The 113,825-nt window shown below is 64.7% G+C and carries 105 protein-coding genes (2 of these 105 cut by a window edge); 61 read left to right on the top strand and 44 right to left on the bottom strand.

Annotation, left to right across the window (positions count from 1 at the left end; translation table 11 throughout):
- The 5 genes in view from AC1MCA_RS13190 to AC1MCA_RS13170 are tightly spaced (at most 16 nt apart) and all read right to left on the bottom strand, a layout consistent with a single transcriptional unit that may run on beyond the window.
- A protein-coding gene (locus tag AC1MCA_RS13190; protein WP_479797939.1) for a DUF624 domain-containing protein crosses the window boundary here: on the bottom strand, nt 1-508 show its 5' portion. It extends 158 nt beyond the left edge of the window; 508 of the gene's 666 nt are visible here — the first part of the coding sequence; the start codon lies at nt 506-508; its stop codon lies beyond the left edge, outside the window.
- On the bottom strand, nt 505-1,866 hold the full coding sequence (locus AC1MCA_RS13185; protein WP_479797937.1) for a family 43 glycosylhydrolase: 1,362 nt from the start codon (nt 1,864-1,866) through the stop codon (nt 505-507). Before AC1MCA_RS13185 ends, AC1MCA_RS13190 begins: the two co-directional genes overlap by 4 nt.
- A 2-nt stretch (nt 1,867-1,868) precedes the next feature.
- On the bottom strand, nt 1,869-2,822 hold the full coding sequence (locus AC1MCA_RS13180) for a carbohydrate ABC transporter permease (RefSeq protein WP_479797935.1): 954 nt from the start codon (nt 2,820-2,822) through the stop codon (nt 1,869-1,871).
- 11 nt (nt 2,823-2,833) lie between these two features.
- A complete protein-coding gene (locus AC1MCA_RS13175) occupies nt 2,834-3,739 on the bottom strand; it encodes a carbohydrate ABC transporter permease (RefSeq protein WP_479797933.1) in 906 nt (301 codons plus the stop codon).
- 16 nt (nt 3,740-3,755) lie between these two features.
- Nucleotides 3,756-5,087, bottom strand: a complete 1,332-nt coding sequence (locus tag AC1MCA_RS13170; protein ID WP_479797931.1) for an ABC transporter substrate-binding protein — start codon at nt 5,085-5,087, stop codon at nt 3,756-3,758.
- 323 nt (nt 5,088-5,410) lie between these two features.
- Here AC1MCA_RS13170 and AC1MCA_RS13165 point away from each other — a divergent pair, with 323 nt between their 5' ends.
- Both AC1MCA_RS13165 and AC1MCA_RS13160 read left to right on the top strand, forming a co-directional pair.
- A complete protein-coding gene (locus AC1MCA_RS13165; protein ID WP_479797929.1) occupies nt 5,411-6,859 on the top strand; it encodes a glycoside hydrolase family 43 protein in 1,449 nt (482 codons plus the stop codon).
- Between the two features lie 59 nt (nt 6,860-6,918).
- Complete coding sequence (locus AC1MCA_RS13160) at nt 6,919-9,222, top strand: beta-L-arabinofuranosidase domain-containing protein (protein WP_479797928.1); 2,304 nt, start codon at nt 6,919-6,921, stop codon at nt 9,220-9,222.
- 3 nt (nt 9,223-9,225) lie between these two features.
- Here the strand turns inward: AC1MCA_RS13160 and AC1MCA_RS13155 are convergent, their stop codons facing one another.
- Complete coding sequence (locus AC1MCA_RS13155) at nt 9,226-10,539, bottom strand: glycoside hydrolase family 27 protein (protein ID WP_479797926.1); 1,314 nt, start codon at nt 10,537-10,539, stop codon at nt 9,226-9,228.
- 107 nt (nt 10,540-10,646) lie between these two features.
- Between AC1MCA_RS13155 and AC1MCA_RS13150 the strand changes: the two genes are divergently transcribed.
- Entirely contained in the window at nt 10,647-11,900 is a 1,254-nt protein-coding gene (locus AC1MCA_RS13150) for a D-arabinono-1,4-lactone oxidase (protein WP_479797925.1), read from the top strand.
- A gap of 33 nt (nt 11,901-11,933) precedes the next feature.
- On the opposite strand, the gene AC1MCA_RS13145 is transcribed toward AC1MCA_RS13150, so the two are convergent.
- On the bottom strand, nt 11,934-12,716 hold the full coding sequence (locus AC1MCA_RS13145; RefSeq protein WP_479797923.1) for a GOLPH3/VPS74 family protein: 783 nt from the start codon (nt 12,714-12,716) through the stop codon (nt 11,934-11,936).
- A 155-nt stretch (nt 12,717-12,871) separates the two neighbouring features.
- A complete protein-coding gene (locus tag AC1MCA_RS13140) occupies nt 12,872-13,321 on the bottom strand; it encodes a MarR family winged helix-turn-helix transcriptional regulator (RefSeq protein ID WP_479797921.1) in 450 nt (149 codons plus the stop codon).
- A 283-nt stretch (nt 13,322-13,604) separates the two neighbouring features.
- Here AC1MCA_RS13140 and AC1MCA_RS13135 point away from each other — a divergent pair, with 283 nt between their 5' ends.
- From AC1MCA_RS13135 to AC1MCA_RS13105, 7 genes are all read left to right on the top strand, one after another.
- A complete protein-coding gene (locus AC1MCA_RS13135; protein WP_479797919.1) occupies nt 13,605-14,447 on the top strand; it encodes a hypothetical protein in 843 nt (280 codons plus the stop codon).
- Entirely contained in the window at nt 14,444-14,875 is a 432-nt protein-coding gene (locus AC1MCA_RS13130) for a phage holin family protein (RefSeq protein WP_479797917.1), read from the top strand. The genes AC1MCA_RS13135 and AC1MCA_RS13130 overlap by 4 nt, the downstream gene beginning before the upstream one ends.
- Complete coding sequence (locus AC1MCA_RS13125) at nt 14,872-15,480, top strand: DUF3618 domain-containing protein (protein WP_479797915.1); 609 nt, start codon at nt 14,872-14,874, stop codon at nt 15,478-15,480. Before AC1MCA_RS13130 ends, AC1MCA_RS13125 begins: the two co-directional genes overlap by 4 nt.
- A 283-nt stretch (nt 15,481-15,763) precedes the next feature.
- Nucleotides 15,764-16,819, top strand: a complete 1,056-nt coding sequence (locus AC1MCA_RS13120) for an iron-containing redox enzyme family protein (protein ID WP_479797913.1) — start codon at nt 15,764-15,766, stop codon at nt 16,817-16,819.
- Between the two features lie 20 nt (nt 16,820-16,839).
- On the top strand, nt 16,840-17,070 hold the full coding sequence (locus tag AC1MCA_RS13115) for a CDGSH iron-sulfur domain-containing protein (protein WP_479797911.1): 231 nt from the start codon (nt 16,840-16,842) through the stop codon (nt 17,068-17,070).
- A gap of 83 nt (nt 17,071-17,153) precedes the next feature.
- Complete coding sequence (locus AC1MCA_RS13110) at nt 17,154-18,806, top strand: alkaline phosphatase D family protein (protein ID WP_479797909.1); 1,653 nt, start codon at nt 17,154-17,156, stop codon at nt 18,804-18,806.
- Nucleotides 18,803-20,083, top strand: a complete 1,281-nt coding sequence (locus tag AC1MCA_RS13105) for an alkaline phosphatase family protein (protein ID WP_479797907.1) — start codon at nt 18,803-18,805, stop codon at nt 20,081-20,083. Before AC1MCA_RS13110 ends, AC1MCA_RS13105 begins: the two co-directional genes overlap by 4 nt.
- A 103-nt stretch (nt 20,084-20,186) precedes the next feature.
- On the opposite strand, the gene AC1MCA_RS13100 is transcribed toward AC1MCA_RS13105, so the two are convergent.
- From AC1MCA_RS13100 to AC1MCA_RS13085, 4 genes are all read right to left on the bottom strand, one after another.
- The gene (locus AC1MCA_RS13100) at nt 20,187-21,863 is read right to left on the bottom strand and encodes a thiamine pyrophosphate-binding protein (protein WP_479797906.1); all 1,677 of its coding nucleotides are present in this window, start codon (nt 21,861-21,863) and stop codon (nt 20,187-20,189) included.
- Nucleotides 21,860-22,636 carry a cyclase family protein gene (locus tag AC1MCA_RS13095; protein ID WP_479797904.1) on the bottom strand — a complete coding sequence of 259 codons (777 nt, stop codon included), beginning with the start codon at nt 22,634-22,636 and terminating at the stop codon, nt 21,860-21,862. The genes AC1MCA_RS13100 and AC1MCA_RS13095 overlap by 4 nt, the downstream gene beginning before the upstream one ends.
- 239 nt (nt 22,637-22,875) lie before the next feature.
- Complete coding sequence (locus AC1MCA_RS13090; protein WP_479797902.1) at nt 22,876-23,835, bottom strand: C-terminal binding protein; 960 nt, start codon at nt 23,833-23,835, stop codon at nt 22,876-22,878.
- A 2-nt stretch (nt 23,836-23,837) separates the two neighbouring features.
- Complete coding sequence (locus tag AC1MCA_RS13085; RefSeq protein ID WP_479797900.1) at nt 23,838-24,632, bottom strand: HpcH/HpaI aldolase family protein; 795 nt, start codon at nt 24,630-24,632, stop codon at nt 23,838-23,840.
- Between the two features lie 104 nt (nt 24,633-24,736).
- Between AC1MCA_RS13085 and AC1MCA_RS13080 the strand changes: the two genes are divergently transcribed.
- A complete protein-coding gene (locus AC1MCA_RS13080; RefSeq protein ID WP_479797899.1) occupies nt 24,737-25,435 on the top strand; it encodes a GntR family transcriptional regulator in 699 nt (232 codons plus the stop codon).
- Nucleotides 25,436-25,500: 65 nt separating this feature from the next.
- On the opposite strand, the gene AC1MCA_RS13075 is transcribed toward AC1MCA_RS13080, so the two are convergent.
- Both AC1MCA_RS13075 and AC1MCA_RS13070 read right to left on the bottom strand, forming a co-directional pair.
- A complete protein-coding gene (locus AC1MCA_RS13075) occupies nt 25,501-26,781 on the bottom strand; it encodes an MFS transporter (RefSeq protein ID WP_479797897.1) in 1,281 nt (426 codons plus the stop codon).
- A gap of 615 nt (nt 26,782-27,396) precedes the next feature.
- On the bottom strand, nt 27,397-28,257 hold the full coding sequence (locus AC1MCA_RS13070; protein WP_479797895.1) for a PaaX family transcriptional regulator: 861 nt from the start codon (nt 28,255-28,257) through the stop codon (nt 27,397-27,399).
- 161 nt (nt 28,258-28,418) lie between these two features.
- Here AC1MCA_RS13070 and AC1MCA_RS13065 point away from each other — a divergent pair, with 161 nt between their 5' ends.
- On the top strand, nt 28,419-28,865 hold the full coding sequence (locus tag AC1MCA_RS13065) for an acyl-CoA thioesterase (RefSeq protein WP_479797893.1): 447 nt from the start codon (nt 28,419-28,421) through the stop codon (nt 28,863-28,865).
- A gap of 38 nt (nt 28,866-28,903) precedes the next feature.
- On the opposite strand, the gene AC1MCA_RS13060 is transcribed toward AC1MCA_RS13065, so the two are convergent.
- The gene (locus AC1MCA_RS13060; RefSeq protein ID WP_479797891.1) at nt 28,904-29,299 is read right to left on the bottom strand and encodes a RidA family protein; all 396 of its coding nucleotides are present in this window, start codon (nt 29,297-29,299) and stop codon (nt 28,904-28,906) included.
- 127 nt (nt 29,300-29,426) lie between these two features.
- Between AC1MCA_RS13060 and AC1MCA_RS13055 the strand changes: the two genes are divergently transcribed.
- The 8 genes from AC1MCA_RS13055 to AC1MCA_RS13020 all read left to right on the top strand — a co-directional run bounded on the left by AC1MCA_RS13055 (nt 29,427) and on the right by AC1MCA_RS13020 (nt 39,169).
- Nucleotides 29,427-30,317 carry a fumarylacetoacetate hydrolase family protein gene (locus tag AC1MCA_RS13055; RefSeq protein WP_479797889.1) on the top strand — a complete coding sequence of 297 codons (891 nt, stop codon included), beginning with the start codon at nt 29,427-29,429 and terminating at the stop codon, nt 30,315-30,317.
- A gap of 4 nt (nt 30,318-30,321) precedes the next feature.
- Entirely contained in the window at nt 30,322-30,804 is a 483-nt protein-coding gene (locus AC1MCA_RS13050) for a cupin domain-containing protein (RefSeq protein WP_479797887.1), read from the top strand.
- Nucleotides 30,805-30,810: 6 nt separating this feature from the next.
- Nucleotides 30,811-31,716: an acyl-CoA thioesterase gene (locus tag AC1MCA_RS13045; protein ID WP_479797885.1), complete on the top strand. Its 906-nt coding sequence runs from the start codon at nt 30,811-30,813 to the stop codon at nt 31,714-31,716.
- A 39-nt stretch (nt 31,717-31,755) separates the two neighbouring features.
- On the top strand, nt 31,756-33,414 hold the full coding sequence (locus AC1MCA_RS13040) for an AMP-binding protein (RefSeq protein WP_479797883.1): 1,659 nt from the start codon (nt 31,756-31,758) through the stop codon (nt 33,412-33,414).
- A 9-nt stretch (nt 33,415-33,423) separates the two neighbouring features.
- Complete coding sequence (locus tag AC1MCA_RS13035; protein WP_479797882.1) at nt 33,424-35,817, top strand: bifunctional salicylyl-CoA 5-hydroxylase/oxidoreductase; 2,394 nt, start codon at nt 33,424-33,426, stop codon at nt 35,815-35,817.
- Between the two features lie 210 nt (nt 35,818-36,027).
- Entirely contained in the window at nt 36,028-37,398 is a 1,371-nt protein-coding gene (locus tag AC1MCA_RS13030; protein ID WP_479797881.1) for an MFS transporter, read from the top strand.
- A gap of 222 nt (nt 37,399-37,620) precedes the next feature.
- Nucleotides 37,621-38,952 (top strand): phenylacetate--CoA ligase family protein, encoded by a 1,332-nt coding sequence (locus AC1MCA_RS13025; RefSeq protein WP_479797880.1) that lies wholly within the window; start codon nt 37,621-37,623, stop codon nt 38,950-38,952.
- Between the two features lie 13 nt (nt 38,953-38,965).
- The gene (locus tag AC1MCA_RS13020; protein WP_479797879.1) at nt 38,966-39,169 is read left to right on the top strand and encodes a hypothetical protein; all 204 of its coding nucleotides are present in this window, start codon (nt 38,966-38,968) and stop codon (nt 39,167-39,169) included.
- Here the strand turns inward: AC1MCA_RS13020 and AC1MCA_RS13015 are convergent.
- The 6 genes from AC1MCA_RS13015 to AC1MCA_RS12990 form a co-directional block, all read right to left on the bottom strand.
- Nucleotides 39,150-40,676 (bottom strand): glycoside hydrolase family 32 protein, encoded by a 1,527-nt coding sequence (locus AC1MCA_RS13015; protein WP_479797878.1) that lies wholly within the window; start codon nt 40,674-40,676, stop codon nt 39,150-39,152. The two genes, AC1MCA_RS13020 and AC1MCA_RS13015, sit on opposite strands and share 20 nt — an antisense overlap.
- Before the next feature lie 47 nt (nt 40,677-40,723).
- On the bottom strand, nt 40,724-41,566 hold the full coding sequence (locus tag AC1MCA_RS13010; RefSeq protein WP_479803389.1) for a carbohydrate ABC transporter permease: 843 nt from the start codon (nt 41,564-41,566) through the stop codon (nt 40,724-40,726).
- A gap of 46 nt (nt 41,567-41,612) precedes the next feature.
- A complete protein-coding gene (locus tag AC1MCA_RS13005; RefSeq protein WP_479797877.1) occupies nt 41,613-42,578 on the bottom strand; it encodes a carbohydrate ABC transporter permease in 966 nt (321 codons plus the stop codon).
- Between the two features lie 78 nt (nt 42,579-42,656).
- The gene (locus AC1MCA_RS13000; protein ID WP_479797876.1) at nt 42,657-43,952 is read right to left on the bottom strand and encodes a sugar ABC transporter substrate-binding protein; all 1,296 of its coding nucleotides are present in this window, start codon (nt 43,950-43,952) and stop codon (nt 42,657-42,659) included.
- 167 nt (nt 43,953-44,119) lie between these two features.
- Entirely contained in the window at nt 44,120-45,142 is a 1,023-nt protein-coding gene (locus tag AC1MCA_RS12995; RefSeq protein WP_479797875.1) for a LacI family DNA-binding transcriptional regulator, read from the bottom strand.
- Nucleotides 45,143-45,327: 185 nt separating this feature from the next.
- Complete coding sequence (locus tag AC1MCA_RS12990; protein ID WP_479803387.1) at nt 45,328-46,107, bottom strand: SDR family NAD(P)-dependent oxidoreductase; 780 nt, start codon at nt 46,105-46,107, stop codon at nt 45,328-45,330.
- A gap of 83 nt (nt 46,108-46,190) precedes the next feature.
- On the opposite strand from AC1MCA_RS12990, the gene AC1MCA_RS12985 reads away from it, so the two are divergent.
- Nucleotides 46,191-46,793: a TetR/AcrR family transcriptional regulator gene (locus AC1MCA_RS12985; protein WP_479797874.1), complete on the top strand. Its 603-nt coding sequence runs from the start codon at nt 46,191-46,193 to the stop codon at nt 46,791-46,793.
- A 21-nt stretch (nt 46,794-46,814) separates the two neighbouring features.
- Here the strand turns inward: AC1MCA_RS12985 and AC1MCA_RS12980 are convergent, their stop codons facing one another.
- Complete coding sequence (locus AC1MCA_RS12980; protein ID WP_479803385.1) at nt 46,815-47,186, bottom strand: VOC family protein; 372 nt, start codon at nt 47,184-47,186, stop codon at nt 46,815-46,817.
- Between the two features lie 162 nt (nt 47,187-47,348).
- Between AC1MCA_RS12980 and AC1MCA_RS12975 the strand changes: the two genes are divergently transcribed.
- Complete coding sequence (locus tag AC1MCA_RS12975) at nt 47,349-47,672, top strand: hypothetical protein (protein ID WP_479797873.1); 324 nt, start codon at nt 47,349-47,351, stop codon at nt 47,670-47,672.
- A gap of 9 nt (nt 47,673-47,681) precedes the next feature.
- Complete coding sequence (locus AC1MCA_RS12970; protein ID WP_479797872.1) at nt 47,682-48,917, top strand: NYN domain-containing protein; 1,236 nt, start codon at nt 47,682-47,684, stop codon at nt 48,915-48,917.
- 49 nt (nt 48,918-48,966) lie between these two features.
- Here AC1MCA_RS12970 and AC1MCA_RS12965 read toward each other — a convergent pair whose 3' ends face one another.
- The 3 genes from AC1MCA_RS12965 to AC1MCA_RS12955 form a co-directional block, all read right to left on the bottom strand.
- Nucleotides 48,967-49,605, bottom strand: coding sequence for a GOLPH3/VPS74 family protein (locus tag AC1MCA_RS12965; RefSeq protein WP_479797871.1), 639 nt, complete (start codon nt 49,603-49,605; stop codon nt 48,967-48,969).
- Between the two features lie 96 nt (nt 49,606-49,701).
- A complete protein-coding gene (locus tag AC1MCA_RS12960) occupies nt 49,702-50,340 on the bottom strand; it encodes an alpha/beta hydrolase (protein ID WP_479797870.1) in 639 nt (212 codons plus the stop codon).
- Entirely contained in the window at nt 50,341-50,982 is a 642-nt protein-coding gene (locus tag AC1MCA_RS12955) for an NADPH-dependent F420 reductase (protein WP_479797869.1), read from the bottom strand.
- Between the two features lie 150 nt (nt 50,983-51,132).
- On the opposite strand from AC1MCA_RS12955, the gene AC1MCA_RS12950 reads away from it, so the two are divergent.
- From AC1MCA_RS12950 to AC1MCA_RS12935, 4 genes are all read left to right on the top strand, one after another.
- Nucleotides 51,133-51,345: a helix-hairpin-helix domain-containing protein gene (locus AC1MCA_RS12950; protein ID WP_479797868.1), complete on the top strand. Its 213-nt coding sequence runs from the start codon at nt 51,133-51,135 to the stop codon at nt 51,343-51,345.
- 111 nt (nt 51,346-51,456) lie between these two features.
- The gene (locus tag AC1MCA_RS12945; protein ID WP_479797867.1) at nt 51,457-53,331 is read left to right on the top strand and encodes a Na+/H+ antiporter; all 1,875 of its coding nucleotides are present in this window, start codon (nt 51,457-51,459) and stop codon (nt 53,329-53,331) included.
- A gap of 101 nt (nt 53,332-53,432) precedes the next feature.
- Nucleotides 53,433-53,933 (top strand): hypothetical protein, encoded by a 501-nt coding sequence (locus tag AC1MCA_RS12940; protein ID WP_479797866.1) that lies wholly within the window; start codon nt 53,433-53,435, stop codon nt 53,931-53,933.
- Nucleotides 53,934-54,002: 69 nt separating this feature from the next.
- Nucleotides 54,003-55,031, top strand: a complete 1,029-nt coding sequence (locus AC1MCA_RS12935) for a zinc metalloprotease (RefSeq protein ID WP_479797865.1) — start codon at nt 54,003-54,005, stop codon at nt 55,029-55,031.
- Between the two features lie 77 nt (nt 55,032-55,108).
- On the opposite strand, the gene AC1MCA_RS12930 is transcribed toward AC1MCA_RS12935, so the two are convergent.
- Nucleotides 55,109-56,464: an ammonium transporter gene (locus AC1MCA_RS12930; protein WP_479797864.1), complete on the bottom strand. Its 1,356-nt coding sequence runs from the start codon at nt 56,462-56,464 to the stop codon at nt 55,109-55,111.
- 124 nt (nt 56,465-56,588) lie between these two features.
- A complete protein-coding gene (locus AC1MCA_RS12925) occupies nt 56,589-57,293 on the bottom strand; it encodes a TetR/AcrR family transcriptional regulator (protein ID WP_479797863.1) in 705 nt (234 codons plus the stop codon).
- Nucleotides 57,294-57,465: 172 nt separating this feature from the next.
- On the opposite strand from AC1MCA_RS12925, the gene glnT reads away from it, so the two are divergent.
- Nucleotides 57,466-58,827 carry a type III glutamate--ammonia ligase gene (gene glnT, locus AC1MCA_RS12920; protein ID WP_479797862.1) on the top strand — a complete coding sequence of 454 codons (1,362 nt, stop codon included), beginning with the start codon at nt 57,466-57,468 and terminating at the stop codon, nt 58,825-58,827.
- 9 nt (nt 58,828-58,836) lie between these two features.
- Nucleotides 58,837-59,832 carry an alpha/beta fold hydrolase gene (locus tag AC1MCA_RS12915; protein WP_479797861.1) on the top strand — a complete coding sequence of 332 codons (996 nt, stop codon included), beginning with the start codon at nt 58,837-58,839 and terminating at the stop codon, nt 59,830-59,832.
- Nucleotides 59,833-59,914: 82 nt separating this feature from the next.
- Here the strand turns inward: AC1MCA_RS12915 and AC1MCA_RS12910 are convergent, their stop codons facing one another.
- Both AC1MCA_RS12910 and AC1MCA_RS12905 read right to left on the bottom strand, forming a co-directional pair.
- Complete coding sequence (locus AC1MCA_RS12910; protein ID WP_479797860.1) at nt 59,915-60,265, bottom strand: DUF3846 domain-containing protein; 351 nt, start codon at nt 60,263-60,265, stop codon at nt 59,915-59,917.
- A gap of 520 nt (nt 60,266-60,785) precedes the next feature.
- Entirely contained in the window at nt 60,786-61,148 is a 363-nt protein-coding gene (locus tag AC1MCA_RS12905) for a UBP-type zinc finger domain-containing protein (RefSeq protein ID WP_479797858.1), read from the bottom strand.
- A 185-nt stretch (nt 61,149-61,333) separates the two neighbouring features.
- Here AC1MCA_RS12905 and AC1MCA_RS12900 point away from each other — a divergent pair, with 185 nt between their 5' ends.
- The 4 genes from AC1MCA_RS12900 (at nt 61,334) to AC1MCA_RS12885 (ending at nt 67,439) form a co-directional block, all read left to right on the top strand.
- Nucleotides 61,334-63,082 carry an NAD(P)/FAD-dependent oxidoreductase gene (locus tag AC1MCA_RS12900; RefSeq protein WP_479797856.1) on the top strand — a complete coding sequence of 583 codons (1,749 nt, stop codon included), beginning with the start codon at nt 61,334-61,336 and terminating at the stop codon, nt 63,080-63,082.
- On the top strand, nt 63,082-63,948 hold the full coding sequence (locus AC1MCA_RS12895) for a hypothetical protein (RefSeq protein ID WP_479797854.1): 867 nt from the start codon (nt 63,082-63,084) through the stop codon (nt 63,946-63,948). Before AC1MCA_RS12900 ends, AC1MCA_RS12895 begins: the two co-directional genes overlap by 1 nt.
- Before the next feature lie 240 nt (nt 63,949-64,188).
- On the top strand, nt 64,189-65,559 hold the full coding sequence (locus AC1MCA_RS12890; protein WP_479797852.1) for a pectate lyase family protein: 1,371 nt from the start codon (nt 64,189-64,191) through the stop codon (nt 65,557-65,559).
- Nucleotides 65,559-67,439 (top strand): pectinesterase family protein, encoded by a 1,881-nt coding sequence (locus AC1MCA_RS12885; RefSeq protein WP_479797850.1) that lies wholly within the window; start codon nt 65,559-65,561, stop codon nt 67,437-67,439. Before AC1MCA_RS12890 ends, AC1MCA_RS12885 begins: the two co-directional genes overlap by 1 nt.
- 161 nt (nt 67,440-67,600) lie before the next feature.
- Here AC1MCA_RS12885 and AC1MCA_RS12880 read toward each other — a convergent pair whose 3' ends face one another.
- The gene (locus AC1MCA_RS12880) at nt 67,601-68,938 is read right to left on the bottom strand and encodes an MFS transporter (RefSeq protein WP_479797848.1); all 1,338 of its coding nucleotides are present in this window, start codon (nt 68,936-68,938) and stop codon (nt 67,601-67,603) included.
- 219 nt (nt 68,939-69,157) lie between these two features.
- On the opposite strand from AC1MCA_RS12880, the gene AC1MCA_RS12875 reads away from it, so the two are divergent.
- The 10 genes from AC1MCA_RS12875 (at nt 69,158) to AC1MCA_RS12830 (ending at nt 78,822) form a co-directional block, all read left to right on the top strand.
- Nucleotides 69,158-69,886: a GntR family transcriptional regulator gene (locus tag AC1MCA_RS12875; RefSeq protein WP_479797847.1), complete on the top strand. Its 729-nt coding sequence runs from the start codon at nt 69,158-69,160 to the stop codon at nt 69,884-69,886.
- A gap of 137 nt (nt 69,887-70,023) precedes the next feature.
- On the top strand, nt 70,024-71,370 hold the full coding sequence (locus tag AC1MCA_RS12870) for an L-fuconate dehydratase (protein ID WP_479797845.1): 1,347 nt from the start codon (nt 70,024-70,026) through the stop codon (nt 71,368-71,370).
- The gene (locus tag AC1MCA_RS12865; RefSeq protein WP_479797843.1) at nt 71,367-72,854 is read left to right on the top strand and encodes an aldehyde dehydrogenase (NADP(+)); all 1,488 of its coding nucleotides are present in this window, start codon (nt 71,367-71,369) and stop codon (nt 72,852-72,854) included. Before AC1MCA_RS12870 ends, AC1MCA_RS12865 begins: the two co-directional genes overlap by 4 nt.
- Complete coding sequence (locus AC1MCA_RS12860) at nt 72,851-74,071, top strand: fumarylacetoacetate hydrolase family protein (RefSeq protein ID WP_479797841.1); 1,221 nt, start codon at nt 72,851-72,853, stop codon at nt 74,069-74,071. Before AC1MCA_RS12865 ends, AC1MCA_RS12860 begins: the two co-directional genes overlap by 4 nt.
- Entirely contained in the window at nt 74,068-74,910 is an 843-nt protein-coding gene (locus tag AC1MCA_RS12855; RefSeq protein ID WP_479797840.1) for a fumarylacetoacetate hydrolase family protein, read from the top strand. Before AC1MCA_RS12860 ends, AC1MCA_RS12855 begins: the two co-directional genes overlap by 4 nt.
- 14 nt (nt 74,911-74,924) lie before the next feature.
- Nucleotides 74,925-75,674, top strand: a complete 750-nt coding sequence (locus tag AC1MCA_RS12850) for an SDR family NAD(P)-dependent oxidoreductase (protein WP_479803383.1) — start codon at nt 74,925-74,927, stop codon at nt 75,672-75,674.
- 132 nt (nt 75,675-75,806) lie between these two features.
- Complete coding sequence (locus AC1MCA_RS12845; RefSeq protein WP_479797838.1) at nt 75,807-76,646, top strand: transporter substrate-binding domain-containing protein; 840 nt, start codon at nt 75,807-75,809, stop codon at nt 76,644-76,646.
- Between the two features lie 85 nt (nt 76,647-76,731).
- Nucleotides 76,732-77,403 (top strand): amino acid ABC transporter permease, encoded by a 672-nt coding sequence (locus tag AC1MCA_RS12840; protein ID WP_479797836.1) that lies wholly within the window; start codon nt 76,732-76,734, stop codon nt 77,401-77,403.
- A complete protein-coding gene (locus AC1MCA_RS12835) occupies nt 77,396-78,085 on the top strand; it encodes an amino acid ABC transporter permease (RefSeq protein WP_479797834.1) in 690 nt (229 codons plus the stop codon). Before AC1MCA_RS12840 ends, AC1MCA_RS12835 begins: the two co-directional genes overlap by 8 nt.
- Before the next feature lie 8 nt (nt 78,086-78,093).
- Nucleotides 78,094-78,822, top strand: a complete 729-nt coding sequence (locus AC1MCA_RS12830; protein WP_479797833.1) for an amino acid ABC transporter ATP-binding protein — start codon at nt 78,094-78,096, stop codon at nt 78,820-78,822.
- 169 nt (nt 78,823-78,991) lie between these two features.
- On the opposite strand, the gene AC1MCA_RS12825 is transcribed toward AC1MCA_RS12830, so the two are convergent.
- A complete protein-coding gene (locus tag AC1MCA_RS12825; protein ID WP_479797831.1) occupies nt 78,992-79,462 on the bottom strand; it encodes a RidA family protein in 471 nt (156 codons plus the stop codon).
- A 288-nt stretch (nt 79,463-79,750) separates the two neighbouring features.
- Complete coding sequence (locus tag AC1MCA_RS12820; protein WP_479797829.1) at nt 79,751-79,942, bottom strand: hypothetical protein; 192 nt, start codon at nt 79,940-79,942, stop codon at nt 79,751-79,753.
- Nucleotides 79,943-80,043: 101 nt separating this feature from the next.
- Between AC1MCA_RS12820 and AC1MCA_RS12815 the strand changes: the two genes are divergently transcribed.
- The 5 genes from AC1MCA_RS12815 (at nt 80,044) to AC1MCA_RS12795 (ending at nt 85,461) form a co-directional block, all read left to right on the top strand.
- Complete coding sequence (locus tag AC1MCA_RS12815; protein ID WP_479797827.1) at nt 80,044-80,886, top strand: IclR family transcriptional regulator; 843 nt, start codon at nt 80,044-80,046, stop codon at nt 80,884-80,886.
- 102 nt (nt 80,887-80,988) lie between these two features.
- Nucleotides 80,989-82,329: an MFS transporter gene (locus tag AC1MCA_RS12810; protein ID WP_479797825.1), complete on the top strand. Its 1,341-nt coding sequence runs from the start codon at nt 80,989-80,991 to the stop codon at nt 82,327-82,329.
- Nucleotides 82,329-83,375 carry a zinc-dependent alcohol dehydrogenase gene (locus AC1MCA_RS12805; RefSeq protein ID WP_479797823.1) on the top strand — a complete coding sequence of 349 codons (1,047 nt, stop codon included), beginning with the start codon at nt 82,329-82,331 and terminating at the stop codon, nt 83,373-83,375. Before AC1MCA_RS12810 ends, AC1MCA_RS12805 begins: the two co-directional genes overlap by 1 nt.
- Nucleotides 83,372-84,553: an L-rhamnonate dehydratase gene (gene rhmD, locus AC1MCA_RS12800; protein ID WP_479797822.1), complete on the top strand. Its 1,182-nt coding sequence runs from the start codon at nt 83,372-83,374 to the stop codon at nt 84,551-84,553. The genes AC1MCA_RS12805 and rhmD overlap by 4 nt, the downstream gene beginning before the upstream one ends.
- Nucleotides 84,554-84,606: 53 nt before the next feature.
- On the top strand, nt 84,607-85,461 hold the full coding sequence (locus AC1MCA_RS12795) for a fumarylacetoacetate hydrolase family protein (RefSeq protein WP_479797820.1): 855 nt from the start codon (nt 84,607-84,609) through the stop codon (nt 85,459-85,461).
- 90 nt (nt 85,462-85,551) lie between these two features.
- Here AC1MCA_RS12795 and AC1MCA_RS12790 read toward each other — a convergent pair whose 3' ends face one another.
- The gene (locus tag AC1MCA_RS12790) at nt 85,552-86,025 is read right to left on the bottom strand and encodes an SRPBCC family protein (protein WP_479797818.1); all 474 of its coding nucleotides are present in this window, start codon (nt 86,023-86,025) and stop codon (nt 85,552-85,554) included.
- Nucleotides 86,026-86,318: 293 nt separating this feature from the next.
- Between AC1MCA_RS12790 and AC1MCA_RS12785 the strand changes: the two genes are divergently transcribed.
- Nucleotides 86,319-87,839, top strand: coding sequence for a phospholipase D family protein (locus tag AC1MCA_RS12785; RefSeq protein ID WP_479797817.1), 1,521 nt, complete (start codon nt 86,319-86,321; stop codon nt 87,837-87,839).
- Nucleotides 87,840-87,923: 84 nt separating this feature from the next.
- Here the strand turns inward: AC1MCA_RS12785 and AC1MCA_RS12780 are convergent, their stop codons facing one another.
- Nucleotides 87,924-88,355, bottom strand: coding sequence for a CBU_0592 family membrane protein (locus AC1MCA_RS12780; RefSeq protein WP_479797815.1), 432 nt, complete (start codon nt 88,353-88,355; stop codon nt 87,924-87,926).
- A gap of 106 nt (nt 88,356-88,461) precedes the next feature.
- Between AC1MCA_RS12780 and AC1MCA_RS12775 the strand changes: the two genes are divergently transcribed.
- From AC1MCA_RS12775 to AC1MCA_RS12755, 5 genes are all read left to right on the top strand, one after another.
- Nucleotides 88,462-89,385 (top strand): LysR family transcriptional regulator, encoded by a 924-nt coding sequence (locus tag AC1MCA_RS12775; protein WP_479797813.1) that lies wholly within the window; start codon nt 88,462-88,464, stop codon nt 89,383-89,385.
- Nucleotides 89,386-89,480: 95 nt separating this feature from the next.
- On the top strand, nt 89,481-90,107 hold the full coding sequence (locus tag AC1MCA_RS12770; RefSeq protein WP_479797811.1) for a TetR/AcrR family transcriptional regulator: 627 nt from the start codon (nt 89,481-89,483) through the stop codon (nt 90,105-90,107).
- Nucleotides 90,108-90,205: 98 nt separating this feature from the next.
- Entirely contained in the window at nt 90,206-91,744 is a 1,539-nt protein-coding gene (locus AC1MCA_RS12765; RefSeq protein ID WP_479797809.1) for an aldehyde dehydrogenase family protein, read from the top strand.
- The gene (locus AC1MCA_RS12760) at nt 91,745-93,388 is read left to right on the top strand and encodes a GMC family oxidoreductase (protein WP_479797807.1); all 1,644 of its coding nucleotides are present in this window, start codon (nt 91,745-91,747) and stop codon (nt 93,386-93,388) included.
- Nucleotides 93,389-93,478: 90 nt separating this feature from the next.
- Nucleotides 93,479-95,080: an APC family permease gene (locus AC1MCA_RS12755; RefSeq protein WP_479797805.1), complete on the top strand. Its 1,602-nt coding sequence runs from the start codon at nt 93,479-93,481 to the stop codon at nt 95,078-95,080.
- A 169-nt stretch (nt 95,081-95,249) separates the two neighbouring features.
- Here the strand turns inward: AC1MCA_RS12755 and AC1MCA_RS12750 are convergent, their stop codons facing one another.
- Genes AC1MCA_RS12750 through AC1MCA_RS12740 form a run of 3 tightly spaced genes read right to left on the bottom strand, consistent with a single transcriptional unit; the run spans nt 95,250 to nt 98,382 of the window.
- Complete coding sequence (locus AC1MCA_RS12750; RefSeq protein WP_479797803.1) at nt 95,250-96,758, bottom strand: tripartite tricarboxylate transporter permease; 1,509 nt, start codon at nt 96,756-96,758, stop codon at nt 95,250-95,252.
- Nucleotides 96,758-97,405 (bottom strand): tripartite tricarboxylate transporter TctB family protein, encoded by a 648-nt coding sequence (locus AC1MCA_RS12745; RefSeq protein ID WP_479797801.1) that lies wholly within the window; start codon nt 97,403-97,405, stop codon nt 96,758-96,760. The genes AC1MCA_RS12750 and AC1MCA_RS12745 overlap by 1 nt, the downstream gene beginning before the upstream one ends.
- A complete protein-coding gene (locus AC1MCA_RS12740) occupies nt 97,402-98,382 on the bottom strand; it encodes a Bug family tripartite tricarboxylate transporter substrate binding protein (RefSeq protein WP_479797798.1) in 981 nt (326 codons plus the stop codon). Before AC1MCA_RS12740 ends, AC1MCA_RS12745 begins: the two co-directional genes overlap by 4 nt.
- A gap of 197 nt (nt 98,383-98,579) precedes the next feature.
- On the opposite strand from AC1MCA_RS12740, the gene tcuA reads away from it, so the two are divergent.
- Nucleotides 98,580-100,073, top strand: a complete 1,494-nt coding sequence (gene tcuA / locus AC1MCA_RS12735) for an FAD-dependent tricarballylate dehydrogenase TcuA (RefSeq protein WP_479797796.1) — start codon at nt 98,580-98,582, stop codon at nt 100,071-100,073.
- A gap of 59 nt (nt 100,074-100,132) precedes the next feature.
- Nucleotides 100,133-100,822 carry a GntR family transcriptional regulator gene (locus AC1MCA_RS12730; protein WP_479797794.1) on the top strand — a complete coding sequence of 230 codons (690 nt, stop codon included), beginning with the start codon at nt 100,133-100,135 and terminating at the stop codon, nt 100,820-100,822.
- A 250-nt stretch (nt 100,823-101,072) separates the two neighbouring features.
- On the opposite strand, the gene AC1MCA_RS12725 is transcribed toward AC1MCA_RS12730, so the two are convergent.
- The 6 genes from AC1MCA_RS12725 to AC1MCA_RS12700 form a co-directional block, all read right to left on the bottom strand.
- Complete coding sequence (locus tag AC1MCA_RS12725; protein WP_479797791.1) at nt 101,073-101,546, bottom strand: SRPBCC family protein; 474 nt, start codon at nt 101,544-101,546, stop codon at nt 101,073-101,075.
- Between the two features lie 290 nt (nt 101,547-101,836).
- Nucleotides 101,837-103,288 (bottom strand): HNH endonuclease signature motif containing protein, encoded by a 1,452-nt coding sequence (locus AC1MCA_RS12720; RefSeq protein ID WP_479797788.1) that lies wholly within the window; start codon nt 103,286-103,288, stop codon nt 101,837-101,839.
- A gap of 201 nt (nt 103,289-103,489) precedes the next feature.
- Complete coding sequence (locus AC1MCA_RS12715; protein WP_479797786.1) at nt 103,490-104,770, bottom strand: wax ester/triacylglycerol synthase domain-containing protein; 1,281 nt, start codon at nt 104,768-104,770, stop codon at nt 103,490-103,492.
- A gap of 10 nt (nt 104,771-104,780) precedes the next feature.
- Nucleotides 104,781-105,680 carry a response regulator gene (locus tag AC1MCA_RS12710; RefSeq protein WP_479797785.1) on the bottom strand — a complete coding sequence of 300 codons (900 nt, stop codon included), beginning with the start codon at nt 105,678-105,680 and terminating at the stop codon, nt 104,781-104,783.
- A gap of 272 nt (nt 105,681-105,952) precedes the next feature.
- Nucleotides 105,953-106,714 carry a hypothetical protein gene (locus tag AC1MCA_RS12705; protein WP_479797783.1) on the bottom strand — a complete coding sequence of 254 codons (762 nt, stop codon included), beginning with the start codon at nt 106,712-106,714 and terminating at the stop codon, nt 105,953-105,955.
- A gap of 30 nt (nt 106,715-106,744) precedes the next feature.
- Nucleotides 106,745-107,197, bottom strand: a complete 453-nt coding sequence (locus AC1MCA_RS12700) for an SRPBCC family protein (protein ID WP_479797781.1) — start codon at nt 107,195-107,197, stop codon at nt 106,745-106,747.
- A gap of 589 nt (nt 107,198-107,786) precedes the next feature.
- Here AC1MCA_RS12700 and AC1MCA_RS12695 point away from each other — a divergent pair.
- The 5 genes from AC1MCA_RS12695 (at nt 107,787) to AC1MCA_RS12675 (ending at nt 113,321) form a co-directional block, all read left to right on the top strand.
- Nucleotides 107,787-108,275, top strand: a complete 489-nt coding sequence (locus AC1MCA_RS12695) for a hypothetical protein (RefSeq protein ID WP_479797779.1) — start codon at nt 107,787-107,789, stop codon at nt 108,273-108,275.
- 20 nt (nt 108,276-108,295) lie between these two features.
- Nucleotides 108,296-108,787 carry a hypothetical protein gene (locus AC1MCA_RS12690; RefSeq protein ID WP_479797777.1) on the top strand — a complete coding sequence of 164 codons (492 nt, stop codon included), beginning with the start codon at nt 108,296-108,298 and terminating at the stop codon, nt 108,785-108,787.
- Between the two features lie 152 nt (nt 108,788-108,939).
- Entirely contained in the window at nt 108,940-109,494 is a 555-nt protein-coding gene (locus tag AC1MCA_RS12685; protein WP_479797775.1) for a hypothetical protein, read from the top strand.
- Nucleotides 109,491-112,385 (top strand): ATP-binding cassette domain-containing protein, encoded by a 2,895-nt coding sequence (locus AC1MCA_RS12680; RefSeq protein ID WP_479797773.1) that lies wholly within the window; start codon nt 109,491-109,493, stop codon nt 112,383-112,385. Before AC1MCA_RS12685 ends, AC1MCA_RS12680 begins: the two co-directional genes overlap by 4 nt.
- 111 nt (nt 112,386-112,496) lie before the next feature.
- On the top strand, nt 112,497-113,321 hold the full coding sequence (locus tag AC1MCA_RS12675; protein ID WP_479803381.1) for an alpha/beta fold hydrolase: 825 nt from the start codon (nt 112,497-112,499) through the stop codon (nt 113,319-113,321).
- Between the two features lie 113 nt (nt 113,322-113,434).
- Here AC1MCA_RS12675 and AC1MCA_RS12670 read toward each other — a convergent pair whose 3' ends face one another.
- On the bottom strand, nt 113,435-113,825 hold the final stretch of the coding sequence (locus AC1MCA_RS12670; RefSeq protein ID WP_479797771.1) for an NAD(P)-dependent oxidoreductase. 521 nt of this gene lie beyond the right edge of the window; the window shows 391 of its 912 coding nt (coding positions 522-912); the start codon falls outside the window, past its right edge; it ends in the stop codon at nt 113,435-113,437.

Here is a 113,825-nt window from a genome sequence, read left to right as displayed (position 1 = left end):
TTACCAGCAGGGAGAGGCTCATGGCCGGTGAGACGAGCGGGAGCATGAACGCGGTCCGCCACGTGCTGGTGACCGAGTCCCGGTACCGGCTGCAGAGCGTCACGGCCGTCGCGGCCGCGGTGGCTGTACCCGCCGCGGCAACGATGGTGAGGACAAGCAGCACTGCATGCCCGGCCGGAGCCATAGGTGTCCCGGCCGGTCCCAGCAGTGCCAGGACGTTGAGGACAAGCACGACGCCGGCGAGCCAGAAGATGCTCCCCACCCGGTTGGCGTGCCGGAACTGGAAGCGGTAGGCAGTGATGAAATCCCGGACCACGTGGTCCCCGGCAGAGCCGCCGCGCAGCCTGGCGAGGACGGTTGTGGCCGCGACGGCGGCGGGGAAGAAACCCAAAATCCCGAGGCCCGCCAGGGTTCCCGCCACAAACAGCACGTTGACGAGGACCAGCCGGGTCAGGAAGCGGAGCCAGTCCATCAGGCGTCCGGCCCACCCCAATGACTGGTCACTCATAGCAGCACTTCCTTGGTCCCGCTCCAGGCCACGCCCTGCTGGTCGATCCCGCTGAAGGAGAGCGCAGGCCGGCTCCGCGCCCAGTCCCAGGAGCCGAACAGCACCGCATCGAGCTCGATTGCAGCCCCGGATCCGTCCTGGGCTCCCGCAATGCGCAACGTGGCCTGGACCGGCGATCCATCGGATACCTCGGGTCCAGGGCCAACCGACTGGAGCTCTCCGGCGACAGCCGGCACCAACGCAGTGGACTCAGGATCGAAGCGGAGCAGCTGCCATGTTCCGGCTACGGACTCCGGCCCGGCCAAGACTTCGCTCCCCTGGCCGGCATATGGCTGGGGTGAGACCACCGGCCAGCCGGCTGCGTTGAAGAACAGACGGCGCAGCTGTGCAACATGCTGGGTGGGGTCCGCGGCGAACCTGGTGTGGTGGACCAGGAAGTGCTCCGGTTGGCCGTCGGGGCCGTCCTGGGTGAGGACCGAATTGTGCCCCGGGGCCAGCCAGCCGGTGCCGCCGTCGAACTGGTAACTGCCCAGCACCTTGGTGCCGGCCAGCGCCGGCGGAATCTCCGGGTCGGTCAGGGAATGGCCGCGGGCATCGCGGTACGGGCCGGTGATGTCGTCCGCCACTGCCACCCGGACGTTGTACGTGCTGAAGAGCGAGTCGTAGGAGGTGAAGAGGACGTAGCGGTCTTCTTCCGGACGGTAGAGGATGAAGGCGCCCTCCACCGCGCCTTCCACGGACTGTGACCGGCGGGCAATGCAGGTTCCGGGATCCCCCGGCTCCAGTGGCTCCCCGGTGGCACCGTCCAGGGGCAGGATGTGGATGCCTGAGAAGAAGGAGCCGTAGGTGAGCCAGGGCGCACCAGCCGCATCGAAAACCACTGCGGCATCGATGGCGTTCTGGGAATGCTCTCCGGAACGGGTAGCTACAACGGGTCCGCGGTCCTCCCACGGCCCCGCAGGTGATTGCGCCACGGCCAGGCCGATTGCCGAGGTGTTGGAGCCGAAGGTGGAGGCAGAGTAGTACATGTGCCAACCTCCAGCGGGCCAGCGCACCACCTCGGGCGCCCACAGTCCCCGCGCCCCGGACCAATCCGCGGCAGGTGACGGCACGCCGTCGAACGCTGTCCCTGCGTAGGTCCAGTCCACCAGGTCCGGCGAGGTCCTGATATGGACTCCGGCGGGAACAACCCGGGCATTCGCCACCGCATCCGTGGAGAACATGTAGTAGGTGCCGTCGCCGTCGCGGACAACTGTGGGGTCGTGGGCGTGCCGCAACCCCCAGGCGGAAGGATTACCCGTGTCCGTGCCCGGCAGGGGAAGCAGCTCCTCCACGGTGCTGATATCTGCAGTGGTCATGCTCAGCCCTTTGATCCGGACAGCGCGATGGATTCGATGATCTGGCGCTGGAAGACAATGAACACGATCAGCACCGGCAGCAGTGCCACAAACGAGGCGGCCATGATCAGCGGGTAATCCGTCTGGATGGCGTACTGGGCGTTGAAGTTGGCAATCACCAGCTGGAGGGTCTGGGTGCCCGGCGAGTTCAGGTAGATGATGGGCGCCAGGTAGTCGTTCCAGACGGCCATGAACCAGAGGATGAACTGGGCGGCCAGCGCCGGACGGATGGCCGGCATGATGAGTGCCCAGAAGATCTGCAGGTAGGAGGCGCCGTCGATCCGCGCCGCTTCAACAATGGAGTCCGGAATGCTGTTCAGGAACTGGCGCAGGAAGAAGATCATGATGATGTTGCCGAACAGCCCGGGCACAATCAGCGGCAGCAGGGTATCCACCCAGCCGATGCCGGCGAAGATGGTGAACTGCGGAATCATCAGCGTGGGGAACGGGATCATCAGGCCGGACAGGAGCCCCAGGAACAGGACGTTCTTGAACGGCATCCGCATCTTGGCAAACGCGAAGGCTGCCAGTGCCGAGGTCAGCGAACCGATGATGGTGACGGAGCAGGCAACGATCAGGCTGTTCTGGATGCCGGTCAGGAGCGGGCCGGCCGTCCAGATCCGGGCGTAGTTCTCCCACACGAACGGATCCGGAATCCACTGCGGCGGCAGCTCGAAGACACCGTCCTTGGTCTTGAGCGACGTGGAGAAGGTCCAGGCCAGCGGCGCGATCATGATGACCGCGCCCAGGCTGAGGACGAGGGTGGTCAGGATATTGCCCAGGCGGAGTGTGTCCTTGCCGGACCGCGGGCCCTTGGCTGCCGGACGCGGGCCGGACGTGCCTGCGCCGTTGGTACCGCCCGGGATTTCCTGCGTGGGTTCCAGGGGAGGGGTGGTGATGACGTTCTGTGCGGACATGACTGCCTGCCTCAATCGATCGAAAACTGGTTGCGGCGGTTGAGCCGGAACTGGATGAAGGTAATGATGAACACCAGCAGCCCCAGGACAACCGACATGGCCGAGGCGTAGCCCATCTGCAGGTTGTCGAACGCTTTCTGCCAGATGTACCAGACGATGGAGGCCGATTCGAACTCGGGTCCGCCGGTGGGGGTCATGATGTTGATCTCCACGAAGATCTGCGAGCCGCCGATGATGGACGTGACAATCAGGAAGAAGGTGACCGGCGCCACCATGGGGATGGTGATGTGCCGGAACTGCTGCCAGGCGGTGGCGCCGTCGAGGGCGGCCGCCTCGTAGAGGTACCGCGGCACGGACTGCAGGGCAGCCAGGTACAGGAGCATGGAATACCCCAGGCCCTTCCAGATGGCCATGATGATCAGTGCAGGCTTCACGGTGGCGGTGTCCTGCAGCCAGTTGGGACCGTCGATTCCCACCAGTGCCAGGCCCTGGTTGATGAGGCCGAAGTCGCCGTTGAAGGCCCACTGCCACAGGATGGCGACGGCGGCAATGGAGGAGATGACGGGAAGGTAGTAGACAGTGCGGAAAAAGGTTGTTCCGCGCATCTTCCGGTTCATGGCAAGGGCCAGTGCCAGGGAGATGACCAGGCCGATGGGGATGCCGATCATCATGAACAGGGTGTTCCAGAGCGACTTCAGGAAGTAGCGGTCGCCGAACATCTTGGTGTAGTTGTCCAGGCCCTTGAAGACAGGGGCCGAGATGCCGTTCCAGTTGGTGAAGGACGCGTACACGGAGAACAAGAGCGGGAACAGTGTGAAGAGGAGGAACCCGATCACCGGTATGGCGACGAAGAGCAGCGCGGCCTGGTGTTCCTTCCGGTGGAGCCGCGAGCGTCGCGGGCGCGTAATGGTCGTCATACCGGTGATCACAGCCCTAGTTGCCGGCCTGCTGGTTGGCGGCGTCCAGGAATTCCTGCATCCTGGGCTGTGCTTCCTTCAGGTAGTCGGCGGCGGTCTGCTTGCCGTCCAGGACGGGCTGGATGTTGGTGAACAGTTCGTCGTACCACTCGGCATTGAAGGTGTTGCCGCCCGGCAGGGCCCGGCCGTAGTCCTTCACGATCTCCAGGAATTCGGCCTTGTTGGCAGGCTTGGTGGTGGTATCGGCAGCCCAGGTCTCAGCCATGTCCTTCAAGTTGGGAATCTGGATGCCCGCATCCACGAGGCTCTGCTGGGCTTCCTTGTTCGCGGTGAGGTATTCCACGAGTTTTACTGCCTCTTCGGGGTACTTGGTGCTCTCGGAAACAGCGACGCCAAGGCTTCCGATCCAGCTGGCCGTCTTGCCGCTGTCACCGGCGGGGTAAGGAATCACGTCCCACTCGAAGCCCAGCTTCTGGTAGGTGGAGAGGTCCCAGGGTGCGATGGGGAAAAAGCCGATCTCACCCTTCATCCAGCGCTGGTAGGTGTCCAGGGTCTGTGCCTCGGCCACCGAAGGCGTCACGCCGTGTACATTCTGCAGGTCCGCGAACCACTGCAGTGATTCGGCGAATTCCGGGGTGTCAACGGTGACTTTGGTCCGGTTCTCGTTGAGCCAGTCGCCGCCGTTGGACCAGACGAAGGGCTGAAGGTTCCACTGGACGTTCAGGCCTGTGCCCCACTGGTCCAGGGCGCCGTCGCCGTTGGTGTCCGCGGTGAGTTTCTTGGCGGCGGCCACGAATTCTTCGAAGGTGTAGGGCTTGTCCTTGTCCGGGAGGGGAATTCCGGCTTTCTCCAGCATGGTCTTGTTGTAGCCGAAGGAGAACGGTCCCACATCCTTGGGCAGCGCATAGATGGCGCCTTCGCCCACCAGCTTTCCGTCATAGCGGTAGCTGTCCACGCCGTACTCCCAGATATTCTCCAGGTCGATGGTGTCCGAGCCTTCCACGTACTCCGTGATGTCCTTGACGATCCCGTTCTGCACGTAGGCCTGGACGTCGCCGGGGCCGATGTAGAAGACATCGGGAACCTGCTTGCCGGCGATGGCAGCCTTCAGCTTGGTGGCATATTGGTCAGCCGTGGTGACTATGATGTCCACGTCCACACCGTTGGCGGCTTCAAACTGCTCAACGGCCTTTTCGTAGGCTTTCTTCTCGTCTTCACCTCCACGGAACATGAAAGTCAGCTTCTTCTCCCCGGTGTCCCCACCGGTCGGGGCGGAGCATCCGCCGAGCATCAGGCCGGCGGCGGTAAAAAGCGCCAGGGTTGCGGCTATGGGACGTGACTTCATCATCACGCAGTCCTTCCGGTTGGGTGGAGCAAGCAAGTTTATTGGGTGGTGCGGTAGTTGATGTTTGATATCCCACCCCACGGTCCGCGGTAGCGGTCCGGCATCCGGGGCCGGTTCTTTGCAACGTTGTAAGAAACAATCACACAGCCAATGAACAATCGTCAAGAGCCCGCGATCCATTACTTTCAGCCGCGCAGCGGATTTCCTTGACGGGCCGCGGGAGGCGTGCCATATTTTCTTTACAACGTTGCAACTTCTCCTTCGGCGGATGCATCTCCGGCTGTCGGCAAATCACCCCGCACCAACCTCTTCGGAAGGACCACGTGATGATGAAGTCACGTCCATGGGCTCTGCGCGCCGCAGGCTTGGCAGCAGCCCTCGGCATTGCCCTCACCGCTGTAGCACTGCCGACGGTGGCGGGCCCGCAGGCCGGCCACTCCCCTGTTCCAGAGACCCAGCTCAGCAGGGTCGCAGGGCAAAAGCTCCAGGCTGACCTGCCTGGCGGAAAAACCGTCGTAGGCCAGACGTCCCCGATCCATGATCCCGCCCTGATCGTGGCGGAGGACGGAACCTGGTACGTCTACTCCACCGGGCTGCTTAACCGCGAGAACGGCGGCACCATCCAGATCTGGTCCTCCCACGACGAAGGGACCACCTGGGCCTACGCGGGCAACGTCTGGGACAAAATTCCGGCCTGGATCGATGCGCACTTTGCCGACGGCGAGCTGCCGGGCAATCTGTGGGCGCCGGAAATCACCGAACACGGCGGCACCTACTACCTGTACTACTCGGCGTCGCGCTTTGGCGGAAACAATTCCCTGACCGCACTGGCAACCAACACCACCCTGGACCCCAGCGATCCGGACTACGAGTGGGTTGACCAGGGCCTGGTGGTCTCCTCACCGGCGACGGGGCTTGATCCGAACAACCCGGGCAAGACGTTCAACGCGATCGACGCCGGCATCGTCGAGGATGTCGATGGCACCCCCTACATGGCCATCGGTTCCTTCTGGTACGGGATTTTCCTGGTGCCCATCGAGTGGCCCAGCGGAAAGCCGGTGGCGGACTGGCAGTCAAAAACCGTGAACATCGCCGACCGCTTTATGCCCGGCAACCCCATTGAGGCTCCCTACATCACGCGGCACGGCGGCTATTACTACCTGTTCGTCTCCTTCGACTCGTGCTGCAGGGGCGAGGACTCCACTTACAAGGTGGCAGTGGGACGCTCCACATCCGTCAAGGGCCCTTATCTGGACAAGGACGGCAAGGACATGTTCGGCGGAGGCGGCTCCGTGGTCCTGGATTCCCACGGCGCCATGACCGGCCCCGGAGGCCAGTCGGTCTTTGGCGACTACCTCGCGTTCCACTACTACGACGGTTCCAACCAGGACATCCCGTACTTCCCCACGCTTGGACTGCAGGAGATTAACTGGGTGGACGGCTGGCCGGCCTTCGACCAGACAGTGGAGCTGCCTGAAATCCAGAAGCAGCCCAGGCCCGCAGCCATCGTCTCCGGCAAGAATGCCGTGTTCACCGCCACCGCCACGGGAACGCCCGGCCCGGTTGCCGTCTGGGAAACGTCGTCCGACGGCGGCGCCACCTGGAGCAGGGCAGCAGCACAGCCTCACACCCGCCGGACGGATGAAGGCACCTACCGCTCAACGTTCGACGCCGGCGCCATAGGCGATGGGCGGCCGGGGCTTCTGGTGCGGGCAGTGTTCCAGAACGCGCATGGCAGCGCCGTGACGGACGCCGTCGGGCTTTCAGCAAAATAGCACCGGGTTAGCGCCGCCGGTCCGCCACGAACATCCCTCGAGTAAGGAAGCCGTACCCGATGACCAGCGCCAGGACTGACCCTCCGCCCACGAAAACCCGCCGCCTCATTTCACCTTTTCCGTTGGCGGATGTCCGCCTGGGGGAGGGGGTCTTCAAGGCCGCACAGGAGACCTCCCTCCGCTACGTCCTGGACCTGGACACGGAGCGGCTGTGTGCGCCCTACCTCCGGGAGGCCGGGCTGGAGTCACCGGCGGAGCCCTATGGAAGCTGGGAGTCCGACGGCATGGGCGGCCACATCGGCGGCCACTACCTCTCCGCCTGCGCCCGGCTTTTCGCCGCCACCGGGGATCCGCGGTTGCACACTAAGGTGCGAACCGTCGTCGGGGTTCTGGCCCAGTGCCAGGACGCCGGGGGCGACGGCTACGTGGGCGGCGTTCCCGGCGGCCGGGCGCTCGGGAATGAACTGGCCGGCGGCGTGTTGGACGCGGACCTGTTCACCCTGAACGGCCGGTGGGTTCCGCTCTACAACCTGCACAAGACACTGGCAGGCCTCCTGGATGCCTATTCCTACACAGGTTCCCAGGAGGCCCTCCGGGTCGCCGCTGGCCTGGCCGACTGGTGGCTGAACGTCTCGGCAAACATTCCGGCCGCGTCCTTCGAAGAGATCCTGCGGACCGAATACGGCGGCATGAACGATGCCTTCGGCATCCTTGCCGGGATCACCGGCCGGCACTCTTACCTTGAGGAGGCCCGCCGGTTTTCCCACCGCAGTATCCTGGAGCCGCTGGCCGCCGGGGACGATCAACTGGACGGACTGCACGCCAACACCCAGATCCCCAAGGTCGTGGGCTACGCCAGGCTCGCCGCTGCCACCGGTGACGGGGAGTATGCGCGCGCCGCCAACAACTTCTGGGACTCGGTGGTCCACCGACGATCGGTTTCCATCGGCGGCAACAGCGTGCGTGAACACTTTCATCCGGCGTCCGAGTTCACGCCCATGGTCCTGGATGCCCAGGGCCCGGAGACCTGCAACACCTACAACATGCTGAAGCTGGCGAAACTCCGGTTTGAGGACTCGGGCGACCCTGCCGCCGTCGAGTTTTACGAGCGCGCCACCTACAACCACATCCTGTCCTCCCAGCACCCCGTCCACGGCGGCCTGGTGTACTTCACTCCGATGCGCCCACGGCATTACCGCGTCTATTCCCGCACCCAGGAATCGATGTGGTGCTGTGTGGGATCCGGGCTGGAGAGCCACGCCCGCTACGGCGAACTCATCTATGCCCGCAAGGGCGAGGACCTGCTGGTCAACCTGTATATCCCGTCCACGCTTGACTGGCGGGACCGGGGCCTGCGCGTCCGGCTCGAGACGGATTTTCCGCATTCCGACGCCGTCACGCTTTTCGTCGACGCCGACTCCCCGGTTGCAGCCTCCATCCAGCTCCGCCGCCCGCACTGGGCAGCCGCCATGGAAATCGATGGTGAGGCCGCTTCTGCCGGCGGTGGCGGTTATGTGAACGTCAGCCGCACCTGGCGGGGCGCGTCGGTGGTCCGGATCCGGCTGACGCCCGGCTTTCGATCGGAGCGGCTGCCCGATAACTCGCCGTGGGTTTCATTCCTCTACGGACCCGTGGTGCTCGCGGCCCGGATGGGTTCCGAAGGTATCCCCGGCTTCGAAGCCGCAGATGAACGGATGGGCCACGTGGCGTCCGGCACCTTGCTGCCGCTGGCAGACACGCCAGCAGTGGCCGACGTCGGATCGATCCGCCGCGGGGAAGGTGGCACTTTGACGGCTGAACTGGCCGTTGCTGATTCCGATGGGGACGCCGCCACGGTTGTGCTGGAGCCGTTCTACGGCATCCACGACGAGCGGTACACGGTGTACTGGCCCGCCGGCGACCCCACTTCACGCAGCCATGAACTGCGTGAAATGGACCGGGCAGCCGCCCTTGAGGGCCGCGTGGTGGATGGTGTGACGGCCGGCGAGCAACAGCCGGAGGCTGATCACGGTTTCGCCGGCAACGGCAGCCGTGCCGGCGGCAGCGACGGTATCCACTGGCGGAACGCGCGCGGCTGGTTCTCCTACCGCCTTGCGGACCCGGACCGCCGCGCAGCCCTCCTGCGCGTGCGTTTCCGGGCGCTGGAAGGCCGGGGCCACGAACTACGGCTCAATGGGAACCTGCTGGGTGCGCCGGTCCGTGACGACCACGACGGCGGCCGGCTTGTTACCGATTTCGCTGTCACCGACGCTCACCGGAACGGCTCACCCGACGGCGGCCTGGTCTTCACCGTCGAGGCGCTGCCCGGGCTCAGCACCGGCGATCTGCTGTCGGTGGAGCTGCTCGCCATCACCGGTTCCTGAGCCTCAAGCTACGGGGTCAGCGCTCCGCGTGAAGCGGAAGAACGCGGCGCCGTGGCCTGGGATCCTGACGTGCGCAGCGGGCGGTCCCGTGAGCGTGCTGATGACGGCGTCCTTGCCGCTCCAGGCCTCCCGGGCCCGCCACTTCGGCCTGTCCGAACGATCGTCGTCGGTGAGGCCGAGGTCAGCCAACGGTATCTTCCGGATCAACTCTTCACGCCCGGTGTTGAAGACAGCCACAAAGCGGTGGTCCGACGTCGGGCTTTCCGCTGCCCACAGCACCAGGTCGCCGTCGCGCAGCAGTTCCCGGTTGTTGACGCTGGCGTGGTGCACCTCCAGAAGGTCCGTGTTGGTCAGCAGGTCAAGGGTTTCTGGCGGCGATGACGGCAGGTCGCACCCGAGCATCAGCGGGGAGCGGGAGATGCACCACAGCGTCAGCATGGTCCGTTGTTCGTCCAGGGTCAGCCGGCTGAGCCGCTCACTCCCGCGCTCGGCACGCAGCGCGATCCTGCCCACGGGAAGCATGTCGGCGTCCGCCCAGGCTCCGGGCCGCTGATGGGGAGCCCAGCGTGCCATCCTGCCGAACTGCGCCTCGACGTCCTCCCACACATCCCAGAGATCGTCCGATACGCGCCACATCTGCGCGGTACTGCGCAGCTGGTCCAGCCGGGACAGGGAAAGCGCCCTGCCGGGTGAGAGGCTCAGCACCATGTCACGGCCGCTACGGGAAATGGCCTGCCGGTAGGCGTCAATCTCGGCGGCGAAGTAGGGGCCCAGCATGTCGTCCGCCTTCACGAAGTCGACGCCCCACGCGGCAAACTGGCGAAGCTGGGAGTCGTAGTACGCCTGGGAGCCCGGATGCTGGAGGTTCAGGCCGTAGTTGTCCGCGTTCCATTCGCAGACCAAGGACACGTCCGCTACCTGGTCCGCCGTGCAGGCGGTTCCCTCTACGGGCAGCCGGTCCCTCACGGCCTGCCGGGGAATGCCGCGCATGATGTGCAGGCCGAACTTGAGTCCCATTTCATGGATGCGGTCGGCCAGAGGCTTGAAACCTGCACCGCCCTTCGCAGAGGGAAAACGGTTTGCGGCAGGCAGTTGCCTGCCGAACCCGTCCAGTTCCAGCTCAGCTCCGTCGTTGTACCCGCCGGCACGGGCCGCGGGTTCATACCACTGGATGTCCACCACCACGGTGTCCCATCCGAACGGCAGCAGGTGCCGGGCCATAAACGCAGCATTGGCCAGCACCTCATCCTCAGTGACGGTGGTGCCGTAGCAGTCCCAGCTGTTCCAGCCCATGGGCGGGGTCATCGCAAGCGTCATGAACCCAAATTTACAACGATGTAATGACATGCCGCCACCAGCTTGACAGCCATCTTGTTAGCGCTCACAGTTGACGAAGGGAAACCCATCAGCGGAGAGTCGATTCAATGAAGAACTGGGCAGGAAACCTCGAATACTCATCAGCGGACGTCCGCAGGCCGGGCTCCGTGGCTGAGCTTGCCGAGGTGGTCGCCGGCGCAGGCCGCGTCAAGGCCCTGGGCTCGCGGCACTCGTTCAACCGGGTGGGCGATACCGACGGCACGCACATCCTGCTCGACGCCCTGCCCCGGACCATTGAACTGGACTCAGCGCGCCGACGCGTCAAAGTCAGCGGTGGTGTGAGCTACGGCGAGTTGTGCCGCAGCCTTGAACAGTCCGGCGTCGCCATCCACAACCTGGCCTCACTCCCGCATATCTCCGTGGCCGGTGCCGTCCAGACGGGAACACACGGTTCCGGCGTGGACAACCCGTCCCTCGCCGGGGCTGTCGAAAGCATCGATCTGGTCCGCCCGTCCGGTGAGCTGGCAACCCTTTCGCGTGACGACGGCGACGAATTCCTGGGCAGTGTGGTGGCCCTCGGCGCACTGGGCATCGTGACAGGCCTTGAACTCTCGGTCCGGCCGAGCTTCCGGATGCGCCAGCGCGTCCTGGAGAACCTTCCCTGGGACAGGGCACTGGCAGATTTCAACTCGCTGGTTTCCAGCGCCTACAGTGTCAGCCTGTTCACCGACTACGCCGGCGACTCCATCAGCCAGGTGTGGCTGAAGGCCCTCGATTCCGAGCCTGCACTCGCAGAGGTCTTCGGGGCCACCGCCGCAACGCACTCCCGGCATCCGCTGCCGGACATGTCGGCGGAAAACTGCACCCCACAGTTCGACGAGCCGGGCCCCTGGCTGGACCGCCTGCCGCACTTCCGCCACGAGTTCACCCCCAGCAACGGCGAAGAACTCCAGAGCGAATTCATCCTGCCGCTGGAGCACGCGCCGGCGGCCCTGCAGGCCGTCCGCGGCTTGGCGGACAAACTGGCTCCCCTGCTGTTTGTGTCCGAAATCCGGACGGGCGCCGCGGACGAATTCTGGCTCAGCCCGTTCTACCGGCAGCAGAGCGTGGCTCTGCACTTCACCTGGAAGCCGCTTCAGGCCCAGGTGGAAGCGCTCCTGCCCGAACTGGAGGAGCTGCTGCAACCCTTCGGCGCCAGGCCGCACTGGGGCAAGCTGTTCACCCCGTCCGGCCATGATTGGGACCAGCTGTACCCGCGGTTCGCGGATTTCCGCACACTGGTGTCCAGGCACGATCCGGAAGGCAAATTCCGCAACGGCCTGCTGGACAGCATCCTGGGTGCCAGGACAGCGGCTCCGTAGCGAAGCTCAGCAGGAATTTGCCAGTCATCCGCGTCAGGCCTGAATGGCAGATTCCGCCTCCGCCAGCCTGATCATCCGCAGTTCGTCCTCCACCGCGCGGGCAGGCCAGTAATTGCCTGACAGCTGCCCAACCCGGCCACGATCGGCATCCGGGAAAAGCTTCTCCAGCAGCCCCGAGGCGTGAAGCAGTGCGATCAGTGCCCTGGTCCTGGAATCTACGGCCCGGGGGCCTGTGGCTTTGGGTTCCGGCTGCGCGGAATCCGGCTGCATGGTGTCCGGCTGTGGGGCTTCCGGCTGCGCGGTATCCGCGGCCCGGGGTTCTGCGGCGGGAGCCCCGGTTTCCGGCTGCGCCGCGCCCTGCCTGTCGGTGAGTGCCGCCTCGATTTTCTGCACCAGCGCCGCCTCCGGGGCGTGGTCCTTCTCCGGATACCGCACTGTCCTGAAGAGGCCGAGCCGCTTTTCGCCGACGTGATCCACCAGGCCATGTGCCGCCATCCCCTGGTACACGCGCTGCACCTCGGCACGGCTCTCCAGCATGGAGACCCAGCGTTTGGGGGTGTGGGGGCGGGATTTGTGCCGGATGAGGTCAAGTTCCTGCTGGAGGTCCGTCTGGGGAGCATCGCCGGTCACCCGGACGAACCTTCCGTCGAGTTCAATGGCGCCGATCAGATCCAGTTCGGCCAGAATGGCCCCGGCGAGGGTGGTCCGCAGCAGGTACGCAGGCACGTCCGGTCCGCCGCTTTTGTCGTTCGTTGCCAGGAGGAGGAAAGCCTGAGGAAGGCTCAACTCCTCTGCCTTAGGTAATTGAGCATCCATACGATCATGGTGCGCCCGTCAGGGCCACGGCCACAACCACAGCTTTTAACGGAACCACTGCTTCCAACTTATCCACTGGTGGCGCACGCACCACGGAAAGAGGGAAGCGTACGACGGCGGGACCTCCCGCCGTCGTACGCTTGCGTTCTACCCCGCTATGCAGATCTCTCGTTCATCTCCCGGGCCTGCAGTGACCCAACGAACCTGGCGAGCTCCTTCTGTAGCGTCTGCCAGGCGCTGACGTCCAGTTCCGGAGGGAGTGCACGGGCCTCAGCTTCTTGCGCGGCCGCAAGGGCCTCGCGGCCGGCACCAGTGAGCCCGATGATGAGTTGCCGCCTGTCCTGCGGATGCCGGCTCCGGCTAACAAGTCCTGCCAGCTGTAACCTCGCCAGAATCTTGCCCATGGTCTGGCTCTTGGCATGGACGGAAGAGGCCAGCTGTTCCTGGTTCAGGGCCCCGGAAGCCAGGCCCTCGAGCGCTATAACCGCCGCACGGGTGAGCCCCAGCGGTCCGAGGACATCATCCTGGCGGCGCTGCACCAACCGAGCGGCCTGCGAGAGAAGCTGGCAAAAGTTCCGGAGTTCGCGCTCTGAATCAGTGGTCATGGCAAGCTGTTCCTTCCCTTGAGAGCCTCCGGCATGCATCCACCATAAGCATGCTTAGTATCTGTTTGGCAAGCGGGCGCTGGATTCGCCGAGCCCGATGAGGCCCATCAGCCCGGCACGGAGCAGTCCAGCACCCCAAAGCCGAACCGCCACCTAACAGGCAGCCCTTGCGCAACCATTAGCAAGTGTGCTTAGTATCTAGTTAGTAACCTTGCTTACTATTGCGAAGCCAGTAGGACTGGCAGCTCCTGTCAGCGAACCCTTCACGAAAGAGAGAGCGACCATGACTGAAAACCAGTGGCCCCAGACGGGCGCCCCGGCCAGCGTTGACCCCTACGGAAACGTTGACCAGTACGGAAACCGGATGCCCGCTTCTTCCTTGGGCACCGGCGAAGCGTCCGGTTCCAAGACCGAAACGGCGAAGGCAGAGGCCTCACAGGTCGCCAGCCAGGCCGCCGGTGCAGCACAGAACGTCGCGGAGACGGCTAAAGCTGAGGCTTCGAACGTTGCCGCTGAGGTTTCCACCAGCGCCCGCGATCTTCTGTACCAGGCCAAGGCCGACCTGACCAGCCAGGCAGGCACCCAGCAGCAGAAGGTCGCAGAGGGCATCCGCGGCATCTCCTCTGAGCTCCGCACCATGGCGGACGCCTCCGATCAGCCCGGCGTGGCATCGGACCTCATCCGGCAGGCCGCGGACCGTTCGCAGTCCGTCGCGTCGTGGCTTGACGGCCGGGACCCGGGTTCGCTGCTCACCGAAGTGAAGTCTTTCGCACGGCAGCGTCCGGGTACCTTCCTGCTCCTCGCCGCCGGCGCGGGCATCCTCGCCGGACGGCTCACCCGCGGCCTGGCTGCAGGTGCACCGGAGACCCAGGGCCGCGCCACAGGCCAGACCCTTCCTCCGGTCCCGAGGACCGCCCCGGTCCAGCAGAGTGCCCCCATCCGGCAGGAGACGGTGTTCGCCGCAGGAGACGACCGCGGCCTGTTCGACGAACCGCGAATCGCCACAGGCAGCCCCGTCTCCTCCCAGAACCTGCCAACCGGCACCGCTGCGGACGCCCCGTTGCGTTATGAAGAGGATCCGTTCCGCAGCACCGCGGACCGGGATGCGGAAGGTCGTCACCTGTGAGCAGCCAAATACCCGAAACGCCGCCATCGGCGGCGCACGCGAAAGCGGATAACACCTCTCTGGGTGATCTGCTCGGTGAGGTGACCCGTGACCTGTCCACGCTGATGCGCCAGGAAGTGGAACTCGCCAAGGCCGAACTGAAGCAGTCCGCAACCCGGGCCGGCAAGGGCGGCGGCATGCTCGCCGGCGCCGGCGTCGCCGGACACTTTGTCCTGCTGTTCCTCTCCCTCGCCCTCTGGTACGCCCTGGGCGAGCTGATGGGCCTCGGCTGGTCCGCCGTCGTTGTCGCCGTGATCTGGGGCATCATCGCCGCGGTCCTGGCCTCGGTGGGCCGCAAGAACCTCAAACAGGTCCAGGGCATGCCCCAGACCGCCGAAACACTCTCTGAAATCCCCCCAACCCTGAAACCCGGTGAGGTAAAACGATGAGCGACAACCCGGACGCAATCCGATCAGACATTGAAGCCACCCGCGCCCGCCTGGGCACCAACGTGGACGCCGTGGCAGACAAAGTCACCCCGTCCAACATCGTCCACCGGCAAACGGACAAGGTCAAAGACGCCGTCTTCGGCGTGAAGGAGAAAGTCATGGGAGCAGCCGACGACGCCACCACCCGCGTCCACAGCGGGGTCCACAACCGCACCGACAGCGCCGGGAACGTCCTGCACGACGCCGGCCAGGCCATCGGGGACGCACCCCAGCAGGTCAAGGCCAAGACCCAGGGCAACCCCCTCGCCGCAGGCCTTGTCGCCTTCGGCGCCGGGATGCTGCTCTCCTCCCTGATCCCGGCCAGCGAGAAGGAACGCGAAGCCGCCGACGCCCTCAAGACCGCCGCGGAACCGGTCACCACGGAACTGACCGAGGCCGCCAAGGACATGGCCCAAGGCCTGAAGGAACCCGCCCGCGAGGCCATGGAAAACGTCAAAGCCACCGCCACCGACGCCGCCGAACACGTCAAAGCCGAAGGCCAGGTCGCAGCAACCGACGTCAAAGAACGGGCAACCGACGCCAAAGACCACGTCCAGAACACGTAGTCCTTAAACGCTGACGGGCCGTCCTTCCAGAGGAAGGGCGGCCCTCTCGGCTGATTCACCACCATAGGATCCACCACAACTTCCGCTACGAAGGGACCCCCGTCATGAAGAAACTGCTCCTTGCCTTCCTCCCCGCCATCATCAGCCGCATCCTGCGCGCACGCCGGGCCAAGCAGAACCCCACCGCCACGCCGCCCCGCAGCCGGAACCGGTACTGACCCTGCCCGATGCGCTGCACGAGTTGGTTGCGCTGTACGAACCGAACATTCCTCAGGAGAAGCAATTGCACATCCCAGAACCGCGGGGCCCCCTCAGCGCAGCCCTGCTGGCGGTCCTCGCTGGCCAGCCCACGGAGATTGTGGCGGCCCTGACCGGCCTTCCGGCTCTCGTCGCGGCACGGCTGGCCGAGGCTGACGACGTGATCGAGGACGACGACATCCAGCTTGCGCTCTTCTGCCTTTATGAGCTCCACTACGGCGGGCTTGATGGTGTGGATGACGGCTGGGAATGGCATCCAGGTCTGATCGCGGTTCGCCGGCTCCTGGAGGAGCCGTTCGAACGTGGACTCCGTGTGGCGGCCGCCGCTGCGGTCCCCGAGGTCCCACCGGTTCCGGCTGCGGGTCCGGTGAGCGACGGCGTCGCAACCGTTCTGTTTGCCCTTGCTGCGGCAGACACCGGACCCAGCCTTTCGAAGTATGTTGCGAAGAAGGCCACCGTTCCACAGCTCAGGGAGTTCCTGGTCCACAAGTCCATTTACCAGCTCAAGGAGGCGGACCCGCACACGTGGGCCATCCCCCGGCTGACCGGCCGGGCCAAGGCCGCGCTGGTGGAGATCCAGGCCGACGAGTACGGCGGCGGCCGCGCGGACCGGATGCACAGTACCCTGTTCGCCAAGACCATGCGGGCGCTCGGACTCGATGACCGGTACGGCGCCTACGTTGACACCGTGCCGGCAATTGCCCTGGCGTCGGTCAACATGATGTCCCTCTTCGGGCTGAACCGACGGCTCCGCGGCGCCATCGCGGGACACCTGGCGATCTACGAAATGACCTCCTCCCGGCCCAACCAGCTGTACGGCAACGGGTTCCGCCGCCACAACTTTGACGCCGCGGCCACGGCCTACTTCGACGAGCACGTTGAGGCCGACGCTGTCCATGAACAGATCGCCGGACGCGACCTCGCCGGCGGCCTGGTGGAGGCGGAACCGGATCTGCTCCCCGACGTCCTGTTCGGCGCGACGGCGGCCATCGCCCTGGATGCCCGGCTCACCCTCCGCGTCATGGACGCGTGGGAAAACGGACGCTCATCGCTCCGCGCCGACCTCCCCGTGGCAGCATGACAACACCTCAAGGAGGTTCCATGGACCAGGAATCCGCCGATGGATCAATCACCGTCTGCCCTGACGGGCCGCTCCTGGTCCGCGGCGACTTCGAGATTCTCACGCCCTCAGGGGAGCCAGTGCCGCGGCAGCGCCGGACCGTTGCCCTCTGCCGGTGCGGCGCGTCGGCGATCAAGCCCTACTGCGACGGGACACACAAGCTGATTAAGTTCCGCACCGAACCGCGGGGCCCTGCCGAGCCCGAGGCCTAGCCAAAGCAAACACTGGGCAAACAGCGGGGGAACAAAGGCTGGGAAAGCCTGATCCGCTACTCGCGAGTAGGAATACTCGAATCATGCCAAACTTTACTCGTCGTCAAATACTGCGTTCTGCTGCAGCGATCACTGCCGCAGGGGCTGCGGGCTCAGCGTGGGTCGGAACTGCCGGCTTCCCTGCTGCCGCTGCCAGCGCCGGAGCGTTCGGTCACGGGGTTGCCTCCGGTGACCCGATGGCCGACAGCGTGCTGCTCTGGACCCGTGTCACCCCGTCGCCCGAGGCCCTGCCCGGAAGCGGACTGGGCAAGGATGTTCCGGTGGGCTGGGAAGTTGCCGCTGATGCGGACTTCAGGAAAATAGTTGCCCGGGGTAAGGCCAATACAGGAGCTGCCCGGGACCACACGGTCAAGGTCATCGCGGGCGGGCTCACCCCCGGCACGAGCTACTGGTTCAGGTTCACACTCGATCAGTGGGTGTCCCCTGCGGGCCGCACGCGAACGGCCCCGGCGGCCGGCGCGCCGGTGGACCGGCTGAAGTTCGGTGTCGTGTCGTGCGCAAACTGGCAGGCAGGATACTTCTCCTCCTACCGCCACCTTGCAGCCCGGGGAGACCTCGATGCCGTGCTCCACCTCGGCGACTACCTGTACGAATACGGACCCGGCGAATACCAGGCGCGCGATGTGGTGGTCCGTCCTCACGAGCCTGCCCACGAAATGACCCAACTCGCCCACTATCGCCGCTGTCATGCCCAATACAAGACGGATCCCGACCTGCAGGCACTGCACGCCGCCGCGCCTTTCATCGTGACCTGGGACGACCACGAATCCGCAAACGACGCCTGGAAGGGCGGCGCTGAGAACCACACGGAGGGCGCCGAAGGAGCCTGGAGCGAACGGTTTGCCGCCGCGCACCGGGCCTACGCGGAATGGATGCCCGTGCGCTACGAGCCGGGCGGCCAGATTTACCGGCGCCTCGACTTCGGCTCGCTGGCGAGCCTGTCCATGCTGGACCTGCGGTCCTACCGGGACCAGCAGGCCGTTAACGGAACGGACGCTGCGGTTAAGGACCCCAACCGCACCATCACCGGTGCCGCCCAGATGGACTGGCTGCTGGGCAACCTGAAGTCCGCCGGCCCGCAGTGGAAGCTGGTGGGCAACCCGGTCATGATCGCACCGGTCAGGGTTCCTTCGACCCTCAGCACGGCAGAACTGGGCGGTGTGCAGAAGCTGATGGGCGGGACGAGCATCAGCGGCGTCCCCTACAACGTGGACCAGTGGGACGGCTACGAGGCGGACCGCAACCGCGTGGTCCGGCACCTGCGGGACAACGCCGTCAAGGACGCTGTTTTCCTCACCGGCGACATCCACTCCGGCTGGGCCTGCGACATTCCCGCGGATCCGGCCGCCTACCCGCTCACGGGCGATTCCGTGGCCGCCGAACTGGTCTGCACGTCCGTCACCAGCGATAACCTCGACGACATCCTCAACGTTCCGCCGCGCACCGGATCCCTCGCCGTCGAGAACGCCATCAAGGCAGCCAACCCGCACGTCAAATACCTTGATTTCGACTCGCACGGCTATTCAGTCCTGGACGTCACCCCTGCCGGAGTCCGGATGGACTGGTTCGTGCTGGCCGAACGCACGTCCGCGAGCTCGGGATCCAGCCTGTCCACATCATTCACGGTGCATGCCGGCACCAGCCAAGTAACGCCCACTCCGGGAGGACTCCAGTGACCCATTCACCATCTGCACGCCCGACGCCGGGACGCCGGCAGTTCCTGCAGTTCGCCGCTGCCGGGGGCGCCGCCGTCGTACTTTCCGCCGCGCCTGGAACGGCATGGGCCGCCCCGGCGGCGGGACGCACCCGGACCTATGTGCTCGTGGTGGACGGCTGCCGCCCGGACGAGATCACCACCACGCTGACGCCCCGGCTGGCGGGCCTGCGTGCGGCGGGCACAAACTTTCCGGCCGCTCGGTCCCTCCCCGTGATGGAAACAATTCCCAACCACGTGATGATGATGACGGGTGTGCGTCCGGACCGCTCAGGCGTTCCTGCCAACTCCGTCTACGACAGGGCCGAAGGAGTGGTCCGGGACCTCGACCGGCCCACTGACCTGCACTTTCCGACCCTGCTGGAGCGGCTGCAGGAGCAGGGGCTGACCACTGCTTCGGTACTCAGCAAAAAGTATCTGTATGGCGTCTTCGGAACCCGGGCCACTTACAGGTGGGAGCCCCAGCCGCTCCTTCCGGTGACCGGTCATGCGCCCGATGCAGCCACGATGGACGCCCTCCTGGCGATGGTGAGCGGGCCAGACCCCGACTTCGTGTTCACCAACCTGGGCGACATTGACCGTGTGGGCCATTCCGACCTTTCCGGTACCACGCTGCGGGCGGCCCGGACGGCCGCCCTCGCAGACACCGACATGCAGGTGGGCCGCTTCATCGACCACCTCAAGGGCACCGGCAAGTGGGAGTCCAGTGTGATGATGGTGCTCGCAGACCACTCCATGGACTGGTCCATCCCCTCGAATGTGGTTTCGGTGGACCTGATCCTGCAGTCCCGGCCGGAGCTGCAGTCGAACATCAAAATTGCTCAGAACGGCGGGGCGGACCTGCTCTACTGGACCGGGCCGGACGCAGACCGAGCGGCCGGGTTGGCCGCCGTCGAACAACTGGTCAGTCCGCATGAGGGCGTGCTCTCGGTCAACAGGCCTGGCGATCTCCGCCTGGGGGCCGAAGCCGGAGACCTGGTGGCTTATTGCCGGGCCGGCTGGCGCTTCTCCGACCCGTACGTGACCTCCAACCCGATTCCGGGTAACCACGGGCACCCCGCCACCGAGCCGATTCCCTTCTTCATCTCCGGCGGCAGCCCGTTGGTGGTCCCCGGGGCAGTGTCGTCGGAGCCCGCAAGGACCGTTGATGTGGCCCCGACCGTCGGCGCTGTTTACGGACTCAAAGCTCCTCGCGGCGGGTACGACGGAACTGCGCGCTCGGGGGCCCTGCGGCTCTGACTTCGGGCAACAAAAGCGGGCGACGGCGGGAGCTCCCGCCGTCGCCCGCTGTTGTTAGGTGCCGCTCCCTTACAGTGCCGACCAGCCGCCGTCGGACGCCAGATCAGTGCCCCTGAAAGGCTTCGGCGAGCCACCAGGATCCGCCGTCAGAGGCGATCTTTGCGTCGATTACCAGGGGCCGGTTCTGGGTTCCGGCGGTGAATGCCGCCACCCAGTCCTTTACTGGCTGGAGGTCCTCTGCAGTCCGAACGGTGATGCCGTCAGCACCGAACCCCCTGGCAATCGCGGCGATGTCCGTGTTAGGAAAGGTCACAGTGCTCAGGTCAACGTCTTGGCCGTCCTCGGCGAAATGGTGCACTTCAGCCCCGTAGGCGGCGTCGTTGTAGACGATGCACACGAGTGGCAGCTCCAAGCGGACCGCTGTTTCGAGCTCGCTGATGCCCATCAGGAACCCGCCATCGCCGGCCCCCAGAACAGGCAGTCGATCCGGCCGGGCCAGGGCCGCCCCTATGGCTGTGTAAAGTCCCAGACCGATTGCCTGGAAGGCCTGCGTAAAACAGAATCCGAATTCGTCCGGCACGGACAGGTACTGGCTGGGGTAGCCCATGAAGTTGCCGGAGTCTACAGAGACGATGCGGTTTGCCGGGAGGATCGAGTCGAGTTCGCGGCTGAGGACCCGCGGATCAATCGAGGTGGCCGTGGACAGGTCAGCGGTTTCCACATCCCGCCACCTCGACGCCTGCTTAATGTGAAGGGCATTCGACTCCGTCCGGTACTTTTCCTCTGACCTCGGCTGGACGGTCTTCAAGGCTGCCAGGGCGTCATCGGCCGTGAGGGCAGAATCGCCCAGCACACCCAGCGAGATCGGCCTGTTGGCTCCGAGCGAGGAATCTTCGACGTCGACCTGGACGACTTTGGCATCCGGCGATATCAGGCGGCCGTGCCTCATGGTCCACATGTTCAGCGTGCAGCCCCACCCGACGATCAGGTCCGCCCCGGCGATGAGTTCAGCAGTGAGCGGAGACGAGAAGCCGCCGGAGATGCCCAGGTTGAAGGTCTCCCCATTGAAAAGACCGTTCGCTACCGCCGAGGTGGCAACGAGTGCACCGCTGTAGTCGGCAAGCGCCAGGATCGAGTCCCGGGCTCCCCGTCCTCCACGTCCGGCCACGAATACGGGCCGTTCTGCTTCCCGAATGAGCTGGACGAGTTGGTCCACGGCTGCGGCGTCGGGACGCACCCGTGCGGTCGGCTGCAGCGCTACCTCGTCAAGAGTGACTGCCGCCGTCGCATGCTGGACATCCAGCGGAAGGCTAAGGACAACTGTCCGCCGCTCATTGACCGCTGTGCGGAAAGCGCGCACAGTGTCTGCCACGGCGGTCTCCGGGGAATGGATCCTTTCGGCGACCGCCCCGACGCTTCGGGCAAGTCCGTCCTGGTCGATCTTGAAATTCGAGCGCACTGCCGCGCCCTGCGTATCAGCGGTCAGAACGATGAGGGGTGTGCGGCTTTTTGCCGCCTCGCCGATCCCTGTCATGGCGTTGCTCAGGCCGCAGCCCTGGTGGGTGGTTACTACGCCGACTTTCGCGGACATCCGGCCATAAGCGTCGGCCATTGTTGCAGCGCCGCCTTCATGCCGTGCTGCTGTGAAGGGGACCCCTTCACGGATCAGGGAGTTGGTGACGTCGAAGTTTCCACTCCCCACGACTCCGAACACGTGACCGACGCCCAGCTTCGCCAGCGTTTGCCCAACGAGATCGGAGACCCTGGCCGACCCGCTCATGCCTTCTCCACCAGGGCGTACACACGGGCGGGGCTGCCGGTTCCTCCGACGATGGGCAGTGGCGCAACAATCAGGGTGGCACCCCGTACGGGAAGTTTGTCGACCTGCCGAAGGGAGGTGACGCCGTATTTGTCGGCCCCGAGAAGGAATGAATGAACGGGGAACATCGGGTCGAAGCCACCGGCCTGCCCCGCATCAATGCCGACAGTCTCCACGCCAAACCCACTGATGCTGTCATTCTTGGCTATCCACTCAGCGCCTGCAGCCGAGACTCCTGGCGTATGGGGTCCGTTCTCATCCGCGTTGGCAAAGTCCGAGGCGTTCCCGCCACGGGCAGACCAACCGGTACGGAAAATGACCCAGCAGTTATCGGGGAGCGCTCCGTGTTCGTCTTGCCACTGTTCAAAGTGCCCAGGCTCCAGAAGAAAGTCAGGATTCTGAGCCACTTCCGCAGATTTGTCGATCACCACAAGGGGTCCGACGAGGCGGGACGGCTCAATCTGATCCACTGATTTGCCGTCGCGGCCCGAGATCCAGTGGATGGGCGCATCAAGATGCGTGCCGGTGTGCTCTCCGACGGTCACATCATTCCAGGCCCATGCCGGCCCGGCGTCGTCGAAGTTGCTCACCGGAGAAAGGCTGAGGCCAACGGTGTTCGCGAAAGGCTCCGGCAGGTTGAGTATCGGGGTGTCCCTGCTCAGTGGCGTGGTGAGGTCCAGGACTTCTACCGAACCATCTCCGAGGGCCGTAACCAGCCCAGCTACTACAGACATTGTTCTCCTATCCGGTGTGCTTCTTCAGTCAAAATGAGAATGGCAAGGCCAAGCGCGCCCTCACACTGGCGACGGAGGAGAGAAGTCCGCGAAGCGGCTGCCCCACTCCCGTCCAGAGTGGTAGTCCCGGCATTTCCGGTGGGATGATTCTAACCACACTCTTGAGGTTTTGTACCGCTTTTTTTGCGATCGAAACTATTTCAATACAATGCGTCCAGGTAGGACGCGTCGGCATCGCATCAATTCCGGGCGTTTACCGCATAGAACGGCGCATCCCCACCGAGGACCCGGGCGACGTCACGGAAGGCCTTCAGCCGTGTCTCCGCGTACGATTCGGCGGAGTAATGTGCGGCGTGGGGCGACAGAATGACGTGTTCAAGGTCGCGAAGTGGGCTGTTGGCTGCCAGTGGTTCGACGGCAAATGTATCCAGGCCAGCACCCGCCAGGTGTCCGCTGGCGACCGCAGCTGCCAGCGCGACTTCGTCAACGAGTCCACCCCGGGAGACGTTAATTAGATTCGAGCCTGCCTTGAATTTGGCGAGTTCAGCGGCTCCGATGAGATTCCGTGTTGTTTCGATAAGTGGCACGTGGATTGAAACGACGTCGGCGCCGGCGATCAGATCGCTGAACGACGCAGGTTTAACCCCAAGGGAGGAGATCGCGTCGTCCGACATGAACGGATCGTGAGCCCAGACCTCGAATCCGATGGCCTTCGCGCTGGCAGCTACCCGCTGGCCGATCTTGCCGAAGCCGATAAGGCCGAACACTTGAGTGGAGACTCGGCGAATGCCGGCACCTGGACCTTCGAAATCCCATTTACCTGACCGGATGCTGCGGTCGTACCGGTGCAACCGGCGAGTCAGCGCCAAAGCCAGGGCTACGGCGTGCGTGGCGACTTCGGTAATGTTGGAGTCGGGCACGTTGGTGACGACTACACCCCGGTCGGTAGCGGCCTGGACGTCAATGGAGTCAAGGCCCACGCCGAAGCGCCCGATGACGCGAAGCTCCGGAAGCGCATCCAGGACTCGCGCCGTGATGGGCTCGCGGAGAACAAGTAACGCGCTGGCTCCCTCGCAGTTGGAGATGAGTTCGGCCTCGGTCAGGCTGGTGATTTCATCAAAGATGATGTCGAGCCCTGCGAATTCGGCACGATCGGCGTCCTGCGTTTCGAGGACTCCGTCGGTTTTGACAATGCGCATGATCAGTTAGCTCCCTGTGCTGATACGAGTGCCGCGGCGGCAATTGCTGCCCGTGCGGATTTCAGCGTCTGGTCCGCGCCCTCAGCGAGGAAAACGACGTCAGCGCCGATAAGGAACAGCCGGACGCCTTCGGCAGCGTACTTCTCCACCTGGTCGGGGGACGAGCAAAATATTCCGGTAGGGACGCCATTGTGGGCCGCCGCGTTCAATATGCAAGCGACAGCGGCGACGTGCTGGGGGGACCCAGGGCTTGTCCCCAACGAGACGGCCAGGTCGCCGGGTCCGACAAAGATGACATCGATTCCCTCGACGGCAGTAATCTCGTCGACATTGGCCACTCCGGCCGCCGTCTCAATTTGGAGGACGAGAAGAACGTCATCATTGGCTGTGGCCAGATATTGCCCCATACTGGCGCCGTAACGAGTTGCACGGCCGGGCCCGGCTCCGCGCGTTCCCACGGAAGGGTACCTCACTCGAGAGACGGCCTCCTTGGCTTGGTCCGCCGTTTCAATCCGGGGCACCACCACGCCCGCGGCACCCCAGTCCAGGACGCGGCCGACATCCTGGCCGAGTTCGGGAACACGGACCAAGGCCGGTGTGCCAGTGACATCGGCCGCGCGGATGAGTGCTTGAAGGTCGGCTACGCCGAAAGCCGAGTGCTCGGCATCCAGGCACAGCACCTCGTAACCGCTCCAGCCAAGTATTTCCACAGCGGTAGGACTGGAGAGGCCCACGAAAGTGCCAATGAGGGGGCCGGCCGCCAGGCGGCCTGTCAGGTTTTGGGTTGAGGCGTTCATGAATGTTCCATATCTCTGTCAGTGGTCATATGCGAGGATGGTTGTGGGGGGCAATTGTCCACAGTCGCCACTATGGCGGGTTGATTATTTCGAAGGACTCCCGAGTGGGCAAAGTTGAGGAGATCATGACAGCCACGCACGGCTTCGCACCTATTCGTCCGGGACTTCTTGTGACGCAGATTCACGAAAAACTCAGGGAAGCTATCTTGGATGGCACACTGCGCCCAGGTGATGCACTCCGGGATTCTGTGATCGCTGAGCAAATGAAGGTCAGCCGCTCCCCGGTCCGCGAAGCGCTGCGCCTGCTCGAGGCCGCGGGACTCACAACGAAGGACCCGAACCGGTCGTACGTGGTCCTTGAATTTGGTGAAGACGACCTGAGGGAACTTGCCGGCATGCGGCTGGCCTACGAGACCCTCGCAGTGCGACTCATTGTCCACTCGGACAAAGCTATCGGTGATTTCTCCCTTCAACTCAAGGCCCTGCGAGCCGCACTCACGTCCGGGTCGCAGTCTGCCATCGCCGCTGCCGACAGGGTTTTTCATAGTTCCTTGGTCGCACTTTCCAGTAACAGCAGGCTGATCGAGGGCTACGGGCGGATTCAGGATCAAGTGGAACTCACTCTCATCAGCACTGATGCCCCCAACCGGGGGTCAGACGGGATGGTCGAACGGCACGAACTTCTGGTGCAATTGTTGACTGAGGCCGCGTCGAGGGGTTCGGCGGGGGACGTCGTGGCCGAGCTCGAATCTCACATCCTCCAGGGGATGGGCTGTCCTTCGCTCCTGCCTCCATTGCGCTGACGAGCTGAGCGTGCGGTGCGGTGCCGCGCCGATGCCGGGCGCGGCACCGCGTACCTTCTTTCGGATTAATTCTGTGCGGAAACTATCGCGGGGAGGTTCTCATCCGTCTGATGGCTATCAGTTTTGGGCGATGCCATGCGTGCGGTAATGAACGTCAGGAGACCGCCCAGGAGGATGGGTATTCCAAGGAGGGCAAGCCCAAGCTCGAACCCACCGGTGAGGTCGCGCATCCATCCGTTGAGATAGGGTCCAACGAAGCCACCGAGGTTGCCGAAGGAGTTGGCCAGCGCCGTTGCGGTTGCAGCCACAGCGCCGCTGACGTAGGTCCGGGGAAGGGACCAAAATGCGCTGGGGGCGGCGTAAACACATGTTGCGGCCACGCTCAGGAGCACAAGGGCCATGACCGGTTCCTTGGTATAGGCGCCGACGGCGAAGGCGAGACAGGCCGCGATGCACGGAATTACGGTGTGCCAGATCCGTTCCCCGGTTTTGGAGGAGTGCCGGCCCCACAGGACCATGCCGACGGCAGCCGCGGCAAAGGGGATGGCCGTCAGCCAGCCAGTGAGGCCAACATCAGCGCCCAGGGACTTGATGACCTGCGGCAGCCACAGAACCAGGGCATAGCTACTGGTCATGATCAGGAAATACTGGAGGCACATCAGCATGGTTTGCGGGTCACGAAGGGCTTTTACCCATGAGACGTGCTCGGTGGGCTTTGCAACAGCGGAACGAAGAGCAACCTTCTCCTCTGCCGTCAGCCATTTCGCATCCTCAATACTGTCCGGAAGTACCCGGAGGACAACAAATGCCAGGATGATGGCGGGAATACCTTCCACCACGAAGACCCACTGCCAACCCCATGTGGACATGATGGCCGTGGCCAGGGGCGCGCCGACAGCATTGGCCAGTGGGCCGAAAGCAAAGAAAGTGGCCAGGACTTTCGCGATGTTCTTCTGGTCAAACCACTGGTACAGGAAGAAAACCACTCCTGGGAAGAATCCGGCTTCGGCGGCGCCCAGAAGGAAACGGAAGATGTAGAACGTCGTCTCGTTGCTGATGAAGTACATGGCGATTGAGATGACGCCCCATGTGATCATGATCCGGGCGATCCAGCGGCGGGCGCCGTACTTTGCCAATGCCAGATTGCTGGGCACTTCGAACAAAAAGTATCCGATGAAGAAGATGCCTGCGCCGAAGCCATACGCTGCAGCCGACATGCCAATATCCGCGTTCATGGTGAGTGAAGCGACACTTACGTTGGTGCGGTCAATGATGCTGATGAAGAAACAGATACCCAAGAGCGGAATTAGCCGTCTGATGGCCTTCCGGGTGGCAATGGCTTGCATGTTAGTCCTGCCCTAGTGGTGAGGTTCCAGTGGTTGGAGATGGCAACAACTCGATTTTCGGCGTACATCCGGGAACCGGGCGGCTCAGGCCGCCCGTGGTGAAAGAAGAAGGTGAAGCAAGGGCAACGCCTGCGAAGAGTTGCCGTCCTCACTAGTGTGCAGGCTAAATTCAAAATTGTCGACAGTCGCCACCTAGAATTTACATTGCCGAAATTTGTGACAAGCTGCGGGCCGCAGACGACGCGATTAGGGTGCCTCTACGGCGTGGCCGTGAATATTCTGGGCGCCACCAATACGCTCGCTCAAACAGGAGCCATCGCCGCGCTCCAGGAGAAGACAATCCTGGCGCGATACTTCGAAAATTCTGGACCGGCGGCGCCATCTTGCCTACGCCGCCTTCTCCGCCATCCCCGGGAGTGAAGAAGCAAATGCCCGAAAGCGGCATACTGTCCTGCTCGACGTCCGGGAACTGGGCACCGCTGCTGAGGTCTCGGCCTTCATACGCGAGCACGCCAGAGACATGATCAATGAGGGCGATCCCTACAGGGAGATGTCCGCTCTGCGGGACCATCCCCGGTCCGGAGTTGGACGGCGACTGACCACGGGAGGCGGCGGTCAGGCGCCCAGGACAGCCCGCGCGTACCGCTGGGCCTTAGGACCCAATAGGGCATGCACATCAGCAAAGAGTGCCTCGGCCGCGATCCCGGACCAGCCTTCGGGAAGGTACTTCTCCGGCAGCCCCGGGTCGAGGTAAGGGAGACGCCGCCACTGGGTCACGGTGGGCACGTAGTCGATGAAGGCCTGCCTCAGCTGCTCCGGCGTTTCGGCCTCGTCGGCCAGGCCGCCGGACCACCGCGCCAGGACATCCCGGTGGCGGACCAGGAAGTCCGAGTAGAGGGCGTCGAGTGTCGGCAGGTCCCACCACTCGCCCACTTTGGCGCGGACATTCCCCCCGCCCAGATGAGCGGCTTTGAACAGATCCACGTATTCCATCAGTCCGGCGCGGTCCAACTGGTGGGCGATTTCATCCGCAAGGCTTCCGGGTGCGATCCATAACCCCGGGGAAACCTGCCCGCAGCCCATGCGTGTCAGGATGGTGCGCAGCTTGTGGCGCAGGTGCCGCTGCGACTCCGGCACCGAGAACGAGGTCAGCATCCAATCGTCGCCTTCCTCGGCCCGGCGGGGGGAAAAGATGCGTTCGTCACCGGCCTTGAATACTTCCTCCAGTCCCGGGGCGAGGCTGTACGCCGCCGAGCCGCCCTGCTTCAGGCTGACCAGGACACCGCGCTTCTTGAGCCTGGAAACAGAGGACCGTACTCCGGCTGACTCGACGCCCAGATCGCTGAGCAGGCGGATGAGGTCGGACACGGCGAGGACACCGCCGTGCTCCCTGGCATACAGTCCATAAACCGTCACGATGAGATGCTGATGGCGCGGCATGGGGACCATGTCCGGAACGGTATCTACGGAAGCCATGCAGCACCTCGGGTTGGTCGGATATCGGCCAGGACTGCCGGCGCCTCGAAATTCGGATGCGGCAGTTCATTGAGTCACCACGGCTGTGGCACCATGGAAACGGTCGTCAAACACTTTACATAATAACCGGAGGTCCACTCCTCCACGGTCCGGGAGCGCCCATGTCAGCACGAAATCCATTGGTCGCCCACGCAAGCATCAACAGAGCAGTCGAGTGGGTTGATACTGATGCTTCGGGGCACCAGCACAACTCCGCGATCATGCGATGGGTTGAAGCGGCAGAGGCCGAACTGATGCGCAGCCTGGACCTGCCCGGCTACTTCCCCAGTGCACCGCGGGTCCACCAGGAAATCTCGTACAGGTCCAAGCTCTGGTTCGGTCAGCCCATCACGGCCGCCATCGAGGTGCGGAAGCTGGGCCGGACATCCCTGACCTATGCGTTCGAAGTCCGCGGCCACGCCCACCCCAAATCCGCCGGCGGTATCGCGGCTTTTGGAACCGTGACAGTGGCCCACGTACCGCAGGGCTCTGAAAAGTCGCAGCCCTGGCCCGCCGATCTGGTTGAAGCCATCAACGGGCTCATGGCCGCGGCCATCCCCGCCCCCTAGAGGGCAGGGGGCCCGAAACCGGCGACGCTTGTAAAAGGTCAGCGGTTACCGATAACCGCAATTCCCTGGATCTCGATCAACGCTTCCTTCTGCCACAGCCGGGTGACGCCGATTCCTGCCATCGCAGGGTACTCAGTGCCGGCCATTTCCCGCCAGATCCGGCCAATTTCCCGGCCGTTGGCCATGTAGTCATCGACGTCGGTGAGGTAGATCGTGACGCTGACCAGGTCCCGCCCATCGCCGCCCGCCTCGGTCAGTGTGGTCAGGACGTTGGTGAACGCCTGCCTGAACTGCTCGACGATTCCGCCCTCGACAATCTTCATGTCCTTGTCCAGTGCCGTCTGCCCGCCGAGAAAAACCGTGTTTCCGGACAGGATGCCATGGGCGTATCCGGACGGCTTGGGCAGCGAATCGGGGTTGATGGTCCTGTTCACAGTATTCTCCTGAATCGGCTTGTTACTGGCGTCAAAAAAGCACTATTCAGATCTTCTCTGCCGTGCTACCTTGAGCATATGTGACGATCGTAATAAAGTCGATATATGCATTGAGGAGATCTGGCAGATGAAACTCGCCACACTGAGAACAGGCGAAAACAGTACGACGGCGGCCCTCGCCGTGGGTGCGGACACCTACCTGCCGCTGCCCTACTCCAGCGTCGGGACGCTTCTCGCAGACCCCCTCTGGCGGGATGCTGCCGAGGCTGCCGCCGATGCAGCGAATGCCGGCGCCGGAATCACGGCTTCCGCCGACAGCTTTGCTCCGCTCCTGCCGGAGGCAGGGAAAGTCATCTGCTGCGGGCTGAACTACGGTGACCACATCCAGGAAATGGGACGTGAGCTCCCCAAATACCCCACACTTTTCGCCAAATACGCAGATACGCTGACCGGCGCAACCGACACCATCACCGTCCACGGCAGCGACCGGGTGGACTGGGAAGCGGAACTGGCGGTCGTCGTCGGCGCCCGCCTCTTCCACGCGGACGAGGCGGAGGCCCAGTCCGGGATCGCAGGCTATACGGTTGCCAACGACGTCTCCATGCGGGACTGGCAAAATCGGACCCTCCAGTGGTTCCAAGGCAAGGCCTTCGACGCCACCACCCCCGTAGGCCCCGTCATGCTCACCGCGGATGAGGCCTGCACTTCGTTTGACGTCAAGGGCTACGTCAACGGCGAGCTGGTCCAGAGCGGAAACACCTCAACCCTGGTGTTCGGGCCCGCACAGCTGCTGTCCTACATTTCCCAGTTCACGGTGCTCCGGCCCGGCGACCTGGTCCTTACCGGCACCCCCGGCGGGGTGGGAATCGGCATGAAGCCCCCACGGTTCCTGCGCGACGGTGACGTCCTCACCACGGAGATTGCCGGCATCGGCGTCCTGGAGAACACCGTTCGCATCAACAATCCCGGCGGCACTGAAGACCGCACGCCGGTTGCAGCCATAAGCACAAAGGAGTGAAATCATGACCGATACCACCACCGAATACCTGACCGAGGGCGATAACTCGATCTATGCCGGCGCCGACGGACGCGTAGTTCCCGTGGTCACAAAGGCCGGCCAGGAAGACACCAACACCGCCCAGTCCGGCGACTGCGTCCGCGTCTCGGGTGTCTCCATCCAGCACACCCCTGCCACAAAGATCTGGTTCGGCCAGGTATCCAATGTCCCCGGCTACCGTTCCCTCCCCCACCACCACGGCGAAGCAGAGACCGGCGGCTACGTCCTGCGCGGCTACGGCCGGATCTACTACGGCGAAAACTACACCGAATACCAGGACATGAAAGCCGGCGACTGGGTCTTCGTTCCGCCGTTCATGCCCCACGTCGAGGCGAACATGTCCGTGACCGAAGAACTGGTGTGGCTCACCGCCCGCACTCCCGAGAACATCGTGGTCAACCTCGATGACGTCGCCGACGAATCCCTCGCCGACTACCGCAGGGCATAAACGGCGATGATTCCCGCATCCCCCACGGTCAAGGCACCCACGTCCGATAACTTCCTGCGGGCCATCGAGCTCACATCCGTTCCGGCACAGCATGCGGACGAAGCCTACGAGGCAGTAACGCAGTATGTGCCATGGCCCAAGTCCTATGGCGGGGACATGGTGGCCCAGTCGACGGCGGCCATGATGCGGTCCGTGAATTCGGACCGCAGCCTCCATTCGATGCACAGCTACTTCATGCGGCCCGTGGACGTCGAGTCGACCGTCCGCTACGAGGTCGAGCGGCTGCGCGATGGCCGCGGGTACTCCACCCGCAGCGTCCGGGGTTACCAGAACGGCAAAACCGTGTTCGCCGCAATGGGCTCCTTCCACGTGCCGGAAGCCGGTCCGGAGTACCAGCCCACCACCCCCGCTGACGTGGAACCCGAATCCCTCCGTTCCGCCGCCGACGCACTCGAGGGTGCACCGGGCGCGGCCGCTGCCTACTGGTCTGCCGGGCGGAGCTTCGACATGCGCCACATTCCCGGTCCGCTTTACGTCCAGGTGGAGGGCGAAAGCCAGCCCCACCAGGCGGTCTGGGTGAAGGCTTTTGACATGCTCCCGGATGCCGCCGATGCCCACGCGACCGCGGACCTGCACCGCACCGCGTTGGCTTATGTCTGCGACTACACCATCCTGGAACCGCTCCTTCGCGTCAATGATCTGCATTGGACCTCTCCGGGCCTGAGCACGGCCAGCCTGGACCACTCCATGTGGTTCCACCGTGATGGCCGCGCGGACGGCTGGATCCTCTACGCGCAGGAAGCCGTTTCGGTCCAGAACAACCGCGGACTGGCACTGGGCCGCTTCTTCGACAGGGACGGCAGGCTGCTCGCCACCGTGGCGCAAGAAGGCATGATCCGCCAAGCTTCCTGACACCAACCCAACCCATCAGACGCACTGAAAGGAGTGGCCATGACACCTGCTTACTCAGCCCATGTGGACACCTTTACCCGTGACCACCTTCCGCCCGCCAACATGTGGCCCACCCTCGAGTTCTCGTTGCCGGAGCTGCAGTACCCCGAAAAGCTCAACGCCGCTTCCGTGCTTATCGATGACGCAGTTTCAGAGCACGGGCCGGACCGTCCCGCACTGCACACCCCCGGCGGAACAACCTGGACCTACGGCGAACTCCAGAGGCGGGCCAACCAGGCAGCCCAGGTCCTCACCGAGGACTTCGGCGTGGTTCCCGGTAACCGGGTCCTGCTCCGCGGCCCCAACAACCCGTGGATCGTCGCGGCCTGGCTGGGAGTCCTGAAAGCCGGCGCCGTGGTTGTCACCACCATGCCCATCCTGCGGTCCTCCGAGGTGGCCACCCTGATTGCGCTCACCAAACCCGTCCTGGCGATCTCGGACCACCGTTTTATGGACGAACTGGCCCTGGCAGCCGGCGACGACGTCACTGTCGCCGCGTACGGCGGTACCGGTGACGCTGACTTCGTTGACCGCTGCGCCGCCAAGAGCGGCGAGTTCACCGCCGTGGAAACCGCGGCCGACGACGTCGCGCTCCTGGGGCCGACGTCGGGAACCACCGGCACGCCCAAGGTCACCATGCACTTCCACCGTGACATCCTCGCCAATGCAGACACTTTTGCCCGCCACATCCTCCAGCCCACCCCCGAGGATGTTTTCGCCGGCTCACCTCCCATCTCGTTCACGTTCGGCCTCGGCGGACTTGTGGTCTTCCCGTTGCGGTTCGGCGCCTCATCGCTCCTGACCGAACGCGCCGCCCCCGTGGAGCTCGCTGAGCAGGCCGCAGCCGCCGGCGTCACCATCCTTTTCACGGCGCCTACGGCGTACCGGGCCATCCTCAAGGCCGGCAGGGGCGAGCTCCTCGCCCGCCTGAGGATTGCGGTCTCCGCTGGCGAACACCTGCCCAAGGAAACCTGGGAGGCAGTGCACAACGCCACCGGCATCCGCCTGGTCAACGGCATCGGGTCCACTGAACTGCTCCATGTCTTCATTTCCGCAGCCGGAGATGACATCCGGCCGGGCACCACAGGTGTGGCCGTCCCCGGCTACCGCGCCACCATCCTGGACGAAGACGGCAACGAACTTGGCCCCAACCAGGCGGGCCGGCTCGCCGTCATCGGCCCCACCGGCTGCCGGTACCTTGATGACAAACGGCAGGCCAAATATGTGGTCAATGGCTGGAACGTCACGGGTGACACCTTCACCCGTGACGAAGAGGGGTACTTCACGTACCAGGCCCGGTCCGACAACATGATCATCTCCTCCGGCTACAACATCGGCGCTCCCGAAGTTGAAGCCGCAATCGACCAGCACCCTGACGTCGTTGAAAGCGCTGTCATTGCCCGGCCGGACCAGGAACGCGGCAGCGTGGTCTGCGCCTTCATCGTCCTGCGCGAGGGCGTGGATGCAGATGATGCCAAGCGCAAGGAGATCCAGGACTTCGTCAAAGCGACCATCGCCCCGTACAAGTACCCGCGGGACGTCCGGTTCACGTCTGAACTTCCCCGCAACCCCAGCGGCAAGCTGCAGCACTTCAAGCTGCGCGAGCGCCTCGAACACGACAACGACCAGCTGGCCGGCACAGCCGCCACCCACTCCTAGGAGCAGACCTTGAAGATCGCAATCGTCGGAGGCGGCCCTGGTGGCCTGTACTTCGCAGCACTGATGAAACAGCTGGACCGCTCCCACGACATCACCCTCTGGGAACGCAACGCCGCCTCGGACACCTTCGGCTTCGGCGTCGTATTTTCCGACGAAACCCTCGGCGGCATTGGCAACGCCGATCCCGTGGTTGCCGAATACATGAGCCGGCGGTTTGCCCGCTGGTCAGACATCGACATCCACTTCCGAGACGAAGTCCTGACAGTCGGCGGACAGGGCTTCGCTGCCATGAGTCGCAAAGAGCTGCTTGAACTGCTGCAGCGCCGCTGCGCCGAACTGGGCGTGGACGTCCGGTTCAGCACCCCCGCTCCGCCGATCGCCGAGCTGGAAGCCGGTTACGATCTGGTCCTCGCCTCCGACGGCATCAACTCGCAGATCCGGGCAACCTACGCGGAGTCCTTCGGCCCCAGCCTGGACCTCCGGCCCAACAAATTCATGTGGCTGGGCACCGACCAGGTCTTCGAGGCGTTCAAGTTTTTCGTCAAGGACACTGAATACGGCACCATGCAGATCCACGGCTACCCGTACTCCGACGAAGGCTCCACCTTCATCGTGGAAATGTCGCCTGACGTCTGGGAGGCCGCAGGCTTCGACGAGACCGCAGGCGACGTGTTCGCCCCGGGGATGTCCGATGAGAAGGCCATCAGCAAGATCCGCGCCATCTTCGCCGATGAACTTGCCGGCCACGAAATACTGGCCAACAACTCCAAGTGGCTGAACTTCACAACCGTCAAAAACCGCAGCTGGCGCCACGGGAACATCGTGCTCCTCGGCGATGCCGCGCACACAGCCCACTTCTCCATCGGTTCCGGCACCAAGCTGGCCATGGAAGACTCCCTCGCTCTGGCCGCCTGCCTCCACGAGCACCAGGACCTCGAAGCCGCCCTCGCGGCCTATGAGACCGAGCGCCGCCCCGTCGTCGAATCCACCCAACGCGCCGCCCAGGCGTCGCTGGAGTGGTTCGAACGGATCGGCCAGTACAAAAGCCAGGAGCCCACGCAGTTCGCGTTCAACCTGCTCACCCGCTCGCGCCGGATCACCCAGGAGAACCTGCGCCTGCGCGACCCCGAATTCGCGGAGACAGTGGACCGTAATTTCGCCGAATCCCAGGGTTTGGCGGAGATCGCCCCCGCGATGTTCCAGCCTTTCCGGATTGGCGGGCTGGAGCTCAAGAACCGCGTGGTTGTCTCGCCGATGGACATGTATTCCGCCGTGGACGGTATGCCAGGCGATTTCCACATGGTCCACCTCGGGTCCAAGGCACTCGGCGGTGCAGGCCTGGTGATGACCGAAATGGTCTGCGTGTCAGCTGAAGGGCGCATCACCCCCGGATGCTCGGGCATCTACACCGACGAACAGCGCGACAACTGGAAATCAATTGTTGAGTTTGTCCACGCCCGTTCGTCGGCGAAAATCGGCGTCCAGCTCGGCCACTCCGGCCGTAAAGGCTCCACCCGGCTCATGTGGGAAGGGATCGATCAGCCCCTGGAGAGCGGCAACTGGGAGCCCGTCGGTCCGTCTGCACTGCCCTATGGCCCGGGAAACCACATCCCCCGGGAGATCAGCCAGGCAGAAATGGAGAGCGTCAAGGCTGACTTTGTCGCTTCAGCACAGCGGGCAGCCGCGGCCGGGTTCGACCTGCTCGAGGTCCATGCGGCCCACGGCTACCTGCTCTCGTCCTTCCTCTCCCCCGTCTCCAACCAGCGCACCGACGAGTACGGCGGCAGCCTCGAGAACAGGCTGCGCTTCCCGCTTGAGGTCTTCGACGCCGTCCGTGCGGCTTGGCCGTCGCAGAAGCCTTTGACTGTGCGTATCTCGGCGACCGACTGGATCGAGGGCGGCAACACCTCGGACGACGCAATAGTGATCGCCCAGGCGTTTGTCGATCATGGTGCGGCAGGTATCGATGTCTCCACCGGGCAGGTCGCCAAGGAGGAAAAGCCCGCCTTCGGCAGGAGCTACCAGACGCCGTTCGCCGATAGGATCCGGCAGGAAGTTGCCGCCCCGGCAGGCGTTGCCGTCATCGCCGTCGGAGCCATCTCCACCTACGACGACGTCAATTCCGTTCTGCTCGCGGGCAGGGCTGACCTCGTGGCCCTGGGCCGCACCCACCTGTACGACCCGCAGTGGACCCTCCACGCCGCCGCGGAGCAGGAATACCAGGGCCCGGGTTCCCAGTGGATCCCGCAGTTCAAGGCCGGCCGTCGCAAGCCCCCGAGCGGCCGTACCGACGCCGTGCGCCCGCGGCTGTCCCTGCTCAAGGAACCTGACGCCATCGCCGTGGACGGGCACCTGCGGTGGACGCCGGGCGTCTCAGCTGCCGAGCCGGTCCTCGCCCAGTAGAGCTCTGAATCAGCGGCTCCGCGATGAGTTGTTTCGGCGTGATTGCCGCCGCGGAAACTCTGCAAGTCTTTGCCGACAGCTCTATCGCATTTCCGTGACGTCCGTTATGTTCATTACATAACGGACGTCACTCACAAGGGTTGCAAGGTCTCAGACCTACGTCCATCCACCAGCGCCACAGTCACCATTCACAACCACCGAAGGATTTTCATGGCTGCGTTGAATCACACCCAATGGCCCGTTCCACCGAAAACCACCAACCGCGTATTGTTCGCCTGCTGGCTGGCCATTCTTGCGGAGGGCTACGATGTTGGCGTTCTCGGCGCCATCATCCCCGCCCTCGCCGAGTACAAGGAATGGGACCTGAGCCCGCTGGAGCTCGGCGGCCTGGGGTCTTACGCCCTGATCGGTATGCTGATCGGTGCCATGACGATCGGCACTCTTTCAGACCGCGTCGGCCGCAAGAACATGTTGCTTCTGTCTGTGCTGATCTTCACCTCCACACAGCTGGGCGCCGCTTTGGCATCCACCCCTGAAATCTTCGGCCTGTTCCGGTTCCTGGGAGGTCTGGGCATGGGCGGCATCATCCCCGTGGCGGCCGCCCTCACCATCGAGTACTCAGCCCCCAAACGCAGGTCCTTCAACTACGGCATCATGTATTCCGGCTACTCATTCGGAATCCTCGCCGCAGCGCTGGTGGCCCTTGCCCTGCTGCCAACGCTCGGCTGGCGCTGGGTGATCGGCGTCGGGTTCATTCCCATCCTCCTCATCCCGATCCTGGCCTGGATTCTCCCGGAGTCCCTTGAGTTCCTGATGAGCAAGGGCCGCCGCGCCGAGGCCCAGCGCCTCGCAGGCAAGCTGGGTGTCACGCCGTTTATCGACAACGACTGGGCTCCGGCACCGGTTGCCGGGGCAGCCCTGAAGCCGGTGGGGTGGAAGCAGTCCCTGATGGCCCTGTTCTCCCGCGACTACATCCGGCCCACCGTCTTCTTCTGGGTTTCCCTGTTCTGCGGCATGGTCCTGGTCTACGGCCTCAACACCTGGCTGCCGACCATCATGCGGAAGGCCGGCTACGATCTGGGCTCATCCCTGACGTTCCTCGCAGTCTTCAGCCTCGCCTCGGCCATCGGTGGCATGGTGCTGGGCAAGGCCGCCGATGTCTACGGCAAGAAGCTCATCCTCGTCATGTTCTACGCCATCGGCGGCGTCGGCATTCTGCTGCTGATGTTCCCGAACAACATCTTCATCAACTACGTCTTCGTCGCCCTGGCCGGGGTGGGTTCAATCTCAACATCCCTTGTCCTCACCGGCTGGGTCGCCGATTACTACCCGTCCTATGCCCGGGCAACAGCCACCGGCTGGGCCCTCTCCTTTGCCCGGATCGGAGCGATTTCCGGACCCCTGATCGGCGGCTGGATCGGCTCTGCCCAACTTCCTTTCCAGTGGAACTTCATCGTCTTCGCGTTCGTGGCACTCCTGGCCGCCGGCGCGGTAGCAATGATCCCCCGAACGCCAGGCTCAACGCCTGGCATCGTCACAGATGCCTCGGACGAGCTGGAGCCTTCCACCGCAAAACAATGACGGACGCAGCCTGAAAAGCTGCCTGCAGCAGGGATCGGACGGTGCGCCCAGGCGCTCCGTCCGATCCTGCTTTAACCCCCCGGCCCCATCGGCCCCGCGTAACCAATACGTCCTCTTCCGCCAGTTCCTGGGCCAGGAAACGTGCCCGACACATCGCCTTTACATGACGATCGCAATGGAATGGTTATATGAGATCAGAGACCTACTCATGGAAGGAACGTCGTGGACCACGGACAATTTTGGAATCCCAAGACCGAAACAATGCCGCGGGACCAGCTCCGGCAGCTGCAACTCGCAAAGCTGCAGAAGCTGACCGCCTGGGCGGATGCCCGGAGTCCGTTCTACCGGAGGTCCTTCCGGCAGAACGGATTTGACCCCGAACAGCTGCAGTCCTGGAAAGACATCGAGCGCATCCCCTTCCTGACCCGCGAGGACTGGATGGACAGCCAGGAAAAGCACCCGCCCTACGGCGATCTTCCCGTGGCAGGAGCGGACGCCGCGATCCGGATCCACACCACCAGCGGAACGTCCGGAAAGACGCCCCTTCGCGCGCTGGACACCAGGAAAGACTGGTCATGGTCAGCTGAGATGTGGTGCTACGCGCTGTGGGGCGCAGGTGTCCGTCCGCATGACATCGGCTACGTGGCGTTCGGCTACGGGTCATTCATCGGATTCTGGGGCCTGCACAACGGTCTGGAAAAACTCGGCGCACTGACCATCCCCGGCGGAGCCCAGAGCACGTCCGCCCGCATCAAGCAGATCTTCGATTTCGGCGCCACTGTGGTTGCATCCACACCGACCTACGCACTGCGACTGGCCCAGGAGGCTGCCGCGCTCGGCCTCGACCTGAGGGGCGGGGCTGTCCGCACACTGATTCTCTCCGGTGAGCCCATGGCCAACGAAACCAAGGCCCTTATCGAGGAGCAGTGGGGTGCAAAGGCCTTTGATACCGCAGGGATGACGGAGATCTCCTCAATTTTCATGTTTGAGCCGGCTAACCAGCCCGGCGGTTGCCACATCATCGAGGACCACTTCATTGAACAGGTCATCGATCCGGACACCGGCCTGGAACTGCCTTATGGCGAGGCCGGCGAGCGCGTCAGCACATCCTTCGGGCGCAGCATCATCCCGCTGATCCGGTACCGGACCGCCGACAAGGTGGTCAAGGTGCCGGCCTCCACCGCCGCCAACGGAAGGACCTGGGACCTGTATGAGGGCGGCATCCTGGGACGGGTGGACGACATGAAACTGGTCCGCGGCACAAACGTCTACATGCGCGCCGTCGAAGGAATAGTTCGCACCTTCCCGGCCGTGGAGGAATTCCAGGTCAAAATCATCCGCGAGGGAATCCGTGATGAAATCATCCTCGCGACTGAACTTGCACCCTCTGTCACCCCGGACATCTGGGCGGCCATGAGCCGGGAAATGTCCGCTAGCCTGGCTGATGCCCACGAGGGCCTGCGCTTTATTCTGGAACGAGCAGAACCCGGCTCCCTCCCCCGCTTTGAACTGAAGGCAAAACGCCTGGTCGACGCCAGGGGCGCCAATGCCTAAGGAAAGTAGCACTATGGAAACGGATCTCCTGGGCACGCCGCTTACTCGAGCGGAAAGCCGCCTGCTGCACGTCTACACCGCACTGAAAAGCCTTGCGGAGGAACAGGATCTTCCTCCCTGCGTGTCAGCAAACGTCCGCACTGCCCTCTCCAGTGTGGCGGTTGCCGTCACCAGCCTGGCGCTCGAATATGAGCACCTCATCGACCAGCAGTGCTGACGACGCCGAGGCTCACCAGGGCGGCGCCCTCACCCTCGGCGAAAACGGCCAGGGACGTGCTTGTGTCACTGGGGAAGATCTGGTCCGTGATGGTAACCAACCCGTCCTGGGCGAAGACTTCCACCGAGCAGCGGTCCAGGAAAACCTGAAGCCGCAACCGGCCATCCTCCAGCGCCACGGGGACCCGCTCCACGGAGGCAAAGTCTTCGTGGAAGCGGGTCTCCCCGGAGGCTGTCCGGTCCAGGCGAAGCACCCCTTCGGCGACGTTGTAGGCCAGGACAGTCCGCTCGCCGGGGCCTTCGCGCAACACCAGGCCAACCTCGTTTGCCGTGCCGGGCATGAACTCGGCATCGATCCGCAGCACATCTGCGGGACCCTCCACGGTCAGAGGGTAAGAACCGGAGAGCTGCTGCGGCGCGAGGGCGCACACAACATCACCGGTTCCCGCAAAGGGATCAACCGGCTGCTGCTTCAGCACCACCTTCCCGGCCAGCCCCGCTTGCCCGGACTCCCGGACAAGGGTGACTTCCCGTACCAGGGTCATGGCGCCCCGCCAGCCGCCGGTGGGCGTCAGCGCGCCGTATTGCCAGTTGTTCATCCAACCGATCATGAGCCTGCGTCCGTCCGGAGCATTGCTGAAGGACACGGCGGCGTAGTAGTCCCGGCCCCAATCGAGCCAGCAGTACTCCCCCATCCTGCTGCCGTCCTGCTGCATCCCCTCGGTGACCGTACTTTCGGAACGGAACCGGACGCCGTCGAACTCTCCGAGGAAGTACTGGCCGCCGGAACCCCCGGCAATCCCGCCGGGGTTCAGGTTCACCACCAGCACCCACTTGGAGGTGCCGGGTTCCCCTTCGACCGGCAGTTCAAAAAGGTCCGGGCACTCCCATACTCCGCCGGTGGCATTGGCCGGGCCGAAGGTGCTCAGATACTCCCAGGTCACCAGGTCCCGGGACTTGTAGAGGAGAACCTCGCGGTCCACCGCCTCCACCGCCACCATGACCCAGTAACGCTCCGCCCCGCCGTCGTACCAGAAGACCTTCGGGTCACGGAACTCCGTAGACGCCCGGTCCAGCACGGGGTTCCCCGCGTATTTCAGCCAGGTGGCGCCGTCGTCGACACTGTATGCGAGGGACTGCGCCTGGCGTCCCGCCAGCGGGGACCCTTCGGAGTAGGCGCTGGTGTAGATGGCCACCAGCGGTGCGGTGCCCGGGGCTCCGAAGCCGCTGGTGTTATGGACGTCCACGACGGCGGAGCCTGAGAAAATGGCTTCCTCCCCGTCGCACCCGATGGCCACCGGCTGCTCGTCCCAGTGCACCAGATCCGCTGAGGTGGCATGGCCCCAGGACATGTTGCCCCAGTCCGCGCTGTGCGGGTTGTGCTGGTAGAAGAGGTGGTAGACGCCGTTGGAGTAGAGCAGTCCGTTGGGATCGTTCAGCCAGTTGCGCGCTGCCGTGAAGTGGTACTCCGGCCGGAACCGGGAGTCTATGGTGAGGCCTGATGCCATGGCTGAGGGTTCTTCTTTCGAACTGAGGGCTGAGGTCATGGCGGGCGTCAGCCCTTGACGCCGCTGGAGGCGATGCTGTTGATGAAGGACTTCTGGAAAGCGATGAAGAGGATCACCACGGGCACGGTGATGAGCGAGGCGTACGCCATGACTTCGCCCCAGGAGACGTTGAGCTGGAAGAAGTACTGGATGCCGATCATCACAGGCCGCAGCTCCTCCGACTGGACCACCATGAGCGGCCAGAGGTAGGAGTTCCAGGCGGGCAGGAACGTCAGGATGGCCACTGTGGCCGTGGCCGGACCGGCGAGGGGCATGACCACCTGCCGGTAGATTTTGAACCACCCGGCGCCGTCGATCCGGGCCGCTTCATCGAGTTCCTTGGGAATGGACTCAAAGTACTGGTGGTACAGGTAGATGGAGAACGCATTGGCAATGAAAGGGATGATCTGGACCTGATAGGTGTCCAGCCAGCCTTTCGAGAACTCCAGGCTGAATCCGTCCAGCTCAAAGTAGGGCAGCTGGTTGACCCACCACACCAGCGGCAGTGCCAGGGTCTGGAACGGCACAATCAGGGTGGCGAGGATGGCACTGAACACGATCCGCTTGCCGCGGACCTCCATGCGGGAGAGTGCGAAGGCGCAGAGGCTGTTGACGAAGATGCCCAGCACCACCGTCACCGCCGAGACTCCGATGGAGTTGATCAGGAAACGGGCGGCGGGCACTCGGTCGAACACCGCGGCGTAGTTGTCGAAGGAGATGTTTCCGATCGGCAGGAAGGCCGCCACGGAGGACATGTCACCGAAGATCTGCTGGTCCGGTTTGAGGGAGGACACCAGCATGAACACGATGGGGAAAACGGCGACGGCGGCGAACAGGATGCGTACAGCCATGGTCCCCAGGCTGGTCAGGTTCGTGGAAATGAAGGTCGGTTTCACGTCAGTCCTTCTCTCGGGTCAGGTAGCGCTGCACTGCGGAAACCAGCAGCACGAGGACGAAGAATACGAGCGAGATGGCCGAGGCGTAGGAGGTTTCCTGCTGCTTGAACCCGGACCGCACTGCCTCGTAGATGATGGTGGTGGTGGAATCCAGGGGACCGCCCTGGGTCATCACGCTGACCTGGTCAAAGAGCCCCAGCGCCTGGATGGTGATGGTCACCAGGACCAGGCTGCGGGTGTGCTTCAGGCCTGGCCAGGTGACGAACCGGAACTGCTGCCAGTGGCTGGCGCCGTCCAGCTGCGCAGCCTCGTACAGCTCACCTGGAACGCTTTGAAGCCCGGCCAGCCAGATGATCATGTGGAACCCGGCCGCCTGCCAGATCGACAGGGCGATGATGGCCGGCATGGCCGTGGCAGGGTCGTTGAGCCAGTCTGCGCCCTGGATGAGGCCGAAGCTGAACGTGGAGAGCATCTCGTTGATCAGGCCTTCCCGGCGGTACATGAACATCCACAGCAGCGATACCACCACCATGGAGGTGACCACCGGCAGGAAGTAGATGGTGCGGAAGAAGTTCACGCCGCGGAACTTCTTGTTGATGAGCAGGGCCATGGCCAGGGCCAGGGCGGACTGCACCGGCACCACGATCACCGCAAAGTACGTGACGTTCAGCAATGCGCGCCAGAACGTGGGATCGGCGAAGAGCCGGGCGAAGTTGTCCGCGCCCACGAACTCCACGGGCCGCGGGGAAATCAGGCGGGCGTTGGTGAAGGCCAGGCCGAAGCCCATGATTGCGGGCAGGAACACAAACAGCAGGAGTAGGGCGGCCGCAGGGGCGATCATGCCCCAGCCGCTGATCTGGTCGCGGAGGAAGCCGGGGCGTGATCGGCGGGGGCGGGTTGGGCCGCTTTCAACGGCCGGTTCGGTAACGGCCTGGGGTGGACGGGTGGGGAGTGGGCTGAGTGTCATGCGAGTCTCCTTGGGGAGGATCGGGGGTACGGACGACGGCGGCGCGTGCCCGCCGTCGTCGTACCGCCTGATCGCTGGCTATTTCTGGTAGCCGCCGTTGGACTTGATGTTGGCGTCAATTGCCTTGGCTGCCTTGTCCAGCGCACCCTGGGGATCGGCTCCGGCAAGGACGTCCTGGGCTGCCTTGCCGAATTCGGTGGCAATGAACGGATAAGCGGGGGTCTCCGGCCGCATCACGGCGTAGTTGCGGGAGAACTCCATGAAGATGCGGTTGGCGCCGCCTTCGGCGAAGGCCGGGATCAGTGCGGCGGCGTCGTTGGTCGCGGGGATGGTGCCGGTGGCCTTGGCCACGGCGGCGAGGTTCTCCGGCTTCAGGGAATAGGAGAGGTAGTCCATGGCGGCCTCGGCATTTTCGCAGCCGCTGGTCACGCCCCACTGCCAGGACGCGCCGCCGATCTTGGGGCCGTTGCCGAGGTCCACGGTGGGCATAACCACCAGGTCATCGCCAAGAGCGGCTTTGGCTTTATCCGCGGCCCAGGAACCGGTGTACAGGATGGCGCTCTTGTTGTTCAGGAAGTCCTGGGTGGAGTCCTTTCCGCTCTTCTGGGCCATAAAGCCCTGGTCCACAAGGCCACGGAACCAGCCGGCCCACTCAACGGCTTTATCCCCGTTGAGGACGCCGTCCGCTGACTGGAAGCCATCGCGGTTGATGAGGTCCCCGCCGAAGGACTGCAGCAGGGGCGAGTAAGCGTAGGGCAGCCATTCACCGGTGCCGGCGGTTCCCATGTCCAGCGGGTGTTCCCATTTGCCCAGGGCCTTGAGCTTGCTGAGCGCATCCTCGAACTCGACGGCGGTCCACGGTTCCTCGATGGTGGCCACGCGCACGCCGGCTGCTTTGAGGTCCGAGGCACGGGCCATCATGGCCAGGGCGACATCGTAGTAACCCACCGCGTAGGTTTCCCCCTCCCACTTGGCCACAGTGCTGGGGAGGTTGCCGGTGAGATCGGCGGACAGTTTCAGGGGCTGAAGGTATTCGGCCCAGGCCCAGTTGGGAACGTTGGGACCGTCGATGTCCACGATGCACGGGAGGTTCCCGGCCGATGCGGCAGACACCACTGAGTCGTTGTAGGAATCCTGGGGGAAAGCCTGGACCTTGACCTTGGCCTTCGCGTCGCTGCTGCTGTTGTAGGCGGCAACGACATCCTCAATGGCCTTCAGCTCCTCGGGATTCCCTGCGTTGTGGGTCCACATGGTGATTTCGTTGGCGCCCTCCGAGGAGGATGAGGCGCTTCCCTTGCTGCAGGCGCCCAGGGTGCCCAGGAGTGAAGCTGCCGCTAGGCTGGTGGCCAGGATACGGGTGAATCGCTTGTTCATGGTTGAGTCTTTCTGCTGATTTCGTGCGTGGATGAGTAGCCCGTGTCCGTGAGGGGCGTAGCCGGTGCAACGGCTGCGTCCCTTGTTTTGCCGGAAACGGGGTTCGTGACGTGTTTTGGGTATTAACGGCTGGATTCCTGGCAGTCTGCGCAGGTCCTGGAGCGGGCTTAGAGCGGTGGAGGGCCTACCGAACCGCGGTGGACCACCGGGCAGGCAAGCTTTTCCTGGACCGCCGGCGCGCCTGACCCTTCGATATCGTTGAGAAGCCGGACCACTGCCCAGCGCCCCATCTCGTAGTGCGGCAGCGCCACCGTGGTGAGCCCTGGCCACAGGGCGTCGGCGATGAGCTCCAGGTTGTCCATTCCGACAATCGAGACATCTTCGGGGATCCGCAGCCCCAGCGCCGAGGCCGCCTGGTAAGCGCCCATTGCCACCCTGTCGCTGAAGCAGAACAGAGCCGACGGCCGGTCCGGGAGCGCCAGCAGAGCCAGCGCCGTTTCGCGCCCTCCCGCGGTGTCCGCCACCCCGGCGGTGATATGCCGCAGATCAGGTGTCACGCCGTGCCGGCGGAGCGCATCGTGGAATCCCTCCAGGCGGCCGTGGGTTGCCGGGATGTCGTCCACGTTGTTGATCATTCCGATCCGGGTGTGGCCCGCGCTGATCAGGGTTTCCACGGCCGCCTCGGCGGCTGCGATCTCGTCCGGCACCACAGAGGAGACGGACGTATCGGAGGAGACTGCATCGAGGAGGACTGTGGGCAGTCCGTCCAGTTCCTCCGGAAGCACAACTCCCTGGTGGTACATCTTGGCGTAGACGATGCCGTCCACCTGGTGCTGCTGGAGCATGCGGATTTCGCGTTGTTCCAGTTCGCTGTCCAGCCCGGAATTGACCACCATCAGCACGTAGCCGCGTTCGTAGGCGGCATCCTGGGCCCCTCGGATCATCGCGCCGGCAAAAGGGGTGGTGGTGATTTCGTCGCTCACCAGGCCGAGGATCTGCGACCTCTGGTTGCGCAGTCCACTGGCGAGCCTGTTGGGTGCGTAGCCGAGATCCTTCGCCACAGCGCGCACGTGCTGCTGGGTCTGGGGGTTGACCCTGGAGCTGGTGGCTTCATTGAGGGCGTGGGAAACCGTGGTCACTGAAACTCCGGCGGCTTTGGCCACTTCCCGGATGCCGATCTTTGTCGCCATTGACCCGTCCTTTGCAAAACGTTTTGCTTGTTGTGTTGATCACAGTAGCCAAAACGTTTTGCATCTGTCAAGGGCCTGGGCTCAATCGCTCGAAAATCCTCGGCATCACAAACGGAAGCGGGCGACGGCGGAACCTCCCGCCGTCGCCCGCTTTGCCAAGTGCCGCGCCCCTTAAGTGCCACTCCCTACAGGGCCGACCAGCCGCCGTCGGACGCCAGGACGGCGCCGTTGAGGTTGGTGCCGTCGTCGCTCAGTAGGAATGTGATCGAGGCGGCGAGCTGCGCCGAGGTGGCGGGCGCGGGGATGTTGACCTGCATCAGCGGACCGAGGCGCTCGGCCGCCAGCTGCGATCCCCAGTTGGCGACGATGTTGGTGATGGTAGCGCCGGGAGCCACGGCGTTGAAGCGCAGGCCCTTCGGCCCGTACATCACGGCCGAGTTCTTGGTGAGGCCGATGACGGCATGCTTGGACGCGGTGTACGCGGCGCCGGCGGCGGATCCGCGCAGGCCAGCCTCGGAGGACACGTTGACCACGGAGCCTGTCCCTGCGTCGAGCATCAGCGGCACCACGGCGCGGGTCAGGCGCATGAGGGCGGTGACGTTGATCCGGAAGACGCGGTCCCAGGTTTCGTCGTCCACTTCGTGGATCGGGGCGAAGCTGTCCATAATGCCGGCCACGTTCGCGAGGGCGTCAACACGTCCGGCGGCGGCAGCGATGACGGCAGCAACGGTCTCCTCGGTGGAGATGTCGCCGGCCACGGGGACCAGGTCCAGCCCGGCGTTCTCGGCGACCAGGTTGTCCAGGCGCTCCTTGCTGATGTCGGCCGCGATGACCTTGCCGCCCTCCTTGGCGATGCGCAGCGCGGTGGCCAGCCCGATGCCCGACCCGGCGCCCGTCACGATGACTGTTTTTCCGGCGAAACGGCCGTTGGTGACGGCCTCCTGCCATGCGGCTTCGTTGCCCATGATGTCCTTCCAAACGTTGATGGAGCTGATGCCAACCACCTTATGACACCCTGTGTCATTATGTAAGGGTGAATACTGGTGGCATGCCTTCGGAAGCCGTGACCGCTGCCCCGCCACGCTCCATGGGCCGGCCGGTGACCATCGATCCCGACGCCGTTGCCGCCATCGCGCTGCGGCTTTTCGCCGAGCGCGGGTATGAGCAGACCTCCATGGAGGACATCGCCCGCGAGGCCGGTATTGGCCGCAAAAGCCTGTACCGGTACTTCTCCAGCAAGGCGGAACTGATCTGGGGAGGGATGGAGCCCGTGGTCGAGGCATCCGCGCGGGTTCTGGGCGCAGACCCGGAATCAGCCGCCGACGGCGACATCCTGGCGGGGCTGCGTGAGGCGGCTGTTGCGGGGGTTGCCGTGCTGCCCGATCTCGCGGTGACGCGCGGCCGGCTGCGCCTCATCGCCGAACACCCCGAACTTGGCAGCCAGAGCTACGCGTCCCTGGCACCGCAGCGTGAGGTGGCCCGGGCCTACCTGGCCGCGGCCGGTGTTCGCGAAGATGTGGCCGGGTATTTGTGTGCCGCGTATCTCGGGGCGACGCTCGAGGCGTGGATGCAGTGGGCCGCCGGAACCGACCCCGATCCGGTGCCGTATCTGGAGGCGGCCGTCGCGGTGCTGCGGGTACCGGCTTCCTAATCCACTGCGGAGAGAAGCCGGTCAGACGTGCTGGTCAAACAGCACCGGGTTTCCGTCGGGGTCCACGAGCATACAGCTCGCGGGGCCGGTGGTTGATTCGTCCGCCTCGGAGAGGAACTCCATGCCCTTGGCTTTGAGTTCCTGCTGGAGTTCGCGGACATCGGTGAACGATTCCACGGCTTCCGCATTCTGGTTCCAGCCCGGGTTGAAGGTGAGCATGTTCTGCTCAAACATCCCCTGGAAGAGGCCGATGACCGTCTCGCCGTTCTTCAGGATCAGCCAGTTCTGCGTGATGTCGCCGCCGAAACTGCTGAAGCCAAGCTTCTCGTAGAACGCAGCTGAAGCCGCGATGTCCTTGACGGTGAGGCTGATCGAAAACGCGCCGAGCTGCATGGTCACTCCACTCTCAAAGGGACGGATGCCTCCGATGATACGGCGTGGAGCGGACGACGGCGGGCCCTCCCGCCGTCGTCGGTTTCCGTTTGCCAGGCGCTCTCGGAGATCAGCAGGCTTAAGCTGATACCAGCATTTCTCTTCCAGCGCCGGGAGGTCATCATGGACACGGAAACCGCCGAAGTGGTCGATCATGATGTCACCACCATCACCTGCGTGTGCGGCAATACCGTCAGCAAGGACGGCTTGATCCAGGCCAACTCAGAAGGCGTACCGGTTTACATCGGCGAAAACACCGCCGTCCCCGCGGGACTGGCACCATGGCCTGAGGATGAGGACCTCTACACCCTGTGCCCGTCCTGCGGCCGGGTGTACCGTGACGCGGTTATCGAAGAGACCGGGACCGCACCCGTTGCTTTCCGGGTGGACGCCGCCGCCGGTCCGATTGCCGAGGCCATCCGGGTCCATTGGGAACTCAGCACCTAAGCTGTACGAATGAATGAGGCCGTCCCACCGTCCCGCAGGCCCGGCATCCGCGCTGCGATGTTCGTTGACTTCGACAATGTGTTCACCGGCCTGCAGGCCCTGGACCCACTGGCGGCGAAGCGGTTTGCGGAGGACCCCAAGCACTGGGCCGATGCGTTGTCGGCAGGGGGTGCGGGCGAGGGTGCCCGCCGCTTCCTGATCCGCAACTGCTACCTGAACCCGATGGTGTACTCGAAGTACCGGACCTACTGGACCCGCGCCGGGTTCCGCGTGATCGACTGCCCGTCGCTGACGCAGCGGGGCAAGAGCAGCACGGACATCAACCTGGTGCTGGACGCCATGGACGCACTGTCGGGCAACGGCGGGATCGAAGAGTTCTTCATCGCCTCGGCCGATGCCGATTTCACCTCCCTGATCCAGCGGTTCCGGGCCGCGGACAGGATGACCACAGTCATCGCTGCCGGCGCCGTGGCCTTCGCGTACCGGGAGATGGCGGACCACGTGGTGGAGTCCCACGACTTCGTCGCCATCCTCAACGGCACGGCGGTGGAGCCGGCGCGTGCCGTGGCGCCCGGTAAGCAGCAGAACGCCCCGGCCGCAGCAAAGACCAAGGCCAAGGCGGCCTCCCCCGCCATCCGTGAGGTCCTCGATTTCGTCCGCACCGCTCCCGGGCCGGTGGTCGGCGCGCTGGTGGCGCACAGGGCCCTCACGGCCGATCCTTCCCTGAAGACGGACTGGGGCGGCTACGGAAAGTTCGGGACCTGGATCTCCCAGATCGGCCAAGATGTTGAGTATTCGCCGGCGCAGGGCGGCTGGGTGTGGGACGCAAAGAGGTTCTCGAGTGAGGATCTCCCCGCGCCTGCTGAAGTGCAGCCCGGCATCGAGGAGCAGGTCAGCAGGGTGACGGACGTGCCGGCACTGTCCGAGGCCCAGTTCCGCCAGATGTTCCAGGCCCTGGAAACCAGGCTGCGGGAACACCCCACCAGCCGCACCGAACTCTCCCGGCTGGTGCGGGACGACTGCGTCAGCGCGGGGCAACCCGTCTCCCGGAACGCCGTCGGCTTTGTCCTTCAAGGCCTGGCCTACGTCAATTTCCCGCTCAATGACGAGCCAACGGCGGCAGAGCTGGCAGCAGCGTGGACCGCGAACGTTGAGGAACTCTGCCGGGTGGCGCTGCTGGAGTTCGACGCCGGCGAGAAGCTCGCCGTGCGGCGCTGGGCCAGCGGCGGCCTGGTAGGCGCCTGAGAACAGAAACGGCGCTCGACGGCGGGACCTCCCGCCGTCGACCGCTTGCTTAGGTGGCTGTTTCCGTCTCCGCCAGCCTGATCATGCGCAGCTCGGCGGCCACGGCGCGGGACGGCCAATAGTTGTGGGCGAGTTCCCTCGCATGTCCCTGGTCTACTCCCGGGAAGATCTTTCCGAGCAGCTCCGCCGAGTAGAGCAGCGCGGTCAGTGCCCTGGTACGCGGATCGGCTGACCCGCCGCTGAGGGCGGCCCCGACCTTCTCCAGCAGCGCCGCCTCCGGAGCGTGGTCTTTCTCCGGGTAGCGCGTCCTCCTGAACAGGCCAAGGCGCCTCTCGCCCACCTGGCCCACGATGCCCAACGACGCCAGCCCTTCATAGACACGGCGCAGCTCGGCACGGCTTTCCAGCATGGAAACCCAGCGCTTGGGGGTGTGCGGGCGCGATCCGTCCCGGATGAGTTCCAGTTGGTTCCCGAAATCGGTCTGCGGGGATGTGCCGGTGGCCCGGACGTGCTTTCCATGCAACTCGATGGCACCGAGCAGTTCCAGCTCGGCCAGTATCGCGCCGGACAAAGCGGCAGTCAGCACGGCGTGCGGAACGGCGGACTTGCCGTCATGGTCGGTGGTCGCCAGCAGAAGCAGGGCCTGGGGAAGGTTCAGCTCGTCTGCCTTTGGCATCTCGGCATTCATAGGATCATGGTGAACCCCCAACGCCCGCACCACAACGAGCAGACGACGGCGGGACCTCCCGCCGTCGACGGTTTGTATTGCTTCACACGAGGGAAGCTATCCCGCGTGTGCCAGCAGTCCCTCAAGCCAGATGCCGAGCTCCGCCAGCGTCTGGCCGGTGATGCCGTGCCCGCCGGGATCGCGGCGTGAATGGACGGCCGCACCGGATTCTCCGTGCAGATAGCCCCAGGTGCCCTGCAGCAGCTCGGCCGGGATGACCCGGTCCTGCTCGCCCTGGGCAACGAAGACCGGGACCCCGGCCAGCCTGCCGGGCGTGACGGGCACGCCGGCGTCGAACGGGAGGGTGCCGTAAAGGATCGCGGTGCCTGCGAAGCGGTGCGGGTCCGCCAGCAGCAGGCCGCCCGCAAAGGCTGCCCCGCCGCTGAACCCGACCAGCACCACGGGGCGGCCGGCCGGGGCCACAGCATCGAGCCAGGTGCGGAACCCGGCCATGGTCTCGGCCAGTGATTCCGCAGTGGGGCGGCCGATCCCGCGGTTGGCGAACCAGGCGTAGCCCCCGCCTTCGGCAATCGGCGCGCGCACCGCGGCGTAGGCGGGGCCTTCCGGAAGCCGGTCGGCAAGCCCGATGATGTCCTGTTCGTTGGAGCCGCGGCCGTGCAGCAACACCACCAGGGGCATTGCTGGATCAGAGGATCCGGCATTTGCGACCACGGGGCCGGTCTCGGTGGTTTCCATTTACTTGGTGACCTGAAGTCCGGTGTCCCAGTTGAAGTCGGCGAACTCCGGGTTGGCCTGCATCGTCATCAGGACGAACTGGAAGCCCTCGAGTTCCCTGGACCGCTTGAGGGGGCCAACCACCAGGGGGCGCAGGCCTGCGGCACTCGCGAAGCTGCCCACTGCACCGGTGGCGTCCGCGTTGTCACCGGCGATGAAGACATCCAGCGGCTGGCCACCGGATTCGCCGGCCACCAGCGGGCCTGCGAAGGTGGTGTTGAAGGCCTTGACCACGTGGGCGCTGGCCGGGGCGAGCTTGGCGATTTCCTCCGCGGCGGACGTTCCCGGCGCCACCACCAGGGAGTCGAAGGTTTCGAAGTTGACGGGGTTGGTGATGTCCACGATGGTCTTGCCGGCCAACGCCTCGCCATAGGCGGTCACCAGGGATTTCGCGGCATCGAACGGAACAGCCAGGACCACGATGCTGCCCTGGGGAGCCTGGGCAGTGCTGCCGAAGGTGACTCCCCCGCCAAGCTCGGTGGCCAGGGCCTGGGCGTTGCCTGCATCCTGGCCGAGGATTTCGACGCTCTGGTTGGCGGCGAGCGCGCGGGTGGCGATGCCCCGGGCCATGTTGCCGTTACCGATGATGGTGATGTTCGTCATGGGATTCTTCTTTCCGAATATGCGGGCCAGGAGGTTCTTCATCAGGTTCAGTTCTGTCTAGTGGTTGTTTACTTGAAGCTACAACTAAATATAACCCTAGGAACTTGAAGTGTCAATAATTTTCGGAAAGACAGTGGGTAGCATGCAGCCATGAGCACCCGTGATACTCCGTCGCAGATCGGCGACCTCCCGCCCATTGGGCGTCCGGCGAACAGCGCCCTGCTTCAGGCCGGAATCAGCACCCTGGCCCAGGTCGCCGGGCTCAGCCGCAGCGAATTGCTGGCCATGCTTGGCGTGGGCCCCAAAGCCATCCGGCTCCTTGAAGAAGCGCTGGGCGCTCAGGGGGTGCGGTTCGCCGACTGACAGCCGGACGCGGTCCGCGTGACCCTGGGAGGGGTGAGTGGATTCGGATACGGCAAACCCGCCAGGAATTTCCTCTGGTTCTCGTTTCTGCCAGCCTGAGACAATGACCCAATGGAAATCGCGCTGGGAATTCTGGCTCTCGTCGCGGTGGTCTGTGCGGGAAGCGCCCTGGGCCGGAAGCTCAACATTTCCGTTCCGCTGCTACTGGTCCTGGCCGGCGTCGCCGCCTCCTTCCTGCCTTTCGTTCCGCGCATCGAGCTGACCCCGGAGCTGGTTCTCGTGGGCTTGTTGCCCCCACTGCTGTATGCCGCGGCGCTGCGGACGTCGCTGTTCGATTTCGGTTCCAACCGCCGGGCCATCGGGCTGCTGTCCGTGGGCTACGTCATCTTCGGCACCATCACAGTGGGCTTCGTGGTCTGGTGGCTGTTCCCTGAAATCCCGCTCGCTGCAGCTTTCGCACTCGGCGCCGTTGTGGCGCCACCGGACGCGGTGGCCGCAACCGCCATCGCCCGGAAAGTGGGGATGCCGCGCAGGATCGTCACCATCCTCGAGGGCGAGTCACTGGTCAACGACGCCACCGCCCTGATCTGCCTCCGGGCCGCGATCGCCGCCATCGCGGGATCGGTGTCAGCCGCGGAGATCGCCGGTGAATTCCTGCTCGCAGCCGGTGGCGGGGTGGTGGTGGGCCTGGCCGCCGCCTACGTGCTGACCGAGCTCCGCAAGCGGATCAGGAACGTCCCCATCAACACCTCGACGTCGTTGGTTGCGCCTTTGGTGGCGTATCTTCCGGCGGAGGCGATCCACGCGTCCGGTGTCCTCGCCGTCGTCGTCACCGGGCTGGTGATGGGCACCAAGGCGCCCTCCATGCCCAACGGTGCCGCCCGGCTCAGCCAGCGCAGCAACTGGAACACGGTGCAGTTCCTGCTGGAAAACGCGGTGTTCCTGCTGATCGGCCTGCAGGTGCGGACCATCATCGACGGCGTCCAGGACGATTCCCTGGGGGCAGGCCGGATCTGGGCCGGCTGCGCCGTCATCCTGCTGGCGGTGCTGGTGCTGCGGCCCGTCTGGGTGTTCCCGGCGACGTACCTGCCCCGGCTGATCCCGGCGGTGCGGCGGAACGATCCGGCACCGCCGTGGCAGTTCGCAGCGATTGTTTCCTGGGCCGGGATGCGGGGGGTGGTCACCCTGGCCGCGGTGCTGGTGCTGCCCGAGGACCTGGAGCACCGTTCGGTGCTGATCCTCGCTGCACTGGTGGTGGTGGGCGGCACGCTTGTGCTGCAGGGCTTTACGCTTCCGGCGCTGGTCCGGACCCTTCATGTGCAAGGTCCGGACCCGCGCGAGGACGCGCTGAACCAGGCCTCGCTGATGCAGCTTGCCACCGCGGCAGGCGTGACCCGCCTGCAGGAACTTCGCACCGGGGACGATCCTCCGGAGGTGGTGGCCATGCTCAAACGGCGCACCCAGGAGCGCGGATTGGCGGCCTGGGAACGGCTCGGGCGGCCCAAGGCCGAGGCCGCGACGCCCAGCCAGCGGTACGCCCGGCTGCGGCTCGCCATGCTGGAGGCGGAGCGGGCCAGGGTGCTGGAACTGCGGCGCGGCGGCGAATTCGCGCAGGAGGTCCTCAGCGAAGTGCTCGACCGGCTGGATATTGAGGAATCCATGCTGGACCTGGCGCTGGACGAGCTGGATACGTCCGGCGAAGGCGGCGGCGAAGGGATTGCGACGCCGGGCGGGGTGTGCGCCCACCTTGAGTCAGCCCGGTCCCGGGAGGTGCCACTGAACGCGTCCTGCGAGGACTGCCTGAGGGAAGGCACGACGCCGGTCCACCTGCGGATGTGCCTGGGCTGCGGGAAGGTGGGGTGCTGCGATTCCTCCCCCGGCACCCATGCGTCCAAGCACTTCGGGACCACCCGGCACCCGGTGATGCGCAGCATCGAACCCGGCGAGGACTGGCGCTGGTGCTACCAGGACGACCTGCTGGGATGACGCGATCTTCCGCCGATTGGCCACCGCTCCGAGGGCGAGGTCCGCGCCGCACCGCCGTCTTAGCCACCCTCACGGCGTTGGCAGTGGGGTTGAGGGGAGCCATGGACCTTCTCGGCGAAGTCAGGTACTGGAATCCGCTGACACCGCTCGAGTACGCCGCCGTTGTCCTGGCTTCTCTGGCTTTCCTCCTCCTGGGCAGTACGCTCTGGGCCATAGGACAGCACTGGAAGTCCAGTACAACAAAGACCGGCCGCATGGCAAGGTTCAGCCGGTTCTCGATTTCTGTGGCTGCGGTTGCTGCCGCGGTGGTTTCGGTCTCCAACTTTCTGGAGGACTACCTGCGGCTGCGCTGGTTCGGCGCCACTTTTGTTGCGGGGACCCTGGTCCTTTTCGCCGCCTTGCTTGCTGCCACAGCAACCCGCTTTGCAGCACGTCCGCGGAAAGAAACCGCCGAAGCATTCCTCTTGCTGGCAATAACCGCCGGCGTCATATTCTCGGCCCTGTCGCCTCTTCCAGCGGTCGCGGCACTCCTGGGGGCGGCTGCTTACTACGCTTTTGGCCTGCCACAAGGGCGTGACCACCCGGATCCTGCCAGAACCTGACCGTACTGCCGCGTCCATCGCCGGGCCGGAACGGCCACTATGCTGAGCTGACCATCGCAGGAGATGGGCTTGGCAGCACAGGGGGCGCTGGTGGCATCAGGTTTTGACGGCAAGGATTCTTCGGGCATACCGCGCTGGGGGCGTGACATTCCGGGAGTCCGCCGGTCTCCGAGCGGGCGTATCCCGCAGTGGGCCATCGACGAGGCGCTGGGAAAGCTTGAAAATCCCGAGCCCTGGCGCAGCGCCCCGGCGCCGCTGGCGCTCCGAAAGCCACGCCGCTTCAGCCGAAAACGGCCAGTCGGTGCCCGCAATCGGAGAGGGCGGCTGGCCACGGTGCTGGGTATCGCCCTGGTGGTGTGCCTGTATTTCACGCCGAACCTGTTCGAGCGGTACGTGATGTCCGCAGCACGGCCCCATCTGCCCGGCTCCGAGGTTCCGCCACCGGGTTATGAAGCCGCTTCATCTCCCCTGGGCCTCCCGCCGTCCGTGACCGGATCCACCGCTTACCTCCTGCAGGAGTCACCGGACCCGGGCCAGTCATTTACTGCCTACGATCCGTGCCGTCCGGTCCATTACGTGGTCCGGCCGGACTACGCACCGCCAGGCACGGAACAGCTCATCCAGGAGGCCGTGGCCGCTGTTTCGGCGGCAACCGGACTGCAGTTCGTCTATGACGGAACCACCTCCGAAGCGCCCACAGAGGACCGCGGTGCGTACCAGCCTGACCGCTACGGCAAGAAATGGGCGCCGATTCTGATTGCTTGGTCCACGCCCGAAGAGTCACCTGACCTGGCAGGCAGGGTTGCGGGCACAGGTGGAAGCTCATCCGTCCGGGTTCCGGGCGAGCCCTACGTCTACGTCACCGGCCAGGTTCACCTGGATGCGCCCGGGCTGACAGAAACGATGGCCTTTCCCGATGGACCCGCCCTGGTCCGGGCCATCATCATGCACGAACTGGCCCATGTCGTCGGGCTGGACCACGTGAACGACCCCACGCAGCTGATGTACGAGGAGAACAGCGGGCAACTCGACTTCGGCGCCGGCGACCGCGCCGGGTTGGCATTGCTGGGAACTGGAAAGTGCGTCCCGCGATTGTGACCGGCCCGGAAGGTGGTGGCGGTTCCAAGAATCGCCACCACCGTCTCGAACTACATTTCAGGCCGTATGGGCCGTCGTCAGCGGGCAGATGCTGCTGCGTCCTCCTCTGCTGGTTCATCCGCCACCAAGTGGTGCAGCTGCTCGGCGTGACCGCGCGGAGAGTGCGCCTTGTCTTCACCGTTCTCGTAAGCGTTTTCGGCGTGGAGGCCAACGTCGAGTCCCGTGGCTTCGATGGGTGCCGCAACGCGGATGCCCACGGTCATGTCCAGGACTTTGGCGATCACCCAAGTGACTGTGAAGGTATACGCGAAGACGGCGACAATGGCCAGCGCCTGGCGTCCAAGGAGTTCGAAGCCCCCGCCGTAGAGCAGGCCGGTTGCCCCGCTGGGCGCCTCCGGGGTGGCCAGAATGCCAATCAGCAGGCCGCCAACAACGCCGCCGATGAAGTGCAGGGCGGTGACGTCGAGGGCATCATCGAATCCCAGTTTGTATTTCAGTGCGACGGCGAAGTAGCAGACAACGCCTGCCGCTCCACCGATCGCAAGGGCTGCAAGAGGCGTGACGGCGCCGCAGGACGGCGTGATGGCTACCAGGGCGGCGATGGCGCCGGAGGAGGCCCCGAGAGTGGTCGGGTGACCGTCGCGGATCTTCTCTACGAGGAGCCAGACGACGACGCCCGCGCAGGTCGCGGCAACAGTGTTGAACGAAGCCACGGCGGCATTGTTGTCTGCAGCGCCCAAGCCACTGCCGTCGAAGCCGATCCATCCGGTGAAAAGAAGCCCCACGCCCAAAAGGGTCAGCGGAAGGCTGTGGGCTTTGGGCTGCACCGGCCACGTCCGGCGCTTGCCGAGTACAAGCGCCAGCGCAAGGGCGGCCACTCCGGAGTTGACGTGAATGGCCGTGCTGCCGGCGTAGTCGATTGCCCCCAGGGTGTTGGCAATCCAGCCGCCCTGGACCGCGCCGTCCCCCGAATCAAAGGCGAATACCCAGTGCGCAACCGGGAAGTAGACCAGGCTTGCCCAGATGCCGGCAAAGACCAGCCAGGCTCCGAACTTCATCCGGTCTGCCGCTGCACCGGCCACGATGCCGGCCGTCAGGCCGGCGAACATCAGGTGCAGTGCGGCCAGCGCGAGGGGCGGCAGGGCGGCGTCGTCGGGGGCTGTCAGGAGCTGGCCCAGTCCCGCGTACTCCAGCGGATTGCCGAGCAGCCCCAGCCCGGCGATGGAATTGCCAAAGACGGCGGAGTAGCCAAAAGCCACCCAAAGAACGCCAACAACACAGAAGGAACCCAACACCATGAGCATCATGTTCATGGTGGTTTTGCGGCTGACCATGCCGCCGTAGAAGAGAGCCAGTCCAGGCAACATCAGGGCGACTGCAACGACGGCGGTCAGGACCCACGCCGTATTGCCCGCAATGGTGGCAGTGTCCATACGAATCTCCAAAGGCTAGATGACGGGCACGCCGCACAGGGAGCGGGGCGCCAGCGTTTCGATACGCTATCTAAATTGTTGGAGTTGACCTTTTCGATGCCGTATCGAATTCGTTTCCGGTGGGTTAACTCTCGGCGGTGGCATTCCAGTCCGCGGTGATCCCGCTTGCGGCCATCCGGACATCCGGAAGACTCTCCGGCATAGCCAGTAACCGGGCGAGGCTCGTGTCGGCGCTCAGTTCCGAGACCTGTTCAGCGGAATAGGAGCGAAGCCCGGGAAGGGGCTGGCGGTAGTGGCGCTGGAGGCCCTCATTCAGGCCCAAGGCCGCAGTTGCCGCATCCGAGGGGTCCACTGTCATGAACTCACCCGCACTGACCCCCTGCTGCACCATCGATGCCGCCAGCCGGTGGAGGGCGGCGTAATCATCAAAGAACGCACCAAAGTTCTGGGGCTGTGACCGTGCCACCCGCTCAAACTCATAGAAGTCCAGCGGAGCCGAGCACAGCTGCATGACGTCAGCATGGAGGACCGCGTACAGCCGCGGGGCCGCAGCGCCGGATTGTGCTTCGAGCGCAGTTGCCAAGGCCAGCGAGCTCCGGTTTTCTTCAAGCAAGGCCTGGAGGATGTTGTCCTTGCGCGCAAACCAGTAATAGAGCGAGGACTGCCGCAACCCGGCGCTGCGGGCGATCTCACTCATGGTGGTTTCCGCATAGCCTTTTGCCACGAACAGGGCGGTGGCTTCCCGGATAATGTCCTGCCGCGGAGATCCTGTCGGAGCGCCGCTCAGGCGGGGCCGCCCCGCAGCCGGTCGTGACGCATCCCTTGTCATCCCAAACTCCTGCTTTCGTTGTCTTCAGGCCCTGCCCAAAGCCTATCCGCGAAGGATTAACGCGGGTGAAACAATTTCGACATCCTATCGAAATTGCGACGTATGAGACTTTCTATAACTTATCGAAAAGGTGTTCACCGTGACCGCCGCAGTTACCCGAACGAGGAGCAACATGACCGTAGAAACAGCCCAGTCCGCCGTTGAAACCGTGCAGCGGAAGCTCCGCGAGGCCGGGGTCAAGTATGCAATGTCCAGCTTCGTGGACCTGCACGGCAACATCAAGACGAAGTTCGTCCCGCTGGCGCACTTGCCCCAGATGGCCGCGGGGTCCGAGCTGTTCACCGGGGCCGCCCTTGACGGACTGCCGCAGGACATCAGCGACGAGGAGCTCTCCGCCCGTCCTGACCTCGACAGCGCAGTGCAGCTGCCCTGGCGCAAAGAGGTGGCCTACTTTGCAAGCGACCTCTACACCGGGGGCAAACCCTTCGAAGCGGCTTCGCGGAACATCCTGAAGCGGCAGCTCGAAGAAGCGAAGAAGCTGGGCTTCACCTTCAACCTCGGCATCGAAACGGAATTCTTCGTCCTCAAGGACACACCCGAGGGTCCCGTGGAGGTCAGCGACCGGGACACCCTCAGCAAGCCCTGCTATGCGGCACCGGCGGCTTTGGACAACTTTGACTGGCTCACCGAGATGGTCGAGGCAATGAACGAGATGGGCTGGGGTGTCTACTCCTTCGATCACGAGGATGCCCAGGGCCAGTTCGAGATCGACTTCAAATACTCCGACGCCCTGACCATGGCCGACCGCGCGGTGTTCTTCCGGCTGATGGCCAACGAGATGGTCCGCAAGCACGGCTACTTCGCCACCTTCATGCCGAAGCCCTTCGCCGACCGGAGCGGCTCCGGCGCACACTTCAACATGTCGCTCGCCGACGTGGAAACAGGCGTCAACCTTTTTGAGACCGACGACGACCCCCGCGGCTGTGGCATCTCCGAACTGGGCTACAAGTTCATTGCCGGCGTCCTCAAGCACGCGCCCGCCATCTGCGCCGTCATCGCCCCGACCGTCAACAGCTACAAGCGCCTGGTCCGGAAGGGCAGCATGTCCGGCTCCACATGGGCTCCGGTATTCGTCAGCTACGGCAACAACAACCGCACCAACATGATCCGCGTCCCGCTGGCCGGCGGCCGTGTCGAGTGCCGTGCTGCGGACATCAGCTGCAACCCCTACCTTGGGGCGGCCATCATTCTCGCAGCAGGGCTGGAAGGCATCCGGGAGAACCTCGATCCGGGCGAGCCGCACACCGAGAACATGTACAACTACACCGAGGCCGAAATCCTGCAGAACGGACTGGGCCTGCTCCCCCGCAGCCTGGGCGAGGCGATCGACGAGTTCGCGGCCGACAGCCTCTCCCGCGATGTCTTCGGCGAGTCCATGTACAACGCCTACATCGATTACAAAGGCGAGGAGTGGAATGAGTACCAGGCCCACGTCTCGGAATGGGAAACCAAGCGATACCTGAAATTCTTCTAAGCGGCCCCCGTGCACAAGGATTTCGCACTCGGCAGGTTCGGGCTGGTTTCCGGCGCGGACCTGCCGGACGCCCGGCTCGCCTACCGGACCTACGGCTCACTCAATGCGGCCGGTGACAACTGCATCCTCCTGCCGTCGTACTACACCGGCACGCATGCCAGCTACGAACCCTGGATCGGCAAGGGACGCGCCCTCGACCCGGACCGCTGGTTCATCGTTGCCGTGAACATGTTCGGTAACGGGCTTTCCACCTCGCCCTCCCGCGCCGACCCCGGGATCCGCGGCGCGGCCTTCCCAAGTGTCACCATCCCAGACAACGTGATCGCCCAGCACCGTCTGCTGACTGATCTTGGCGTCCGCCACCTCCGGATGATCGCGGGCTGGTCCATGGGCGCGCTGCAGGCCTACGAGTGGGCCGTGCGCTATCCCGGGATGGTCTCCGGCATCCTTCCTATCGCCGGAGCTGCCAGATGCTCGCCGCACAACTTTGTTTTCCTTGAGGGTGTGAAAGCGGCACTAAAGGCCGATCCAGGTTTCGACGATGGGCGCTACACCGTCCAGCCCGTTAGTGGGTTGCGCGCATTCGGTACCGTTTATGCCGGCTGGGCCTACTCGCAGGACTTCTTCCGGAACGGCATCTACCGGGATATCGGCTATGGAAGCGTCGAGGAATTGCTCGACAGCTGGGCGGCAGACCACGAAGACATGGATGCCAACAATCTGCTGGCCATGCTCGACACCTGGCAGCGGGCCGACGTCGGGACTGCTGAACGCGGTGGCTTCGAGGGAGCGTTGGGTCAGATCCAGGCACGCTGCATTGTCATGCCGAGCACCACAGACCTCTACTTCCCCGCTGCGGACAGCAGGATCGAGGTCAAGCTGATTCCTCACGCTGAACTCCGCCCGCTCGAATCCAACCTTGGGCACGTTGCAGGACGGCCCGGGATCCGGGGAGCCGAAACGGAACAGGTCGGCGAAGCCATGCACCTGCTCCTCGACGGCTGAGAGTGAACGACGGCGGGCCCTCCCCGCCGTCGTCCTTTTGCCCTCGCTGGGGCTCAGCGCGCTCCATTGCGCGCGGCTCCGGTCAGGCGGCCAGCGGCCTATCGAACAGCTGCTCGGCGAGCCTGATCAGGTGGCGGGGAGCGTCGGCCGCTTCGCCGGGGTTTGCGTCGCCCAGGAACAAAGCGGTCCCGTAAATGGTCTCGTCGAGATCCACGCCCGCCTCTCGGATGAGGACTTCCGCCCGGACATTCGGGCGGGAGCGGGTCCCTCCATTGTTGAGGTAGACGTGCCAATCCCGGCCGGCGATGAATCCGACCTCCCCGGCGGCTACCCGCTGCCAAGCGTCCATGTCCAGCTCAACGGCTCCGATGTGGACGGAATGCGTGAGGCGGGCCGGGATTACCAGGGCGCTGAAGGAAGTTTGAAGGGTCATGTCTTGTCCTTGGAGCTGAAAAGGATTGCGTCCGATCCGGATGGCGCGGGCAGCCGCGCGGGCCAGGAGTCCCGCTCCCGGCTGCCCGCAGGCATGTTTAGCGCTGGTTTTTGCGCGGCTTTGCGAAACTTGTTTCACTGTTTTCGCTTTTAGCTCTTTTATCGGCCCTTTTTTCGAGGATCGATTTGCCCGCTTTTTTAGCGGCGCCGCTCTTGGGGGATTTTCCGGACATAGGAATCACGCCTTTCTATGCTTTGCGTTACCCGATACCATACCCGCTTTTATTTTTTATGCCAGTCCCCAGCAAACCGCGCGATACCGGGCTCTACAGCGTCCCCGAAGGCCCTCCGCAGCTTGACCACTTCAGTTGTTCGGCTTTTATGGTTTATGACTTGAAAAATTCCAGAAGTAATTTCCTGTCAGAGAATAAAATGCAAAATAAGAACACAAAATTGCCTCTCGGATCCGAGGAAAATTCGCCAAAATACCCGCTGTGCCGCAGTTGGTTCTTGATCCGCAGTCACCGGTGGAGGCGCTCCCGCCAGTCCGCAGGCACCTTGTCGGCCGGCGCAGGCGAAGGCTGCTCCGGTGGCCTGGACTGGGGATCGGGGAGCCGCGGGCCGCGGAAGAACTTCTTCGTGGTGTGCTCGTAGAACCAGTCCTCCCCAGGTTCAAAGGACCTCACGACGGGGTGGCCTTCGGTGCGCGCGTGGGCACTGGCATGCTGGGACGGTGATGAATCGCAGCATCCGATGTGGCCGCATTGGGCGCAGCGGCGAAGATGCAGCCACCAGCCTGGGCCGTCGCCGCCGAGGCACTCCAGACACCCTGTCCCACTGGGTGTGGCGGCCAGGCTGATTCCCGGAATAGGGCGATCCTCCATCGGGTCCTCCGTTTCCACTGCGCCGGCCATGAGGTCATCCCCTGGCCCGCCGTCGCGAGTAATTCTGGCAGAAACTCCGCGTCCTCGGAACGGCAGAAGCAAGGGACCAAACGCCCCTTGTCCCCACTGTCCCAGCGCGAGTATCGTGATCGCCACCGAACCCTTGAACCGGAAAGACGGCGGCCATGGATGACTCGGTTCCGATCCTGCTGATTGCCACCTCAGACCCGGCCTCGCGGCGCATTCTCGGAGATGAGTTGCGTAGACGCTACGGCGCCGACTACGAGGTGGTGGCCTGCGCCGACCACGCCCACGGGCGGGCCGTACTCGAGGGGCTCCGGCGCTGGAATCGCCAGGTCGCCCTCATACTCGGGTGCTACGGACCGGCTGACCGCGGTGGACTCGATTTCCTCCGGCGTGCCTATGGCTTTCACCCCGCCGCCAAACGCGCTGTTGTGGTCACCTGGGGCGACTTCGCCAGCGCCCCCACGGTATTCCGGGCGATCGCGCAGGGGTACGCCGAACTGTTGATCATCCGTCCCGAACGGCCGCGCGACGAAGAATTCCATGGGGCGATCACCGACGCACTCGACGACTGGCACCTGGCCCAGGGGGTCGGGTTCGAGGCGGTCCGGCTGATCGGGGAGGTCGGCGACGAAAGGACTCATACGTTGCGCGACTCCCTGAGCCGGAACCACATCCCGGTGGGCTTCCACCCTGTCGGGTCCAAGACGGCGGACCGGACGCTGGAGGGCCTGGGCCTGCGCGACCCCGCGCTGCCGGTCCTGGTGCTGGAGTTCACCGCGTCACCGGTTGTGCTCGAGAACCCCAGCGATGTGGAGATCGCCGAAGCGATGGGTGTGACGCGGCCGCCCCCCGCGGACAAGGTCTTCGATGTGGTGGTGGTGGGAGCCGGCCCTTCCGGTCTCGCGACAGCTGTGTACGCGTCCTCCGAGGGCCTCTCCACCATGGTGGTGGAAGGAGAGGCGGTGGGAGGCCAGGCCGGCACCAGTTCGTTGATCCGGAACTACCCCGGCTTCTCCCGCGGCGTCAGCGGCGCCCACCTGGCATACCGCTCATTTCACCAGGCCTGGACATTGGGCACGGACTTCCTGTTCCTGCGGAGGGTGGAGGGACTCCGCGCGGATGGAGCACTGTATGCCGTGTCGATTTCCGACGGAAATGTGGTGCGCTGCCGCACCGTCGTGGTGGCCACCGGCGTTGACTACCGCCGCCTCGGCATACCGCAGTTGGAGGACCTGGTCGGCAGAGGCGTGTTCTACGGGGCCACAGTCTCCGAGGCGCCGTCGATGGCCGGAAAGCACGTCTGCGTCGTGGGTGGCGGCAACTCGGCCGGACAGGCGGTCCTGCACCTTGCGAAGTACGCGAAAAGAGTGACGCTGCTGGTTCGCGGCCCCACCCTGTCGGTCAGTATGTCGGAATACCTGATCTCCCAACTTGAGGCCACCCGGAACGTTGGAATCCGCTACAGCAGCGCGATCGTAGGCGCCCGCGACCAGGACGGATTCCTTGCCGCCGTCAGGGTGGCCGCATCCGGAGCGGACGCAACCCAGGGCGAGGAGATCGAAGCGGGCGGCCTGTTCGTTCTGATCGGTTCGGTGCCGCGGACGTCCTGGCTGCCCGACACCGTGGAGCGTGACCCAGCCGGTTTTCTGTGCACGGGCACCCGCCGGGATGTCAGTGACGCGGGGTCCGCCAGGCCGGACAAGCCGCCGTTGGCGCTGGAAACCAGCATGCGCGGCATTTTTGCTATCGGCGATGTGCGGGCCGGTTCGATCAAACGTGTGGCCACAGCAGTGGGGGACGGCGCCACCGTGGTCTCGATGCTTCACACCTACCTGGCCGAGAACCCCCTGCCTGCCCCGCCCACTGCCCCCACTGATGAGGCAGCCGCACCTGAGGAGGTGCCGTGATGTCCGCTTCACCTGAGGCCACACCGTTGATCCCGCCGATGCGGCGGCTGCTCTACGTCGCCGCATTCCTCGTGTTTCTTGCCGGACTGGTGCTGTACGTGTTTCCGCTCCGGACTGATGAATTCTTCGCCTGGACAGTCAATCCGCCCATGACCGCGGTCTTCCTCGGTGCGGCATACTGGTCCAGCGCCGGCCTGGAGGTAGCGGGCGCCCGTTCGGCGGGCTGGGCTTCCGCGAGGCTGGCGGTCTGGCCTGTGTTCATCTTCACGGCACTGACCCTCGGAGTCACCCTGCTGCATCTCGATCGCTTCCACCTCTCGCCGAACACTGCCCTCACCGCCCAGATAGCCACCTGGGCGTGGCTGGCAATCTATGCCATCGTTCCCCTGGCAATGCTCGTCATCAGCTGGATGCAGCTACGGTCGCGGCGTCCTTCGTTTGAGTCTGTGGCGGCGGGACGGCCAGTCCTGCCCCCAGCACTCCGGCTGCTGATGGTGGGAATAGCCGGCGTGCTGCTGCTCTACGGCGTGGCGCTCCTGGCAGGACCTGTTCCAGCCGCAACGTGGTGGCCATGGCAGCTGTCCGAACTCACAGCGAGGGCGGTCGGAGCGTGGCTGGTGGGTCTGGGGTGGTCGGCCGCCCAGGGCCAGTTCAGCAGTGACCTCCGCACCGTCCGCCCCGTGGCCCTGACCTCCGTTGTGTTCGTCATTCTGCAGGCACTGGCCCTGCTGCGGTATGGCGGCGCCCTGACCTGGCCAAGCGCACAGGCTATCGGCTTCGTCACCGTGCTGCTCGCCATTGGAGTGGCCGGTGCCTGGGCACTCGCGCTGTCCCGTTCACCGGTAGCCCGGACCGGAATTGCCTGAGCAGCCCCGGGAAGACTGCTGCCCCTAGATCACGACGGCGGCACCGCCCGCCGTCGTACGTCACCTCCCCGAACTGAACCGTCCGCGACTCTGACGTGCACAAACAGTCACATCCGCTCTACCTTGGGGTTGTCGAGAAACCGGTTTCTCGGTAGTGTCCTTCTCAGCGCCCCGACGTGACCGCCGTCATAGCAGCCGCCGGACCGGAGCGCAGTTCATTCCAATGACGGAAGAGAGAACATGCGAAAACGAAGTACCTCTTTATCCATGTCCGCAGCCCTGGCCGTGGCAGGAGCGCTGATCATTGCGGCTCCGGCCGGCGCGACTCCCACCCCCCTGGCGAACCCCGCCGCCCAGACTGCCCAAACACCGCTGGAGCGCCAGGTTCTGCCTCAAGGTGACGGCTGGGCATCCGAGGGAACCGGCACCACGGGCGGCTCAGCCGCAGAGGATGCAAACCTCTACGACGTCTCCACCAAAGCCGGGCTGCTGGCCGCGTTCGCAGCGGGTGGCGCTCAGCCCAAAATCGTCCGGGTCCACGGCACCATCGACGCCAACACCGCACCGGACGGTTCAGCGCTGACCTGCGAAAACTACGCTGCAGGCACCGGCTACAGCCTGGAGCAGTACCTCCAGGACTTTGACCCGGCCACCTACGGCCGGAGCGAGGAGCCCGCCGGCCCGCAGGAGTCTGCGAGGCGCGTCGCCGCTGCCAACCAGGCGAAGTCCATCCGCTGGGATATCCCCAGCAACACCACCATCGTCGGCGCAACCGCGGACAGCAGCATTGCCGGTGCGGCCCTCCGGATCAACGGGGCAACCAACGTGATCGTCCGCAACCTCACTCTGCGGGACTCCGCCGACTGCTTCCCTGCCTGGGATCCGACAGATGGTACCGAGGGCAACTGGAACAGCGAATACGATCTGCTCCAGGTCATCAACAAGGCAACGCACGTCTGGATCGACCACTCCGCCTTCACCGACGCCCCGAACCTGGACAGCTCCCAGCCGGTGTACTTCGGCCGCCCCTACCAGGTGCACGACGGCGCAGTGGACGTCACCAACGGCTCGGACCTGGTGACCATGTCCTTCAACAGGTTTTTTGACCACGACAAGCTGCTGCTGATTGGCTCCACCGATTCGCCCACCCGCGGAGACCCCGGCAAACTGCGCGTCACCCTTCATCACAACGTCTTTGAGAACGTCGGCCAGCGAGCGCCGCGCGTCCGTTTCGGCCAGGTGGACGTCTACAACAACCATTTCAAGGTCAACGAGGACAGCACTGTCCCCTTCGAATACTTCCTGGGCGCCGGATTCGACTCCCACCTGTACGCCGAGGCGAATGCCTTCACGCTGCCGGCCGGAATTGACGCCGCCGAAACCATCCGCCGGTTCAAGGGAACGGCCATCACCACCATCGCCAACGCCGTCAACGGCAAAATCACGGACCTTCGCGCGGAGTACAACGCCGTTGCAGCGCCCGCGGACCAGCTGGCCGAGGACACGTCCTGGACCCCCACCCTGCGCACCCAGGTCCACCCGGCCCAGGCTGTACCGGCGCTGCTCCAGAACTCCACCGGCCCGATCTTCACCGCGGGAGGGAACCTCTGATGGCCGCCTTTCTGCCCAACCGCCGCAGCGTCCTCACCACCCTGGCGCTGACGGCAGGAGCCATGGCCCTCTCAGGGACGGGCATAGCGAGCGCCTTCCCGCAGGCCAACAACGACCCCACTAAACCCCGCACCAAACCGGTCGTCTTCGTCGTCGGGGACTCGACGTCGTCGGCGTATCAGCAGTCCGAGCGCCCCCGCGCCGGCTGGGGGCAGGCCCTCCCCCTCCTGCTGGGGCCGCGGGCAACGGTCTTTGACTATGCCTGGTCCGGCGCTTCCTCCAAGAGTTTCGCCGACGCCGGGCTGCTGGACCGGGTGCTGGCCCTGATGCAGCCGGGCGACTACCTGCTGATTTCGTTCGGCCACAACGACGAGAAGGTGGTGGACCCTGCCCGCGGAACGCTCCCGGACTCCACGTTCAAGGAGTACCTGGGCCGGTACGTCGACGGCGCGAGGGCACGCGGCGGCAAGCCCGTCCTGGTCACCCCGGTGGAACGCCGCCGCTTTGATTCCTTCGGCAGCGCCCGGGATTCCCACGGCGCGTATCCCCAGGCTGTCCGGGAACTCGCGGCAGCTTCGGGCACCCCGCTGGTGGACCTGTCGGCTTCCTCCAAGGAGCTGTGGCAGCAGCTGGGCCCGGAGGCGACCAAGTCCCACTTCCTGCATCTGGCTCCCGGCGAGCACCCGCAGTATCCGGAAGGTTCCGAGGACAACACGCATTTCCAGGCCGCCGGGGCGCTGGCTGTGGCGCGCCTCGTGGCTCGCGAGCTGCAGAACAAGGAGATCGTGCCACCGGGCTACTTCCTGAATATCGACGGCGGCACCGACGTTCTGGCGGACATGTACTGGCCGTCCGAACGGCCCGTCGATGTCCCTGTAACGCTCGACGTCGGAGCGGGCCGGGCGTTCGCCACCGTCCAGGCCGCTGTTGACTCCGTTCCCGCGGGCAGCCTCCAGCGGACCGTCATCAGGATCCAGCCCGGCACCTACCGGGAAGCCGTGAAAGTGCCGGGCAACAAGCCCAGGATCTCTTTCATCGGGCAGGGCAGCAGGCCTGAAGAGGTGGTGCTGGTCTACAACAACGCATCCGGCACACCCAATCCGGACGGCACCGGGAACTTCGGCACGTCGGGCAGCGCATCCGTCCGGGTTGACGGGCCGGACTTCGTGGCCCGGAACCTGACCATCAGCAACGATTTCGACGAGGCCGCCAACCCAGGCATGAAGGACCGCCAGGCCGTGGCGCTGCACATCACCGCAGACCGCTCGGTCCTGTCCAACGTCAGGCTGCTCGGCAACCAGGACACCCTGCTGGTCAACTCACCCGCAGCGGGCGTCCATGCGCGTTTCTACTTCGACGGCTGCTATGTGGAAGGGGACGTGGACTTCATCTTCGGCCGCGGGACCGCCGTCTTCAGTGGCTGCGAGATCAGATCACTGAACCGCGCCTCGACGACGAACAACGGCTACGTGACAGCGGGCAGCCTTGATCTGTCCATCCAGTACGGTTACCTCTTTGACCAGTGCCGGCTTGTCTCGGACGCCGCGGCAAATACAGTGCACCTTGGCCGGCCGTGGCACCCCAGCGGCGACCCGCAGGCGGTTGCCCAGGTCCTGGTCAGGGACTCGTGGCTGGGCGCCCACATTTCCGGCACGCCGTGGACGGACATGAGCGGCTTCTCGTGGAGGGAGGCAAGGTTCCACGAGTACAACAACCGCGGTCCCGGCGCCCAGGTGACCACGGACCGCCCACAACTGCCCGGGAATGAGGCGGGCAACTACACGGTCCGGACCTACCTGCAGGGAACGGACGGCTGGGCACCGCAGCTCGCGGGCACGGCGGCGGACTGCAGCGTGGTGCCGTCGGAGGTGGCCGCCTAGCTCCTGTGGCACCCCGACGGCGGGCGCGTGGGTGTGCCCTCCGCGTGGGTGGGGGGACGACGGCGGGAGGCTCCGCCGTCGTCCGCTTCCGGTGTCAACGCCGGAAACTCCCGGCCAGCTGAGCTGACCGGGATTTCCGGATCGATGGGTTCAAAGGAAGGTCAGACGCCGGCGGGCACCGCAACCTTCAGCGGTTCGATCTTGCCCATGACGAACAGATAGTTCGCCGCACCGACGAGGGACACGGCTCCGATGACGGCAAGAGGTGCCACGAAGGATCCGGTCTGGTCCACCAGGACGCCGATCAGGATAGGGGTGAAGATGCCGGCCAGGTTGGACGCGAAGTTCTGGAGTCCGCCAATGGAGCCCACGTGGCGTGAACTTGGGGCAACGTCCGCAGGCAAGGACCAGATCCCGGTGGCAGCGACCGTCAGGCTGGAGTACGCCACGGACAGCAGGGCCAGTGCCATCCAGGCCTCGGGCACCAGAGCAGCGAACATGATCACCGAACCGCCGGTCAGGCCACCGGCGATGGCAGTCTTGCGGACCCGGGTCACGGAGACGCCGCGCTGCACGGCACGGTCGGCAACATAGCCGGCGAGCCAGCCGAAGGCGACGGCGCAGATTCCGGGAATGGCGCCGAACATCCCGAGCTTGAGCAGATCGAAGCCCCGTTCCTTCACCAGGTAGCTCGGGAAGAAGGTGATGAAGAAGTAGATGGCACTGTTCAGGCAGAAGAAGCCGAACATCATGCTGAGTACAGTCCGGTACTTGAAGAGCGACCGCCACGGAAGCTTTGCGGCTTCCGCGTCGTCGCTGGCCGCGCTACGGGCGCCGCCTTCCTGGATGTAGGCCACCTCGGCGGCGTCGGCGGTGGGGTGCTCTTCCGGGCTGCGGTAGACCTTCCACCACACGGCGGCCCAGATGATGCCCGCGACGCCGATGATGATGAAGACTGCGTGCCACGAAGTGAACGCGACAATAAGGGTCACGATGGGCAGGGCGATCACAGCGCCCACACGGGATCCGGAATCCCAGATGCTCGTGGCAAAGGCGCGCTCACGGACCGGGAACCAGGTGGCCACCACCTTCGCCGCAGTACTCGGGGCGGGGCTTTCACCGACGCCGAGCAGGAACCGGGCAGCAAAAAGGGACCAGAAATTCGTGGCGGCAGCGGTTGCCATGGTGAAAACGGACCACCACAGGGCCGCCAGCGAGAATGACCGCCGCGGGCCCACCTTGTCGACGTACCAACCGGCGGCCAACTGGCAGAAGTCATAGGCCCAGAAGAACGCGGCGAAGATCAGGCCCTGCTGGGTTGCCGAGAGCTCGAAGTCCTTGCCCATGAACGGCAGGGCCACACTGAGGCTGGAGCGGTCCAGGTAGTTGATGCTCAATCCGATGAAGGCGAGCCAGATAATCATCCAACGCTTGCGGGTCATGGTGCGGGGAGCCTTGGGGGAAGTTTGGGGGGCGAGCCGGCTGTCCAGGACAGTCATAGCGTCTCCTTTGACGTAAACGTTGCTTTTTCCGTGAAGCACGGGAGGGGAACACGCCGAGAATCCCGGCGTCAAAATCATGTAGGAATCGCAATGATCATATAGTAGATGTGATCCAGAGCAAGTTTTGAACGAGATGCGTCCCCACCCGACCTTAGCCGCCCGTGGCTTATGATTCCCACTAGTGACTCCGACCAACCAGCACAAAGAGGTAGCCGCGTGCCCCCACGTCAATCATCCGATGCATCAAAAGGCAAGGCGGCTGTCAGTGACGTCTACGCCTCCATGCGGGCCTCCATTCTCAAGGGCGAAATAGAACCGGGCGCACGGATCAACATTGATGCGGTTTCCCGAAGCCTGGGCGTCTCGCAGACGCCGGTACGGGAAGTTCTTCAGCGGCTTGAAGGGGACAACCTGGTGGTCTACAGTCCCGGCCGGGGATACAGCACCACGCCACTGCTCGGCCTGGACGAGCTGCGCGCCCTGTTCGAGTTCCGGCTGCTGGTTGAGCCGTGGGCCGCCAGGGCGGCGGCGGTGGATCGGCTCGCAAACCCTGCCCGGGCACTGGAAAAGGAACTGGCTGCGTTCAAGGGCGTGATGCGGGACGGGGGCGACCTGCGGCAGGACCTCGTGGCCCATGACACCCGCTTCCACGACACCATCCTGCTGGCCGCAGGGAACCCGGTGGTGCAGCACGCCTTCGCCCAGACACATTGCCACCTGCACACCTTCCGCCTCTACCCGGCAGATATCGACGGCGCCATCACCATCGCTGAACACGCCACCGTCCGGGAAGCCATCGCAGCATGCCAGCCGGACCGCGCCGAGGAAGCCATGGCGGAGCACATCAGGAATTCCTACTCGCGTTTTGCCCAGGCCTTCGAAGGAAAGGCAGACCTGCCGCCCCTGGACAGCGGCGGGCCCCCGGGAAGGCATATCGTCAACTGAAACTGGAGCTCCGGCCTGCTGGCCGGGGCTTCTTTTATTTTCTCCGGCACTTGATCTGCGTCACTCTTCCTATATGATTATTGAACTTCATATAGGAATCGTGTCCACTCATTTGAATTGATCGAGAGAAGAAAACCATGAGTTCCATCATTTCCATCCACACCCAGGACGTGCGGTTCCCGACTTCCCTGGAGCTTGACGGTTCCGACGCCGTCAACGTCGACCCGGATTACTCTGCTGCCTACGTCGTCATCCGCACCGATGCAGGCGACGAGGGCCACGGGTTCGTTTTCACGTGCGGACGCGGCAACGAAATCATCACCCACGCCATTGATGCCTACGCCCGCCTGCTCCTGGGCCGGGACATCGAAGAACTGATCTACGACCTGGGCGGCGCCTCCAAGAGGCTCATCCACGATTCCCAGTTCCGCTGGCTCGGTCCGGAAAAGGGCGTCACCCAGATGGCGGCCGGCGCCCTGGTCAGCGCCCTCTGGGACATCCGCGCCCGCCGGGAAAACAAACCGCTGTGGCTGCTGCTCAGCGAGATGCCCGCCGAAGAGATCGTCGACGTCATCGATTTCACCCACATCCGCGACGCCCTGAACCCGCAGCAGGCCCTGGACATCCTCCGGGCCGGCGAAGACGGAAAGGCAGCCCGGATCGCCGCCCTCAAAGTGGACGGCTACCCGGCTTACACCACCTCTCCAGGCTGGCTGGGCTACAGCGACGAAAAGCTCGTCCGGCTGAGCAAGGAGGCGGCCGCGGAGGGCTTCTCCATGATCAAGCTGAAGGTGGGCGGAAACATCAATGACGACCGCCGCCGCATGGCCCTGGCCCGGCAGGCCGTGGGCGATCTCCCCATCGCCATTGACGCCAACCAGCGCTGGGAAGTGTCCGAAGCCATCGAATGGGTCAACCAGCTCGCCGAGTTCAACCCGTACTGGATTGAGGAACCAACCAGCACGGACGACATCCTGGGCCACGCGGACATCCGCAAGGGGGTTGCACCTGTGCGGGTGGCCACCGGCGAGGCCGTGGCAAGCCGCATCGTGTTCAAGCAGCTGCTCCAGGCCGGCTCCATCGACGTCCTCCAGCTGGACTCCACCCGAGTGGGCGGCGTCAACGAGAACATCGCCAACCTCCTGCTGGCTGCCAAGTTCGGCGTTCCGGTGTGCCCGCACGCCGGCGGGGTGGGGCTCTGCGAACTCGTCCAGCACTTCTCCTTCTTCGACTACGCGGCGATCACCGGCAGCCAGGACGGCCGGATGATCGAATACGTGGATCACCTGCACGAGCACTTCGCCGAGCCGGTCCGCATCATCAACGGCCGCTATGCCGCCCCGGAACTCCCTGGCACCGGCGCCGAGATGCTCAGCGCCTCACGCGCCCGCTGGGAGTTCCCCGCCGGAGCGGGATGGCTCGAAGTGGGCAACCGCGCCGCCGTGACGGGCGCATCCGTGACCGGAGCGGGCGCACTCCGATGACCACCACCGTTGATGACCTCAACCTGAGTGTGGACGCCGCCCACGCCGCTTTCGAAAAAGGGCGCACCGCGGACCCCCATACCCGCTCATCATGGCTGGAGGCGATCGCAGCCGCACTGGAGAACGATGCCGGGTCGCTGGTGGAAACCGCGGTTCAGGAAACCCACCTCGGCGAGCCACGGCTCCGTGGCGAACTGAAGCGGACGGTCTTCCAGCTTCGGCTCCTCGCCGAAGAAATCCGGAGCGGTGAGCACCTCGATGCCACCATCGACCGGGCGGATCCGGACTGGGGCATGGGACCGCGGCCGGACCTGCGCCGGCTCAACGTGCCCATCGGCGTCGTTGGCGTCTTTGGCGCCTCCAACTTCCCCTTCGCCTTCAGCGTGATGGGCGGCGACAGCGCCTCGGCACTGGCCGCCGGCTGCGCCGTGGTGCACAAAGCACACGACGGACACCGGAACCTTGCGCTCCGCACCGCCGAGACCGTCCTCGCCGCCCTGGACGCTGCCGGAGCACCTTCCGGGCTGTTCTCGCTGGTCACCGGCCGGGCCGCTGCGGAGGCCCTGGTTGACCATCCGGCAGTGAAGGCTATCGGGTTCACCGGCTCGACGGCGGGCGGCCGGGCACTGTTCGACCGTGCTGCCGCCCGGCCCGAACCCATTCCCTTCTTCGGCGAACTGGGCGGCATCAACGCCGTGTTCGTCACCGGAAACGCCTGGACGGCACGGCGCGACGAGATCCTCAGCGGATACGCCGCCTCCTTCACCCTGGGGATGGGACAGTTCTGCACCAAGCCGGGGCTCCTGTTTGTTCCCGCCGGACAGACCGACGGCGTCCGGCAGGTTCTCAGCGGCGCGCTGGCGGACTTTGCCGCGGCGAAGCTGCTGAGCCCCCGCCTGCATGAGGGCTACCGCCAGTCTGTGCAGGACCTGCGCGGCAACACGGGTGTGGACGTTCTTGTCGAAGGCGACTTCGACGAGGCCCCGGCGCCCACGGTGCTCCGCACGACCTCCCCGGAGGTACGCAACGATCCGTCCATTCTGCGGCAGGAAATGTTCGGGCCCGCCAGCCTGGTGGTGGAGTACGGCGACGAATCGGAACTCCTGGAACTTGCGGGACTCCTGGAGGGCCAGCTCACCACCACCGTCCAGGCAGAAGCGGACGACGACGTCTCCGACCTCGCCGCACGGCTGGCGGACATCAGCGGCCGGGTTCTCTGGAACGGCTGGCCCACCGGAGTTACGGTCAGCTACGCCCAGCACCACGGCGGACCGTATCCCGCCACGACCTCGGCCACCACGTCCGTGGGAACGGCTGCCATCCGGCGCTTCCTCCGGCCTGTGGCCTATCAGTCCTTCCCGGCAGGGCGGCTGCCCGAACCCCTGCAGGACACCAATCCCTGGAACATTCCGCAGCGAGTGAATGGAACGTGGCACAGGCCCGAGCGGCAGGGCCAAGCCCCAGGAAGCGCGGGCCAGGCATGAGCGCGGCGCTGGGCACCAGCGGGGAATCGGTGCTCCCCGACGACGCCGCACAAGCACTCCTGATCGGCCGCGTCTGGGACGTGGAAACCGGCGGACCGCGGGTGGTTGCAGTCCTGGAAGAGGACGTCTTCGACCTCCAGCACCTGGCCGGCACCGTCTCCGATCTCCTGGAAAGACCGGATCTCGTGGCAGACGTCCGCGCCGCCATGGCCGTGCCTCGCTGGAAGACCCGCGAGATCGTCCACGCCTCAATGACGCAGGATACGGCCCGCCCGCACTTCCTGGCTCCCGTTGACCTTCAGGTCATCAAGGCCTGCGGCGTGACGTTCGTGGACAGCATGATCGAGCGGGTCATCGAGGAGCGCTGCGCCGGAGACGCCACCCGGGCGGCCGGAATGCGGGAACTGGTGGGCCGCGCCCTCGGCGGCAGCCTCGGCTCGATCCGGCCCGGATCCCCCGAGGCAGCCGAAGCCAAGAAGGTGCTGATCGCCGAAGGGCTCTGGTCACAGTACCTTGAAGTCGGCATCGGCCCGGATCCCGAGGTGTTCACCAAGGCCCCGGTGCTTTCCTCGGTGGGACTGGGCGCGGGGGTCGGGATTCCTGCGTTTTCCTCCTGGAACAACCCGGAGCCGGAACTGGTGCTTATTGCCACCTCGGACGGCACTGTTGTGGGCGCGACGCTGGGCAATGACGTGAACCTCCGCGATGTGGAGGGCCGGAGCGCCCTGCTGCTCGGGAAGGCCAAGGACAACAACGCGTCCAGCGCCCTGGGTCCCCTGATCCGTTTGTTCGATGACGGCTTCACGCTGGAGACCCTGCGCCAGGAGGAGATCCTGCTGCGGGTGGAAGGCCAGGACGGCTACTCACTGGAGGGCAGCAATTCGGTATCCCGGATTAGCCGGCCGTTCGAGGAACTCGTGGCGGCCACGCGCGGAAAGCACCACCAGTACCCGGACGGGTTTGCCCTGTTCACCGGCACGTTGTTCGCCCCCACGCAGGACCGTGACCAGCCCGGCCAGGGCTTCACCCACCACCCGGGCGACACCGTGACCATTCGCAGCCGCCACCTCGGAGCCCTTATCAACGTCGTGGGGGCGTCCGAAGAGCTGCCGGAATGGTCGTTTGGCCTGCGGCAACTGTTCGGCTATCTGCATGATCAGCGCCAGTTCCTCGAAGCAGAAAGTCCCGAAGCAAGCAGTAAGGAATATGCCTCATGAAATTCGCCCAGACCGGCGCCCCGGGCGCCGAACAGCCCGTCCTGATCCATGGGGACAGGCACTACTCGCTGCGCAGCATCACACCGGCCATCAATGGTGAGTTCCTCGCCAACGACGGCCCGGCCGCTGCCGCCGCCGCCCTGGCTGCAGGCACGCTGCCGGAAGTCGGATCCGACGGCGTACGGTACGGCGCCCCCGTGGCGCGCCCGTCCGCCGTCGTCTGCGTCGGGTTGAACTACGCTGCCCACGCAGCGGAATCAGGTGCCCAGCCGCCTGAGCACCCCGTGATCTTCCTCAAGACGCCCAACACCGTCGGCGGACCGGACGATGCTGTAAGCATCCCGCGGGGATCCACCAGGACCGACTGGGAAGTGGAGCTCGGGATCATCATCGGGAAACGGGCGTCCTATCTGGACTCCCCCGAATCTGCCCGCGAACACATCGGCGGCTTCGTGGTGGTCGATGATCTCTCCGAGCGTGACTTCCAGCTGACCGTTTCCGGCGGCCAGTGGTCCAAGGGCAAAAGCTCCCCGGGGTTCTGCCCCACGGGCCCGTACCTGGTCACCCCCGGCGAGGTCGACGCCGGCAATCTCCGGCTGCGCAGCTGGGTCAACGGCGAGGCCCGCCAGGATTCATCCACGGCGGACATGATCTTCGACGTGGACACCATCGTGTGGAACCTGAGCCAGTACATGGCGCTCGAGCCCGGCGACCTCATCTGCACCGGCACCCCCGAAGGTGTCGGGTTGTCCGGGCGCTTCCCGTACCTGCAGGCCGGGGACGTCGTGGAAGTTGAGATCGACGGACTGGGCCGCCAGCGTCATGAGTTCACGGCATGAGCGCAGACCCAGCGATGGAGTTCGACGGCATCCGTGTCATCGTCACGGGCGGGGCCTCCGGCATCGGGGCCGCCACAGCGTCACATCTCACGCGGCGGGGAGCGAAGGTTGCGGTGCTGGATCTGAACCCTGATTCGGCCGGCGAAATGGCCCTGTCGATCCAGTGCGACGTGGCCGATGACGCTTCGGTGCGCACCGCCGTCGAACGCGTGGCCCGGGAATTCGGAGGGATCGACGTCGTGGTCAATAACGCCGGAATAGGTGCCCAAGGCACCGTCGCGGACAACGACGACGCCGAGTGGCAGCGCGTCCTGGACGTCAATGTCATTGGCGCGGTGCGCGTGAGCCGGGCGGCGCTGCCCTATCTCCGGCAGTCCCGCGCCGCCGCAATCGTCAACACCTCCTCCGTCGCGGCCACGGCCGGGCTGCCTGCGCGGGCACTCTACGCGGCAAGCAAAGGTGCCATCCGGTCTCTGACGCTCAGCATGGCTGCGGACCATGTCCGGGAGGGCATCCGGGTCAATTGCGTTAACCCGGGCACCGCGGACACTCCGTGGATCAACCGGCTCCTGAGCCAGGCGGAGGATCCATTGACGGAACGTGCGGCGCTGGAGGCCCGCCAGCCGCACGGCCGGCTGGTGACTCCCGCCGAGGTCGCAGCAGCGATTGCCTACCTGGCCAGTCCGCTGGCCGGCTCGACCACGGGCACTGAACTGGCGGTCGACGGCGGGATGCAAGCGGTCAGGCTGCGCCCAGCCAAATAATGCTTGACCTGCGTCACATCCCCTATATGATAGTTACTATTCCTATATGATTCACCGTGGCGAGCAACCGGCCTCCGGACTCCCTCACCCCCTCCGTATCCGATCCGAACCATAATTTCCAGGAGACTACCCATGTTCAGAGCAACACCGAAGTTGCTTCTTGTTCCGGCCATCGCGTTGGCCCTGACGGTGGGAGGCTGCTCCTCAGGGGGCACCTCCGCCGGCGGCACCAGCACAACAGGAGCCGTGGCTGACAGCCACCTCGCACAGATTCTCAAGTCGAAGACGATCAAGATCGCAGTCAGTGCCGACTCGCCGGGATATGGCGTCATGACCTCATCGGGCGAGCACGAGGGTTTCGATATTGACGTCGCGAATGCACTCGGCGCCTCACTGGGCGCAAAAGTGGAGTTCGTCACGGCCACCAACGAAAGCCGCATCCCGCTGCTGCAGACCGACAAGGCGGACGCCGTCATTGCCACGTTCACGGCTTCGGATGCCCGCGCCCAGGTCGTGGACATGTCCGAGCCGTACGCCGCCAGTTCCACGGTCTTCATGGTGCCTGCAGGAAGCGCGATCTCAACCTACGCGGACCTGGACGGGAAATCCGTGGCCACTTCCCGGGGAAGCGTGGGCGAGCAGATCCTCAAATCAACCTTCCCGAACGCCAAAATAGCCGGTTTCAACACAACTGCAGACTCCATCCAGGCCCTCAAAAGCGGCAAGGTGGACGCGCTGATTGAGAACAACGCCATCGTCGGCGGACTCGTGAAAAATGAGCCGTCCGCATACCAGGTGGTCAAGGGTGACCCGATCAAGCCGGCACTGTTCTCCATCGGCGTCAAGCAAGGCGACCAGACGTGGCTTAACTACCTCAACAACTTCATCCGGAACTACAACATCTCCGGTCAGAACGAGGCCTCCCTGCAGAAGTGGTTCGGGCTGGAGCTTCCCCCCTTCCTCGCCCACTAACAGTATTCGGACGCGCTCTCCGGTGTGGGTGGAGGACATGCAGTCATCCACCCACACCGCCGTTCACCGATAGGACCCCTTGCTCATGGCTTTATATTTCGGAGACCTTCTCCCGTACAGCTCTCTATTGCTTGAGGGGCTTTGGACGGCCCTGTACATCACGCTCGTGGCAATGGTGGCGGGAAGCGTCCTTGGCGTCTTCCTGTACCTGGGGAAGGCCGGGGCGGGAAAACCCCTCAGCATCTTCTGCACCTGCTATATCGAGGCCATCCGCAACACGCCCCTGCTGGTGCAGCTGTACCTGATCTACTTTGCCCTTCCCGCGCTGGGCATCAACCTCGAGCCCATCTGGGCGGCCGTTATCGGCCTGACCCTGAACAATGCTGCCTATACCGCGGAGATCTATCGGGCCGGGTTTGAATCGGTGCCCCACGGACTGCGTGAGGCCGGCAAGGCGCTGGGCATGAAGCCCGCGCAGATCGTGCGCTACATCGTCCTGCTCCCTGCCACCCGCAACGTTTTTCCCGCACTGACCAACCAGCTGATTCTGCTGTTCCTGGCTTCGTCGATTGGATCCATCATCTCCCTTCCTGAACTGACCAACGCGATCATGAGCGTCAGCAACACCACGTACCGGACCGTCGAGGTGCTCGCCGTGGGCGGGCTGCTTTACCTGGGCGTATCCGCCCTCCTGTCCCTGGGCTCCAAACGGGCCGAAACAACGCTGTTCCGGTGGGCGGTGGGTGCACGTGTTTAGGGCCTTTGACTGGCAGGACCTCATTCCGCTGGCGAAGGGTGCCTGGCTGACCATTCAGCTCTGTGCAATGTCCGGCATCCTCGGAATCATCTTCGGAATGATCCTTGGCATTGCCAGAACCTCCCCCAGCAGGATCGCCCGGTGGATCAGCACCGTTTACATCAGCTGCGTACGCGGGGTACCCATCCTGGTCATCATCTTCTTCATCTTCTTCGGGATCCCGCTGCTCTTCCCCGGCTTGGAACTCGAAAAATTCGCCTCAGCCGTCATCGCGCTGACGTGTTTCGCCGCCGCCTACGTGGCCGAGATCGTACGGGGCAGCATCGAAGCGGTTCCCAGGGGGCAGAGTGAAGCGGCAGCCGCCCTCGGCCTCAACTACTGGGAGAAACTCAGGTATGTGGTCATGCCGCAGGCCAGGAAGATCATGGTTCCCCCGGGCATCGGCTTCCTGATCGGGCTGGTCAAGGACTCGTCACTGGTCACGGTGACCGGGCTGGTTGAACTGACGCATGCGGGGAACATCGTCACCAACCTCACCGGCGATCCCATCCTGACGTTCCTGACTGTCGCAGCCATGTACTTCGTCATTTGCTACAGCATCTCCCTGCTCGGACGCCTGTACGAGAAGCGGACCGGCATCCAGGTGGACCCCCTCAAACTTCCAGAGCCCGCGGCACTTTAGATCGGAATATGACTGTGATTTTTGTTGAGAATTTGAATAAGAAGTTCGGGCCGAACCACGTGCTCAGAGGCGTTGACTGCCATATCCGTGAGCGCGAGGTGGTGTGCGTCATCGGCCCGTCCGGTTCGGGCAAGAGCACGTTCCTGAGGTGCATGAACGGCCTGGAATCGATCACATCCGGCAGCATCGTGATCAACAAGCACAGGTTGGATGACTCCAAAACGAACATCAACCTGGTCCGGCAGGAAGCGGGTATGGTCTTCCAGCATTTCAACCTGTTTCCGCACCTGAAGGTCATCGACAACGTCATGCTGGCCCCGCTGAAGGTGGCCAAGGTCAACAAGGACGAAGCCCGGGCCAAGGCCGAGATGCTGCTGTCAAAGGTGGGCCTGGCGGAAAAGATGGATGCCTTCCCCGGGAGCCTGTCCGGTGGCCAGATGCAGCGCGTCGCCATAGCGCGCGCGCTTGCCATGGGGCCGAAAATCATGCTCTTTGACGAGCCCACCTCGGCTCTGGACCCTGAAATCGTGGGTGAGGTGCTGACCGTCATGAAGGACCTGGCCCATGAAGGCATGACCATGGTGGTGGTCACCCATGAAATGGGCTTCGCCCGCGAAGTGGCCGACCGGGTGCTCTTTATGGACCAAGGGCTGATCGTCGAGGAAGGCTCGCCCGACGACATCTTTTCCTCGCCGCGGAATGCCAGAACCCAGGGGTTTCTCAGCAAGGTTCTCTAGCGGGGCAAGAAGTTCTCTAGCGGGACATAAGGAGAGCGGACGACGGCGGGAGGCGCCCCGGCAGGTGCCTGAGGCGTAGACGCGCTCAGGGACCGAGACCAGGTGGCCACCACTTTGGCGGCGGTGCCCGGGCGCGGTGGGCGGTGAAATTTCAGCGGTCCGGGCCCGCTCAAGGGGCGGCAGCGGCGATTTCGACGATCGCCTCTACTTCGACGGCGAAGCCGAGCGGAAGGGAAGTGACCCCGATAGCTGATCGGGCCGGCAGCTGCTCCGTGCCGAACGCTATGGCCAGCACTTCAGTGGCACCATTTGCAACAAGATGATGCTCGGTGAACTCGGGTGTGCTGTTCACAAAGATGAGGGCTTTCAGGACGCGGGCGACCCGGTCCAGTCCGCCGACGTGGCCGCGCACGGTGCTGAGCAGGGAAAGCATGACGGCCCGCGCCGCCTCCTGTCCTTCCGCCGTCGTCAGGTCCGCACCCAGCTTTCCGCGATGGATCGGCGCCCCATCCGCGAACGCCCCGTGCCCGGAAACATAAAGGATATCCCCGTGCTGAGCGACGAGGGCAAAGGTTCCAACCAGCGGGTGCGGTGGCGGCAACGTCAACCCGGCCCCGGCAAGATTCTGCTCAGGCGTCATGTACGCATCCTTTCGGGATTCCTCACGCGGCGAGGCTACTCCAGTGACGTCTCCAGCGGAAGCGGACGACGGCGGGATGTTCCCGCCGTCGTCCGTGGACCCGGCAAACTCGTGGCACTGCCGACCGTCTGACTCTCGAGCAGGATATGTCCGGGTGAGGCTATGCAGCTGACGGATCATCGTGGGCCACCTGGGCCAAGCGCTCCCTCGCTGCGTCCAGGCCTGCCGGCGGCATCGCTGCCAGGTCACCGCCGGAGCAGCTTCCTCAACAGCCGTCATGTGCGGTGCTTACCAGGAGCCCGGGGTGTTCGAGTGGTTGGTCCCGTTTTTGTAGATCCGGCCGCGCTGGAACTGCTGCTCCCCCACGTGGCGGGCCGGCCGCGAGGCCCGCTTGCGGCGTTGGCGGGACGAGGTAACAATCATGCCTACTACGACGACGGCGATGACGCCTATAAATGCAATGCCGAATGCGAGGTCCATGTCAGTCCTCTTTAGCTCCCGCCGAGCCGTTTATAATTCAAGTATGTGAACAGACTCCACATACTAGGCAACACTCATGCATACCCCATGGAAGAGCAAACATGACGGACGACCGCGGCAACCTTACTGTCAAATCAGCGGACCGTGCGCTGACCGTCGTGGAGTTCGTAGCGGGAAAGGGCTCCGCCAGCTTTACCGAAATCCTTGAGGGCCTAAGCCTTCCGCGCTCAAGCGTCCATGGCCTCCTGAATACGCTCTGCGCTGCCGGCTGGTTGGACCACAACAGCGCGAACAAGCAGTATTCACTGGGGCTTCGGGCGTGGCAGGTTGGGCAGCTCTACACCGGACACCAGACGTTGGCCAACGTGGCCAAACCCATCATGGACCGCCTCTCCGCCTCTCTCGGGGAAACCGTTCAGCTTGCCCTCCTGGACGGCGTCGAAAACGTCTACATCGCTATTAGCCAGGCACCCGGAGGCATGCGCCTGGGCTCCTCCGTGGGCATGCGGCTGCTGGCCCACGCCACTGGCATCGGCAAAGCCCTGCTCAGCATGCTGGAGCCCGACGAGGCGTGCAGGCGCTTGGAATCAGTGGCCCTTCCGAGGCTCACCGAGAAGACGGTGACTGACGTCGAGGACCTCACGGCGCTCGTTGCCGCAGCGAAAACACACGGATTTGCCCTCGACGACGAGGAGTACCTGGACGGCTGCCGCTGCGTTGCAGTTCCCCTGACCAGTAAGTCCGGCGGGGGGATGTACGCCGCACTCTCGGTGACGATGCCCACTGCACGGACCGACGCCGAGTGGCCCGGCAGCATCCTGAGGCCACTCGTGGCCGCCTCCCAGGAAATCCGCGCCCTCCTGGGGGTCAGGGAACCGGACCTGATGATCCCCGTAGACAGTCCCCATGGCGCCGATCGGGACAATTCGAAGCGGACTGCGTAGCACTCAGATTCATGCTTGCACCCTCCTGTGAGCTGTGCCATACTCGACTTGTTCATATCCATGAACAACAATTCATAATCATGAACTCAATGAGGAGTTAGTGTGTCACTTCCAAGGACAGCTCCCACCAGCGAAGCGCTGGCGCCGATCGTCAGGCGTGTTACCCGCAGGCTTATTCCCGTACTCCTGCTGATGTACATTCTGGCCTTCCTGGACCGCGCCAACTTGGGATTCGCCAAGGCCGCCTTCCAGGCGGATACCGGCCTCTCCGATGCAGCCTATGCACTCGGGGCGGGCATCTTCTTCCTTGGCTACGCGGCCTTGGAAGTTCCCAGCAACATCCTCATGCGCAAGCTCGGCGCCAAGATCTGGCTGGCCCGGATCATGATCAGCTGGGGTATCGTCTCGGCACTGATGATGTTGGCCCAGACCGAGTGGGCCTTCTACATTCTCCGGGTGCTGCTCGGAATCACCGAAGCCGGATTCTTCCCCGGCGTCATCCTTTACCTGACCTACTGGATCCCCACCCAGTTCCGGGGCCGCGTCAACGGTCTGTTCTACTTCGGCGCACCCCTCGCCTTCATCTTCGGCGGCCCTCTCTCAGGCATGCTCCTCGACCTTGACGGCCTGGGCGGCCTGCAAGGGTGGCAGCTGATGTTCCTCGTCACCGGCGCACTTACCGTGGCCGTCGGAATCTGGGCCTTCTCCTACCTCGACAACGGACCGGCCGACGCCAAGTGGCTGAACGAAGGCGAACGCACCACTCTGATCGCCGCCCTCAATGTCGAAGACCGGGTCAAGGCCGACCACTCCCCCAAAGGTGCCCTCCGCGCGCTCACGAACCCCAAGGTGCTCTACTTCTGCCTCATCTACTTCACCATCCAGATGAGCGTCTACGGCGTCACGTTCTACCTGCCCACTCAGATTGCGGAGCTGGTCGGCGCGAAGGTGGGGCTCGGCGTCGGGCTGATGACGGCGGTCCCCTGGGGATTCGCCATCATCGCTACCTTCCTGCTCAGCCGGCTCGCGGACAAAACCGGCAAACGCCGGCTCGTGGCCACAGCATCACTGACGGCGGCAGCACTCGGCATTCTTGGCTCCGCACTGACGGATAACCCGGTCATGGGATTGGCGGCGCTCTCCCTCGGCGCGGCCGGATTCATCTCCGTGCAGCCGGTGTTCTGGACACTTCCCACCGGGATGCTGGTGGGCGCCGCCGCCGCCGGCGGAATCGCGCTCATCAACTCCATCGGAAGCCTCGGCGGGTTTGTCGCCCCCATTGCCAAGACCTGGGCGGAAGCCTCCTTCGGCCCCAACGCGGGGCTTTTCCTCCTGGCCTTCACGGCCCTCCTTGGCGCCATCCTGCTCTTCAACAGCCACCGGATCAGCAAGATCGCCGACAGCAATCCGCTGGCCACGCCCATCGCCGAAAAGGTGCACTAATGCGAGTACTCGAACTGAAAGACTTCCGGCAGCTGGTGGTGGCGGACCGCAACGAACCGGCCGCCGGCCCAGGCGAGGTGCTCATCGACGTCGTCGCCACCGGCATCTGCGGATCGGATATTCATGGATACACGGGGGACAACGGACGCCGCTTCCCTGGACAGGTCATGGGCCACGAAACAGTGGGCCGCATTGCCTCCCTCGGAGCCGGCACGGACAGCTTCGGCTTCACCGTCGGGCAGCCGGTGACCTTCAACCCGCTCATCAGCTGCAACTCCTGCGAAGCATGCGACGCCGGGCAACAGCAGCACTGCCCGGAGCGCACCGTCATCGGCGTGAATCCCGCGATCGTGTCCGCTTTTGCCGAACAGCTTGCGGTTCCCGCGGAGAACGTCGTGGCACTGTCCGCCGCAACGCCGATCGTTTACGGAGCCCTGATTGAGCCCCTGGCAGTCGCCTTCCACGCTGTCCGCCGCGCCAGGGTCCAGCCTGGCCAGAAAGTCCTGGTGATCGGCGGCGGACCGATCGGCCAGTCCGTCGTCCTCGCGGCACTCCAAGAAGGCGCGGCCCAGGTCCTCGTATCCGAAATGGACCCCGCCCGGCGGGCCCTCTGCGAGCGCCTGGGCGCCACAGCCCTCGACCCCGCCGCAGGCCAGTTGGATGAACAGGTCAGGACGCACTTTGGCCGGCTGGCGGATACAACCGTGGATGCCGTCGGCATCAAACCCACGATGGCGAGTGCCCTCGACGCCACCAAGTTCGGCGGTGTCGTCTCGCTGGTCGGCATGGGCTCGCCCGAGCTGGCCTTCAGTGCCTACCGTGTGTCAACGGAGGAACGGGAAATCGTGGGCAGCTTCTGCTACAACAACCAGGACTTCCGCGATGCAGCCGCCTGGGTGGATCAGGGCTCCCCGGTACTGGCGGAACTGATCAGCCGTGAAGTCTCAATGGAGGACGCCGACGCCGCGTTCGCCGGGCTCGCGGCAGCTGACGGCACAGCCGGCAAAGTACTGATCCGCCTCGATTCAGCAAGGAACAGCCAATGAGCATCGAAAACCGCATCCGCCACGTCCGCGCCTACACACTGCGCGGCGGCGGAGCCGACTACCACGACCAGGATGCCGGGCACTGGATTGATGACCACATCGCCACGCCCATGTCCGTCTATCCGGAGTACCGGCAGTCCCGCCAGAGCTTCGGGCTGAACGTCCTGGGGACGCTCGTCGTCGAGATCGAGGCCGACGACGGCACCGTAGGCTTCGCCGTCACCACGGCAGGCGAACTCGGTGCCTTCATCGTGGAGAAGCACCTCGCCAGGTTTGTCGAAGGTGCCCGCGTCACGGACATCGAAAAGATCTGGGACCAGATGTACAAGTCCACGCTCTTCTATGGCCGCAAGGGCGTGGTGCTCAACGCCATCAGCGCCGTGGATCTGGCGCTCTACGACCTCCTCGGGAAGATCCGTCAGGAGCCCGTCTATGCCATGCTTGGCGGCCCGGTCAGGGACGAACTGACCATGTACGCAACAGGCGCCCGGCCCGACGTCGCCAAGAAGCTCGGCTTCATCGGCGGAAAGATGCCCCTGCACCATGGGCCGGCCGAGGGCGAGGAAGGGCTGCACAAGAACCTGGAGATGATCCGGGACATGCGGGAGAAGGTGGGTGACGATTTCTGGCTCATGCTCGATTGCTGGATGTCGCTTGACCTCGAATACGCCACCCGGCTGGCGCACGGCGCTGCGGAGTACAACCTCAAATGGATCGAAGAGGCACTCCCTCCGGATGACTACTGGGGTTACGCCAAGCTCAAGAAGCAGGTCCCGCCCAAAATGCTGGTGACCACCGGCGAGCACGAGGCCACCCGATGGGGCTTCAAGCTACTGCTGGACATGGAGTGCGCGGATATCCTCCAGCCCGACGTCGGCTGGTGCGGCGGCATCACCGAGCTGACCAAGATTTCGGCCATGGCCGACGCCGCCGGGGCACTGGTGATCCCGCATGGATCGTCTGTGTACTCGTACCATTTCGTCGTCACCCGGACCAACAGCCCGTTCGCGGAGTTCCTCATGATGCACCCAACAGCTGAAGAAGTGGTGCCCATGTTCTCGCCCATGTTGCTCGGCGAGCCGGTACCGGTGAACGGCAAACTGAAGGTCCCGGAGACGCCGGGCTTCGGCGTCGAGCTGAATCCCGCGCTGGAGAAGCTGCGGCCCTACACCCACTGAACCGCCATACCCAGACAGTCATGACAAGAAATTTGCGAACAGGAACACACTCAATGGAAATCATGCGCCTCGGCGAACCCGGCCAGGAAATCCCGGTAGCCACGCAGGACGGAAAATACTTCGACCTGCGCTCCATTACCGCGGACATAGACGGCGAATTCCTGGGTGGCGGCGGCATCGCCAAAGCCCGGGCGGCCATCGCATCCGGCCTCCCCGAACTCGACGGCGCGGCCTCGCTGCGCGTCGGTGCGCCGGTCGCCAAGCCCGGTGCCGTGCTGTGCATCGGCCAGAACTACGCCGCGCATGCGGCGGAATCGGGCGACGCGCCGCCGTCGGTCCCTATCCTGTTCTTCAAGCACCCCAACACCGTAGTGGGCGCGTTTGATCACGTGGTCATCCCCCCGGGAGCAGAAAAGGTGGACTGGGAGGTGGAGCTCGCTGTGGTCATCGGCAAACGCGCCTCGTACCTCGCTTCGCCGGAGGAGGCACTGGACTATGTTGCCGGCTATGCGGTCAGCAATGACGTCTCCGAACGCGCATACCAGGTGGAGCACTCGGGCGGCCAGTGGTCAAAGGGCAAATGCTGCGCCACGTTCAACCCCCTGGGCCCCGCGCTGGTCCCAGCCGAGGAAGTGGGCGATCCGCAGCAGCTGCGCCTGCGCTCAGCCGTCAACGGTGAGACCAGGCAGGATTCCACCACGGCAGACATGATCTTCTCCGTTGCGCACATCGTCTGGCATCTTTCCCAGTACCTGGTCCTGGATCCGGGCGACATCATCAACACCGGAACCCCGCAGGGTGTGGCGCTGTCCGGCAGGTTCGCCTACCTGCGCGAAGGGGACACGATGGAGATCTCCATCGAGAAGCTGGGCAGGCAGGAGCAGAAGCTGGTCAGCTACCAGCTGTAGCGGCTCAGGGGCGAAGACCGGAACGGACGACGGCGGGAGGTTCCCGCCGTCGTCCGCTTTCTGTTTGTTGGGACAGGGCAACGCCCACCTCTAGAGCTGCCCGGTGGTTCCGCTGTCCTTGACGTCTCCACGCCACGCACCGGTTTCGGTACCGCGCGATTCAATGAAGTCCTTGAACTTCCGCATGTCGGCCTTGACCTGCATCTCGTCGATCTTCAGGGCTGCGCCTGCCTTTTCAGTGACGGATTCCGGCGCCCATTCGAAGTGGACTTTGACCTTCGTGTGATTGGCATCCAATGGCGTGAACCTGATGATGCCGGCATGGGATTTGCCGTCGATGCTGCGCCAGGCGATCCGGTCGTCGGGCTCCTGGTCAACTATTTCAATATCGAACTCCCGCTGGACACCACCCACCTTGGTAACCCAGTGGTTGGTGGTGTCGGTCAGCTGGGTTACGGATTCCACCCCGGACATAAACTGCGGAAAGGATTCGAACTGGGTCCACTGGTTGTACGCGGTCCGCACAGGAACTGCGACTTCAACGGTCTCTTCAACGTGTTCCATCTGCTTCCTCCTGTCATGACGGACGGCCGCAACGACGGACCGGCAGCACGTGCCATGCTGCCAGTCAGGCAGCCGCCACCTCTGCACGATAAGTCCGGCGGCTACCTGTGTCCAGACCTTCGGAGTTCCCAGGACGTCGCCCAACCAGATGACATTGACCGCCGCAGTCGTAGGCTACTGCATAGGCCGGACGCCACATGACCGGCCTCGGATCCCGAAGGGAACATTGAGTGGACAGCAATCCTGGTACCTGGTTCTTAACCGGCAGTGAGCGGGGGAACACAGCCACAGGCGTGCACGCGGAAGGTGGCGGATCGCCGTCGTGGTCGGAGGGCAACCTCGTGCGGCCGCTGGTCCATGGGGCCACCTACTTTGCCCGGCTGCACGAGGAGCTGTCAGCCCTGCAGGCGGGAGACCGTGTGTGGTTCACCGACTGGCGGGGCGATGCCGACGAGCGGCTGACGGCGGACGGACCGGCGATCGGCGAGTTGCTGGCGCGGTTGGCCCGGGCGGGAGTGGAAGTGCGCGGCCTGATCTGGAGATCCCATGGCGAGCGCGTGTCGGCCCCGATGAGTTGGCGGTCAAACGAGCTCCTGAGCCGCCAGGTCAACGACGCCGGCGGTGAGGTGCTGCTGGATCAGCGCGTGCGCCTCTTCGGCTGCCACCACCAGAAACTCTTCGTGATCCGCAACCGTAACGATCCTGCGCGGGACGTCGCGTTCGTGGGCGGGATCGACCTCTGCCACAGCCGCCGGGACGACGCCGGTCACGCAGGAGACCCGCAGGCGGTGGACATGGATCCAAGGTACGGGAAGCAACCCCCGTGGCACGACGCCGCCCTCGAACTTCACGGACCGGTGGTGGCCGACGTGCTGGAGCTGTTCGCGGAACGGTGGGATGACCCCCATCCCCTGGACCGCCGCACACCGTACCGGATGCTGCTGCAACGCCTGGCCGATATGCCCCGGCACCCAGAACCCTTGCCGGAAACTGCTCCGCCGCCACCACCGGCAGGCCCCCACGCCGTGCAGCTGCTGCGCACCTACGGGGTTAAGCACCCGCCGTTCCCGTTCGCACCCGACGGTGAGCGCAGCGTTGCCCGGGCCTACACGAAGGCTTTCTCCCAGGCCCGCTCGCTGATCTACATCGAGGACCAATACCTGTGGTCGGCGGAGGTCGCAGCCGGGATCGCTGCGGCCCTCGAGCAGAACCCCGGGCTGAACGTGATCGCCGTGGTGCCACGCTACCCGGACTCCGACGGTCCGCTCGGCGGGCCGCCCAAGCGGCTCGGGCAACTGCGTGCCATCGAGAGGATCAGCAGGGTGGCACCCGACAGATTCGGCGTGTTCAATCTGGAGAACAGAGCAGGGACCCCGATCTATGTCCATGCCAAGATCTGCATCATCGACGACACCTGGTTCACGTGCGGGTCAGACAACTTCAACCGCCGGTCCTGGACCACGGACAGCGAGCTTACGTGCGCGGTGATCGATACCAGTGATGGTCAGGGGCAAGCCCATCCGCTGGCCCACGGGGTCCGGCGTCAACTCTGGGCCGAACACCTGGGCCTGGACGAGAGCGACCCCCAGCTCCACGATCCGGCTAACGGGCTCAAACTGTGGAATGCCGCCGCCGACGCCCTGGACCAATGGCATGAAACCGGCAGCCGTTCCCCCCGCCCCAACGGACAGGTGCGCCACCACACCACAGAACCGGTGACACGCCTGCAGCGGCTCTGGGCAGCACCTGTTAACCGCTTCCTCGTGGACCCGGACGGCCGCCCCCGTAAACTGCGCGGCACCACCCGGTTCTAGTCGGCGCCTTCTCGGGAGGGCGAATCAGCGTTCCAGGACGGACAGAGCGGACGACGGCGGGTGGTCCCGCCGTCGTCCGCTCCTTCAGTGCTGCACACTCAGGACAGCCGAATCCTTTGCCCGCATCTCACGCAGGCCGGCCTGGCACTCAGGCGCCCGTCCAGCTGTATCGCCGTGTACGGCAGAGGTAATGGCCTCGACAACAGCCATTTGGCCGGTGGTGTCAGGGACGCCGGGAAACTGCACCTGCGGAGCCTCAGCTGCGGCTGCGGGCGCCTCGTTCGTAGAGCGCATGCGGAGGATGGCGACGGCCGAGATCAGGCACCAGGCAACGTTCGTGACCACTGAAGGCCACGCTTCATGGACGGCACCGTTGATGATGAAGGCGCATGCACCGATGAGGTTGGCCACCTGGAAGCGTTTGCCCGCCTTCAACCAGCCCATGGAGACCGAGAGATAGGCCGAAAGGATCAGAACCGCCCCTGACCAACCCGCAATTTCCCACAGCAGTTCCATGATGTCCTTTCAAAGGTGATGACCGGGGTTTTAACAGCAATTATGAGCAGGAAATACCTTTAGAGCAATTGCATTTGAGTGAAGATATGGTTTAGAACTACTTAACATGGATATCGATCCGCGCAGACTGCGCGTCCTCCTGGCGATTGCCCGCACCGGCGGGGTGCTCGCCGCGGCTGATGAACTGGGAATCAGCCCCTCGGCTGTCTCGCAGCAACTCACCAAATTGGAAGACGAGACCGGGCACGCGTTGGTGGTGCGCACGCCCAAGGGCTCGGTACTGACCCCCGCCGGCCTGGCAGTCGCGGAAGCCGGCGAGGAGATTGAACGAGCACTCAGCGTCGCCCGCGCCCGCATCGAAGGCGGGGCCAAGATCGCAGGGGTGGTCCGGGTGGGCGGATTCACCAGCTTTGTCCGGACGGTGGTGATCCCCCGCCTGCCTGAATGGCGCACCCAGTACCCGCAGTTGCAGATCCGGATTGTCGAGGACGATCTGCCTGCCCTGATGCGGCTCCTCCGCCAGCGCCAGCTCGACGCCGTCGTCGTGGAGCTCGATTCGACGACGGCCGAGCAGCGTTCGCTCCCCGCCGGACTGACCGAGGAGCCACTGCTGGATGAGCCTTGGAAACTGGTGGTTCCCGCCGGCGCCCTGCTCAGTACCGAGAACATCGACCTTGCCCGGCTGCCACTACCGTGGATCGGCGTCGAGCCCACCGCCGCAAACTCCGCGGCACTCGGCCGGCTCCGCCAGTCGACCGGCACGCAGATGGAAACGGTGCATCAGTACCAGGAGACGCTGACAGCCCTCGCCCTCGTCGCCGCGGGAGAAGGCATTGCGATCCTGCCCACCTTGGCGTTGATTGGCGTCGTCCACGACGGGGTCGATGTCCTGGACGTCCCCGGCCTCGGCACGCGGCGCATCGTGCTCCGACGGTTCGACCGGCGGCGTTCAACCGGCACTCCGGTGGACACCGTCGCACGCCTGCTGCGGGAATCGGCCGCCGCGTTCGACACCCGCGCGGCATCCTGAAGCACCGCCCGCGGCGAGCGGACGACGGCGGGACCTCCCGCCGTCGTCGGCCCGGGAAAGTGCACTCGTAGCGGGTTAGGCAATAGTCTGGCCAGATGGGGACCAAAGCCGTGAACTCCGGCGAACAGATGGACAGGCAGTCGCGCATTCTCGAGGCGGCGATGGATCTGCTGTCCCGCCACGGGATTTCAGGCGTGAGCATGCGGGCCGTGGCCCGCGAAGCCGGCGTCGCGCTCGGCCTGGTGAACTACTACTACGACGACAAAACGAGCCTGATACGGGCGGCCCTGCGCCGGGTGGACGAGCATGACCTTCGGCTGGTGGCGCCCGACCCGTCGTCAGACCCGGAGGAACAGCTGCGCCGGGCCCTCCGGCGGGTGGCGGCCGCCGATCTGCTGACCACCCGCTACCTGTCCCTGCGCCTGCACCTGTGGGCCCTCGCCCAGGCGGACGAGGGTTACGCACAGATCAACGCCGAGGCCTTCGACCGCTATCTTGACGGCCTCGCTTCACTGGTTTCCAAAGCCCACCCCGGTCTTTCCTGGGAGGAATGCCGCGAGCGGGCGGCCGACATTGTCGTCATCCAAAACGGCATGTGGCTGACAGCGCTTCTCGGCGTTGATGAGGCCTCCATCCAGCGGAGCATCGCCCGCACCGAGCAAATAGCCTTCGCGCCGCTTCCGGACCACACCCTCAAGGAACACAGGCTGCACGAGTCCTGAACCACAGGGCAGCTGTCCAGTAGAAATTTATACGTAGCATTGAACGAGTGTTCAAAAAAAGATTGAACACTCGTTCAATCTGCATTACTGTCCTTCGTATGACCTACGCCACACCAGCCCATGACGTCATCCGAACCGCAACAACCGAAACAGCATCCACCCTGTTCATCAACGGTGCATGGGAGCCGGCCGCTTCCGCTGCTGTCCGCGAAATCCGCAACCCCGCCGACGGCGAACTGGTGGCCACAGTGTCCGAGGCCGGCCGGGAGGATGCGGAACGCGCCATCGCCGCAGCCCGTGCAGCCTTCGACTCCGGAGTCTGGTCGAATGTCCCGGCCCCGGAGCGCGGCACCTTCCTGCTCCAGGTCGCCGCCGGCCTCCGCGAACACCGCGAAAAGTTCGCCCGCGCCGAGTCGCTGGACACCGGCAAGCGCATGGTCGAAAGCCGCATCGACATGGACGACATTGCCGCCTGCTTCGAATACTTCGGCAGGCTCGCCGGCCAGCAGGCCGGACGCATCGTCGACGCCGGGAACGCCGAGGTCGTCAGCAAAATCGTCTACGAACCCGTGGGTGTCTGCGGCCTGATCACACCCTGGAACTACCCCCTGCTCCAGGCGGCGTGGAAGATCGCGCCCGCCCTCGCCGCCGGCTGCACCTTCGTCCTCAAGCCCTCCGAACTGACCCCCTCCACCGCCATCCTGGCCATGCAACTGCTGCAGGACCTCGGCCTGCCGGACGGCGTCGCGAACCTCGTGACCGGCGCCGGCGCGGAGGCGGGTGCACCACTTTCGGAACACCCCGCCGTCGACCTCGTCTCGTTCACCGGCGGTTTGGAAACCGGCAAGCGCATCGCGGCGGCCGCCGCCGGCACCGTGAAGAAGGTGGCGCTGGAGCTCGGCGGGAAGAACCCCAACGTGGTGTTTGCCGACGCGGACTTCGACGCCGCCGTCGACAATGCCCTGAACGGAGCCTTCGTCCACTCCGGGCAGGTCTGCTCGGCCGGGGCGCGGCTGCTGGTGGAGGAATCCATCGCCGAGCGCTTCGTGGACGAACTGGTCCGCCGCGCCCAGGCGATCCGCCTCGGCGGCCCCTTCGACGAAACAGCCGAAACCGGGCCGCTGATTTCCGCGGCCCACCGCGACAAGGTCCACGCCTATGTCCAGCGCGGCATCCAGGAGGGTGCCCGGCTGCGGACCGGCGGCGCGGCGCCTGAGGAGGAAAAGTACGACGGCGGGTTCTACTACCAGCCCACGGTCCTGGACCGCGTCGAGCGGGGAATGTCCGTGGTCATCGACGAGGCGTTCGGCCCGGTAGTCACCGTCGAGACCTTCCGCACCGAGGACGAAGCGGTGGCCACCGCCAACGACACGGTCTACGGCCTGGCCGGCGCGGTCTGGACCCAGGATGCGGGCAAGGCGCAGCGCGTGGCATCCCGGCTGCGGCACGGCACCATTTGGATCAACGATTACCACCCCTACCTGCCCCAGGCCGAGTGGGGCGGCTTCGGCCAGTCCGGCGTCGGCCGCGAGCTGGGCCCCACGGGCCTGGCCGAGTATCAGGAAGCCAAGCACATCTACCAGAACACCAGCCCGCAGGTCACCGGCTGGTTTGCTGACCACGGCAAGGAGAACTAGATGCATTACGAGAACATCGACGACGTCACGGAGCGCGGGTTCGACTACGTCGTCATCGGCGGCGGATCCGCGGGGGCCGCCGTGGCCGCCCGGCTGAGCGAGGATCCGGACGTTACCGTGGCCCTCGTGGAGGCCGGTCCGGATGACCGAAACCTGCCCGAAATCCTGCAGCTGGACCGCTGGATGGAGCTGCTCGAGTCCGGCTACGACTGGGACTACCCGGTGGAACCGCAGGAAAACGGCAACTCCTTTATGCGCCATGCCCGTGCCAGGGTGATGGGCGGCTGCTCGAGCCACAACTCGTGTATCGCGTTCTGGGCTCCCCGCGAGGACCTCGACGAGTGGGAGTCGAAGTACGGCGCCACTGGCTGGAACGCCGACGCCGCCTGGCCGCTGTACAAGCGACTGGAAACCAATGAGGACGCCGGCCCGGACGCCCCGCACCACGGGGACTCAGGCCCCGTGCACCTGATGAACGTGCCCCCGGTGGATCCTGCCGGCGTCGCGCTCCTGGACGCCTGCGAACAGACAGGCATTCCGCGAGCCAAGTTCAACACCGGTGCCACCGTGATCAACGGCGCCAATTTCTTCCAGATCAACCGCCGCGCGGACGGCACCCGGGCCTCGAGTTCGGTCTCCTACATCCACCCGATCATCGACCGCGAAAACTTCACCCTGCTGACCGGCCTCCGTGCCCGCCAGCTGGTGTTCGACGCGGACAAGCGCTGCACCGGCGTTGACGTGGTGGACTCCGCGTTCGGCCGCACCCACCGGCTCTCCGCGCACCACGAAGTCATCCTGTCCACCGGTGCCATCGACTCCCCCAAGCTGCTGATGCTCTCCGGCATCGGCCCGGCAGCCCACCTCGCCGCGCACGGCATCGAGGTCCTCGCGGACTCCCCCGGCGTGGGCGAAAACCTGCAGGACCACCCCGAAGGCGTGGTCCAGTTCGAGGCCAGGCAGCCCATGGTGCAGACCTCCACCCAGTGGTGGGAGATCGGCATCTTTACCCCAACCGAGGACGGCCTGGACCGTCCGGACCTAATGATGCACTACGGCTCCGTCCCGTTCGACATGAACACCCTGCGGCACGGCTACCCCACCACGGAGAACGGCTTTTCCCTCACCCCGAACGTCACCCATGCCCGCTCCCGCGGCACCGTCAGGCTGCGCAGCCGCGATTTCCGTGACAAGCCCATGGTGGATCCGCGCTATTTCACGGATCCCGAAGGCCACGACATGCGCGTCATGGTGGCCGGAATCCGCAAGGCCCGCGAAATCGCCGCCCAGCCCGCCATGGCCGAATGGACCGGCCGCGAGCTGTCGCCCGGCGTCGGGGCGCAGACGGACGAGGAGCTGCGGGATTACATCCGCAAGACCCACAACACCGTGTACCACCCGGTGGGCACGGTCCGGATGGGACCGGCCGACGACGGGATGTCACCGCTGGATCCCGAGCTGCGGGTCAAGGGCGTCACCGGCCTGCGCGTGGCGGATGCCTCCGTGATGCCCGAGCACATCACCGTCAACCCCAACATCACCGTCATGATGATCGGCGAGCGCTGCGCGGACCTCATCCGCGCCGGCCGGTCCAGCGAAATCATGACCGCGGAAGAAATGGAGCTCACCGCATCCCTCGCCTGAGCGGCAAGGTCCCGGCGGCAGGGCATTGACCTTCCACGCGCCACGGCCGGCCGGTCATCACTATCGTGCTTTTCTGATTTAGGAGTCCACATGGCGGAACCCAGCAAGAGTATTGATTCAAGCGGCATGGACGAATTCGGCTACACCCAGACCCTGGACCGGAGCATCGGCAAATTTGCCAGCTTCGCCGCAGGCGTCAGCTACATCTCCATCCTCACCGGCGTCTTCCAACTGTTCTACTTCGGTTTTTCCATGGCCGGCCCCGCGTATGCGTGGTCATGGCCCATCGTCTTTGCCGGCCAGCTCATGGTGGCACTCTGTTTCGCCGAGCTGGCGGGCCGCTATCCCGTCGCGGGATCGGTCTACAACTGGGCCAAACGGCTCGCGTCCGGCACCTCGGCCTGGCTGGCCGGCTGGCTGCTGATGATCTCCTCCATCGTGGCGCTGGGCTCCGTGGCACTTGCCCTGCAGCTCACCCTGCCCCAGCTCTGGTCCGGCTTCCAGTTCGTCGGTGACGGCACCGGCCCCTACGATTTCGCCATGAACGGCGTGGTGCTGGCCAGCATCATGATCACCATCTCCACCCTCATCAACGCGTTCGGCGTGAAGCTCATGACCCGGATCAACAGCATCGGCGTTTTCGTGGAGCTGACCGCAGCCGTACTCCTGATCCTCGCGCTGGGCTGGCACGTGGTGCGCGGCCCAGAGGTCTTTTTCGACACCGCCGGCTACGGGGAAGGCCACGACCTCGGCTTCTTCGGTGTCTTCCTGATCGGTGCCATGGCGTCCGGTTATGTGATGTACGGCTTTGACACCGCCAGTTCCCTGGGCGAGGAAACCAAAGACCCCAAACGGACGGCACCCAAGGCAATCCTGCGGGCCATCACGGCCTCGTTCGTGCTGGGCGGCCTGATCCTGCTGTTTGGCATCCTGGCCGCACCTGACCTGGCAGATCCCAAGGTGGGAGCGGCCGACGGCGGGCTGCAGTACATTGTGCTCTCCGTCCTGGGCGGACCGTTCGGCAAGGCCTTCCTCGCGTGCATTGTTGTGGCCGTGGTGGTCTGCACCCTGGCCGTCCATGCCGCCGCCATCCGCATGATGTTTGCCATGGCCCGGGACAACAACCTGCCCTTCAGCCGCCAGCTCAGCAAGGTGGACCCGGTCCGAAGGACCCCCAAGATCGCAGCGATCGTGATCGGTGTCCTGGCCGTCATGCCTTTGCTCATCAACGTCATGCAGCCGGCGATTTTCACGATCATGTCCAGCATCAGCATCGTCCTGATCTACCTCTCCTACCTCCTGGTGACGGTTCCCCTGCTGCGCAACCGGCTCCTGAAGAAGTGGCCACTCGCCGCCGACGGTTCCGAGCCCGGGTTCTGCATGGGCAAGTGGGGACTGCCCGTGAACATCCTGGCCGTCCTCTGGGGCGCGGCCATGACGATCAACCTGGTCTGGCCCCGCCCGGAAATCTACAACTCGGTGCCGCCGTTCGAGTGGTACCTGCAGTGGGGCGGCGTGATCTTCGTGGGCGCCGTAGTCATTGGCGGGACCCTGCTCTACCGCCTGAAGATCCGGCACCAGACCGGGGTGCTGGCCGAGCACGCCGCGGCAGTCGCAGCACATCCGTCGTCGGGCGCACCGCAGCACGAAGCCCCCAAGGATTCACTGGTGGCCGCGTCGGAAGCTCCGTAACGCACCGGAAAGGCCACTGACCCTGATACTGCTCGCCACCGTGGTCGCCCTGGCCATCGTCGCCCAGCAGATCGGTGTTGGCCCGTTCTAAGAACAACAGCGCAAGAAAGCGGACGACGGCGGGAGGTTCCCGCCGTCGTCCGCTTTCGTTGTGGAATGCGCGTCCGAGCTAGACTTTCCGGCCCGCCCGGTGCCGGAGGTGCTGGACCGCACTGAGGAGGATGGCGGCGGCCAAGACCGTGTAAAGGGTGATGGTGATAGGGCTTCCCACCAAAATGCCCAGGTCCCCTTCGGACACTGCCAGGGCGCGGCGGAGTTCGGTTTCCGCCATCGGCCCGAGAATGACGGCGATGAGAACTGGTGCCAGCGGGATGTTGTAGCGGCGCATCAGGAATCCGAGCAGCCCGATCCCGACAAGCAGCCAGAGGTCCAGAATGGCGGAGCTGACCGCGTAGACGCCGAGCATGGAGAAGACTGTGATGCCCGCGTAGAGGTAGTGCTTGGGGATGCTCAGCAGCTTGGCCCAGACGGACGCGAACGGCATGTTGATCATCACCAGGATCACCAGGCCGATGAAGAGTGAGGCCAGCAGCGCCCACACCAGGTCACCGCTTCGTTCGAAGAGCAGGGGTCCGGGCTGCATGCCGTACTGCTGGAATGCCGCCAGCATGATCGCTGCGGTGGCCGACGTGGGAAGCCCGAGTGCGAGGAGGGCGCCCATTGCCGTTCCGGCCGTGGCGTTGGCTGCGGCTTCCGGCGCGGCGAGACCGCGGATGGAACCCGTGGTTCCGAAGTCCGGGTCATTCCGGCGTTTCGCGAGTTGCTTCTCTGTGCCGTAGGCGAGGAAGGTCGGAACTTCCGCACCCCCGGCAGGGATGAGCCCGAACGGCGCCCCGAAAGCCGTGCCACGCAGCCAGGCGGGCAGGGCTTTCCTGAAGTCGGCTAGATTGAGCCGGGCCCGGCCCTTGCTGTCGATCTGGGTGGCGGCGGGCTCCCGGTGGATCCGCGAGGCGATGTGGAAGACCTCTCCGAGTGCCAGCAGGCCGACCGTGATGACGATGACCGAGATGCCGTCGAAGAGCTGAGGCATGCCGAGAGTGTACCTGGCGGTGCCGCTGGGGCCGTCGATTCCCACGAGGGCAAGTGCGAGGCCGATGCCCAGTGCTGCAATGCCGCGCACCACTGACTCGGAGACCACGGCGGAGATGGCCAGGAACGCGAACACTGCCAGGGCGAAGTACTCGGCCGGGCCGAAGACCGTGGCCATCCTGACCAGGGTGGGGGCGAAGAACACCACCAGGGTGGTGGCGATCAGGCCGCCGATGAAGGCACCGATGGCGCAGGTGGCCAGCGCTTTGGCAGCCTGTCCGCTTTTTGCCATGCGGTGGCCTTCGAAGGTGGAAGCCATGGCAGAGGAGTTGCCGGGGGTGTTGAGCAGGATCCCCGAGGTGGAGTCGCCGAAGAGCCCGCCGAAGTAGATCCCGGCAAACATGATGAACGCCGCTGTTGGCTCCAGCGAAAAGGTCACGGGCAGCAGCAGTGCCACTGCCATCGCTGAGCCCAGTCCCGGAAGGACGCCGACGGCGGTGCCTAGGACTGCCCCGATCAGCACCCAGAGAAGGTTGATGGGGGTGAGGGCGCTGGCGTAGCCGCCCATGAGGAGTTCGAGTTGTTCCATCAGAGGATCCCTCCTATGAAGCCGGAGGGCAGGCTGAGGCCAAGTCCGGCGCCAAAGGCCAGTTGAGTAATAGAGGAAAAGAGCAGGCCCACGCCGATATCGAAGAATCGGCGGCGGCTGCCGAGGGCGTAGGCAACAACCCAGAACAGCGCAGCTGCGCTGATTATCCAGCCGAGCGGGTTCAGGAGCAGGACAAAGGCGACGACGCCGGACAGCATCAGACCGACCGTCCGCCAGTCAGTGTAGGTTTTCCAGGTCTTGACCGTCGTTCGCCCTGACCCAGGATCAAACGCAGCGTCTTCTTCCTTCCCCAGATGGCCAAGGTCGTGCAGCATATCCGCGGAGAACTGGCCGTGTCCTGGGTGGATGGAATTGTCAGGCACTTTCGGGGAGCGGAGGACCTGGATGGCCAGCAAGGTGGCCACCAGGTAGAGGATCACGCACACCAGGATGGGGAAGAACTGCGGGCCGGGTGCTGACTTGCCCTGCACTTTCATAGTCAAAGTGCCGATGGTGAGGAAGATGGCCACGGCGTAGAGCACCGCGACGACAATGAATTCGCTGCGGCCCGTTCCGAAGCGGGCCTTGGGCCTGCCCTGCGGCTCCCTGTGAGATTTTGCTTCTGGCTGATGCTGGGTGATGCTCATAGGCCGAGGTCCTTTACGATTTCTTGGGCCGTTGCAACTTCGTCTTTAATGAACTGCTCGAATTCTTCGCCGGTTGAGAAAGTGTCAGTCCAGCTGTTGCGCTTGAGGGCTCCCTGCCAGTGATCGCTGCTGCGCATCTCGGTGACGATCTCGATGAATGCCGCCTTCGTTTCGTCCGTGGTTCCGGGCGCGGCGACGAAGCCCCGCCAGTTGGACATGGATGCCTCAACCCCCTGTTCCTTGAAGGTGGGAACATCTACGCCCTCCAGCCGATCCTCGGAGGAGATGGCCAGCGCGCGGAGGGTGCCGGCTTCGATCTGGTCCCGGACTTCGTTGTAGCCGGACATTCCGGCGGCGGTGGTGTGCGACAGGAGGGAGGTCAGCGCTTCGCCGCCTCCGGAGTAGGCAATGTAGTTGACGTCCTGCGGATTGATGCCCACAGCCTTGGCTACCTTGGCGCTCAGGAGATGGTCGATGGAGCCCAGGGAACCGCCGCCGATCGAGGTTCCTCCCGGGTCTTTCTTCCAGGCTTCCAGGAAGTCGGCCAGGGTTTGGAACTCGGAGTCGGCAGGAACCACAAGGGCCGCGTAGTCGTCGGCCATCCGTGCGATGGGCACGACGTCCGCCATGCTCTCCGGGTTGTCGCCGAGTTCGATGGCGCCGACCATCACTCCTCCGGTCACCAGGAGCGCGTCTTCGCGCCCCGGGGACTGAACGAACTGGCTCAGGCCAATCGTTCCGCCGGCTCCCGGGACGTTGACCACCTGGACGTTGTTGACCACGCCGCCGCTCTTGAGCGCCTGCTGCCCTTCACGGGCAAAACCGTCCCAGCCGCCGCCGGGTGCGGCCGGAGCGATCAGGGTGAGCTTGTTCCGGGCCGTACTCGTTCCGCTGGCGGCAGCGGCGTTCAGAAAGGCAAACGCGGCCACAACGGCCACCACCAGGCCGAACACGGCATTGCGTAAGGGATTTTTCATGGGTCTCGTTCCGTAACGACGTTGTTGGGCGGTGCGAAAATACTGCGTGTCCAATCGGGATACCGTTGTACACAATGAAATACAGTTATACATGTGAGCGTGGTCACCGGCAAGTCATTGCGCAAACATCGGCTCTTGCACCGCTTGCATACAGTTGTATACAGTAATATCCATCAACCTCAGTGAAAGGACAGCCAATGTCTATCGGTAATGGAGCCGGGTCCCAGAGTGCGGACAGCGTCGATGTGATTGTGGTGGGCGGCGGAAACGCCGGTTTCAGCGCGGCGCATGCCGCGGCAGAACGAGGCCGGCGCGTTGTGCTGCTGGAAAAGGGCGAGAAGGACATGGCGGGCGGCAACAGCTTCTATACCGCGGGCGCCACCCGGATCATTCATAACGGCCTGGATGATCTGGCGGACCTGGTGGAACCGGACGAGCGGCACGCCCAGACCGTGGTCCCTCCCTACAGCGCAGAGGAGTACGCGTCAGACCTGGAAAAGGTCACCGAAGGCCGGAATGACCCCGCACTGACTGAGGTCCTCATCGCCGAGAGCCAGTCCACCCTGCGTTGGCTCAACGGCCTGGGCCTGAAGTACCGCCTGATGTACGAACGCCAGGCGTACGAGCGCACGGACGGGTCCTACCTCTTCTGGGGCGGCCTGCATGTTGGAAACGTGGGCGGCGGCGAAGGCCTGATCGAAGACCACACACGCGTAGCTACCCAGCTGGGCGTCGACATCCGTTACGGCCACGCGGCGCAAAGCCTCATCGTCGAAAACGGGCGCGTTGCCGGCGTCGTCGTCAAAACAGCAGAAGGCGAGAAGCGCATCCTGGCAGAGTCCGTCGTCCTCACGGCCGGCGGCTTCGAAGCTGATCCCCAGTGGCGCCGGGAGCACCTCGGCGAGGGCTGGGAAAACGCCAAGGTGCGCGGCACCCCCTACAACACCGGCGACATGATCGCGGCCGCCCTCGCGATCGGCGCCACGAAGGGCGGCGACTGGGGAACGTGCCACAGCGTCCAGTGGGACGCCTTCACGGCAACCAACGAAAGCAACCGCGAGCTTACCAACCGGCTGACCCGGCAGAGCTACCCCTTCGGCATCATTGTGAACACCGAGGGCAAGCGCTTCCTCGACGAGGGAGCGGACTTCCGGAACTACACCTACGCCAAATACGGCAAGGAAATCCTCAAGCAGCCCGGCTCCGTGGCCTACCAGATCTTCGACGCAACCCTGCGCCCGATGCTCCGCAGCGAGGAATACGACATGCCCGGCATCTCCGTTGAAGTTGCGGACACCATCGAGGACCTGGCCGCCAAAATCGGTGTGAACGCCGAGAGCCTGTCCAAGACCGTGACGGACTTCAACAACTCGATCGACCGCTCCGTCCCGTTCGCCCCCACTGTCAAGGACGGCCGGAAGGCCGACACGGAACCGGTCAAGAGCAACTGGGCCGCCCCCATCGAGACCGGGCCCTTCTACGCCTACGGCGTCACGTGCGGGATTACGTTTACGTTCGGCGGCATCAAATCTGACACCCACGGCCGCGTCCTGGACGAAGACGGGAAGCACATCGGAGGCCTTTACGTGGCCGGCGAAATGCTCGGTGGGCTGTTCAGCACCAATTACCCCGGCGGCACTGGCCTTGCTGCAGGCTGCGTCTTCGGCCGGCGGGCCGGTGTTCTGGCGTAAAGTTCCATGCGAGTAAGCGCCCGGAAGTAACCACCCCCAACGCCTCAAGGACCAGCACCGTGACGGACACAGCAGCCCCCCGCATCGACGGAGAGAGCATCTTCCAGACCCTGCGGAGCGAAATCCTGTCCGGGGTGCACCAACCAGGCACCGCCATCCGGGAAACTTCCCTGGCCCAGCGTTTCGGCGTCTCCCGGACACCCGTCCGGGAGGCGCTGTCCCGCCTGCAGCAGGAACGGCTCCTGGAACGGGTGGCCAGGGGCTTGCAGGTACCCCAAGTGGACCCGCAGCAGGTTATCCAGATCTATGACATGCGCATCCTCCTCGAGGAGGAAGCAGCACGCCAGGCAGCCCGTTCACGGCAGTTCCCCGACCTGATGCGGCTTGAGGCGTTGCTGCAGCGGGACCGGGAACTCCAGGAGCCGGATGACCACACCAGGATCATTACCAACCTGGAGTTCCACGCCGCCGTCTGGAACTGCGCCCACAATCCCGTCCTCCGTGACCTGCTGGACCGCCTGTCGACCCACCTCATCCATGCCCCCCGGTCCACACTTTCCACGGGAAACCGCTGGCCCGAATCCCTGGACGAGCATGAGGCGCTGATAGCCGCCATCGAGCAGCAGGACAGTGATGCGGCGGCGAGAATCGCGCGTCAGCACATGGAAACAGCGCGGACCCTCCGCCTGAAGCTACTGCGGGAGACGGCACTGCAGCAGCCGCTGACCACTCACAGCTCCAGCCGGTAATAGCTCGCCGGCGCCAACAGCTCAATCAGCTGCCGGATAAAACTTCCGGTTTGCGTATGCCTTGGTCCTGCATGCCATTCGCAACAGCACCCCGAGAGACGGGTGCAGGACAAGGCCAACGCGAGGCAGGCGGGGTGGCCGAAGACGCCACCCCGCCTCTTTCATACGGGAGCGGACGACGGCGGGAGGCTCCCGCCGTCGTCCGCTTTCTGTTTGTAAGGCGATTCTTCTGCTGATCCCACCGGCACTCCTAGGACTGCCCGGTGGGGCCGCTGTCCTTGACGTCACCACGCCACGCGCCGGTTCCGGTACCGCGTGACTCGATGAAGTGCTTGAACTTACTCATATCGGCCTTGACCTGCACCTCGTCAATCTTCAGGGCCGCGCCTGCCTTTTCAGTGACTGTTTCCGGTGCCCATTCGAAATGGACTTTGACCTTCGTATGATTGGCATCCAGCGGTGTGAAACTGATGATGCCGGCATGGGATTTGCCGTCGGTGCTGCGCCAGGCGATCCTGTCGTCAGGCTCCTGGTCAACGATTTCAGTATCGAATTCCCGCCGGACTCCACCCACCCTGGTCACCCAGTGATTGGTGGTGTCAGTCAACTGGGTTACGGATTCCACGCCGGACATAAACTGCGGAAAGGATTCGAACTGGGTCCACTGGTTGTATGCGGTCCGCACCGGGACTGCGACGTCAACGGTCTCTTCGACGTGTTCCATCTGCTTCCTCCTCATGACGGACGGCCGCAACAGCAGACCGGCAGCACTGGCCATCCTGCCAGTCAGGCAGCCGCCACCTTTTCACGATAAATCCGGCCGCTGCCGGGGTCCAGACCCTCCAGGATTCCCGGGAGGTCGGCGTCGCCCTTGGCCCGGTCGGAGGGGCAATCCGCATCCGCGGAGGCAGGCCACTTGATCCAACAGCACCTTCATGGGGCTCCGCCTAAGCGGGAGGATCCGCCCCAACGGACCGCAAACACAGCAATGAGGCGGGTCAGCAACCAGGGGAGTCAGGCCGCGAGGCGCGTCAGGATGGCCTGCTCTAAGGGGCTAACGGCAGCGGGCAGACACCATTGTGGTATGAGTGGTGGTTCCAGGTCCGGGTGCTCCGCTGGATAGCGTCGCCCTGTGGGTGAAACCCAGCCCGGTGGCTCTGTCTTCGTGGCCTGCGTTGGTTTCCAGGGCCGCCGGTGTTTGAGTCGATGGTGCTTCGGGCATGCCTGTCCAAGGTTGCTGATCCCGGTGGTCCCGCCCTGCTGCCAGGCGGTGAGATGGTCCGCCTCATTGTCCAGGCTGTTGTTGCTGCAGCCCGGGAAGGTGCACGTGCCGTCCCGCATCTTGAGCCATCGCTTCAGTGCTTCCGGGAGCCGGTAGCTTTTCCTCCCGATTTCCAGAGGCGCCCCGTCACGGGGGTCGACCAGGACGCGGTAGAACGAGCTGGCACCCTCAGCAACCAGCCTGCGTGCCACCGATGGCGGGACCGGGCCCAGCCCGTCGACTTCGCCCGGTTCGTCGGTGAGGCCGAGGAGGGAGAAGACCGGGAGGGTGAGGAGCAGTTCAACTCTAGGGGAGGGCACTTCGCCGATGTCCCGGTTAGCACTGCCCAGCAGCAGCCCTGCGACAATGTCGGCACGCAACTGGGTGAGGGTGCGTGATTCGTGTGGGCCTTGAAGACCGCGGGCCAAAGCGGTGGTCTTGTTCCAGATGGCGCAGGCTGTGTCGCCGGGAAGGTAGAGCGAGATCCAGGCCATGCCGTCGCGGTCCGGGGCGTACTCCATCCTCCGGTCCGCCATGCTCGTCGCGTGCCGTATTTCAAGGGACTCGGGGTGGTGGCGTTCGCGCCAGGCCCGGACCTTCCGACGGAACCGGCCGGGCACCAGCTCTCCGGGCGCGGCACCGTTGGCAGGGTTGAGGGCGTCCTGGCCGAAGAAGTGTGCCTCCAGGGCAGAGCAGGCTGCAGGGGTCAGGTCAGTAGTTTCCTCGACCATGATGCGGGCATGCTGCCAGGCGATGGTGCCGGTCTGCAGCGCATCGAGTGCTGCCGGCAACGAGGTGGTCAGTGCATGGGCTTCTCCAAGGAGTGCGGATGCGGCACGTTCGCCGATGGTGAGCACGCAAGCGACTTCTGCCACCAGGCTCATCTCCTGCGCCGATGCCTCATACGCATTGGCCGGCGGGTCCTCCAACCCGGCCGCTGCCTCCGCGTGGCCGGCCACCAGCCGGACCTTCACCGCCGCCGTCGCGGCCTCAATCCGAGCCAGCACCCCTAACCCCTCCAGGCACGCCTCGGAAAACTCCTGCATCGGATCAGCATCGACATCGGCCATACGCATAGGCCCAGCCTGGGCGGCCGACGGGCGGTCAAGAACACCGGCCAGCTCCTCAACCAGTCCGGCCACCGATGCAATGGCAGCCGCAACCGCGGTCCTGCCTCCCGCATCGACAACCACACCGGTTTCCATAACCAAAGCATCGCAGGGGGGTCTGACATTTTGAGAAGTTCCTGTTTGTGCCAACGGCAGGCAGCGTCAGCACGGGTAGTGAACGCGCTATGAGACTTGGCAAGGCGGCTATGTTGGGCGGGAAGCGTCCAACGGAAGCACACGCCGGCGGGACTTCCTGGAACTCAAGTCCCGCCGTCGTCCGCTTGATTTAGGCTTCCCTCACTGGCCGAGGCGCGCCATCTCCTCACCCATGGCCTGCGCAAACACGGCGCCTGGCACATTCAACGCGTCAAAGTGGATGCCGCAGCACAGGTTGCCGGCGTATGAGACAGCTGCGACACCGAGCCGCACGTTGCCGGCGAGTACCGCAACCGGCCAGAGCGCAGCGACCGGGGCTCCCGCAAGGCGGAACGTGCCCTCCGGACCCGGCACGTTGGTGACAAACCCGCCCACCAGATGCTGCCGCCGGGCGAGGTGGTCCATGATGCGGGCGCCCACCGGGCCGCGCATGAACTCCAGGGTGCCCTGGTCCCTGGCCTGTGGTTTCTCCGCGCGGGTCTGCTCGGCGATGAGCCGCAAGCGCTCATCAGGGTCAGGCTCCCCGAGCGGCAGCCGCACAAACATGACTCCCACCTGGTTCGCGGCAGGCCCCCGGCGCCGCAACGCCACAGGCTCAGACACCGGCAGCCAAGCGGGAACGGGCTCACCGGCAGACTTCAGGGCTGCCCGGAAGCCCGCCGCCGCTGCGGCGAGCAGTGCATCGTTGACCGTGGCAGCCCGCGGACGCACCACCGTCTCGAGGGCTTCGATATCTCCACGCACAAAAGCGACGCCGTGGTGCGCGCTGCGCTCCCCGAGCAGCACCGTGCCGCTCACGCCGCGGCCCCACAAGGTCATCCGGATGCGGCGCAGGCCAATCCTGAGACGACGCAGAGTGCGGCGTGGACTGTTCCCAGGGCGGTACCGCGGCGCCTCCGCCTGCTCGTGCGTATGCTGTTCGTTTACCGCCTTCTCCCCCGGTTCGCCGGGATCAAAGAACTGCTGCACAATCACGGCTGCCGTCATGCCGTCGGCCACCGCATGATGGATGCGCAGCACGACGCCGAGTCCCCTCACCGTGGCATCCGGCACCAACAGGATCTCCCACAACGGACGGTCCCCTGCGAGCGGCTGGCCCATCAGCTCGGCGCATCTGATCTGAAGTCCCGCGAGACCGTCGACGGGATCCACAAGGCGGATGTGGTGCTCGATGTCGGGCGTGGATTCAATCCAGTGATGCCGGCGGCCCATCTGGACTGCTCTTTTACGGAGCGCCGGCACCTCCGCAATCCGCTCGCGGAGGACCGCCCGCAACCGGGCCATGTCCGGTGACCCGTCCACGGCCAGGAAACCGCCCGGCTCGAGCAGGCAAGCGACGAGGAACACGTTGACCTGGCCTGCGTGGTCGAGCACGAGGTTCGCCTCGTCAGTGGAGGCCAGCCTGTGCGTCGCTGGGTGCATGTGTGCCCGCTTACGCTATCCCGGTCGCTCGGGTCCGGTTGGGCCATGGTGGCAAAGTTGTCAGCCCGGTCCGGGCGGCGGCCAGGGCATCAGCAAGCCGGACGCTTTCCTCTGCCCGCGTGCCCTCTGTGGAAACTGCGGCGCGCACCTCTCTGGTGCAGTCCAGCAGTGCTGCCGTGACCTCGGCAGCAAATTCCGGGAACGGACTGAACCTGCATGCGCCGGTCAGGCCGTCGGATTGGCCGAGGGCTGTGGTGACAAGCACAGCGGCCTGTGTTCTGCGTTCCATGCCAAGTTTCATCAGCACAGATGAGACGAGGTTCTTGACGGTCTTTTCCGCCAGGGACATCTCCTGGCTGATCTGGCGGTTACTTAGCCCGCTGGCCAGGCCGACGGCGGTCCTCATTTCCTGCCTCGACAGAGCAAGGAGTCGGTCCTCCGGCCGGCCCGGCGCGCCCGAGGGAAACGAGGCCAGGCACGGCGGCCCGAACAGGCTGCTGTACGCGGTGCGCCCGCCCAGCACCCGGCGGAGCAGCCGGACCTGCTCCCAGCTGTCATCCTGTTTGGACAGGCAACCCCAGGCGCCGGCCAGAATGGACTCGATCAGCACCGCCTCCCCCGATTCCCCGGTCAACAGAACGCACCGGACAGACTCGTCCGCGGCAGCGATTGCCCGGCACACACCGGCGCCGGAACCATCCGGCAGATCATCATCAAGGATCGCCACATCCGGGCGCAGCACAAGGATCTCCCGGGCAGCCACACGGGCCGAGCCCGACTCCCCGACGATGCTGAAACCCTCGGCCTCCAACAGCTGTCGCAAGCCCCGCCTCACAACCTCGTGGTCATCCAGCAGGTACATGGTCGGCCCGGTTGCAGGGTACGTCGACTGGAGTTGCCGGTCAGCCATAAAGCGGTCCGTTCCTTCACCTTTTAGACCCTGAAGGCGCTGATAGTGGATCCCTGACGCGGGCGTCACCGCTGCGAAGACGAACCTCACCGGATCCCCATCCGGCGTTCCCGGCCAGCGCGCAGACGCGCACCAGCCCTTGCTCCCACGCTAGACCTAACAGCCTTCAGAAGACAGGGTCCGGGCCCGCACCGAGAGATTACTTTTTCCCGGCCTTATGGCACCCCTGCCCGCACTCAGTTCCTCAGCCGGAAAGACGCGGGCCCCGGCTTCTAGAGGCGGTGATCCCCCGGCGCCCTGGCCGCGAGCTGCCCGATGCTGTTGTCCGGCGGTTGTTTCCGCGCGGCCCGGAGCAAGTGCGGGACGAGTAGTATCAGCCAGACAGCCGTGGGAAGAAGTGACATCATGGCAATCGCCAGCCCGACGGGGCCGGCATTCGCGGGGACGAGCATGGTCAACCCCGTGAGGACACCGAGGAGGCCGACAAGCCGCCCGAAGATGGCGTGCCGGACCATCACGGCGGAGAAGAGAAGGGTACTGACCGCACCCAACACGTAGCTGGTTGCAAACGTGCCGCCATTGTAGAGGGTGAGCAGCGTCCTGCCCGCAGCCAGCAATGCGGACCTGTCAGTTGCGGAGGATGTCCCAGCGTACTGTTCGCTCAGCATCCACATGGAGAAGGTAGCTTCGCGGGAGACAACGAATAACACAAGGCTGAACAGCCCGACCACCAATGCCAGCAGTCCCCATGCGGGCGCTACCGCCCTGACAACCACATAAAGGGCCAGGTAGAAGGGAATCATGACGAGGTAGTCGAGCGTCAAAAGAACGTCCAGGTCGAGAAGTCCGAGCAGCGGATTCTCCTGAAACAATGCGAAGAAACCCTCGACGGTGTGTGGTGGTGGCCGGAGGATGAAAATGGCTGCCTGGAGGGGGATCATCGCTACCACAAACACCGCCGCGGCAGCGCCGAGCCGGACCAGTCCGCGCCATTCAGCGCTGACCGTTGCACCGGCCATGGCTTCCGCTCTCATTCCGTACCTCCGGCGTCACTCTTGTTTGGGTCATGAACTGTCCGGCTCGGCCTCGGACTCGGCCTCAAGTCTGCTCTTCAGCCCATCCCAGATCTTGCGTTCCTGGCGCCGACCGAGCGGTCCCACCAAGGGGCTCAACATCCGGAACCATCCCTTGGGGCGCACCTGCCAGTCCCACGTCATAACCGTGGCGTCACCGACGGTGGTGAAGGTCAGCGTCCCAGATGTTTCCATCATCGAACTTGTAGTCATCGAGCCGAGGCGATGCGGACGATCGAACTCGGTCAGCTCAACAAGCATGTCCATACCGGCCTGGCCCATGCGCGCACGAAACCTCGCGCCGAGCCCGATGGGCTCAGGCGTTACCAACACGACTTGAGTCATGGCGGGGTTATAAACCGGCTCATTGCGCGAATCAGCGGCCACATCGAAGACGCGCTCTTGCGGCGCGGCTATCCGGACCTTTCCAGTGATATGAACCACTTCACTCCATCCTCCTCTCGGCATCATGGACCCGAACGGTGCCGAAGCCGACGTGAAAGGGGGCGCGATAGTCGCCGAACCGGGATAGCCGTGGTTAGGAAAGTTCAGGCGTCTCCCGCTTATAGGTAAAGGACCAGGGTTCCCTGCCATGGGAAGTCTCTCCCCAACCATCCCTGGCCAGATCACGTTGCAGCTCTTCCAACGCGGCAGTCATGCCCGGAGCCCATTGCTCTTGAGGGGCTACCGGTCCGGCTGACCCTGGAACGGGAAAGGTTGAGCTCGCGTACCGGGTTTTCCCGCCAACCTGGCCTACGAAACGCTGCTGGGTGCTTCCGTACTGGGAACCGAGGATTGTCAGAATCCTGGCCCGCCATGAAGTGTTGCCGATGTCTTCCAGAGCAACGGTGAGGGTTTCGGGAGACGGGGTCATCCCCAATGGTCACCCCCGGACGGGCCAGTGTAAAGGCTTCTCGTCCGCGGGTCGGCTTCACGGATGACTTTGGACCCTGTCCGGCAGAGAAGAAGCAAGCGATTCTGTATTCCGGGGGACCGATAGATACCTGACGCCGAAGGCTAGGAACGAGGTCAAATGCAACAGCTTATTCCTTGGTTGGTATTCTGCATCGCGGTTCTGGTGTTTTGCCTCGCCAGGCCCAACGCAGCTCGCATCTTTGTCGGCATCTTCTTTATCGTTATGGCCGTAGCCGTCAACGTCGTACTAAGTGCTGTCGCCCCCGATCAGTTCGTGAAGCTAGGTACGGATGCTCCGCTGATTCCCTTCTATGCCTGGTTCTTCCAAAACATCGTCGCACCCGCACCGCAGCTCATTGGGATCCTGGCTGCGGCCGGCGAGATCACCCTCGGCCTGCTGATGCTCAGCGGGGGCAGACTCGTCAAGCTGGGACTGCTGGGCGCCATCCTCTTCTTGATTGTCATTACGCCTTTGGGTATCTGGACGCTGCCGAACCCGGTGTTTGCCGCAGGTTTGGCATGGCTTATGCGAAAGGAGTACCCGCGGAGCTTGTGGCAGGCATTCCGTCCGCCACGGCACCGTACAGGGGTTCCCCTGCCAGTATGACTATCGGAAGGTCCTGAACCGTGAATCTCCCTCTTGCCAGCAGAACATTTTCGCGGGTACTCGTCGCCCTGCTGATCTTTGATGCGGTGTCATCCTTCGGCGGTGCCGTTATGGCCACGTTCTTCAACGGAGCGGGCGTTCCACTGGAACTCCTTGCAGGCACGTGGTTTGAGTCCTCCTTCCTGGTCCTGGGTCTCATCCTGGGAATCATCCTCGGCGGAACGCATGCGGTTGCCGCGTTCGCGCTGATCACACGGCGTCACTGGGCTCTGCTGGCATCCGCTGTTGCCGGCTTCGCCATGCTCATCTGGAATTTCACCGAGCTGGCCATCATCGGATACTCCTGGCTGCAAAGCGTGTACTTCGGGTTCGGCATCTTGGAGATGATCCTCGTTTTTGCGCTGCTTGGAATTGCCCCCTCAGTAATTTCGCCGTGGCGCGGATCGCTGGAGCAACGCAATCGACGGATGACGAACAGAACCAGTCGGAGCAGAAGTCCGGCTGAGGGGTGAAGGTCTGCGCCTGCACTGGAGGGAGTAAAGCAGTGAGCGGACGACGGCGGGACCTCCCGCCGTCGTCCGCTTCCGTTTGGTCAGACGTCGGGGTGACGTCACACAACGTGACGGCATCCCTCTCAGGGCAGGCAACGCCCTACCCTTGACAGGTGACTTTGACTAAGATCCGCACCGCCGCCGCGAGCTCCCTCGCCGCCGCCGGTCTCCTGTTTACCCTCGCCGCCTGTTCCGCACCGGCCGCCACCCAGCCCACTACCGCACCGGCTACAACGGCAGCCGCTTCGTCCAGCGCCGCTTCCGAAGCCTGCACCGGCGTGAAGGTCATCGTCGATTCGGGCGCCCTGAAGCAGGATGCCGCTGACAAGTCCGTGTGCGTGCCCGTGGACGCCCCCACCGCAGCTTCCAAGGTGCTCGAAGAGGCCGACGTGAAGACCGTAGGCACCACGCAGTACCCCACCGAACTTGTGTGCCGCGTGAACGGTGTGCCGGCAGCGGACTTCGACATCACCCACAAGGCCGGCACGTACAAGGAAGAATGCACGGGCATGCCCGCCGCCTTCGCGTACTGGTCGCTCTGGATAAAGCCCGACGCCGGTGCCTGGGAATACGCCCAGGAAGGCCTCGCCACCCTGCAGGTCAGCCCGGGCCAGAGCCTGGAACTGCTCTTCACGGTCGACGGCGAACCGGCCGCCCCCGCGGCATGACCTTCCGACCCGCGCCGTTACGCGCGGCGGCGGTCCTCGCCGTCGTGTTCATCGCGGCGCGGGTCATCTACCGCGTACTTTTCAACGGCGCGGGCATCGGTGAACCCGTCCTGTTCGACCTGCCGGGGATCCGACTGCCTGCCCCGTACTCGCACGTTGTCTTCCTCGGTCCCGTCACGGCGCCCGGGCTGTGGCAGGCGGTCCTGTCCGCCCTGCCGATTGCCGGGATGTTCCTCGGTTTCGGCCTGCTCAATGCCTTTGTGGACATCTCCCGCGGCTTCGTCCACCTGGCCCGCGGCGGACCCATGCAGGGCGTTGCCCGGATGCTTGTGGTGGCGTGGGCGGCGCTTCCGGCACTTGCCGACGCCGTGACCTCCGTGCGCCTGGCCTTCCGGTTGCGCGGCGAGCGCTTCGGCCCCCGGGCCCTGGTGCCCGTGCTGGAGCGCACCCTGGAGCACGCCAGCCGGGTCGCCGCGGCCCTGGAGCTGCGCGGCTTCGGGAGCCGGGCAGCACACTTACCCGGTGAAGGTACCGAACCACCGGTTCTCATCCGGGACGCACAATTCCGCATCGGCGACGCGCAGGTGCGGATCGCCAAATTCGCCCCGCCCCCCGGGTCAATTGCGGTCATCACCGGGCCGACGGGCTCCGGCAAGTCCACCATCCTGCGGGGCATCGCGGGCCTCCTCTCCCACGTTGACGGCGGAGACGTCTCCGGCACGCTGAGCGTCGCCGGAGCCGACCGTGCCACCACACCGCCGCGCGATACCGCCCGGCTCATCGGCGTCGTCCTGCAGAATCCCCGTGCCGCGTTCGCCACCAGCCGGGTCCGGGACGAAATTGGCCTCGCCCTTGAGCTGCGCGGCGTCGCAGCCGTGACCGCCAAGGCCCGGGTGCTGGAGGTCGCCCAGAGCATCGGGGTGACTGCGCTCCTGGACCGGAACGTCAGCACCCTCTCGGCCGGTGAGGCAACGCTCGTCGCCATCGCCGCAGCGGTGGTGGAGCAGCCGGCCCTTCTCCTGGTGGACGAGCCGCTGGCCGACCTCGACACCGCAGCACGTGGACACGTCATCGCAGTGCTCCACGCCCTCGCCCGCGAAGCAGGGTTCTGCGTCATCGTGGCGGAGCACCGGGCGGAACCGCTCGTACCCGTCGCCGATTCCTGGTGGACCATCGACGACGGCGCCCTCGTACCGGGTGCCGCACCGTCGCCGTCGCCCGCCGTCGTTTCCCGTCCGACGCCGGCCCAGCCTGCGGAGCACGCGCCCGTCCTGACTGCCACTAACCTCGCGGTGCACCGCAAGGGCAAGACGCTCGTGCGCGAGGCATCCCTGACCCTGCACCGCGGTGAAGTGGTGGCCCTGGTGGGGCCGAACGGCGCCGGGAAGTCGTCCCTCCTGGTGGCGCTCGCCCTGGGTGAGGGAACGGCTGGTGAAGGAACGCGCGACGGCGGCACGCTCGACGGCGGCACGCTCGACGGCGGCACGCTCGACGGCGGCACGCTCGACGGCGGCACGCTCGACGGCGGCCGCGTCGCCCTTGTGCCGGACGCCTCGGATGACCTCTTCACGAGGGATACCGTGGCAGGCGAGCTCCGCGCGGCCGAGCGGCGCCAAGGCCGCCGAAAGAACGGCGGCCAGCCCACGCCCGGCTCCGCAGCTTCACACCTTGCCCGTTTGCGGGGAGACGTCCGGATTCCCATTGGCCACGAGCATCCGCGGGACCTCTCTGCCGGCGAACGCAGGATCCTGGCCATCGCGCTGCAGACCATGGACAACCCGCAGGTCCTCTTGATTGATGAGCCCACCCGTGGCCTCGACCCTGCGGCGCGCACGGCAGTCGCGGCCGCGCTGCGGGCCGCAGCGGACACCGGCACGGCGGTCCTGATCGCCACCCACGACCACGACTTTGCGCACGGACTCGGTGCCCGGATCCTCCCCATGAGTGACGGCGTCGCGCCCTCATCCGGGACCGAGTCCGTCCTGGCGAGTACCGCCACTGTCCCGGTCATCGCAGCACCACGGTTCACCGACCGGCGGACAGACATTCCCGCTGCCAGGAAACAGCACCGCATCCGGATGCCGCGGGGCGTCGAGATCCCAGTCCTCGCCGCCGCAAACCTCCTGGCCCTCGCGGCATTCTGCTGGCCGCTCCTCGCCGCGGCACTCCCCCAGGACGCCGCCGCGGCACTCCCCTACGCGGCGCTGGCCATGGCGCCCATCGCCGTCGTTGCCATCGTGGTGTCCCTCGACGGCTCGGTGCGTTCCGCGCACACGGTGGCGCTGCTCGGCGTCCTGGCTGCCGTAGGTTCCGCGGTGCGCGTGGCGAGTACCGGCGTCGGGGGCGTGGAAGCAGTGTTTATCCTGCTGATCCTGGCCGGCCGGGCCTTCGGTGCGCGCTTCGGCATGCTGCTCGGCGCCGCCACTATCGCCCTCTCAAGCGCCTTGTGGGGCGGCATCGGGCCCTGGACACCGTTCCAGATCTTCGCCTGTGCATGGGTGGGCGCGGGTGCCGGTCTGCTCCCCCGGCGGGTGCGCGGGAAGGCCGAACTGTGGATGCTGGCCGGCTACGGCGTGGTGGCCTCTTACCTGTTCGGCCTGCTGACGAACCTGTGGTTCTGGCCCTTCGCCGTGGGTTCCGGCACCGGCATCTCCTACGTCGCCGGCGCGCCGCTGGGCACCAACCTCAGCAGCTTCCTGCTCTACTCGCTGGTGACGTCGACGGCGGGCTGGGACACCCTGCGTGCCGTCACCACCATTATCGGAATTGCCGTGGTGGGGCGCGCCATTCTCGCAGCGCTCCGGCGGGTGAAGCCGGTGTCCAGCACGGGCGGGCAGGCCGCCCAGGCCCACTCGGATCAGGCCAGGGACCGGCTGCACATCGGGGCTTGAGGGCACCGTCCGGAAATACCTTGAAGGTCACAGAGGGAGGATCCCTAGGATTCGCTATTTCCCGTGGATAGTCTGGAACAGGACGCCACCCGACGGAGGGTCAGTGAGAACGTGATCGAAGCAGTTGCTGCGGTTATCGGCCGGAACAACGTCACCATATCCGGGCGGGATGACGGGCCTGTGATGATGTTTGCCCACGGTTTTGGCTGCGATCAGGCTATGTGGCGGAAGTTGCTGCCCTATTTCGCTGATGATTACCGGCTGGTGCTTTTCGATCATGTTGGTGCAGGACACTCCGACATCAGCGCCTATGACTGGGAGAAGTACGGGTCCCTGAATGGCTACGCTTCGGACCTGCTGGAGATTTGCGCCGCCCTTGAACTTGAGGACGTCATCCTGGTGGGCCACAGTGTCAGCACGATGATCGCCGTGATCGCCGCAGTGCAGGACCCCAACCGGTTCTCCCACCTGGTCCTGCTTGCTCCTTCACCCCGTCATACCGATGACCCGTACGACGGCTACGTGGGCGGGTTTTCGCGGGAAGACATCGAGGGCCTGCTGGCATCTCTGGACAGCGACTATTTCGCCTGGGCCGCAGCCTTGGCGCCCGTGGTTATGGGCAACCCGCAGGAGCCGGACTTAGCGGAGGACCTGCGTGCCAGCTTCTGCCGGACAAATCCCACCATCGCACGGCACTTCGCCGGGGTAACTTTTTTCTCCGATACCCGCCCTGAACTGAAAAAGTTGCGCACCAGCTGCCTGATTCTGCAGTGCTCCAACGATCGGCTTGCCCCGCCGGAAGTGGGCGCCTACCTGCACAAGAATCTGGAACACAGCACCCTTGTGCAGCTTCAGGCCACCGGGCACTGCCCCCACGTCAGCGCTCCAGGGGAAACGGCCCGGGCGATTCTTCACTACCTCGACACCCGCTCCTGACAGGCCTTCTGTTATCAATCACCCGTGCCTGATAACAGATGCTGATAGGGCCGCCGAGCTCGTTCAGCGCGTCGGCACCGGTGCTCTACTTTCGCGACCTTTCGTGAGGGTTTTCAGGTCTCAGTGAGAGCGCTGTTGCGCTGAGTAAGGGTCCCGAGGATTCCTGTGTGGTCAAGGGCGCCGTCGCCCCGCGCGACCATATCCTCGAAAAGATCCTGGATTACGGTGCTCAGTGGTAGCTCCAGGTGTGCTGCTCTGGCCGCCCCCAGCACGAAGTTGAGGTCCTTCAGCTGGTTTTGGGCGCTGCCGCCACCTGTGAAGTCGCCGTCAATCCATCGGTGGCCTTTTTGGCGCAGCACCTCGGAGTCGGCCAGGCCACCCCGAAGCAGTTCAAGCATCACCGATGGATCCAGTCCCCCGCCGCGCGCGAGAAGCATGGCTTCGGAAACTGCCGTGACCGTGCCGGCGACCACGATCTGGTTGCAGGCCTTGGCCAGTGCGCCC

Source organism: Arthrobacter sp. BK1, from assembly GCF_056680055.1.
This window is presented reverse-complemented; position numbering and strand designations above follow the sequence as displayed.

Excerpts from the sequence above, each read along its gene's own strand:
- AC1MCA_RS13185 (WP_479797937.1), bottom strand. The coding sequence starts at position 1,866 with ATGACCACTGCAGATATCAGCACCGTGGAGGAGCTGCTTCCCCTGCCG.
- AC1MCA_RS13180 (WP_479797935.1), bottom strand. The coding sequence starts at position 2,822 with ATGTCCGCACAGAACGTCATCACCACCCCTCCCCTGGAACCCACGCAG.
- AC1MCA_RS13175 (WP_479797933.1), bottom strand. The coding sequence starts at position 3,739 with ATGACGACCATTACGCGCCCGCGACGCTCGCGGCTCCACCGGAAGGAA.
- AC1MCA_RS13170 (WP_479797931.1), bottom strand. The coding sequence starts at position 5,087 with ATGATGAAGTCACGTCCCATAGCCGCAACCCTGGCGCTTTTTACCGCC.
- AC1MCA_RS13165 (WP_479797929.1), top strand. The coding sequence starts at position 5,411 with ATGATGAAGTCACGTCCATGGGCTCTGCGCGCCGCAGGCTTGGCAGCA.
- AC1MCA_RS13160 (WP_479797928.1), top strand. The coding sequence starts at position 6,919 with ATGACCAGCGCCAGGACTGACCCTCCGCCCACGAAAACCCGCCGCCTC.
- AC1MCA_RS13155 (WP_479797926.1), bottom strand. The coding sequence starts at position 10,539 with ATGACGCTTGCGATGACCCCGCCCATGGGCTGGAACAGCTGGGACTGC.
- AC1MCA_RS13150 (WP_479797925.1), top strand. The coding sequence starts at position 10,647 with ATGAAGAACTGGGCAGGAAACCTCGAATACTCATCAGCGGACGTCCGC.
- AC1MCA_RS13145 (WP_479797923.1), bottom strand. The coding sequence starts at position 12,716 with ATGGATGCTCAATTACCTAAGGCAGAGGAGTTGAGCCTTCCTCAGGCT.
- AC1MCA_RS13140 (WP_479797921.1), bottom strand. The coding sequence starts at position 13,321 with ATGACCACTGATTCAGAGCGCGAACTCCGGAACTTTTGCCAGCTTCTC.
- AC1MCA_RS13135 (WP_479797919.1), top strand. The coding sequence starts at position 13,605 with ATGACTGAAAACCAGTGGCCCCAGACGGGCGCCCCGGCCAGCGTTGAC.
- AC1MCA_RS13125 (WP_479797915.1), top strand. The coding sequence starts at position 14,872 with ATGAGCGACAACCCGGACGCAATCCGATCAGACATTGAAGCCACCCGC.
- AC1MCA_RS13115 (WP_479797911.1), top strand. The coding sequence starts at position 16,840 with ATGGACCAGGAATCCGCCGATGGATCAATCACCGTCTGCCCTGACGGG.
- AC1MCA_RS13110 (WP_479797909.1), top strand. The coding sequence starts at position 17,154 with ATGCCAAACTTTACTCGTCGTCAAATACTGCGTTCTGCTGCAGCGATC.
- AC1MCA_RS13100 (WP_479797906.1), bottom strand. The coding sequence starts at position 21,863 with ATGAGCGGGTCGGCCAGGGTCTCCGATCTCGTTGGGCAAACGCTGGCG.
- AC1MCA_RS13095 (WP_479797904.1), bottom strand. The coding sequence starts at position 22,636 with ATGTCTGTAGTAGCTGGGCTGGTTACGGCCCTCGGAGATGGTTCGGTA.
- AC1MCA_RS13090 (WP_479797902.1), bottom strand. The coding sequence starts at position 23,835 with ATGCGCATTGTCAAAACCGACGGAGTCCTCGAAACGCAGGACGCCGAT.
- AC1MCA_RS13085 (WP_479797900.1), bottom strand. The coding sequence starts at position 24,632 with ATGAACGCCTCAACCCAAAACCTGACAGGCCGCCTGGCGGCCGGCCCC.
- AC1MCA_RS13075 (WP_479797897.1), bottom strand. The coding sequence starts at position 26,781 with ATGCAAGCCATTGCCACCCGGAAGGCCATCAGACGGCTAATTCCGCTC.
- AC1MCA_RS13070 (WP_479797895.1), bottom strand. The coding sequence starts at position 28,257 with ATGGCTTCCGTAGATACCGTTCCGGACATGGTCCCCATGCCGCGCCAT.
- AC1MCA_RS13065 (WP_479797893.1), top strand. The coding sequence starts at position 28,419 with ATGTCAGCACGAAATCCATTGGTCGCCCACGCAAGCATCAACAGAGCA.
- AC1MCA_RS13055 (WP_479797889.1), top strand. The coding sequence starts at position 29,427 with ATGAAACTCGCCACACTGAGAACAGGCGAAAACAGTACGACGGCGGCC.
- AC1MCA_RS13050 (WP_479797887.1), top strand. The coding sequence starts at position 30,322 with ATGACCGATACCACCACCGAATACCTGACCGAGGGCGATAACTCGATC.
- AC1MCA_RS13045 (WP_479797885.1), top strand. The coding sequence starts at position 30,811 with ATGATTCCCGCATCCCCCACGGTCAAGGCACCCACGTCCGATAACTTC.
- AC1MCA_RS13040 (WP_479797883.1), top strand. The coding sequence starts at position 31,756 with ATGACACCTGCTTACTCAGCCCATGTGGACACCTTTACCCGTGACCAC.
- AC1MCA_RS13030 (WP_479797881.1), top strand. The coding sequence starts at position 36,028 with ATGGCTGCGTTGAATCACACCCAATGGCCCGTTCCACCGAAAACCACC.
- AC1MCA_RS13020 (WP_479797879.1), top strand. The coding sequence starts at position 38,966 with ATGGAAACGGATCTCCTGGGCACGCCGCTTACTCGAGCGGAAAGCCGC.
- AC1MCA_RS13015 (WP_479797878.1), bottom strand. The coding sequence starts at position 40,676 with ATGGCATCAGGCCTCACCATAGACTCCCGGTTCCGGCCGGAGTACCAC.
- AC1MCA_RS13010 (WP_479803389.1), bottom strand. The coding sequence starts at position 41,566 with ATGGCTGTACGCATCCTGTTCGCCGCCGTCGCCGTTTTCCCCATCGTG.
- AC1MCA_RS13005 (WP_479797877.1), bottom strand. The coding sequence starts at position 42,578 with ATGACACTCAGCCCACTCCCCACCCGTCCACCCCAGGCCGTTACCGAA.
- AC1MCA_RS13000 (WP_479797876.1), bottom strand. The coding sequence starts at position 43,952 with ATGAACAAGCGATTCACCCGTATCCTGGCCACCAGCCTAGCGGCAGCT.
- AC1MCA_RS12995 (WP_479797875.1), bottom strand. The coding sequence starts at position 45,142 with ATGGCGACAAAGATCGGCATCCGGGAAGTGGCCAAAGCCGCCGGAGTT.
- AC1MCA_RS12990 (WP_479803387.1), bottom strand. The coding sequence starts at position 46,107 with ATGGGCAACGAAGCCGCATGGCAGGAGGCCGTCACCAACGGCCGTTTC.
- AC1MCA_RS12985 (WP_479797874.1), top strand. The coding sequence starts at position 46,191 with ATGCCTTCGGAAGCCGTGACCGCTGCCCCGCCACGCTCCATGGGCCGG.
- AC1MCA_RS12980 (WP_479803385.1), bottom strand. The coding sequence starts at position 47,186 with ATGCAGCTCGGCGCGTTTTCGATCAGCCTCACCGTCAAGGACATCGCG.
- AC1MCA_RS12975 (WP_479797873.1), top strand. The coding sequence starts at position 47,349 with ATGGACACGGAAACCGCCGAAGTGGTCGATCATGATGTCACCACCATC.
- AC1MCA_RS12970 (WP_479797872.1), top strand. The coding sequence starts at position 47,682 with ATGAATGAGGCCGTCCCACCGTCCCGCAGGCCCGGCATCCGCGCTGCG.
- AC1MCA_RS12965 (WP_479797871.1), bottom strand. The coding sequence starts at position 49,605 with ATGAATGCCGAGATGCCAAAGGCAGACGAGCTGAACCTTCCCCAGGCC.
- AC1MCA_RS12960 (WP_479797870.1), bottom strand. The coding sequence starts at position 50,340 with ATGGAAACCACCGAGACCGGCCCCGTGGTCGCAAATGCCGGATCCTCT.
- AC1MCA_RS12955 (WP_479797869.1), bottom strand. The coding sequence starts at position 50,982 with ATGACGAACATCACCATCATCGGTAACGGCAACATGGCCCGGGGCATC.
- AC1MCA_RS12950 (WP_479797868.1), top strand. The coding sequence starts at position 51,133 with ATGAGCACCCGTGATACTCCGTCGCAGATCGGCGACCTCCCGCCCATT.
- AC1MCA_RS12945 (WP_479797867.1), top strand. The coding sequence starts at position 51,457 with ATGGAAATCGCGCTGGGAATTCTGGCTCTCGTCGCGGTGGTCTGTGCG.
- AC1MCA_RS12940 (WP_479797866.1), top strand. The coding sequence starts at position 53,433 with ATGGACCTTCTCGGCGAAGTCAGGTACTGGAATCCGCTGACACCGCTC.
- AC1MCA_RS12930 (WP_479797864.1), bottom strand. The coding sequence starts at position 56,464 with ATGGACACTGCCACCATTGCGGGCAATACGGCGTGGGTCCTGACCGCC.
- AC1MCA_RS12925 (WP_479797863.1), bottom strand. The coding sequence starts at position 57,293 with ATGACAAGGGATGCGTCACGACCGGCTGCGGGGCGGCCCCGCCTGAGC.
- glnT (WP_479797862.1), top strand. The coding sequence starts at position 57,466 with ATGACCGTAGAAACAGCCCAGTCCGCCGTTGAAACCGTGCAGCGGAAG.
- AC1MCA_RS12910 (WP_479797860.1), bottom strand. The coding sequence starts at position 60,265 with ATGACCCTTCAAACTTCCTTCAGCGCCCTGGTAATCCCGGCCCGCCTC.
- AC1MCA_RS12905 (WP_479797858.1), bottom strand. The coding sequence starts at position 61,148 with ATGGAGGATCGCCCTATTCCGGGAATCAGCCTGGCCGCCACACCCAGT.
- AC1MCA_RS12900 (WP_479797856.1), top strand. The coding sequence starts at position 61,334 with ATGGATGACTCGGTTCCGATCCTGCTGATTGCCACCTCAGACCCGGCC.
- AC1MCA_RS12895 (WP_479797854.1), top strand. The coding sequence starts at position 63,082 with ATGTCCGCTTCACCTGAGGCCACACCGTTGATCCCGCCGATGCGGCGG.
- AC1MCA_RS12890 (WP_479797852.1), top strand. The coding sequence starts at position 64,189 with ATGCGAAAACGAAGTACCTCTTTATCCATGTCCGCAGCCCTGGCCGTG.
- AC1MCA_RS12885 (WP_479797850.1), top strand. The coding sequence starts at position 65,559 with ATGGCCGCCTTTCTGCCCAACCGCCGCAGCGTCCTCACCACCCTGGCG.
- AC1MCA_RS12880 (WP_479797848.1), bottom strand. The coding sequence starts at position 68,938 with ATGACTGTCCTGGACAGCCGGCTCGCCCCCCAAACTTCCCCCAAGGCT.
- AC1MCA_RS12870 (WP_479797845.1), top strand. The coding sequence starts at position 70,024 with ATGAGTTCCATCATTTCCATCCACACCCAGGACGTGCGGTTCCCGACT.
- AC1MCA_RS12865 (WP_479797843.1), top strand. The coding sequence starts at position 71,367 with ATGACCACCACCGTTGATGACCTCAACCTGAGTGTGGACGCCGCCCAC.
- AC1MCA_RS12860 (WP_479797841.1), top strand. The coding sequence starts at position 72,851 with ATGAGCGCGGCGCTGGGCACCAGCGGGGAATCGGTGCTCCCCGACGAC.
- AC1MCA_RS12855 (WP_479797840.1), top strand. The coding sequence starts at position 74,068 with ATGAAATTCGCCCAGACCGGCGCCCCGGGCGCCGAACAGCCCGTCCTG.
- AC1MCA_RS12850 (WP_479803383.1), top strand. The coding sequence starts at position 74,925 with ATGGAGTTCGACGGCATCCGTGTCATCGTCACGGGCGGGGCCTCCGGC.
- AC1MCA_RS12845 (WP_479797838.1), top strand. The coding sequence starts at position 75,807 with ATGTTCAGAGCAACACCGAAGTTGCTTCTTGTTCCGGCCATCGCGTTG.
- AC1MCA_RS12840 (WP_479797836.1), top strand. The coding sequence starts at position 76,732 with ATGGCTTTATATTTCGGAGACCTTCTCCCGTACAGCTCTCTATTGCTT.
- AC1MCA_RS12830 (WP_479797833.1), top strand. The coding sequence starts at position 78,094 with ATGACTGTGATTTTTGTTGAGAATTTGAATAAGAAGTTCGGGCCGAAC.
- AC1MCA_RS12825 (WP_479797831.1), bottom strand. The coding sequence starts at position 79,462 with ATGACGCCTGAGCAGAATCTTGCCGGGGCCGGGTTGACGTTGCCGCCA.
- AC1MCA_RS12820 (WP_479797829.1), bottom strand. The coding sequence starts at position 79,942 with ATGGACCTCGCATTCGGCATTGCATTTATAGGCGTCATCGCCGTCGTC.
- AC1MCA_RS12815 (WP_479797827.1), top strand. The coding sequence starts at position 80,044 with ATGACGGACGACCGCGGCAACCTTACTGTCAAATCAGCGGACCGTGCG.
- AC1MCA_RS12805 (WP_479797823.1), top strand. The coding sequence starts at position 82,329 with ATGCGAGTACTCGAACTGAAAGACTTCCGGCAGCTGGTGGTGGCGGAC.
- rhmD (WP_479797822.1), top strand. The coding sequence starts at position 83,372 with ATGAGCATCGAAAACCGCATCCGCCACGTCCGCGCCTACACACTGCGC.
- AC1MCA_RS12795 (WP_479797820.1), top strand. The coding sequence starts at position 84,607 with ATGGAAATCATGCGCCTCGGCGAACCCGGCCAGGAAATCCCGGTAGCC.
- AC1MCA_RS12790 (WP_479797818.1), bottom strand. The coding sequence starts at position 86,025 with ATGGAACACGTTGAAGAGACCGTTGAAGTCGCAGTTCCTGTGCGGACC.
- AC1MCA_RS12780 (WP_479797815.1), bottom strand. The coding sequence starts at position 88,355 with ATGGAACTGCTGTGGGAAATTGCGGGTTGGTCAGGGGCGGTTCTGATC.
- AC1MCA_RS12775 (WP_479797813.1), top strand. The coding sequence starts at position 88,462 with ATGGATATCGATCCGCGCAGACTGCGCGTCCTCCTGGCGATTGCCCGC.
- AC1MCA_RS12770 (WP_479797811.1), top strand. The coding sequence starts at position 89,481 with ATGGGGACCAAAGCCGTGAACTCCGGCGAACAGATGGACAGGCAGTCG.
- AC1MCA_RS12765 (WP_479797809.1), top strand. The coding sequence starts at position 90,206 with ATGACCTACGCCACACCAGCCCATGACGTCATCCGAACCGCAACAACC.
- AC1MCA_RS12760 (WP_479797807.1), top strand. The coding sequence starts at position 91,745 with ATGCATTACGAGAACATCGACGACGTCACGGAGCGCGGGTTCGACTAC.
- AC1MCA_RS12755 (WP_479797805.1), top strand. The coding sequence starts at position 93,479 with ATGGCGGAACCCAGCAAGAGTATTGATTCAAGCGGCATGGACGAATTC.
- AC1MCA_RS12750 (WP_479797803.1), bottom strand. The coding sequence starts at position 96,758 with ATGGAACAACTCGAACTCCTCATGGGCGGCTACGCCAGCGCCCTCACC.
- AC1MCA_RS12745 (WP_479797801.1), bottom strand. The coding sequence starts at position 97,405 with ATGAGCATCACCCAGCATCAGCCAGAAGCAAAATCTCACAGGGAGCCG.
- AC1MCA_RS12740 (WP_479797798.1), bottom strand. The coding sequence starts at position 98,382 with ATGAAAAATCCCTTACGCAATGCCGTGTTCGGCCTGGTGGTGGCCGTT.
- tcuA (WP_479797796.1), top strand. The coding sequence starts at position 98,580 with ATGTCTATCGGTAATGGAGCCGGGTCCCAGAGTGCGGACAGCGTCGAT.
- AC1MCA_RS12725 (WP_479797791.1), bottom strand. The coding sequence starts at position 101,546 with ATGGAACACGTCGAAGAGACCGTTGACGTCGCAGTCCCGGTGCGGACC.
- AC1MCA_RS12720 (WP_479797788.1), bottom strand. The coding sequence starts at position 103,288 with ATGGAAACCGGTGTGGTTGTCGATGCGGGAGGCAGGACCGCGGTTGCG.
- AC1MCA_RS12715 (WP_479797786.1), bottom strand. The coding sequence starts at position 104,770 with ATGCACCCAGCGACGCACAGGCTGGCCTCCACTGACGAGGCGAACCTC.
- AC1MCA_RS12710 (WP_479797785.1), bottom strand. The coding sequence starts at position 105,680 with ATGGCTGACCGGCAACTCCAGTCGACGTACCCTGCAACCGGGCCGACC.
- AC1MCA_RS12705 (WP_479797783.1), bottom strand. The coding sequence starts at position 106,714 with ATGAGAGCGGAAGCCATGGCCGGTGCAACGGTCAGCGCTGAATGGCGC.
- AC1MCA_RS12695 (WP_479797779.1), top strand. The coding sequence starts at position 107,787 with ATGCAACAGCTTATTCCTTGGTTGGTATTCTGCATCGCGGTTCTGGTG.
- AC1MCA_RS12680 (WP_479797773.1), top strand. The coding sequence starts at position 109,491 with ATGACCTTCCGACCCGCGCCGTTACGCGCGGCGGCGGTCCTCGCCGTC.